Below are 112239 nucleotides of genomic sequence, written 5' to 3' on the forward strand. Positions count from 1 at the left end.
GGCCAGGCCCGCGCCCGTGCCGCCGGTGCCGCCGGTGGCGGTGCCGCCCGCTGCGCCCGAGCCCGCGCTGTTCGAGGCCGTCGCCCCGGAACCGCCGGCGGCACCGCTGCCACCCGATGCACCCGCGCCACCCGCGCCGCCTGCCGCGCCCGCGCCGCCTGCGCCGCCGGTGCCGGCGCCGGTCGATGCGGTGTTGGTGGCGCCGGTCACGGTGCCACCGGTGCTGGTCGAGGTGCCGCCGTCAGCTGCGCCGCCGGCGCCGCCTGTTGTATCCGGGGTCCCCGCGCCGCCCCCGCCGCCGCTGGCCATGTTGCCGCTGCCGGTGGCGCCGGCGCCGCTCGCACCGCCGCTGGCCGACGCATCGCCGACCGTGGCCGTGCCGCCTGCGCCGCCGTAGCCACCCGAAGCGCCCGCACCGCCGGTGCCGCCGGCAGCGCCGGCGCCACCGGCGCCGCCGTAGCCGCCAGTGGCCGAGCCGGTGGAGCCGCCCATGCCGCCATTGCCTGCCGCGACGCGGCCGGCATTGCCGCCGTTGCCGCCGTCGTTGCCGCCGGCGCTGCCGCCCATGCCGCCGCTGCCGGCGCCGCTCATGCCGCCGTTGCCCCCTGTGCCGCCGCCGGCGTCACCGCTCGCGCCGCCCGCACCGCCATTGCCGCCCGCCCCACCCGAGGCGCCCGAGCCGCTCGCTGCGTTCGAGGCCAGGCCGCCTGAGCCGCCGGCGCCGCCGGTCGCCGCGCCGGCGATCGCATTGCCGGTGCTGGCGCCGCCGGTGCTGGCGCTGCCGCCGGTCGAGCCGGACGCGGCTGCGCCGCCATTCCCGGTCGCACCGTTGCCGCCATCGCCGCGCGCCGCGCCGCCCATGCCGGCGGCGCCATGCCCGCCGGCCGCGTTGCCGCCGTTGGCGTTGCCGGTGTTGTTGGCGACGTTGCCGATGTTGCTGATCGCGTTGCCGCTCACGCTGCCGCTCAGGGTGCTGGTGGCGGTGGCGGTCGAGGTGTTGAACGCGTTGGCGAAGTTCGAGGTCGCGGTGGCGCCGTTGTTCGCGGCGGCCGCGCCCATCTCGCTGGCGCTGGCCGAGCCGGTGCTGCGGTTCTGGCCCGAACTGTCGCGGCTCGAGGAATCGTTGTTCATGTTCGAACGGGTACTCGAATCGTTGTTCTGGTTCGAGTTGTTGTCGGTATTGGTGGTCGTGTTGGTGGCGGTGTTCGTGGTGGTCGAGTTGTCGTCCATGCTGGCGGTGCCGCCGTCATTGGCGTTGACCCCAGGCCCGCTCTGGGTCACGGTGGTCGAGGAGTCGGTGGTCGGTTCCGTCGTCTGCGCCTGGGCATTCAAGCCGAAAGCGAGCGACAGGGCGGTAACGAGCAAGGTCTTGTTCATCAAAAATTCCCCCGGGGTGTGTGGTTGAGTTGCGGCCGGCCGTGTGCCAGCTAGACGGCTTGTTGCAAGACGGGTGCCAGTTGCGCACGCCGCTACCAAACCCTTGAAAACCAAGCACAATTTTGCCGCGAAACTGCCCGGTTCCCGGTGAAGATTGCGGTGGGGAATGTTATGCGCCGAGGGTGTGCCGGAACCGGCACAGATGTGTGTTTTTCTGGCGGGCTGGACGCGGACAGTCGCGGCGTTCGGGAACGGCAGGAAGGGTCAGGGCCGCATGCCGTGCTTGGCCAGCAGCCGGTACATCGTGGTGCGCGAGACGCCGAGGTCGCGCGCGGCGCGGCTGACGTTCTGGCCACTGCGGTCGAGGCAGGTACGGATCGCGTGGCGCTCCGAGCTGCAGCGCGCGTCGTCGAGGACGGCTTCGATCGGGGGCGAGGGCAACACCAGGTCGAGGTCATCGGGCTCGATCCATTTACCGTCGGCCATGACGAGCGCGCGCCGCACGCGGTTGATCAGCTCGCGCACATTGCCGGGCCAGCCGTGCGCGGCCATCGCGGCCAGCGCGCGGTTGCTGAAGCCCTTCAGGCGCGGCGACTTGTCGGCTGCATGCAGGTGGAAAAAGTGTTCCGCCAGCTCGACCAGGTCGGCACGGCGCTCGCGCAGCGAGGGGACCGTGACCGGCAACACCGACAAGCGGTAATACAGGTCTTCGCGAAAATCGCCGCGCGCGACCGCCTGTTGCAGGTTCACGTGCGACGCCGAAATCACGCGCACGTCCACGGCAATGGCGCGCGTCGACCCGACCCTGGTGATGGTTTTATCCTGCAGGAAGCGCAGCAGGTTCGCCTGCAAGTCCTTCGGCAAGTCGCCGATCTCGTCCAGGAAGAGGGTGCCGCCGTTGGCCGACTCGATGAGGCCGACCTTGTCGCGCGCCGCCCCCGTGAAGGCGCCGCGTTCGTAGCCGAAGAGCTCGGAATGGATCAGGTTGGGGGCGATGGCGCCGCAGTTGATCGGCACCAGCGGGCCGGTCGCGCGCAGCGACTGGCGGTGGATGGCCTGCGCCGTGAGTTCCTTGCCGCTGCCGCTTTCGCCCCAGATCAGCACCGGGGCGTCGACCTTGGCGACCCGCTCGACCTGGCTGCGCAGGCGCTGCATGGTGTCGCCGCTGCCGATGAGCGCCGAGGGCGCCATCGCGCGGGGCGGGCGCGGGCGCGGGCGGCGCAGCAGCGCGTGCCCGTGGACGTGGCCGAGCGTATGGGTGAGGCGGCGGGTGTCGAGCGGCAGCGTGTGGTAATCGTACAGGTAGTCGGCGACCAGGTCGCGCGCGGCGGGAACGGCCAGCGCCTCCCGGCCGAACACGCCGATCCACTGGACATGGCTGTGCTGGCGCAGGAAACGGTCGACTTCGAGATGGGGCCGCGACCCGATCACGTGCACCAGCAGCCCGACCAGCCAGCCGTCCTGGCGCAAGGCGCCGCGCGCTTCGTCGAAACCGCGCACGATGTGGATCTGCCATTCGGGCATCGCCGCGCGCAGGAGCTCGACCGCGCCGGTATTGTCGGGTGCAATGCAGAGTAATCGTTTCGGAACCATCCAATCCCCCACGGTTGGGATGCGCCGCCGCGCATGGTCGGACTGCCGCTGCAATGTAACTGTGGGTAAGCATACTGCATAATCCGGCCGAGCAAGCGGCCATGGTGGCGGCCGTGGGTTCTTACCAACTCGACAATGCGCGGGGCTTGACCGGAGCGCCGGACTAGTGCAAGCCGAGGAGGTCGGCGCGCGGGTAGCCCCAGCCCGGCACCGGGGCCGGGCAGGGGGCGCCGGCCTGCGCCGCATACGGGAGCGTGGAAAAGTTCGGCGCGCCCGGCAGGCCGTAGCGCACGTCCGTGGCCGCGCCCTTCGCCAGCGAGGGCGCACGCGCGAAGCGCAGCCAGGCGTCGACCCGGCAGTCGTTGGCGCGCAGGGCGCGCAGGCGGGCGACGGAACCGCGCTCGTCCCAGGCCCAGGCGAGCGGCATCCGTCCGGGCCCCACCTGCACGCCGGCAATCGAGACTGGGCAACTGGCCGGCGGGTTCCACGCCGGCGCCAGGCTGAGCACGCCGCGCCGGATGCGGTAGCCCCCGGCTCCGTCGTGGGTGACGGCAATTGCGCCCCAGCACAGCGGATTGGCCGGAAAGGCCGACAGCGGCAGGTCGAGGATGCGCGCGCCCGGGTCTTCGCGGCGCAGGGCGGCAACCAGTTCGCCACGCGCCAGCTGCGCCATCGCGCCCTGCAGCAGGACGAAGGAGGCCACCAGTCCCACCCCGGCCAGCAGCGCCCCGCGTTCCCCGATACGGCGCGTGAGCAGCTGCGCCAGCGCCCACAGCGCCGCGAGACCCGCGAACGATCCCCACTGCAAGTGCCCGGTGAATACGAACAACAGCGGCACCGCGATCAGCAAGCCGAGCAGGAGGCGCCGCCGGCGCGGCGCGGCCACGTGCGCGGCCAGCGGCGTGCCGAGGGCCAGCCAGAACACCGGCTCGACGATGAACACCATGTCGCCGTAATACCAGCGCGGATCGAAGGGGGCGAACGGGTGGATGCCGTACACGTTGAGGGCGTCCATGCCCAGGTGCAGCAGCAGGCCGAGGACCGTTGCGGCCAGCAGCCCATGCCGTGCCGGCGCGCCGGTCCGGAGCAGTGTCCGCGCCTTCGGCCAGAACGCCCGGAGCGCCGCCAGCAGCAGCAGCGCCTGCGGCAGCGCGTACAGCAGCGTATGCGTGTGGCCGCGGTGGTGCAGCAGGTAGCCGAGCGGCTCCGGGGCGAGCGGGGTCAGCACCAGGTCGAGGTCCGGGAAGTTGCTGGCCAGCGCGCCGCAGGTGAGCAGCAGGCGGCGCCGGGTGGCGGCGCGATCGGGGTCGGGCTCGGTGCGCAGCACGCGGTGGGTCAGCTCGCCAAGCGCGAGTCCGACCAGGGAATGGGTCAGGTTATCCATATTGCAATGGTAGCACCGGCTGGCCTTGTGGCGGACAGAGCAGAAACTGGCGGTTTCGAACAGTCAAGGATAATTTTTTGATCCACATCAAAGTTTCTGTCCAACCTGTCCGCATAGAATCGGCGTTTGAATTTTGCCGTATGGCAATACAGGAGGCGCAGTGCGCAACAGTTTGCCGGTTACCGGTATCGAATACCGGATGGAAGCGGGCCAGTCGATCGTGTCGAAGACCGACACCAGGGGCCGCATCACCTATGTCAACCCGGCCTTCATCGAGGTCAGCGGGTTTCCCGAAGCCGAACTGCTGGGCAAGGCGCACAACATCGTGCGCCACCCCGACATGCCGCCCGAAGCCTTTGCCGACCTCTGGCGCACGCTCCAGGCGGGCGGGCCCTGGACCGGGATGGTCAAGAACCGCCGCAAGAACGGCGACTTCTACTGGGTCGTCGCCAACGTCGTGCCGGTCAAGGAAGACGGACGCGTAGTCGGCTACATGTCGGTGCGCACGGCGCCGACGCGCGGGCAGGTCGCCGCCGCAAGCGAGCTGTACGAGAAATTCCGTGCAGGAGAGCAAGGCGCGCTGGCAATCCGCGGCGGGCGCGCCGTGCGCACAGGCTGGCGTGCGCGCCTTCAGGACCTGCTGCGCCTGCCGCTCGGCCGGCGCCTGGCGCTGGCGATGGGAATGCAGGCGCTGCTGCTGGCGGCGCTTGGCCTGGCTGCCGACGGCATGCCCTGGCGCATCCTGGCCGCGCTCGGCGTACTGGCCACCTTCGCCGCCTGGGCCAGCCTGCGCCGCGCGATCCTGGCGCCGCTGCGCACGGCGACCGAGGCCGTGTATGCGCTTGCCGGCGGCGACCTGTCGCATCTGCCGCAAGCGGGCGGCAGCGACGAATTCGCCCAGCTGCTGCGCGCGCTACGCCAGCTCAACATCAACCTGCAGGCGATCGTCGGCGACGTGCGCAGCAATGTGCGCTCGATCGAGCAGACGACGCGCGACATCGCCGCCGGCAACCTCGACCTCGCCGGCCGCACCGAAGCGCAGGCGGCCAGCCTCGAGCAGACGGCGGCCAGCCTGGGCCAGATCGCGGCGGCAGCCCAGCACAACACGGCCGGCGCCGTGCGCGCCGACGAGCTGGTCGGGGTGGCGGCCACGGTCGCCGGGCGCGGCGGGCAGGCGGTCGACAGCGTCGGCGCCACGATGGGACAGATCAGCGCCTCGGCCACGCGCATCGTCGACATCATCGGCCTGATCGACGGCATTGCCTTCCAGACGAATATCCTGGCGCTGAACGCCGCGGTCGAGGCGGCCCGTGCCGGCGAGCAGGGGCGTGGCTTCGCCGTCGTGGCCGGCGAAGTGCGCAGCCTGGCCCAGCGCTCGGCCGGTGCCGCCAGGGAAATCAAGGGCCTGATCGAGGAGTCGGCGCGCCAGGTCGGCGCCGGCGACGCGCTCGTGGGCGAAGCGGGCCAGACGATGCGGCAGGTGGTCGGCTCGGTGCAGGGCGCCGCCGCCATCATGCACGACATCACGCTGGCCAGCCGCGAACAGGGCAGCGGCATCGCCCAGGTGAACGCGGCCATGGCCGAACTGGACGCCATCACCCGCCAGAACGCGCTGCTGGTCGAGCAATCGGCGGCCGACTCGAACAGTGTGGCCGAGCAGGCGGCGCACCTGGCGCAGGCGCTGGCGGTATTCAAGTTCGGGAGCCGCCAGCCGGCCGGGGCCGGACAGCCGCACGCTGCCGCCCAGCTCCGCGGATTTTGATCCAAATCAAGGATTTTGCACACTGGCATCAATAGACTCCTCTCATCAAGCCGGCCGCACCCCGTGGCCCGGCAGGCAGCAGGAGTTCCAGATGCATCCTCACGCAGTTTCGTATCAAGCCAGCCGCGCGCCGGCCCAGTTCACGAGCAGGGTCGACTTCGACGCCGGGCTGGTCGGGCGCCTCGGCAAGAACGGGCCGCGCTACACCTCGTACCCGACCGCCGACCGCTTCACCGATGGCTTCGGCTACCGCGACTATCTGCACGCGGTCGCGTCGGTACGCACGCGCGGTGCCGCGCGCCCGCTGTCGCTCTACCTGCACATTCCGTTCTGCAACACGGTCTGCTACTACTGCGCCTGCAACAAGATCGTCACCAAAAACCGCGAGAAGGCGGCCACCTATCTCGGCTATCTGAAGCGCGAGATCGCCATGCAGGGCGCGCTGTTCGCCGGTATCAACGAGGTCGAGCAGCTGCACTTCGGCGGCGGCACCCCGACCTACTTGCTGGATGAACAGATGGACGAGCTGATGACGCACCTGCGCCGCAACTTCAGCTTTGCACCCGACGCGGTGGGCGAGTATTCGATCGAGGTCGACCCGCGCACCGTGTCGGCCGGACGCGTGCACAAGCTGCGGCAGCAGGGTTTCAACCGCATCAGCCTGGGCGTGCAGGACTTCGATCCGGAAGTGCAAAAGGCGGTGAACCGGGTGCAGCCCGAGCCTGAAACACGTGCCATCATCGCGGCGGCGCGCGCGGCCGGTTTTCGCTCGGTCAGCATCGACCTGATCTACGGCCTGCCGAAGCAGAGCCTGGCGACGATGGCCGCCACCCTCGAGAAAGTGATCGACGCCAATCCCGACCGCATCGCGCTCTACCACTATGCCCACCTGCCGCACCTGTTCAAGCCGCAGCGGCGCATCCTCGATGCCGACATGCCCGCCAGCGAGGAGAAGCTCGCCATGCTGGCGCTGTGCATCGAGCGCCTCACCGGCGCCGGCTATGTCTACATCGGCATGGACCACTTCGCCAAGCCCGGGGACGATCTCGCCGTGGCCCAGCGCCAGGGCCGCCTGCACCGCAATTTCCAGGGTTACTCGACCCATGCCGACAGCGACCTGGTGTCCTGCGGCGTCTCGGCCATCAGCGCCGTAGGCGCGACCTACAGCCAGAACGCCAAGACGCTCGACGCCTATTACGAGGCGCTCGACAACAACGAGCTGCCCATCGTGCGCGGCGTGGCCCTGGGCCTGGACGACCTGCTGCGGCGCGCGATCATCGGCAAGCTGATGTGCCAGTTCGAGCTGTCGATCCCGGCCATCGAACAGGCCTTCCCGATCGTGTTCGCCGACTACTTCGCGACTGAGCTGGCGGCGCTGCGCAAGCTCGAGGCGGATGGCCTGGTCACCGTCGACGGGCAGTGGCTGTCGGTGACGATGCGCGGGCGCCTCCTGATCCGCAATGTCTGCATGGTGTTCGACCGCTACCTGGCCATGCCCGCGCCGGCGCGCCATCCTGCGGGGCCCGCTTCCATTCCGCGCTATTCGCGCACGCTCTGACGATGGGCCTGCACCTGTTCCCCGTGTTCGTGGTCGGCCTGCTCGGCAGCGTCCACTGCGCCGGCATGTGCGGCGGGATCGCCGGCGCGCTGTCGCTGGCGCCGCCGCGCGCGCGTCCGGGTGTGGTGGTGCGCCTGCGCACGGTCGGCGCCAACCATCCAGGCCCGCCGCTGCTGCGCACCGCCGCCTACAACACGGGGCGCATCGCGAGCTATGCGGCCGCGGGCGCGCTGGCCGGCGGCCTGGGCGGGGCGGCGGTGTCGCTCGCGGCGCTCCCGGCCCTGCAAGCCGGCGTCTTGTGGCTGGCGAACCTGATGCTGGTCGCGCTCGGCCTGTACCTGATGGATGCCTGGCGCGGCATCGCCCGCATCGAGGCGATGGGGCAGATGCTGTGGCGCCAGGTCGCGCCGGCGCTGCGCCGGGTCGGCCCGCCGGATACGGCAGGCAGGATGCTGGTCGCCGGCGCCCTGTGGGGCTGGCTGCCCTGCGCCATGGTCTACAGCGTGCTGGTCACCGCCATGCTGAGCGGATCGGCCGCATCGGGCGCTGCCGTCATGCTTGCCTTTGGCCTCGGCACGTTGCCGATGATGATGGCACTCGGTCTTGCCGGCGCGCGCCTGCGCGGCTGGCTCGGCCTGCGCGCGGTGCGCCTGTGCTGCGGCGCCGTGGTGCTGGGCTTCGGCCTGCTCGGCCTGGCACGCGCGGCGGGCGGGCTGCCCGCGAGCTGGCTTGAAGCTGTATGCATCGCTCCGGGGATGGCCCCCGAATTGGCCCAATGAACGCCATTGCCCGCGAAGTCGCCGGCTGTTTCCACTGCGGCCTGCCGTTGCCGGAGGGGCCGCGCTGGCAGGCCCGCATCGACGGGGCCGGGCGCGACATGTGCTGCCCAGGCTGCGCGGCCGCGGCGGAGGCGATCGTCGATGCCGGCTGCGACGCCTACTACGCCACCCGCACGGGCTTCGGCGCGCGCGTCGAGGCGGCCGACGCCCCCGAGCTGGCCCTCTTCGACGAGGACTGCAACGCGGGGGAGGGCAGCTTCACGGTCGAGGGCATCCGTTGCGCCGCCTGCGTGTGGCTGATCGAGCGCCGCATCGATGCCTTGCCCGGCGTGCTGGAGGCGGCATTGAACGTCAGCGCGCGGCGTCTGCAGGTGCGCTGGGATCCCGGCCACTGCAGCGTCAGCGCCATCCTGCGCGCCTTGCGCGCGATCGGCTACACGGCCTATCCTTATGACCCCCGGCGCCACGGTGAGCACCTGGCGCGCGAGCGCCGCGCGCTGTTTCGCCAGCTGTTCGTGGCCGGCCTGTCGATGATGCAGGTCATGATGTACGCGGTGCCGGTGTACATGGCCACCGACGGCACGATGGACGCGCACATGACCGCCCTGATGGGCTGGGCCTCGATGCTGCTGACCTTGCCGGCCCTGCTGTATTCGGCCCGCCCTTTCTTCCTCGGGGCCTGGCGCGACCTGCGGCGCGGCCTGCCCGGCATGGACCTGCCGGTGGCGCTGGGCATCGCCGCCGCCTTTGCCGGCAGCACCGCCTCGCTGCTGGCGGGCGGGGCCGACCTGTATTTCGATTCGGTCACGATGTTCGTGTTCCTGCTGCTGGCCAGCCGCTACCTGGAGCTGGGCGCGCGCCGCCGTGCCGCCGGCGCCCTCGAGGCCTTGCAGGAAGGCCTGCCGGCATCGGCGCAGCGCCTGCCGCGCTGGCCGCAGGAGCGCACGACGGAACTGGTGCTGGCGAGCGCGCTGCGTCCGGGCGATGCGGTACTGGTCGCGCCCGGCCAGGCTGCGCCGGCCGACGGCGCCATCGTCGAGGGCGAGACCGAGGTCGACCTGGCGCTGCTCACCGGCGAAAGCCGCACGAAGCACATGGGGCCGGGCGACCTGTTGCCGGGCGGCGCCGTCAACGTGGCGCAGCCAGTGGTGCTGCGGGTGCAGGCTGCGGCGCGCGACAGCACGCTGGCGCTGCTGGTGCGCCTGGCCGGGAAGGCAGGGCAGGGCAAACCCGCGATCGCGCTCTGGGCCGACCGTGTCGCCGCCTGGTCGGTCGTGGCGCTGCTGGTGCTGACGGTGCTGGTGTTCGTGTCCTGGCAGCTGGTGGATCCGGCACGCGCCTGGCCAGCGGCGATCGCGGTGCTGGTCGTCACCTGCCCGTGCGCACTGTCGCTGGCCACGCCGACTGCCCTGGCGGCCGCCACCGACAGCCTGTTGCGGCGCGGCGTGCTGGCGGTCAGCCCGCACACGCTCGAAACCTTCGAGCGCGCCACCCACGTCGTGTTCGACAAGACGGGTACGCTGACCCTGGGCCGGCCGCGTCTCCTTGCCGCCTGCGTGCTGAATGCCCCGGACGCGGCCTGGGCGCTGCGCGTGGCGGCAGGCCTCGAAGCCGGCAATGCCCATCCGCTGGCCAGGGCGCTGCAAGCGGCGGCGCCGCCCGGCGCCTGCGCGGAAAACGTCTCGTATGTGCTGGGGCGGGGCATCGGGGGCAGCGTCGACGGCGTGCGCTACCGTCTCGGGAGCGGGGCCTTTGTCGCGGAGCTTGCCGGGCCCGTCCCGTTGCACGATGCGCCGCTCGATGCCAGCATTGTCTGGCTTGGGTCCGGCGCCGGCTGGCTGGCGCGTTTCGACATCGCCGATGCGCTGCGCCCTGAGGCTGCCGCTGTCGTGCGCCGCCTGGAAGCGGCCGGCAAGACCGTAGTCCTGCTCAGCGGCGACACGGCCGAGGCGACCGCCGCCCTGGCCGCGCAGCTTGGCATCAAACTGGCGGCCGGCGGCCAGCTGCCAGCCGACAAGCTCGACTTCGTGCGCCGCCTGCAAGGGGCAGGGGCGGTGGTGGCGATGGTGGGCGACGGCAGCAACGACGCGGCGGTGCTGCGCGGCGCCGACGTCTCCTTCGCCATGGGCAGCGGCGCGCCGCTGGCGCAGCTGCATGCCGACGGCGTGCTGCTCGGCGACAGCCTCGCGCCCCTGCTCGACGCGGCCGATACGGCGCGCCGCACGCTGCGCGTGATCCGCCAGAACCTGGCCTGGGCCAGCGCCTACAACCTGGTCGCGATCCCCGCCGCCGCGGCCGGCCTGCTCAACCCCTGGCTGTCCTCGATCGGCATGGCGGCCAGCTCGGCCATCGTCGTGCTCAACGCACTGCGCCTGAGGACATAACTGAGGAAACAAGATGGAAGCCCTGTACCTGCTGATTCCGCTGAGCGTGGTCCTGGTGGCGCTGGCGCTGTGGATCTTTTTCGGGGCCGCCGACAGCGGCCAGTTCGAGGACCTGGAGGGCCCGGCATTGCGCGTGCTGCGCGACGACGACAGCGCCAACAGCTAGCCGGATGGCGCCTTTTTCATGCGCCTTGCATGGAATCGAGCGCCGAATTAGTTCGTTCTCGACAATTAGTTGCTCTAGGGTTAGGCTGGCTTTTTTGCAACGACTGGCCTCCATGAAAACGCTGAACCGTACCATTGCCCTGGCGCTGCTGTCGCTGGGAACTGCCTGCGCCGCGCACGCTGTCGAATTCAAGCCGTGCCCGGAGGCCGCCACCGATCCCGCCCTCGCGGGCAGCGTCTGCGCCGTCGAGCAGGTGCCCGCCGATCCCTCTGGTGCCGCCGGCGGCGCTGGTACGCCGGGCACGGTTTCGCTGTTCGTGCGCAAGTTTCCAGCGCCAGGCGTGGCGCGTGGCCAGGTCTGGATGATCCACGGCGGCCCGGGCGAGCCGGGTGCCGGGTTCTATGCGCTGGTGCCGACACTGCGCGAGACCTTCCCTGGCTTCGACCTGGTCATGCCCGACCATCGCGGCACCGGCTTTTCGACCCGCATGTGCCCGCTCGAGGAGGCGCCCGCTTCGCCCGCCGGCACCGCCCTGGAAGGCGCCGAGTGGGTAAGCTGTTATGCCCACCTGAACGCGAACCCGGCACACACCCGGCAGTTCTCGCTGACGAATGCGGCGCACGACCTGAAGCGCCTGCTCGAACGCACGCCGCGCAAGGGGAAAACCTATGTGTACGGCGTTTCCTATGGCACCCAGCTGGTGCTGCGCACGCTGGTGCTGGGCGCGCAGCACATCGACGGCGTCATCCTCGATTCGCTGGTGCCCCTGCAGGACGACGACAAGGCCGACCTGAGCCGCCGTTCGCTGGTGGCGGACGCCGTCGGCCGCCGGCGGCTGGCAGACTGCGATGCCGACCCGCGCTGCAGCGCGCGCATGGGCGAACGGGCCGAGGCAGTCTATCGCCGGGTGCTGGCGCGCGTCGACAAGGAGCCGCAGCTGCTGGCGGCGATCCCTGGCGGGAACCTGAAGCAATTTTTCGGCAACATCCTCGACCTGCCGAGCGCCGGTTCGCAGCTTCCCTACCTGATCAAGGACATCGAGGAGGGCAAGGGTGACTGGGCGAAGGGCGTGCTGGCCGGCGTCGACAAGGACATGGCGACGCTCGGATCCTTTCCCCAGTCGCCGCCGTCGATACCGCTGGTCATGCTCATCACCGCTTCTGAAAACAACCTGCAGCCGGGCCGCACCGCGAAAGAGGTCGTCGCGGAAGAAGGCGACCTGCTGTTCGCCAGCAGTTTGCCGGGCTTCGCGGTGAACGTATCGATGCCACTGTATGGGCGCGACGCGTTGTTCGCGCAGCTGCCCGCGCGCCTGCCGCCGACGCTCGTGATCCACGGCGACCGCGACGCCAGGACCCCGCATGACGCCGCCCTGCGCCATATCGAGCGCCTGCGCAAGGCCGGTCCGGTCCGGCTCCATACGGCCAGGGGAGTGGGGCACTTCGTGCTATGGGCGGACCGGGGCTGCGCCAAGGCCGTGGTGACGTCGTTCGTGCTCGGCACGAAGGGCCGCGGCGCCTGCGCCAAAGCCGTGCTCCCGCACTAGAAGGCGCCGAGCGGCGCCCCGGGCCGTCTTACATCGTCGGCCCGCGCCCGCCGCCGCTTTCCTGCTCGATGCGTTCCTGGCAGGCGATGCAGGTCTGCGCCGTGGGCGTGGCCAGCAGGCGCTGTTCCGGGATCTCGCAGCCGCACGACATACAAATGCCGTAGCCGCCGGACTCGAGGCGGCCGATGGCGGCGTCGATCTCGTGCAGCAGGGCGGTCTCGTGGTCGGCGAAATGCTGCTCGTCGTGGGCGGTCATTTCGGCTTCGGCGCCATCGTCGCCCGTTACCATGTGGGCGCCGGGGGCGATCTGGGGCGGGTCGTCGCCGTCGGAGCCGGTACGCGAGCGGATGGTGGCGAGCGTGGCTTCGCGGCTTTGCTGCAGGCGCTGGGCGATTTCTTCGTGCAGGGATTGCGAAATAGGCGGCATCGAGTTATTCCTTGTGTCCCAAGTGAAACTGAACATTTTGATTCACATCAAGGATTTTTAAGGTCCAGAAATCTACTCTCCCCCCTGTCAATTCAGGGAATCCTATAGGGAGAGTATCGTGGAAGGCAGTCTAAACTATAACTACAAGATCGTGCGCCAGTTTGCCATCGCCACGGTCGTGTGGGGCGTCATCGGCATGGCCGCCGGCGTCTTCATCGCGGCCCAACTGGCCTGGCCCGCGCTCAACTTCGATGTCGCCTGGCTGTCCTACGGGCGCCTGCGCCCGCTGCACACCAACGCCGTCATCTTCGCCTTCGGCATCTGCGGCCTGTTCGCCACCTCGTATTACGTGGTGCAGCGCACCTGCCAGGTGCGGCTGTTCTCCGACCGGCTCGCCGCCTTCACCTTCTGGGGCTGGCAGGCGGTGCTGGTGGCGGCCGCGATCACGCTGCCGATGGGTTTTACGCGCGGCAAGGAATACGCCGAGCTGGAGTGGCCGATCGCGATCCTCATCACGGTTGTCTGGGTGGCCTATGCCGTGGTCTTCTTCGGCACCATCGTCAAGCGCAAGGTGCAGCACATCTATGTCGCCAACTGGTTCTTTGGCGGCTACATCATCGCCGTCGCCGTGCTGCACGTGGTGAACGGCGCCGTGGTGCCGGTCTCGGCCTTCAAGTCCTATCCGGTATATGCCGGCGTGCAGGACGCCATGATCCAGTGGTGGTACGGCCATAACGCGGTCGGCTTCATCCTCACGGCCGGCTACCTCGGCATGGTCTACTACTTCATCCCGAAGCAGGCCGAGCGCCCGGTGTACTCCTACCGCCTGTCAATCGTCCATTTCTGGGCGCTGATCTTCACCTACATGTGGGCCGGTCCCCACCACCTGCACTACACCGCGCTGCCCGACTGGACCCAATCGCTGGGCATGGTGTTTTCCCTGATCCTGCTCGCGCCTTCGTGGGGCGGCATGATCAATGGCGTGATGACGCTCTCGGGCGCCTGGCACAAGCTGCGCTCGGACCCGATCCTGAAGTTCCTGATCGTCTCGCTGTCGTTCTACGGCATGGCCACCTTCGAGGGGCCGATGATGTCGATCAAGACCATCAATTCGCTGTCGCACTACACCGACTGGACCATCGCCCACGTGCACGCCGGCGCGCTGGGCTGGGTCGGCTTCATCACGATGGGGTCGATCTATTACCTGATCCCGCGCCTGGCCGGGAAAAAGACGATGTGGAGCCTGCCATTGGTTGAAGCCCATTTTTGGGTCGCCACCATCGGCATCGTGCTCTACATCGCATCAATGTGGATCGCCGGCGTGATGCAGGGCCTGATGTGGCGCGCGGTGAATGCCGACGGCACGCTCACCTATACCTTCGCCGAGAGCGTCAAGGCGACCTACCCGTACTACGTGATCCGCTTCACGGGCGGCTTGCTGTACCTGTCGGGAATGGCGCTGATGGCCTTCAATACCTGGAAGACGCTGGCCGGCACGGTCAACGTCGACGCCCCGATCCCGCAAGCGCACAAGCCGCGCGGGCCGCACGATAGCGGCGCCCCGGCCCCAGCCCCAGCCACCGTCGCGGCGCACGCCTGAACCTGAAAGTGCTGAACATGAAAAACTTTACCCATGAATGGATCGAGAAGAATCCCTGGCTCCTGATCGGCCTGGTGCTGCTGGTGATTTCCGTTGGCGGCCTGGTCGAGATCGTGCCGCTGTTCTTCCAGAAGTCGACCACCGAGCCGGTGGCGGGCCTGAAACCCTACTCGCCGCTGCGCCTGGCTGGACGCGACATCTATATCCGCGAGGGCTGCTACAACTGCCATTCGCAGATGATCCGCCCGCTGCGCGCCGAGACCGAGCGCTACGGCCACTATTCGGTGGCGGGCGAATTCGTCTACGACCATCCCTTCCAGTGGGGCAGCAAGCGCACCGGTCCCGACCTGGCCCGGGTCGGCGGGCGCTACAGCGACGAGTGGCACCGGAGCCACCTCGACAACCCGCGCGACCTGGTGCCGGAGTCAAACATGCCGGGTTACCCATGGCTGGCCACGACCCGGCTCGATCCAGCGACGATCGTGCCGAAGATGCGCGCCATGCAGCTCTTGAACGTGCCTTACAGCGAGGAAGAGGTGAAGAATGCGCCGGCTGAGCTTGCCAACAAGACCGAGCAGGACGCGTTGATCGCCTACCTGCAAGGCCTGGGAACCCAGATCAAAAAGAGGAACTGACATGTCCATCGACACCTTATTCGACCGCGCCAGCAGCGTGATGACCGTGCTGTCGTTCGCCACCTTCATGGGCATCCTGCTCTGGACCTTCCTCCTGCGCAGGAGCGCCGACTTCGACCGCGCCGCCGCGCTGCCGTTTGCAGACGAAGCTTCCGACGAGGAGAACGGGCATGGCTGATTTCACCAGCGACATCTGGGACTGGTACATCGTCCTGATCACCGTCGCGTCGATTGCCGGCTGCGCCATCCTGCTGTGGTCGCAGTCGAAGCACCGCGTCAAGCTCGGTGCCGACGGCCAGCCGCAGAAAACCACCGGCCATGTCTGGGACGAAGACCTGACCGAACTGAACACGCCGATGCCGCGCTGGTGGATGGCCCTGTTCTACCTGACCATCCTGTTCGCCGTCGCCTACCTGGCGCTGTACCCGGGCCTGGGCAGCCACAAGGGCAAGCTGGGCTGGAACTCGACGGGCGAATACAAGGCCGAACTGAAGAAGGCCGAACAGGACTTCGGGCCGCTGTTCGCACGCTTTGCCGGCCAGGACATCGAGCGCGTGGCCGCCGACCCGCAGGCGCGCGCCATCGGCGAGCGCATGTTCATGAACTACTGCGCCCAATGCCACGGCTCCGACGCGCGCGGCAACAAGGGTTACCCGAACCTGACCGACAAGGACTGGCTGCACGGGGGCGAGCCGGCCACGATCAAGGCCAGCATCATGGCCGGGCGCATCGGCCAGATGCCGCCGATGGGATCGGCGCTGGGCTCGGACAAGGATGTCGAGGCGGTGGCCCATTACGTGCGCAACCTGTCGGGCCTGACCGCCGACCCTATCAAGGTCGTGTTCGGCAAACCGAAGTATGCCGCCTGCGTGGCCTGCCATGGCGCCGCCGGCACCGGCAACCAGGCGCTGGGCGCGCCCAACCTGGCCGACAAGGTCTGGCTCTACGGCGGCAGCCCGGAGACGGTGATGGAGACGATCCGCAAAGGCCGCACCAACACCATGCCGGCCTTTGGCGAGTTCCTCGGCGAAGCCAAGGTGCATGTGCTGGCCGCGTATGTGTGGAGCCTGTCCAACCCGACCGAAGACACCAGGGTGGTCGCAAAATGAGCACCCCCGCGAGCGTGCCGCGCGAAGCGGTCATCAAGATGTATGCCGCGCGCGAGGAGATCTATCCGCGCGAGGCGAAGGGCCGCTATGCAAGCTTGCGCTGGGCCTGCTTGTGGCTCACGCAACTGCTCTTCTACGGCCTGCCATGGATCGGTTTCAACGGCCGCCAGGCGGTACTGTTTGACCTGGGCGCCCGCAAGTTCCACCTGTTTGGCCTGGTGCTGTGGCCGCAGGACTTCATCTATTTCGCGGGGCTCCTGATCGTCTGCGCCTATGGGCTGTTCCTGGTCACCACGGTGGCCGGGCGCGTCTGGTGCGGCTTTGCCTGCCCGCAGACGGTGTACACCGAACTGTTCCTCTGGGTCGAGCGCAGGATCGAAGGCGCGCGCAGCGCGCGCATCCGCCTCGACCGCCAGCCCTGGAATGCCGAGAAGATCTGGAAGAAGACCGCCAAGCACGCGGTCTGGCTGGCGGTCGCGCTGTGGACGAGCTTCACCTTTGTCGGCTATTTCACGCCGGTGCGCTCCCTGACGGCGGAGATCCTGGCGTGGCGCCTCGGCCCGTGGGAGGCGTTCTGGGTGCTGTTCTACGGTTTCGCCACCTACGGCAACGCCGGCTGGATGCGCGAGCAGGTCTGCAAGTACATGTGCCCGTATGCGCGCTTCCAGAGCGCCATGTTCGACAAGGACACGCTGATCGTGACCTATGACGGCGCGCGCGGAGACTGCATCGACTGTACGCTGTGCGTGCAGGTGTGCCCGACCGGGATCGACATCCGGCAGGGCCTGCAGTACGAATGCATTGGCTGCGCTGCCTGCGTCGACGCCTGCAATGGCGTGATGGAGAAGGTGGGCAGGCCGAAGGGCCTGATCCGCTACGCCACCGAGAATGCGCTGGCCAGGGGCTGGGGCACGGACCAGGTCCGGCGCCGCCTGCTGCGCCCGCGCGTGCTGGCCTATGCGGCGGTGCTGGCGCTGGTGGTGGCGGCAATGGCGGCGTCGCTGGCGCTGCGGGTGCCGCTCAAGGTCGACGTCATCCGCGACCGTGGCTCAATGGGGCGCGAAGTGGAAGATGGCCGCATCGAGAACGTCTACCGGCTGCAACTGATGAACACCAGCGAAGCGCCGCGCAGCTACCGCCTCCGCGTGAGCGGGCTGGCGGGCGCGGCGATCGTCGACGCCGATGTGGTCGAGGTCGACGCCGCCAGCACGCGCGCGGTGCCGGTGCGGGTCCGGGTCGAGGGCGGCGCCGGGCAGCCCGGGTCGAACCGGATCGAATTCACCATCACCGCGCAAGACGACCCATCGGTCGCCGTGCGCGAGGAGGCGGCGTTCATCGTGCCGCGATAAGCAAGCAATAAGCAAAGAGCAGGAGAAAACCATGCAAGCCGTTCCCCCCGTTTTTCCCCAGCCGTCGGTGGCGCCCTGGTACCGCCACCGCTGGCCGTGGTTCATCATCCTCGGCCCTCTCTCGGTGATGCTGGCTACCGCCATCACCGTCGGGCTTGCCATACGCCAGCCCGACGCGGTCGTCGTGGACGACTATTACAAGCAGGGCAAGGCGATCAACCAGGACCTGCGGCGCGACCGCGTCGCCACCGGCCTGCAGCTGACATTCAGGGGGCGTTACGATGCGAAGGCCGGCCGGCTCGACGCGCGGCTCGACAGTTTTGGCAGGCCGATGCGCACCCCGCTGCGCATCCACCTTGCGCACCCGACGCAGCCGGGCAAGGACCGCGTACTCGAGGCCCGGCCCGGCCCGGACGGCGCCCTGGCGATTGCCCTGCCGGCGCTCGATATGACGCACTGGCAGGTCGTCGTCGAAGGGGCAGGGCGCGAGTGGCGCCTGGCGCGCCGCTGGAACCCGGCGGCGGCCGGGCTGGAGATCGTGGCCGACCCGGCGCCTTGAGGGGCGCGCACGCCAGCTGTAAAGACTGTCCCTGGCAACTCTTCCATGTTAGATTTCCGTCGCGGCAATCTGCCGGACTAATTACTAGAAGAGACACCATGCCAGCTACCTCCCAGCGCTCCCTGCGCGTCGCCCTTGCTTCCCTGTTCGTCCCCATCGCGCTGGCCGGCGCGCTGCTGCCCGCGAGTGCTGTATTGGCTGCACCCGTGGCCGCCACCGCCGCCGTCAAGCCGAATGCCGCTTTCGATGCCTGGGCCGACAAGTTCGCCAACGACTGGGTGCGCCAGAACCCCCAGTTCGCCAGCGCGACCCAGTATTTCAGCGGCGCCGAACAGGATGCGCTGGACCGCCAGCTGACGCCGCAAACGCCGGCCCAGCGCAAGAAGGCGATCGCATTGGCCAAGCAGGGGCTGGCGCGCCTGGACAAGTGGCTCGCAGGGCCGCTGAGCGAAACCCAGCGCGTGTCGGCGTCGGTCATGCGCTGGTCGCTGTCGAACACGGTCGCCAACGAGCGCTTCGAGGACCATAATTTCGTGTTCTCGCAGTTCAGCGGCGTGCAGGTGGGCCTGGTGAACTTCATGACGCAGACGCACCCGATGCGCCGCGCGTCCGATGTCGACAGCTACCTGGCGCGCCTGGACCAGGTCGCCGCACGCATGGACGAAGCGCTCGCGCGCGGGCGTTCGGCGGCCGATCGCAAATTGATTCCGCCGCGCTTCATCCTCGAGCGCGCCCAGTTCCAGGTCGATACCTTCCTCAAGCCCGCGGCGCCGCAGAACGTGCTGGTCACCTCGCTCGAGCAGCGCACCGCCGGGTTGAAGGACCTGACGCCGGAGGCGCGCACCGCCGCCATCGCCCGCGCGACAAAAATCGTCGAAGACAAGATCCGTCCCGCCTACACCCGCGTGCAGGCCTTCATGGCCGAGCTGCATCCGAAGACGGACGACACGGCCGGCATCTCGCGCCTGCCCGACGGCGCCGCGGCCTATGCGCGCGCGCTCGCCAACTACACCAGCACCACGCTCGGCGCCGAAGAGATCCACGCGATCGGCCTGCGCGAAGTGGCGCGCATCGAAGGCGAGATGGACAAGCACCTGCGCTCGCTCGGCTTTGCCGAGGGCAGCATCGAGGCGCGCATGAAGGCGCTCGACGCGACCTTCCAGCCGAAAGGCGAAGGCGACCCGCGGCCGGCGATCCTGGCGAAGTATGTCGAGATGGTGAAGGATGCCGAACGCCGCAGCGCGCCGCTGTTCAACCTCAAGCCGCGCGCCCCCGTCGAAGTGCTGCGCGAGCCGCCGCTGACCGAAGCCTCGGCGGCAGCCCACTACTCGCTGCCGGCGCCGGACGGCAGCCGCCCGGGCGTGTTCTGGGTGCCGATGCGCGGGCCGACCTTCGACATGATCCGCATGCGCAGCCTGTCCTACCACGAGGCGGTGCCGGGCCACCACTTCCAGCTGGCGATCCAGCAGGAGCTGACCGGCATCCCGAAATACCGTAGCCAGCGCATCTTCAGCGGCGGCAGCGCCCACAGCGAAGGCTGGGCGCTCTACACCGAGCGCCTGGCGGTGGAGCAGGGCTGGTACCAGGGCGACGTGCCGGGCCTGCTCGGCGCGCTCGGCTCCGAACTGTTCCGCGCCCGCCGCCTGGTGGTCGACACCGGCCTGCACATGAAGGGCTGGACGCGCCAGCAAGCGGTCGACTACGGCATCAACGTCCAGGAAGTGGACCGTTACGTCGCCTGGCCGGGCCAGGCCACGGCCTACATGATCGGCATGTTGCGCATCCTCGAACTGCGCGACAAGGCCAAGGCGGAACTGGGCGCGAAGTTTTCGCTGCCGGCTTTCCACGACATGGTCCTCGGTGCCGGTTCCGTGCCGCTCGACGTGCTGGGGCAGCTGGTCGACGGCTGGATCGCGAAGGAAAAGGCGAAGGCGTAAACGCAGGCTGAGCACCTGCGTCCTGCTGCAAGCCGCGGTGGTTGGGTTCCGCCCGACCCGCTAGAATGGGTTTTCGTTGACCACCTCTTTTCCAAGGAGTGAGCTATGGAAACCCAGGAACTCCACCGCGGCCGCTTGATCGACCACATCCAGCTGGTCGTGCGCGACCTGCCCGCATCCCGGGCCTTCTACACAGCCATCTTCGAGGTCCTGCAAGTACCGATCGCGGGAAGCGGCGAGAACTACTTCTGGGCCGACGAACTGTTCGTCTCGACGGCCGACAGCGAGGCCGCGCAAGGCGTGTTGACCGGCCGTCATCACCTGGCCTTCCAGGCCGCCAGCCGCGCGATGGTCGATAATTTCTACAAGGCAGCGCTGGCTGCGGGCGGCAAGGACAATGGCGGCCCGGGGGAGCGTTCCTATCACCCGGGTTATTACGCCGCCTTCGTGATCGACCCCGACGGCAACAATATCGAGGCGGTGTACCACGGCGAGGCGCAGCGCAGTGCAGCGTCGGTGAAGGTCACGTTCTGAAGCGGGTATCTGAAGCAAGTCAGTCCAGGGGGCATCAGCGCATCGGGCTGCACTGGTCGGTGCCGGCTGCGATGGCCTTCAGTTTGACGGGCTCGAGCAGCCGCACTTCGCGCTTGTCGACTTCGATCCAGCCCTGTTTCTTGAAGCGTGACAGCAGCCGGCTGACGCTCTCGATCGTCAGGCCGAGGTAGTTGCCGATGTCCTCGCGCGACATGCGCAGCCCGAAGCTGGTCGGGGAGTAGCCGCGCGCCGCGTAGCGCGCCGACAGGTTTACCAGGAACACCGCAAAGCGTTGCTCGGCGCGCATGTTGCCCAGCAAGAGCATGACGTTCTGCTCGCGCGTGATTTCCTGGCTCATGATGCGGTGAAAGTGGCGCAGCAGGGCCGGCACCTGCCCGAACAGGTCTTCCAGGCGCGCAAACGGGATTTCGCACACTTCGCTGTCTTCCAGGGCCACCGCGTCGCAGTGATGGCGGTCGCCGCTGATGGCGTCCATGCCGAGCAGTTCGCCGGCCATCTGGAAACCCGTGATCTGCTGCTCGCCGGCCGCGTTGACCTGGTAGGTCTTGAAGTGGCCGTAGCGCACCGCGTACAGGCTGCGGAAGGGCTCGCCCATGGCGTACAGGCGTTCGTCGCGCGCAAGGCGCCGGCGGCGGCCGATGATCTGGTCGAGACGGTTGATGTCGGCGTCGTCGAGGCCCATCGGCAGGCAAAGCTGGTGCATGCTGCAGGCGCTGCAGCTGGCCTTGATGGCGCCGAGGCTGATCGGCGCCGCCGCGGGAAGTGGGATGCCTTGGCTCATCTTTAGAGGTTAAATGGTGATCGGTCCGATTATAGTCCGCTCAGCCTTTCACTTTCCTGATTTTTGCGGATACGCTCGTCCGTTTGAGCGCCGCCGATGCGAGGACACAACGCGATTGCAAACTTCAGGCACGCTTCAAGCCGGCTTCGCGTGGCCTGGACCGGCTGCCAACTGTGCGCGCCTTTACCCATGCTAGATTCTGCACACCGCATCCCAGCAGGAGTGCTCATGTTCGGCATATCGGCCCTGGACCTGGCGCGCATCCAGTTCGCGTTCACGATGTCCTTTCACATCCTGTTCCCGGCCGTCACCATCGGCTTGGCCAGTTACCTCGCCGTGCTCGAATTGTCCTGGCTGCGCACGAAGCGCCCGGTCTACGTCGACCTCTACCACTTCTGGCTGAAGATCTTCGCCGTCATGTTCGGCATGGGCGTGGTGTCGGGCATCGTGATGGCCTACCAGATCGGCACCAACTGGAGCTACATGTCCGAGTTCGCCGGCTCGATCATGGGACCGGTGCTGGCCTATGAAGTGCTCACCGCCTTTTTCCTGGAGGCGGGTTTTCTTGGCGTGATGCTGTTCGGCTGGACCCGGGTGGGCCCCGGCCTGCACTTCCTGGCCACTTGCATGGTCGCGGTCGGCACCCTGATTTCCGCCACCTGGATCCTGGCCGCCAACAGCTGGATGCAGACCCCGCAGGGCTATGCCATCGAGGGCGGGCGCATGGTGCCGGCCGACTGGCTGGCGATCGTGTTCAACCCCTCGTTTCCGTACCGGCTGCTGCACATGGTGGTGGCCGCCTATCTCACCACGGCGCTGATCGTCGGCGCGACCGGCGCCTGGCAACTGCTGCGTGGCAGGGACAACCCGGCGGTGCGCAAGATGCTGTCGATGGCGATGTGGATGATCCTGCTTGCCGCGCCCATCCAGGCCGTGATCGGCGACTTCCATGGCCTCAATACGCTCAAGCACCAGCCCGCGAAGCTGGCCGCGATGGAAGGCCACTGGCAGAACGAGCCGGGCGAGGCCGTGCCGCTGCTGCTGTTCGGCATTCCCGACATGGAAGCCGAACAGACGCGCTACGCCGTCGGCATACCGCACCTGGGCAGCCTGATCCTGACGCACACCTGGTCCGGGCAGATTCCGGGCCTGAAGGAATTCGCGCCCGAGGACCGGCCCAATTCGCTGATCGTGTTCTGGAGTTTTCGCCTGATGGTGGGCCTGGGCCTCCTGATGATCGCGCTGGGCGCCTGGAGCCTGCTGTTGCGCCGCCGCGGGCGGATCTTCACGGCGCGGCCCTTCCTGCGCGCGGCGCTCTGGATGGGGCCGGCGGGGCTGGTCGCCATCCTTGCCGGCTGGGTCACGACCGAAGTCGGGCGCCAGCCCTGGGTCGTGTACGGCGTGCTGAGGACGGCCGATGCGGTCTCGCCGCATGGCGCGGCCACCCTGGCACTCTCGCTCGGCCTGTTCGTCATTGCCTATATCTTCGTGTTCGGCGCCGGCACCGCCTATGTGCTGCGCATGATGAGGAAGGGCCCGCAGAAGTTCGAGATGCACCGCGCGACCGAGGGCGGGCCGGGCGAGGGCCGCACGCCGATGCGCCCGATGTCGGCGGCCGATGTCGGCAACGACGACGAGGGCACTGGCGATGGCGGCAGCGGCATGGACCTGAAAGGAGGCTGAGCCATGGGCATCGACACCTCGGTCATCTGGGCCGTCATCATCTACTTTTCCGTGTTCATGTATGTCCTGCTCGACGGCTTCGACCTCGGTATCGGCATGCTGTTCCCCTTCGCCCGGGACAAGCGCGACCGCGACACCATGATGAACACCGTCGCCCCGGTCTGGGACGGCAACGAAACCTGGCTGGTGCTGGGCGGGGAAGGGCTGCTGGCTGCCTTTCCGGTGGCCTATTCGATCATCCTGTCCGGGCTCTACCTGCCGCTGATCTTCATGCTGATCGGGCTCGTGTTCCGCGGCGTGGCCTTCGAGTTCCGCTTCAAGGCCAGGGAAAGCGGGCGCCACCTGTGGGACAAGGCCTTCATCGGCGGCTCGGTGACCGCAAGCTTCTTCCAGGGCGTCTCGCTCGGCGCTTTCCTCGACGGCATCGCCGTGTCGGGCCGCAGCTATGCCGGCGGCCCGCTCGACTGGATCGCGCCCTTCCCGTTGCTGGCAGGGTTCGGCGTGATGATCGCCTATACGCTGCTCGGCAGCACCTGGCTGATCATGAAGACGGAAGGGGACCTGCACCGGCGCATGGTGCAGGTGGCGCGCCCGTTCGCGCTGCTGATGCTCGGCGCCATCGTCGTGGTCAGCATCTGGACGCCGCTGCGCGACCCGCATGTCGCCGACCGCTGGTTCACCTTCCCGAACATCGTGTTCCTGGCGCCGGTGCCGGTGCTGGTACTGCTGTTCATGGCGGTGCTGCTGCGTTCCCTCAAACGCGATCCGCACCGCTGGCCTTTTGTCGCCTCGCTCGCGCTCATCTTCCTCGGCTACTCCGGCATGGCGATCAGCATCTGGCCGCATATCGTGCCGCCCGCGATCACGATCTGGGAGGCGTCCTCGCCCCCAAGCAGCCAGGGCTTCGCGCTGGTCGGCACGCTCTTCATCCTGCCGATCATCCTGATGTACACGGTCTGGTCGTACTGGGTCTTCCGCGGCAAGGTGAAGGCCGATGCGGGGTACCACTGATGAAGGAGAAGCCACTCTGGTTGAGGCGCCTGGGCTGGCTGGTGGCCCTGTGGGCGGGCGGGGTAGCCGCCCTCTGGCTCGTTGCCAGCCTGATCCGGGCAATCATGCATGCGGCAGGCATGCACTAAAAAAGTTCAACCGTGCGCGCATACCAAGGGAAGAGCGAATACACTTTCGATGAAGATTTACTAACGGAGCGCCGCCAGTGTCCATGCAGTCCGCATCAAGCATTTCATCCAACCCGGCGGCCACCGAAGCCGCTCGCTCGGGCGCCGCGGCAGCCGGCACCGGCATCGCTGTAGCGCTGCCATTGAGCGCAGAAGACCAGGCCAGGGCCGACCTCTACGCGCTGGCCGCCCGCCTGCTGCTGGCCCCGCCTGACGCGACGCTGCTCGAGGGCCTGGCCTCTGCCGACCCGATTCACTCCACGGGGGGCGACCACACCCTGGAAGACGCCTGGGAAAAGCTGGTGCTGGCCGCCAGCGTCATGGACGCGGCCGCCGTATCCCAGGAATTCGACCTGCTTTTTGTGAGCAGCGGTACGCCGCCGCTCAATCCATACGGCTCGCTCTACCTGTCCGGCTTCATGAACGACACGCCGCTGGCCGAACTGCGCGCCGACCTGGCGGGCTTCGGCATTGGCCGCGTGCGCGGCGTCTTCGAATCCGAAGACCACCTCGGTGCGCTGTGCGAGACGATGCGCGTCCTGATCGCGGGTGGCCCCGGCATCCGGCGCCAGCCCCTGGACGTCCAGAAAACCTTTTTTGAAGCGCGCATCGGACGCTGGTACGCGCGCTGCCTGGCCGATATGGCCGGTGCCGAGGGCGCCAATTTCTACCGGCTGGTCGCCGCTTTCGCCAGTGCACTGCTGGCGATCGAAGCCGAGGCCTTTGCGGTGGAGGACGGCATCCATGATTAAAACGATGATCCAGCAAAGCGAGGGAAATGCGATGGAACCGAAACACCAGGAGGGTGGAACGCAGGCCGGCAAGCCCGGGGATACCCCGGATCCTTCCCGGCGCAATTTCCTGAGAGCCGCGCCGCTGGGCGCGCTGGCGGTCGTTGCCGGCGGCGCCGAGGCGAAGCCGGAGCTCGCGCCCGTCGAGGCTGCCAAGCCCGAGGTCAAGCGCGGCTACCACGAGACCGACCACATTCGTCGTTACTACCAAACCGCCGCCTACTGGTGAGCGTACCCGGAGACCAGCCATGTCTTTAGTGAAGAGTTCGAACGACAAGGGCGTCAGGCGGCGCAAGTTCCTGGTAGGCGCGGGCGTGGCGGCAGGTGCCGGCGCCCTGGCCCGCAGCTTGCCGCTGAACGTCATCGAGCCCGCCCAGGCGCAGGCGACCGCATCCGAGCCGGTCAAGACCGAGCTGAAACGTTCCGTCTGCACGCACTGCTCGGTCGGCTGCTCGGTCGACGCCATTGTCACCAACGGCGTCTGGACACGTCAGGAAGCGGCCTTCGATTCGCCAATCAACATGGGCGCGCACTGCGCCAAGGGTGCGTCCGTGCGCGAGCACGCCTTTGGTGAACACCGTCTGCGCTACCCGATGAAGCTGGTGAATGGCAAGTACACGCGCATCTCCTGGGACCAGGCGATCAACGAGATCGGCGACAAGCTGCTGCAGCTGCGCCAGCAGGCCGGCCCGGACGCGCTGATGCTCATCGGCAGCTCGAAGCACAACAACGAGCAGGCCTATTTGCTGCGCAAGTTCTCGGCCTTCTGGGGCTCCAACAACTGCGACCACCAGGCGCGCATCTGCCACTCGACGACGGTGGCGGGCGTCGCCCAGACCTTCGGCTACGGCGCCATGACGAACTCGTTCAACGACCTGCATTACAGCAAGGCCGTGATGTTCATTGGTTCGAATCCCGCCGAAGCCCATCCGATCTCGATGCTGCACTTCCTGCACGCCAAGGAACTGGGCGCGAAGATGATCGTGGTCGACCCGCGCTTCACACGCACCGCGCGCTTCGCCCACCATTATGTGCGCGTGCGTCCCGGCACCGACATCCCGCTGGTCTGGGGCATGCTCTGGCACATCTTCAATAACGGCTGGGAAGACAAGGAATACATCGCCGCGCGCACCTACGGCATGGACGACGTGCGCAAGGAAGTGGCCAAGTGGACCCCCGACAAGGTCTCCGACATTACCGGCGTGCCGGAATCGTCGGTGCGCATGGCGGCCGAAATGCTGGCCAAGAACAAGCCGTCGTCGGTGGTCTGGTGCATGGGCATCACCCAGCACCACGTCGGCACTGCCAACGTGCGCGCGCTCGCCATCCTGCAACTGGCGCTGGGCAATATTGGCGTGGCCGGCGGCGGCGCCAACATCTACCGCGGCCACGACAACGTGCAGGGCGCCACCGACGTCGGCCCGAACGGCGACTCGCTGCCTGGCTACTACGGCCTGGCCGAGGGTTCGTGGAAGCACTTCGCGAACGCGTGGGGCGTGGACTACAACTGGATCCTGTCGCGCTTCGGTTCCAAGGAACTGATGGAAAAGCCCGGCATTACCGTGTCGCGCTGGTTCGACGCCGTCAACGAGCAGAACCAGTTCGTCGACCAGCCGAGCAACCTGCGCGCCGTGTTCTACTGGGGCCACGCGCCGAACAGCCAGACACGCCTGACGGACATGAAGGCGGCCATGCAAAAGCTCGACATGCTGGTCGTGGTCGACCCCTATCCGAGCATGACGGCCGCAATGCACGGCCGTACCGACGGCGTCTACCTGCTGCCGGCGGCCTCGCAGTTCGAAACCCAGGGCTCGTGCACCTCGTCGAACCGATCGATCCAGTGGCGCGAGCGGGTCATTGCGCCGCTATTCGAGTGCAAGACCGACCATGAAATCATGTACCTGTTCGCCAAGAAGCTCGGCTTCCATAACGAACTGTGCAAGAACATCAAGGTCGTGATGAATGAACCGGTCATCGAAGACATCCTGCGCGAAATCAACCGTTCCTGCTGGACCATCGGCTACACGGGCTGCTCGCCGGAACGCCTGAAACTCCACATGGAGAACAAGCACACCTTCAACCCGACCACGATGCGCGCCGAATCCGGCCCGTGCAAGGGCGATTACTACGGCTTGCCGTGGCCGTGCTGGGGCACGCCGGAAATGAAGCACCCGGGCACCCCGATCCTGTACGACCTGAGCAAGACGGTGGCCGAGGGCGGCCTGCCGTTCCGCGCCAACTGGGGCGTCGAGCACAACGGCCAGACCCTGCTGGCGGCCGACGGCTCCACCAACAAGGATTCGCAGCTCGATACCGGCTATCCGGAGTTCGACCACGTGTTCCTGAAAAAGCTGGGCTGGTGGGCCGAGCTGACCCCTGCGGAACAAGCCATGGCCGAGGGCAAGAACTGGAAGACCGACCCGTCCGGCGGCATCATCCGCGTGGTGATCGCCCACGGCTGCGCGCCCTTCGGCAATGCGCGCGCCCGCGCCAACGTCTGGAACTTCCCCGACCCGATCCCGACTCACCGCGAGCCGCTTGCCTCGCCGCGGCGCGACCTGGTCGCCAAGTACCCGACCTACGACGACAAGGCGAATTTCCTGCGCCTGCCGACGCTTTACAAGTCGGTGCAGGACATCGACTTCTCGAAGGACTTCCCGATGATCATGACCTCGGGCCGGCTGGTGGAATACGAGGGCGGCGGCGAGGAAACCCGCTCCAACCCGTGGCTGGCCGAGCTGCAACAGAACATGTTCGTCGAGGTCAATCCACAGGACGCGGTGCAGATCGGCGCCACGCTCGGCGACTACGTCTGGGTCGAAACCCCGACCGGCGCGCGCATGAAGATGATGGCGATGGTCACGGAGCGCGTGCCTGTCGGCATGGTGTGGGCGCCATTCCACTTCGGCGGCTGGTGGATGGGCGAGGACCTCGAGAAGCATTACCCGGAAGACGGGGCGCCGACCGTGCGCGGCGAGGCCATCAACACCGGCTGGACCTATGGCTATGACGCCGTCACGATGATGCAGGAAACCAAGGTATCGCTGTGCCGCCTCGTGCGCGCCTGACGGTCCGGAACAGGAGACGATCATGTCCGCAAGGATGAAATTTATCTGCGATACGGAGCGCTGCATCGACTGCAACGGCTGCGTTACCGCATGCAAGAACGAACATGAAACACCGTGGGGCGTGAACCGCCGCCGCGTCGTCACGATCAACGACGGCGTGCCGGGCGAACGCTCGGTGTCGGTAGCCTGCATGCACTGCACCGACGCCCCCTGCCTGGCGGTGTGCCCGACCAACTGCATCTACCACACCGAGGACGGCATCGTCCTGCACAGCAAGGACCAGTGCATCGGCTGCGGCTACTGCCACTACGCCTGCCCGTTCGGCGCGCCGCAGTTCCCCGAGACCGGCATGTTCAACCACCGCGGCAAGATGGACAAGTGCACCTTCTGCGCCGGCGGCCCGGAACCGGATACTTCGGAAGCCGAATTCAAGAAATACGGCCGCAACCGCATCGCCGAAGGCAAGCTGCCGGCCTGCGCCGAGATGTGCGGCACCAAGGCGCTGCTCGGAGGCGACGCCAACCTGATCGCCGACATCTACCGCCAGCGCGTCGAGACGCGCGGCTACGGACCGGAACTGTGGGGCTGGAAGATCGCCTACGGGCCGAACAAGCGTGGTGGCGTGCGCAGGGCGCTGGGCGACCTGCCGCGCGAAAACCAGAAGATTGGTGACAGCCAGAACGATCCAGGAAAGCTGCCAACATGAAACTACTTAAACTGATCGCGGCCTTGCCGCTGGCCCTGGCGCTGTCAGGTTGCCTCGAAGTGGAACAGTATCCGGCCTGGATCAAGGGCCAGTACGCGGGCAAGAAGGATCCGCGCCACTTCCAGACATTGTTCCACAACGACAAGCTCTCCTGGAATGCGGCGATCGTCAACCGCAGCAACCAGCAGAACGAGTACAACCGGGCGAACCCCTAGGAGCCAGCCATGCGAGCCAACCTGATTGCCGTGCGCGCGATTCTGATCCCGATCCTGGCCTTGTTCTGCGCGCTGGTTATGTCCCCAAGCTGGGCAGGCGTGCCGAACCGCGAGGCCAAGCCTGCCTATGCCGAAGAGCAGACCATGCTGCAGATCGAAGGCGACTCGAACGTGCGCGAGCCGGGCCTGACCGACTCGGCCTCGGGCCGGGTCCATGTCGACCGCCACTTCCTCGGCCAGTACGGTACCAACGAGGCGAACGTCATCGTCCAGCGCGGCGGCAATACCTGGCGCCTGCTGCGCAACGGGCCGATCGCCACCATTACCGGCCTCGTCCTGCTGGCCGTGCCCTTCCTGATCTTCGTCTTCTACCGGGCCTTCAGGCCGCCTCCACTGCAGGCCTCAGGCCGGCGCGTCCAGCGCTTTTCCAGCTGGGAGCGCTCGGTGCACTGGGTGACGGCCTACTCGTTCATCGCGCTGGCGATCACCGGCATCATCATCATGTTCGGCAAGGTGATCATGCTGCCGTGGATGGGCCACACGCTGTTTTCCTGGATCGCCATCATCTCGAAGTACGTGCACAACGTGGTCGGGCCGCTGTTCATCGTGTGCTCGATCCTGATGTTCTTCACCTTCCTGCGCCGTAATTTCTTCAACCGGATCGACTGGCAGTGGGTGAAGCAGGGCGGGGGACTGACCTCGCACAAGCACGTACCGGCGGGCTTCTTCAATGCTGGCGAAAAAACCTGGTTCTGGTTCGGCGTCGTGCTGCTGGGCCTGGTGATGTCGGTCACCGGCCTCATCCTCGACTTCGTCAACTTCGGCCAGACCCGCTACGTCATGCAGATGGCGAACTACCTGCACATCGGCGGCGCCACCGTGTACATCGTCATGGCGATGGGCCACATCTACCTCGGCACGGTGGGCTCGCCGGGTTCCTACGAATCGATGCGTCAGGGCACCGTCGACGAAAACTGGGCCAAGGCGCACCACGGGCTCTGGTACGACGAAGTGAAATCAGGAGTGCCGGACGCGACGCCAGGTACCGCGCGTCCTGGACACGTACCGCCCGTCGCACCGCGGCCCGACCCGGCACATTAAGGACCACGATGAAAACATCCTCCTCATTTACCACTCTGACCCATCGCGTTACGATCGGCGCCATTGCCGTCAGCTGCGCCATGCTCGCCGGCTGCGACCGCGGCCATGCCAATGCCAGGGACGGCGTCGAGCAGACCAAGTTCCCGGGCCAGGTGACGGCCGGCGGCCTCACCAGCGGCCAGGTCATGGCGCGCAGCAGCAAGCCTGAAACGAATGCCGCCTACGCGGGCGGCACGCCAGGCATTGCCGGCGGTTCGGGCGGCACCACCGGCGGCGCCGCGCTCGGCGGCACGGTGGCCGAGAGCGGACAGGGGCCCTCGCAGGGCGTGACTACGCCGGCCAGCGCTGGCCAGGCCGGCAACAAGCCGGTGGGAGACTACGGCGGGCCACCGGCCAATGCCCCGGCCGCGGGCGTCACGCCCGTCGGCGCGGGTACCGCGTCGAACCAGGACAAGACGGCGCCCGCCGTTAACCCCACAGGCGCGACAGGTGCGACGGGCGCCGCCGGTCCGGCTGGCACTGCCGGCGCACCCGGCCAGCCCACCAAGCCCGCGGCCGCACCGGGTACACTGACAGGGGACAAATAATGCGTACCCGACGGATTCTTCAATCGCTCGTCCTGGCCGGATTGGCCTCGAGCAGCATGGCGCTTGCCGCCTTGCCCGCGCCAACGGCCGCTGCGCAACAGGCGGCGGCGGCCAAGAAAGCCGCAGCCGACGCCCAGGCCGAGCAGGGCAAGGCGCAGCTGGCCGCAGCCCAGGACGCGCTCAGCGCACGCTGGCGTTCGCGCGCCGCGTCGCAGGGCTGGACCGCGCGCCCACCGGTGGCGATTGCAGCCGCGCCAGCCGCCGCGGGTGTTCCGGCAGCCGGTACACCCGCCGGGAATGCGGCAAATGCCGCTCCCGTCGTACCGGCGTCCGGCGCGGTGCCGGCAGCAGTGCAGACCACCGGCGTAGCCGTCACCGGCACGCCGATGCCGGGCGTGGCGCCACGCGCCACGGGCGTCTCCGCGAATACGATCACCGGCACGCCGGCCGGCGTTTCCGCATCCTCGCCGGGCGGCGGCGCTGCGCCGCGCAGCCCGCAGGCGCTGCAGTCGGCCAACGTGCCGATCAAGAGCGAAAAGCTCGGCACCGCCGCGCCCAGCCTGGATGTCAAGAAGGAGCAGACCAAATCGGTCAAGGCCGGCGCCTCGCCTGGCGTCGACAAGAGCATTGCCAGCGGGGACAAGAAATAATGAAGATGTCGAGCATGCCGATCGCGGTCATCATGCAGCGCCGCAAGGTGGAGCACCGCTGGGCCGATGAGGCCTGGTCCGCGGTCGGCGTCGTGCCCGATCGCGGCAATTTGCCGCCGCTGCAGGTGCTTGGCGAGAGCCCCGAGCGCGATTACTATCTCGTTTCCGGGCTCGAACTCGAACTGTATACCGACGAAAACGAGGGCTATTACGAAAACTGCATGGCGCCGGAATCGAAGGTCTTCGTCCTGTGGCGCATGATCGACGGCCGCGCGATGCCGGTGCGGGCCTCGGTCAGCTATGTCGAGGGCACGCGCATGTTCGATTCCGGCGAAGCGGCCGACGGCGTGGCCATGCCGGCCGACATCTACGCCTGGCTGGCCGGCTACCTGCGCGAGCACTACACGCCGCGTCCGCGCCGCGGCCGCCAGCACGGGTAAGGAAACGCGATGCCCGAAGAAGGATTCCTGCGCCGCTGGGCGCGTGTCAAGGCGACCGGCGACGACGCAGTCGCGGAAGCCCCGCGCGCGCCGGCACCTGCACCTGCACCTGCAACCGCGCCTGCGCATGCACCGGCGCATGCATCGGCGCCTGCACCAGCCCCCGCGCGCTGGGCTAGGGCAGGGGAGGCTTGGGCAAGGGCGGGAGACCCCCTGCCGGTGGCACCCGCGGAGAGCGGCGATGCCGGTCCCGCCCCGGAGCCATCGGCCGCGGCTGGGCGGATATCACCCACGCTCGACGATGTCGCCCAGCTGACGCCGGACTCCGATTATTCGGTCTTCGTCGGCCAGGGCGTCGACAAATCCGTGCAGCGCCAGGCCCTGAAAAAACTGTTCGCCGACCCGCATTTCAACGTGATGGACCGGCTCGACATGTACATGGACGACTACAACATCCCGAGCCCGGTATCGGCCGAGATGCTGGCCTCGCTCGACCATGCACGCAGCGCCCTGCGCCGGTTTGTCGAGGACGAGCCGACCCAGGCTGCGGCTGCAGCCACGGCCCCGGGCGCAGAGCCGCCGGACCCGGCTGCCGCGCAAGCCACGACAGCGGCGGCGCCACAATCACCGGCGCCATCGCCGGCGCCCGACGCCGTCGAGCACGAAGCAGTACCCCATAACGAAGCCGCGCATGCCAGCGCCGCGCACGAGGATCAGCTGCCGGGGGAGTCCCCTGGTGTGCTGCCATCGGGCGCGCCCACGCATGAGGTCGAGCACAAGCGCGGCCTATTCCATCGTCCAAACCAGCAATTGCCTCAAGGCCAAGTATGAACATCCGATTTCTAGAAGGACAGGCCGGCGACCCGCTGCAGGAACGCCGCAATGCCCTCGCCAAGACCGCTGCCATCCTGGCGGCTGACGCCATTGCCCCGGCCGAGCCGGGCGCCTCGGTCAGCTACCGCTCCGGCGGACGCACCCTGGTCGTCGGCAGCTCGGCCCAGGCGCTGCCCTGGGCCGACCACCTGGCGAGCGCGCTGCCCGTCACGCTGCTGTTGCTGGACAATGTCGACGTCGGCGAACGCCCCTACCCGGTGTTCGTGGCGCGCGCCGTCGCCGTCGCCGGCTGGCTGGGTTCTTTCGAGGCGCGCTGGCAGGCACCCGGCCAGCCGGCGGGCCAGGGCAAGTTCGACCTCGTGCTGGATCTCTGCCCGAGCCCGCTGATCGCCAGCCACCAGCCTCCGCATGGCTACTATGCCCCTGGCTTCGAGGACGCCGCGCGGCGCGCGGCGGCCGCCGAACTGATGGAGATGGTCGGCGACTTCGACAAGCCGAAATATTTCGCCTACAAGGAGCGCCTCTGCGCCCACAGCCGCAACGGCCTGGCCGGCTGCACGGCCTGCATCGAGATCTGCTCGGCCAAGGCGATTTCCAGCGCCGGCGACCGCATCAAGGTCAACCCCTACCTGTGCGCCGGCTGCGGCGCCTGCACCACCGTCTGCCCGTCGGGTGCGCTCGGCTACGCCTATCCGTCGGCGGAGCACACGGGCAGCCGCATCAAGGCGGCACTGCGCGCCTACCGGGAAGCGGGCGGCGAAGACCCGGTGCTGCTGCTGCACAGCGAAGGCGGCGCGCCGCTGATCGAAGCCGTGGGGATGGATGCCGCCACCGGCGTGCCCGGACGCGTGATTCCGATGGCGCTGCACCACACCGCCTCGACCGGCATCGACGTCTGGCTGTCGGCCCTCGCTTACGGCGCGGCCGGCATCACCGTGCTCATGACGGAGGCCGAAGCCCCGCAGTACGCCGCCGCGCTCGACACCCAGATGCGCATTGCCGAAACCGTGCTGGAGGGCCTGGGCTACACCGGCCCCCATTTCCAGCTGCTGCGCGTGAGCGGTCCGCAGGAACTGGCCGTGGCCCTGCAGCACGCGCCGCGCGGCGAGGCGCCCGGCGAGATGGCGACCTTCAACCTGGCGGCGGAAAAGCGCAACACGCTCGACTACGCACTCGACCACCTGTTCCGGCATGCGCCGCAGCCGGCCCAGGAAGTGCCGCTGCCGAAGGGCAGCCCGTTCGGGGCGATTGCCGTCAACAAGCAAACCTGCAGCCTGTGCATGGCCTGTGTCGGCGCCTGCCCATCCTCGGCCATCATGGACACGCCGAACATGCCGCAGCTGCGCTTCGTCGAGCAGAACTGCGTCCAGTGCGGCCTGTGCGCCAATACCTGCCCGGAGAACGCGATCACGCTGGTGCCGCGCATGGCGTTCGGCGACACCCGCAAGCAGACCGTGGTGCTGAACGAGTCGCAGCCTTTCCACTGCATCCGCTGCAACAAAGCCTTCGGCACCGTGCACATGATCGAGAACATGCTGGGGCGCCTGTCAGGCCACAGCGCCTTCGCCGGCAACCTCGACCGCCTGCGCATGTGCGGCGACTGCCGCGTGATCGACATGATGCAGCCGGAAGGCGAATTCTCGGTGCCGCTGCGCCGCCCGAGCTGAAGGCGACATCGGGCAGCCTCAGGCGGAAGTGGAGCACGCGTTTGCAGAGCGCCCACATGCCCTGCAAACCCATGGCAAAATGTGCGCAAACAGACAAGGGCCGGCGCCCGCCGGCGGTCCATCACAGCGTACAGGAGACACCATGACCCCTTACCAGCGTTTCGTCCAGGCGCGCGACTTCCTGCAACAGCACCGCCTCGATTACGACACGGCCTACCGCGATTACCAGGCGCCCCAGCTCGACGCCTTTAACTGGGGCATTGATTTCTTCGACCAGGAAGCGAAGGACAACCACACGCCGGCGCTGTGGGTCGTGGAAGAGGACGGCCGCGAGCAGAAGATCTCGTTTGCCGACATGGCGGCGCGATCGAACCAGGTCGCGCAATACCTGCAGCAATGCGGCGTCGAGCGCGGCGACCGCGTGCTGTTGATGCTGCCGAACCGCGTCGAGCTGTGGGAAATCATGCTGGCCGGGATCAAGCTGGGCGCGGTGCTGGTGCCGACGACGATGCTGGTGTCGACCGCCGACCTGCAGGACCGGATGGACCGGGGCAGGGTGCGCCACGTGATCGCCCAGATCTCGGAAGCGCACAAGTTCGAAGGCTTGACGGGCAACTTCACGCGCATCGCCGTTGGCGGCAAGCAGGACGGCTGGCATGATTTCGACGATTGCCGCCGCGTGCTCTCCGTCTTCACCCCGAAGGGCGAAACGCGCGCGACCGATCCGCTGCTGCTGTACTTTACCTCGGGCACGACCGCCAAGCCGAAGCTGGTGCTGCACAGCCAGCAGAGTTATCCGGTCGGGCACCTGTCGACCATGTACTGGATCGGCCTGCAGCGCGGCGACGTGCACTGGAACATCAGCTCGCCGGGATGGGCCAAGCATGCCTGGAGCTGCTTCTTCGCTCCATGGAATGCGGGCGCCACCATATTCGTCTACAACTACGAACGCTTCAGCGCCAAGGCGGCCCTGGAAACCGTGCAGCGCTGCGGCGTGACCTCGCTGTGCGCGCCGCCGACCGTCTGGCGCATGCTGATCAAGGAAGACCTGACGCAGTGGAAGCCGCCGCTGCGCGAGCTGGTCGGCGCCGGGGAGCCGCTCAACCCGGAAGTGATCGAACAGGTCGAGCGCGCCTGGGGCATCCGCATCCGCGACGGCTTCGGCCAGTCCGAGACGACCGCGCAAATCGGCAATCCGCCCGGCCAGCCGCTCAAACCCGGCTCGATGGGGCGCCCGCTGCCGGGCTACAGCATTGCCCTGCTCGACGTCGACGACCAGCCTGCGCAAGAGGGCGAGATTTCGGTGCGCCTGCAGCCGCCTCCGCTCGGCCTGATGATGTGCTACGAGGGTGACGAGGAGAAAACGGCGGAGGTCATGCGCGCCGGCCACTACCACACCGGCGACACGGCCTTCATCGACGAAGACGGCTATTACTTCTACGTCGGCCGCAACGACGACGTGTTCAAGTCCTCCGATTACCGCATCAGCCCGTTCGAGCTGGAAAGCGTGCTGGTCGAGCACGAGATGGTGCTGGAAGCGGCGATCGTGCCGAGCCCGGACGCACTGCGCCTGTCGGTGCCGAAGGCCTTCATCACGCTGCGCCAGGGTGTCGAGCCCAGCCGCGAGCTGGCGCGCGAGCTGTTCGCCTTTGCGCGCGAGCGCCTGGCTCCCTACAAGCGCATCCGCCGCATCGAATTTCGCGAGCTGCCGAAAACCATCTCCGGCAAGATCCGCCGGGTGGAGCTGCGCAAGCAGGAGGCGACGCGTGACACCGTGCCGTCGACGGGTATCGAGTTCCGCGAAGATGATCTTGGCAGCTGAGTGTCAACTGAGCAGCAACTGAACACGGCGGATGCGGTCAAATCACACGTATCCACCGTTGAAGGAGGCGAAGGTGCAGACCCTGTCGAGAATCACCCCCTGCCTGTGGTTCGACCAGCAGGCCCAGGAAGCGGCGACGGATTACGTGGGCATCTTCCCGAATTCGCGCATCCGGGCCATCTCGCACTATGGCGAGGCCGGCCGTGAGGTCCACGGCATGGCGGCGGGCATGGTCTTGACGGTCACCTTCGAGCTCGACGGCCAGCCCTTCACCGCCCTCAACGGCGGCCCGGCCTTCAGCTTCAACGAAGCGGTGTCCTTCCAGGTCATGTGCGACACCCAGGAGGAAATCGACTTCTTCTGGGACCGGCTGGGGGCGGGCGGTGATGAGATGGCCCGCCAGTGCGGCTGGCTGAAGGACCGCTATGGCGTGTCCTGGCAGATCGTCCCGCGCCAGCTCCAGGCCCTCTTGACCGGGCGCGATACGGCGCGGACCGACCGCGTCATGGAAGCGCTGCTCAAGATGAAAAAACTCGATATCGACGCGCTGGTGCACGCGGCCGGGTAAGGGGTTACGCGCAATGGCGCGCACCGGCCGCTTGGTGGAGGAACTCCGCGCGCAACAGCCCATAAACGAGCTGGTCGATAAACACGCCGTTCAGGCGTTCGGCCTGGCGCAGCATGCCTTCGCGGGTAAAGCCCAGGCGCTCCGCGACACGTATGCTGCGCTCGTTCGTAGATGCACAGCGCAACTCCATCCTGTTCAGTTGCAGGGACCCGAAACAATACGCCAGCACTGCGCGCACGGCGCAGGAGGCAATGCCCTTGCCCGCACATTCGCTGCCGATGAAATAACCGATCTCCGCCTTCCGGTCGTCGGGGTCGATGTTCTTGACCCGTATTGCCCCCCACAGCGCGCCACCGGAAAACAGGTGCCATTCGAGAACCTCACCCTTGTCGGCGCCGGCAACGGCGGCCTCGAGATGGGCGCGCGCCGCTTCGGGCGCCGACAGGCTCGCCACCAAAGGCAGATAGCGCCCCAGGTGATCGAGGTTCCGTTCCACCAGCGCGGCGAGCTTGGCCGCATGTTCGACTGCCACGGGAATGATGGAGATGCCGGAACCGGAGTCGAGTGCGATTGCTTTCACAGCCATCCTTAACATGGTGAGACGAGCGTATCCAGAAACGTCTATCGTTACACGGCATTGCCACGCCTGCAAGTAATCAACAAGATCGGCCTGGCCCGGTGCACCGGCATCTGCCAGATTGTGCAACTGCCGTAACGGACAATGCATGTGCGGCACGAAGCGCGAAAAGGTGCAACAATAACAAGAGTTCGGCCGTATCGCCTTTCGTCCGCCTTTTGTTTTCCCTACGCTCCCTACATGCCCAGCAAACCCGCAGCCAAGGCCGATCTGGCCTACGAAGTCAAGAAGTCCTCGATCCACGGCAACGGCGTCTTCGCCCGGCGCTTCATCGATGCCGGCGAGCGCATCATCGAATACCGCGGCGAGCGCATCAGTTGGGACGAGGCGACCCAGCGCGCGCTCGATGCCGGCGGGCCGATCAACCACACCTTCTACTTCAGCCTGCACGATGGCCGCGTGATCGACGGCGGCCGGCGCGGCAACGAGGCGCGCTGGATCAACCACGCCTGCTCGCCCAATTGCGAAGCCTATGAGGAGGAGGGCCGCGTCTACATCCATGCCCTGCATCCGATCGAGGCTGGCCAGGAACTGAACTACAACTACGCGCTCATCTACGACGAACGCCACACGCCGGCGCTCAAGAAACTGTTCTCCTGCCGCTGCGGCACGCCCGGTTGCACCGGCACCATGCTGGCGCCGAAAAAGCGCCAGCGCAAAAAAGCATGAGGTCACTAGGAAAACGCATGAAGCCCATCGTCCGCAGCCTGCTGGAAACCGACCTCTACAAGTTCACGATGTGGCAGGCGCTGCTGCACCGCCATCCGAACGCCCATGGCGAGTATGAATTTCGCTGCCGTAACGAGCCCGACTATCCGCTGGCCGAGCTGAAGGAAGAAGTCGAACGCGAACTCGACCACCTGTGCGAGATGCTGTTTACGGACGAGGAAATCGACTACCTGCGCAGCCTGCGCTTCATCAAAAGCGACTTCGCGGACTTCCTGACGGTGTTCCGCTTCCAGCGCAAGTTCATCACGGTCGAGACCGACGGCCCGCACCTGCGCATCCGCGCCTGCGGGCCGATCGTGCACGTGATGGGTTTCGAGATCTATGTGCTTTACATCGTCAACGAACTGTATTTCCGCCGTTTCGACCAGCAAAAGGCGATCGAAGTAGCACGGGAGCGCCTGGCCCTCAAGATCGAGCAGTTCCGCGAATTCGACCGGGAACCGAAGCGCGCCAACCCCTTCGAATTCTTCGACTTCGGCGTGCGTCGCCGCTTCTCGGGCGAGTGGCAGGATGAGGTCGTCTCGACGCTGGCGCGCGAACTGCCCCAGTTCTTCAAGGGCACGTCGAACGTGCACCTGGCGCGCAAGTACAACCTGGTGCCGATCGGGACCATGGCGCACGAGTACATGCAGGCCTTCCAGGCCTTTGGCGTGCGCCTGCGCGATTTTCAGAAGGCGGCGCTCGAGGACTGGGTGCAGGAATACCGCGGCGACCTCGGCACGGCGCTGACCGATGTGGTCGGCATGGATGCCTTCCTGGCCGACTTCGACCTGTATTTCGCCAAGCTCTTCGACGGCCTGCGCCATGATTCGGGCGATCCCTTCGCCTGGGGCGAAAAGGCGCTGGCGCATTATGCGAAGCTGCGCATCGACGCGCGCACCAAGCGCCTCGTGTTTTCCGACTCGCTGACGGTGCCGAAAGCCCTGAACCTGTATCGCCACTTCGCCGACCGCACCATGACGGGCTTCGGCATCGGCACCCAGCTCACCAACGACACGCCCTACAAGGCGCTGAACATCGTCATGAAGCTGGTGCAGTGCAACGGCCAGCCGGTCGCCAAGCTGTCCGACACGGCCGGCAAGTCGATGAGCAACGACGAGACCTTCCTCGCTTACCTGCGGCAGGTGTTCAACCACGCCGAGCCGACCGCTTGACACCTTCTCATTAACAGCGTCTTCCAAAGGAGAAATCTGTGAAAGCTTTTGCCGCCCTCGTCGCCGCCGCAGCCGCCTTCGCCGTTTCCGCTGCACATGCGCAGTCCAGCACGCCTGCGGCCGCACCCGTCGCTGCATCTGCCGCAGCCTCGCCAAAGGCCGATGCCAACGCCGACACGGCGGCCGCCGTCGATGCCGCCAACCGCTGGCTGGCGCTGATGGATGCCGGCCAGGCGGTCGAGGCCTGGGATCAGGCCGCGCCGATCCTGCAGTCTGCCGTCACGCGCACTGCCTGGATGGACGTCGGTAAGTCGGTGCGCGCTCCGCTCGGTGCCGTCAAGTCGCGCCGCCTGGCGTCGAGCGTCTTCACACGCACGCTTCCAGGTGCGCCGGAAGGCGAATACGTGGTGGTCCGGTACACGACCGATTTCACCAGCCGCGCCGGCATCACCGAGACCGTGGTCCCGATGCGCCAGCCCGACGGCAGCTGGAAGGTGACGACCTACCGCTTCCGCTAAGCCGTTTCCTCTACATCGGGCACAGCTTCCACAGTTCGGTTGGCAGCGCTGCCGGGGCGTCGGGCTTGAAGAAGCTCGCGTCCTGGATGTGCGAGGTCGTTACATACACCGTCCCGTCCGGCCCCTGGCTGAAGGTGTCCGGCCAGCGCAGGCGCGCGTCCTGCACCAGGGTGCGCACGGGTGCGTCCGGGCCGGCGTCCAAGTCGCGCATCTTGATGGCGTCGTCCTGCACGCTGGTCAGCAGCATGCGCTTGGTGCCGCGCAGGATCAGCAAGCCGTCGTTCACGTCATTCAAGCCGAACGGCTCGACGCTGCCGGACACATCCTCGCCACGCATCCCTGCGTCCACCAGCACGCTGGTGGCGATCCGATACAGCGTGTCGCCCTTGATCGCCTGCCAGTACAGCCAGGCGCCGTCGCCTGACAACTCGATGCCGTCCGCCGAGAACTCCACGCCGCGCCCGTCGGGCCGGCGCAGCACCTCGCCGTCGGCCTGCACGTCGAGCCCCTTTTTCATTTGTGTCGATGGGTCGCCGTCGAGCACGCGCGCCGCCTTGCCGCTGGCAACCTCGACGACGACGATCGCTCCTTGCACACCCGAGTCGGTGAAATAGGCAAACCTGCCGTCCGGGGAAAAGCGCACGTCGTTCAGGTAGGAACCCTGCGGCGCCGTGTCCTCGTCGAAGGCGATGGTGTGCGCAACCTTGTTCGAGGCCAGCTCGATCCGCACCAGCTTCGGCCCGCCGGCGACGACATGGCTCTGGGCCGGCGCGGCCGGGTCGAGCACCCACAGGCTGCCGCGGCCATCGGCCACGACGCTCTGCACGCAGACCCAGTGGTCGTTCGGCGTCACCTCGTCCTTTTTGGCATTGCGCCACGCGTTCCATTCCTCGTCAGGATAGGGCTTGAGCTCGCCGCCGGGTAGCAGTTCGGCCACCGACACCGCCGTGTCCTCGGTCCAGCGCGGGAAATTCACGAAGATCCGGTTATCCTCCGACACGGTGACCCCGGTCACCTGGTGGTCGAAGCGGGCCACCAGCTCGACCGTGGTGCGGCCTTCCTGCAAATCCGTTTTGACCTCAACGTCGCTCATCTGTTTTTCCTTTTTGTTGGTTGGGGCAGCCTCAGGCCGCCTTGCGTGCACCTTTCGCGGGCGCCTCCGCGTCGCGCGCCAGGCGCTGCTGGAGCATGGCCAGCACGGCCGCTTCCTCGGGCTGCAGCGTGTGCAGGTCTTCAGTCAGTTCCTGTTCGGTGCGCTCGCGCAGGGCCTCGATCATGGCGCCGTCCATGTAGGCGTCCAGCACCGCCGGGTGCACGTAGCACTTGCGGCAGACCGAGGGCGTGTTGCCGAGTTTCTCGGCCACCGATTCGATGGCGCGCACGACGTTTTTCTTGGCCTGGGTCTCGGAATCGAACTTCTCGAATTCCTGCAGGGCGAGGGCGGCCAGCACCGTGCCCGACCAGGTGCGGAAATCCTTGGCCGTGTAGTCTTCGCCGGTAATGCTGCGCAGGTAGTCGTTGACGTCGCTCGAATCGACGCTGTGGGTGTCGCCGTCCTCGTCGATGTACTGGAACAACTCCTGTCCCGGCAGGTCGCGCGTGTTGCGGATGATGCGCGCCAGGCGGCGGTCCTGCACGTGGATCTTGTGGTACACGCCGCTCTTGCCGCGAAAGCGGAATTCGACGTCGCTGCCGTCCACCTTCACGTGGCGGTTGCGTAATGTCGTCAAGCCGAACGACTTGTTGGTGCGCGCATATTCCTCGTTACCGACCCGCATCATGGTCGCCTCGAGCAGGTAGACGATGGTGGCCAGCACCTTTTCGCGGGGCAGGCCGGGCAGCTTCAGGCCACGGTCGACCTCGGCGCGGATCATCGGCAGCGCATGGCCGAAGTTGATCATGCGCTCGTACTTGGCATCGTCGCGCACGCTGCGCCATTTCGGGTGGTAGCGGTATTGCTTGCGCCCGCGCGCGTCGCGCCCGGTGGCCTGCAGGTGGCCGTTCGCCTGGGGGCAAATCCACACATCGGTCCAGGCCGGCGGGATGACGAGCGACTTGATGCGCTTGAGCGTGGCTTCGTCGTCGACCGGTTCGCCCTTCGGGGAATAGTAGCGAAAGCCGTCGCCCTCGCGCTCGCGCCGGATGCCCGGCCGGTCGTCCTGCACATAGCGCAGGCCGGCCGCCTTCGCGGCGGTGGGTGGATCGCTGAGCGGCGCCTGGTCGCCGGTGGAGCAGTCGTCAAGGGTCATGGTGGTGGCATCCAAGAGTGGAACATGCCCGGCCGATGTTACGCCACCCAGGCAGGCGCACCGTTCGGGAGCGCACGCAGCGTCAGAGCGCTCTCAGCGGTAGCGCGCCTCGACCAGGTCGATCTCGCGCAGCAGCTTGCGCGCCGTCTCGTCCGACAGCGAGCGCGCGCGCACCAGCGCCAGGATCGTGCGCCGCTCGGCCTGCAGCGCGGCCAGCCGGTATTCGCGCTCGGCTTCCTCGGCCACGCGGGTGCGGGCCGGATCGTAGGTGCCGCCGACGCCCAGCCGGTGCTCGTAGATGCCGCGCACGTGGTCGATCGCGCCGGCATGGACATCGGCGTCCACTTCCTTGTCGAGGTGCCCCTGGCCGGCCTTTTCGATGGCGGCGATCGCGGCCATGACGGCGTCGTGGCGGGCCCGGTCTTCCTCGGCTTCCTCGAGCGATTCTTCCGGCACCTCGAGGCCGCGCAGCACGCGCGGCAGGCCGATGCTGGCCACCAGCAGCGATACGATGATCACCGTGCTGGCAAAGAAGATGGCGAGGTCGCGCCCGGGGAAGGGCGCGCCGCCGGGCAGGGTCAGGGGCAGGGTCAGCACGCCCGCCATCGTGATCGCGCCGCGCACCCCGGCCAGCGAGGTGGCCAGCACGAGACGGAAGTTGGGCGTGTACACCTGGCGCCCGTGGCGCCGCGCCTTGAGCAGGGTCAGACGCAAGGACACCCAGACCCACACCAGGCGCAGCAGGATCAGGGCAAGGCTGATCGTGAGCGCCGTGCCCAGCAGCGACAGCGGCGTCATGCGCGCATCCGGCCCGGCCTCGCGCAGCGCGCGCTCGGCAATGTCGGGCAGCTGCTCGCCCAGCAGCACGAACATCACGCCGTTGAGGGCGAACTGCACCGTGTCCCAGACCACGGCGCGCCGCACGCGGGTGGTGGCCGAGGCGCGGCCGGACAGCTCGACATAGCTCATCGTGACGCCGGCGGCGACCGCGGCCAGGATGCCGGAGGCCTCGAGATGCTCGGCCGCGAGGTAGGCGCCGAAGGGAATCAGCAGGTTGACCAGGATCGGCGAGCCGGGCTCCTCCCCGAAGCGCGTATTCATGACGCGCTGGGCGAACGACACCGCCACCGTGATCGCCACCCCGCAACCGATACCCGCCAGCGCCATCCAGAGGAAGGTGAGCGAGGCGCTGGCCAGCGAAAAGGCGCCGGTCACGGCGGCGGCCACGGCGAAGCGGAAGCACACCAGGCCGGTGGCGTCGTTGAGCAGGGATTCCCCCTCGAGGATGTGCATCAGGCGGCGCGGCACCGGCACCCGCGCGGTGATCGAGGACACCGCCACCGGGTCGGTCGGGGCGACGATCGCGGCCAGCGCAAAGGCCACCGCCAGCGGCATGCTGGGGACCAGCCAGTGGATCAGGAAGCCGGCGCCGACGACGGTGAAGACGACCAGGCCGAGGGCCAGTTCGAGGATGGCGCCCTTGTCGCGAAACAGCCCGACCTTCGGGATGCGCCAGCCGTCGAGGAACAGCAGCGGCGGCAGGAACAGCAGGAAGAAGATTTCAGGGTCGAGCGCGACGCCGTGGCCGAATACGCCGGCAATCGTCGCGCCGAGCGCGATCTGCACCAGCGGCAGCGGCACGCCGAAGGGCAGCATGCGCACCAGGTAGCCGCTCCCGATCACCGCCAGCAGCATCGCCAGCACCAGGCCTACCGAATCCATGTCCTCTCCTGCAGGTTTACACTAAGGGTAGAGCCAGGATGATACGGGAGGGCGGGAGTGCGTGGCGGACAAGGCGGCTACCGCGGATGCTTCTCCGCCGCCGCCTCGGCCAGCAACTCCGACAGCTCCACCGTATTGACCGGCTTGACGATGTACTGGTCGAAGCCCGCCGCCATGGCCGCGTCGCGGTCCTGCTGGCGGCCGTAGCCGGTGGTGGCGATCAGCATGGCGTTCGTTGCCTGGGGCAGGCGGCGCAGGCGGCGCGCCAGTTCGTTACCGTCGAAGTCAGGCAGGCCGATGTCGAGCAGGCAGACGTCCGGCACGAAGACGCGCGCCACGTCGACCGCGACGGCACCGTTGTAAGCGATCTCCACTGTGTGGCCGGCGGCGCGCAGGAACAGCTGGAGCGTGTGCACCGCGTCCAGGTTGTCGTCCACCAGCAGCACCTTCAGGGGGTGCGCCGCCGCTTGCGCGTGGACGCCCGCCTGCGCCGTCGTCACCAGCACTTCCTGGGTATGGCGCGGCAGGCGTACCGTGAAGGTGCTGCCCTTGCCGGGGCCCGCGCTGGCGGCCTGCACGGTGCCGCCGTGCAGTTCGACCAGGCTCTTGGCCAGCGCCAGGCCCAGGCCGAGACCGCCCTGCGAGCGGTCCGGCGTGCGCTCGGCCTGGGTGAACAGGTCGAACACACGCGCCACCAGTTGCGGCTCCATGCCGATGCCGTCGTCGGCCACGGTCATCACATAGTCCGGCCCGTCCTGGCTGAGTTTCAGTTCGATGCGCCCGCCCTCGGGCGTGTACTTGGTGGCGTTGTTGAGCAGGTTGGCGACCACCTGCACAAGGCGCTTGTGGTCGCCCTTGACCGGCGCCGGGTCGGGCAGCAGGTCAAGCACGACGCTGTGGCGGCGGGTCGTGATCAGCGGGCGGATCTGCTCGGCCGCGTCGTCGATCACCTGGCGCAGGTCGAGCACCTGGGTCGAGATCGAGACCAGGCCGCGGGTGACGCGCGAAACGTCGAGCAGGTCGTCCACCAGGCCGGTCATGTGCTCGACCTGGCGCGCGATGATGGCGCAGGTCTGGGTGATCTGCGCATTGTCCGAGTGCAGCAGCTTGAGCAGGTGCGCGCCGGTGCTGATCGGCGCCAGCGGATTGCGCAGCTCGTGCGCGAGCATGGCCAGGAATTCGTCCTTGCGCTGGTCCGCGGCGCGCAGTTCGCGCTCGGCCTGGCCGCGCGCCGCTTCCTTCTTCTGCAGCGCCGCGGCCATCTCGTCGAGCGCCTCGGCCAGCTGGCCGATCTCCTCGCGCTCGTAGGGGATGCCCGAGCGCGCGTCGAGGTTGCCGGCGGCGATGCTGCGCGCGGTGTCCATAAGCTTGCGCACGCGCTGCACGATCAGCACGTCGCCCGCCAGCCAGGCCGCCAGCAGCGCCAGCATGGTGGTCGCGGCCAGGCCGATCAGCGACATCAGCTGGGCGCGGCGCGCCCCTGCCGTGACGGTTTCGACGGGAATGCCGATCGTGATCGTGTAGTCCGACAGCGAGGGGGCGCCCACGCGCGAAAAGGTATGCAGGCGCTCGACGCCGTCGAATTCGCTCAGGACAAGCGCCTTGCTGCCGGCGCTGCGCATGGCTTCGCGCAGCGTGCTCGAGACCTTGGTGCCGAACCAGCGCTCCGGGTCGGGCCGGCGCGAGATGATGGTGCCGTTCGCATCGCTCGTGACAAGCACCGAACCGGGCGGCAGGTTGATGTCGGCCACGAAGGTGTCGAGCGCCGCCAGGTCCATCGCCGCGAAGACGACGGCGACGACGCGGCCCGCGCGGTCGATCACCGGATAGGTGAGGTTGATGGTGTGGCGCCGGATGACGCGTCCGAACACGTAGTCGCCGGCGATGAAGCGGCGCTCGAGGATGGCGCGCTTGAAGTGGGTGCGGTCGCCCAGGTTCACCGGATGCAGCATCGGCACCGCGCTGCAGCTGACGTCGCCGTTCATCTGGATCAGCCCGAAGTTGGCGTAGCCCTCGTTGCGGTCGAGGACATCGGCCAGCAGCGCATTGCAGCGCGGCGTCTCGCCCAGCAGGTCGGGCACGCTGGCCAGGTCGACCAGGATCTGGCGCGCGCGCTCGACCGATTGCGCCTCGTTGGCCGCGGCCAGGTTGGTCAGGCGCCGCAGGTTGTCCTCGGAGGCCTCGATTGCCTGCTCGCGCTCGCGGATGCCGCCCAGGATCGTCATCAGGGCCAGCGGCAGGATCGCCAGTGCAACGAGCAGCATCAGGCGGCTGCGCAGGCTGCCGCTCCTGAAGAGTTGGCTGGCAATCATCGGTCCGCCACAGGGTCGGCTGCCAGGTCGGCCGCAATGCGATCGCCAAAGGCCACCAGCCGCCGCACGCCTTCCATCAGGGTGTAGACGTCGTCGCAAATGTAGCCGATGCGGATGAAGCCGGGCATGCCGAGCGCGTCGCCCGGCATGATGGCCACGCCTTCCTCGGCCAGCAGGGCTTCGGCGAAAGCTTCCGTATCGTGGGTGAGGGCGCGCACGTCGCCCCACAGGTAGGGCCCGGAATCCGGGCAATGCATGCGCATCCAGGGCAGCTCGCGCACATGGTGCAGCACCTGGTCGCGCCGGTCGCGGTATTCGTCGATCATGTGCTGCTGCACGCCGCAGTCGAAAGCGGCGACGGTCGCGACCTGGGCCAGGTGCGAGGTGGCCGCCGTGATCGGTCCCTGCAGCGTCTGCATTGCGCTGGCGATCTCTGGCGGAGCCAGCGCAAAGCCGAGGCGCCAGCCCATCATGGCATAGCTTTGCGAGGCCGAGAACAGCGTCACCACGCCGATCGCGCGCCAGTCGCACTGGGAGGCGAAGCTGGTGTGGACCGGGCCGAAGCTGAGGTGTTCGTAGCTTTCGTCGACGATCACCTGGGCGCCGATGGCCTCGACCCAGTCGGCCAGGTGCCCCAGCTCGTCCCGGTCGAACACCTTGCCGGTCGGGTTGTGCGGGTTGTTGATGATGACCAGGTCGGCCCGTGGACAGGCCGCCAGCGTCTCGGGCGTGATGTTCGCCGGCAGGTCGACCAGCAGCGGGCGCAGTCCGAGCAGCTGGCAGGTGGTGACATAGGCCGGCCAGTGCGGCCTGAAGATCAGGACGGTGTCGCCCGGATCGGTCATCGCGTACAGCGCCTCGTACAGCGCCTGCTTGGCGCCATTCGTGACGATGATTTCATTGGCCTCGGCCGGGATGCCGTTCTCGCGGCCGAGCTTGGCGCACAAGCTGCGGCGCACGTCGAGCGCGCCCGCGACACCCGTGTACGGCATGGTGCGCTCGTCCTGCACGGCGCGGGTTACGGCGTCGAGCACCGGGGACGGGGGAGAGAAGTGCGAGATCGCAATCGAGAAATCGATGATGCCCATGCCTTCGTTGCGGAAGGCTTCGACACGGCCATGCATGGCGGTTGTGGCGAGGGGGCGGGATGCGGCAATCCGGTGCGAGATCTTCATCTTATTGTGTACTGTAGGTAAATGGGCCCAACTGTGTCTCGCGTGGCTTCTCCATGCCACAAACGTTTCTTGATTGTACTAAATATTTGCTCAGGGGCGAGCGCGAACCGAACCAAGCGAGCTGTTCCGTTTCCTGCGTGTCGAAACGCCCACAAGGCGGGCGCGTCGGATTGGCGCGAGCGAGCGCCATGCGGGGAGGGTTTCTGGTACGGTGGTTGCAACTGCAACAATGGAGCGAACATGAATAATCAGATCGTGCGTATGCTGCCCAGCTTCGAGGCGGCCGAGCAGGCGCGCAAGGGCTTGCTGGCAGAAGGTTTCGATGGCAACGGCATCGATATCAAGGTGACCACCGACGAAGCAGGTCCCGCCGAGAGCAATTTCTATGTGGGCGACTCGCCTGCAGTCAAAGGCGGGACCGATTACGAGGACGTCTTCAAGCCCGCCGAACGCGGCGACCTGTGCATGATGGTCGTGACGGTAGCCAACGCATCCCAGCTGGAACGCGCGGCCGCCATCCTCGATCACAACGGCGCCTTCGACGCCGATCCCGCGCACAATCCGCCGGGCCGGGCATAAGGGTTCGCGCCAGTTAACTCCAGCTCAGGTCGGTCTTGCTGAGAGGTAGCTCGCGCACGCGCTTTCCGGTCGCCGCAAAGATCGCGTTGCAGACGGCCGGCGCCAGTGGCGGCAGTACCGGTTCGCCCAGGCCCGTCACCGGGTAATCGGTCTTCAGGAAATGCATCTCGATCTTCGTCGGCGTGTCCGGCATGCGCAGCAGCTTGTAGTCGTGGAAGTTGCTCTGCACGATGCGGCCCTTGTCGATGTCCAGTTCCGGGTACATCAATGTCGACAGGCCGTCGATCACCGAGCCCTGCACCTGATTCTCCGCGCCGCTGAGGTTGACGATCTGGGCGCCAATGTCGGTTACCACGACCACGCGGTCCACCTTCAGCTCGCCAGTTTTCGAGACCGTCACCTCGGCCACTTCGGCCACGTAGCCGCGGTGGCTGAAGTGGAAGGCCACGCCGGCTCCTTGCCCGCGCGCGAACTTGCGCTTGCCCCAGCCGGATTTTTCCGCCACTTCCCGTAAGACGTTGCGCATGCGCGCCACGTTATACGACTGGCCGCGCTCGCCGGTACCGGGCACGATGTCCTTGTCGCCCAGCAGTTCGAGGCGGAAGGCGACCGGATCGCGTCCGCCCGCATGGGCCAGCTCGTCGATAAAGCTGTGGAATACCCAGGAAAAGACATTGCTGCCGGGCGCGCGCCACGGTCCCATCGGGATCCGGCATTCGAGCGCGGTTTGCTCGAGCAGGCAGTTGGCGAGCCAGCGGCCCGGGAACTCGTCGCCCGACAGGCTGCCGCCGCTACCCGGCTGCAGGATGCTTTTGCCCTCGCGCTCGATGCGGTTGGCAAAGGTGACGAAGTGGTTATGCCAGCCGACCAGCTTGCCATTCGCGTCGACACCGCCGCGCAGGTGGTGGAACCCGCCAGGGCGGAAATGGTCGTGCTGCAAGTCGTCTTCGCGGGTCCAGGTCAGTTTTACGGGCGTGCCGACCTTTTGTGCGATCGCCGTCGCTTCGACGATGAAGTCGGAACTCAGGCGCCGGCCGAAGCCGCCGCCGCTGCGGATGATGTGCAGCGTGATCTTTTCTTTCGGAATACCGAAGGTCGTCGTCACCAGCGCCTGGCCGGAGCCCGGGTTCTGGGTCGGCGCCCACAATTCCAGGGTGCCGTCGGCCGGCTTGAACCAGGCCGTGCAGTTCTGCGGTTCCATGCTGGCGTGCGAAATGAACGGGTAGGTGTAGCTCGCCTCGACCGTTTTCGCCGCACCGGCAAAGGCTGCGGCCACGTCGCCATCCTTGCGCAGGACCGTCGTGCCCGGCTTGCCGGCGGCAGCCTTGGCCTGGGCGGCAAAATCCGACCAGCTGTGATTCGCGCCCGGGCCTTCATCCCACTTCACTTCAAGCTGGCGCCGTGCCTTGAACGCGGCCCAGGTCGAGGTGGCGACGATCGCCACGCCCGGACGCAGGCCGTTCAGGTTGGCGTTGCCTTCGACGATGAACGCATCCTTGACGCCGGGCAGCGCCTTGATCGCGTCCAGGTTGGCGCTGACGGGTTTGCCACCCAGTACCGGGCACTTCACGTAGACGGCATACAGCATGCCGGGCAATTGCACGTCGATGCCGAACAGCGGCTTGCCGCTGACGATGGCCGCGTTGTCGACGCCGCCGATGCGCGTGCCGAGCAGGGTAAAGGTGGCCGGGTCTTTCAGCGTGACCGTTGCCGCGTCGGGCACCGGCAGGCTGAGCGCGGCCGGCACCAGGGCGCCGTAGCCGAGCTTGCGTTTCGTCGGGCCGTGGTGGATGGCGCCATGCGCGGCGCTGCATTCGGAGGCCGGTACTTTCCAGATCTGGGCCGCGGCTTGCACCAGCATGGTGCGCGCAGTCGCGCCGAGGCGGTGGAACTCGTTGTAATTGTTCGGGGTCGAGGTCGAGCCGCCCGCGCCCTGGCTGCCATAGGCGGGGTTCAGGTCGCCCTGGACGATGCGCACGTCGCGCCAGTCGATCTCGAGTTCCTCGGCGATGATCATCGGCAGCGAGGTCTTGATGCCCTGGCCGATTTCCGGCTGCTTGGAGATGAGGGTGACGATGCCGTCACGGCCGATGCGGATGAAGACGCTGGGCGTGAAGGGCGCGTTCGCCGGCGTGCCGGCGCTCGTGGCGGCTGCAGTGGCCGCATTGGCGAACACTGCCGCTGGAGCGAGGCCGATGAAGAGGGCGCCGGCCGTGCTGGTGCCGAGGAAGCGGCGGCGCGCAGGAGACAGTGGGACACTCATTTCTTGCCCTTTCCATTGCTGGCGATCTCGGCGGCGCGGTGGATGCCGGCGCGGATGCGGGTATACGTGGCGCAGCGGCACAGGTTGCCGGCCATCGCCTCGTCGATCTGAGCGTCGGTCGGACGCGGGTGCTGCTTGAGCAGGGCGCAGGCGCTCATGATCTGACCCGACTGGCAGTAACCGCACTGCGGGACGTCCAGCTCCTGCCAGGCTTGCTGGAGCGGATGCTGGTGCTCCCTGTGCAGGCCCTCGATGGTCGTGATTTTCTGGTTGCCGAGGCTCGAAACCGGCATCAGGCAGGATCGGGTTGGCGCACCGTCGATGTGCACGGTACAGGCGCCACACTGGCCCGCGCCGCAGCCATACTTGGCGCCGACCAGGCCGAGCCCATCGCGCAGGGCCCACAGCAGCGGGGTGTCCGCCTCGACGTCGACCGTTTGGCGCTTGCCGTTGATGTTCAGCGTGTATTTACTCATGTCTCTTCCTTGCCTGATGACAAACCTTGAGCATCCTACCAAAATGCTGCACGGAAGCGGTGGCTGGAAGAAAGTTTATTGTTGGGGAATTGTTGCAGGGGAGGGGCAGTGCTGGAGGGCAGGAACGACAACGCCGGCATGAAGCCGGCGTCGATTTGGCAGGGGCCACTTGCAACGGCGCCGCTAAATCCCTTCCGGATAAGTCTCCGGCGGTTCTCCCGAATGCCAGCCGCTGGTGGCGTCGAGCGGGGTCAGCGCTTCGGTCTGGTCGATGTGGATGACCGCGTCGAATTGCTGCGCCATCTGGGCGTCGAAGTAATGGCTTTGGCGTTCGGTGCGCGGCAGGTAGAGCACGCCGATCGCGCGTTCCAGGCGCCGCTCGAGCAGCAGGCGACGTACCGGGCTCTCTTCGCGCAGGTTCAGGTAGAAACGTTCCCGTCCCGCCGCATGCAGCAGTTCTTCGTAGCTGCCGGCGATGCCGGGCCGCACCCGCTTGCGCTCGGCCGGGCCATCCCACTCGGAGGCGGCCGTGACGTGCCCCTGGTAAGTCGAGAAGCCGATCAGGCAGGTTTCGCCGGGGTAGGCCTTGCGGGCAAGCTCACCGACATTCCATTCGCCCAGGTTCCCCATGTAGGTCGCGCGGGCGTCGCCGATGTGCGAATTGTGTTCCCAGACGACGATCTTGGCCGGCGTGCCGTCTTTCGACAGGTGGCGGGTGAGCGCGTCGAGCGTTTCGGCCATGTGGCTGTCACGCAGGTTCCAGGACGATACCCGGCCACGGAACATGGTGCGGTAGTACTCCTCGGCGTTCTTCACCAGGCGCGCGTTCTGCTGCGCGTAGAAGAAGGCGTCTTCGGAGAAGTTTTCAGATGCGGCGCCGTCGGCCTGCATATAGTCCAGGGCGCGCTGCTGCAATTCCTGCAGTTGGGCCAGCACGCCCTGCTGGCAGGATTCGGACAGGCCGACGCCGGTGGCGTAGCCGTAATGCTGGCTGTCTTCGTCGTAATGGTCGAAGCAGGCGTAGCGCTGCCGGGCTTCCTGCGCCGCTGCCGGGTCGACCCGCTCGAGGTAGTTCAGCACCTCGCGCACGGAGGTGAACAGGCTGTACAGATCGAGACCGTAGAAACCGACCTTCGGCCCGGCCTGCACGCCCGCGTTATGGCCGCGCAGCCAGTCGACGAAGTTGGCGACATCGGTATTGCGCCACATCCAGGCCGGGAAGCGCTCGAAGCCCGACAGGGCCTCGTTCGCCGTCCGGTCCTGCCCCTCGCCGCGCACATAGCGGTTGACGCGGTAGGCGTCCGGCCAATCGGCCTCGACCGCCACGGCCGTGAAGCCCTTCTCGCGGATCAGGCGCTGGGTGATGCGCGCCCGTTCCTCGTAGAACTCGTGGGAGCCGTGGGTCGCTTCGCCGAGCAGCACGAAGCGGGCGTCGCCCACGAGCTCGAGCAGGGCGTCGTAGTCGCCCGGCCCGCCGTCAAGCGGGTGGGCGGCTGCCGCCAGGACGGCTGCGCTGATCTCGATCGCAGCGGTCATGAGGTCAGTGCAGGAAGCGGCTGCCGGACTTTTCGCGGCGGGCTGCGTCGTGCGGAATGACGCCACGCTCGATGAAGTGCTTCATGCGCGCCAGGTCGTCGTCCATCTGGCGTTTCGGGTCCGAGCCGAGCAGGGCCGCGATCCCATGGCCGAGCTTGCCGGCAGGCGGCGTGTACGACAGCCGCACCGTGGCGAGGGTGCCGCCGCGGTAGGGCTCGAAGCGGACCGAGCCGGAGTTCTGGATCTCGGCGTCGGGTTCGCTGCGCCACGCCAGGCGGCGACCCTTCACCTGTTCGGTCAGCATGGAGTCGAATTCGAACTGGGTACCGGCGGGACCCTGGACCACCCAGTGCGAACGACGGCGGCCCAGGTCGCGCACTTCGACCACGTGCGACATAAAGCGCGGGAAGTTTTCGTAGTTGTTCCACAGGTCGTACACCTCGTCGGGCGAGGCATCGATGCGGATCGATTTTTCTACGATGATGGGGTCGCCGCTGCTGTAGCCGCTGCCGCTGCCGAGGCCCAACAGGCTGGAGAGCCCGCCGCCGCCGCTGCGCGTGGCGAGCGCCAGGCCGGCCAGGCCGAGGGCAGCAGCAATCGGCGAACGGCGCATCAGGCCGAACAGGCTGAGCAGGCCGCCGCCGACCACGGCCGGGTTGCGCAGCAGTGCGGAGATGTCGTCGCGGTCTTCCAGGTGCAGCGCGCCCATGGCCTTGCCGGCGGCCTGGCTGGCCATGCGGCTGAAGCGGGAGGCGGCGGCATCGGCGCGGGCCGTTGCCTCATCGGCGGCGCGCGAGGCGCTGCGCGATGCGCTGTCGTAGGTGTTCTCCAGCGCGCGGCTGGTACTGCCGTTCGGCTTGGCCGATTCATAGGCGCGGCTGGCGCGCGAGCTCGTTTCGTCGAGCATCTTGCTGGCGCCGGTGGTCGCGTCGTCGATCAGGTCGCTTGCAGCGCTGCCGGCGTCACGCGCCGCCGTGCCGATGCGCTCGCCAATGCCATGCAAGGCATTGCCCAACACACTGCCGGTACGCGAGCCAGCGGTGCGGAGCGCCGCGGTCGAGTTCGAACGGCGGGCGCTGCCGCGGTCCGGATCGAGCATGTACATCAGCAGCGCGCCGGCGGCTGCGCCGCCCAGCATTTTGGCCAGGTCGCCTGGTTGCAGGTCGAGGCTGCTGTCGGTAGGGGTGATGTGTTGTCGCATGTTCTTTCCTCTCTGATTACTGGTTAGGTGTGGAACCGGCGATCGGCCTGGCTGCGCCAGGCCATCGCCAGCAAGTCCTGCACTTCCTCGTCGCTCGTTTGATCGAACGAGTCATACCACTGGCTGACCGCCCGAAAGCGCAGCGGTGCCACCAGGCAGACGAGCTCGTCTACCAGCGGCGCCAGCGACGCCAGCGTCTCCGGCGGGGCCACCGGCACCGCCACAATGACGCGCGCCGCACCGCGGCCGCGCGCCACTCTGGCGGCCGCCAGCATGGTCGAGCCGGTGGCGATGCCGTCGTCTACCAACACCACGTCCCGGCCAGCCAATGCCGGCTCCGGGCGCTCCTTCCGGTACAGGCGTTCGCGCCGCCCGATCTCGGCCAGTTCGCGCGCGGCGATCGCCTCGACCTGCGCCTGCGTAACGCCCATCAAGCCGGGCACGCCCGGCTGCAATACCTGCACGCCGCCGCTGCCGACGGCGCCGATGGCGTACTCGGGCTGGCCCGGCATGCCGAGCTTGCGCACCAGCAGGATGTCAAGCTCCAGGCCGAGCGCCATCGCCACTGCGAAGGCAACCGGCACGCCACCGCGCGGCAAGCCCAGCACGATCGTATCGGGCCTGTGCACTGCGTTTCCTCCCTTCGCGCCAAGCGCCATGGCAAGCAGCTTGCCGGCTTGCGCGCGGTTCTTGAAGCGTGCCAGTTCAGCCATCTCGATCGGTCCCGATCAGCCCGGCACATCAGCCCGGTACTACAGTGGCCGGGCGGCCCAGCCCTGAAACACGGCAGGCCGCCGGTCCACCACAAGCGCTGCGCAACAGGTGCCGTATGACGCACGCCGCAGCACCCGCCGCAGCATCGGCCGCTACGCCCTTACTGGATCTGCAGCCGCTTCGCCTCGCTGCCCTGTTTCTTCGGCAGCGTCAGGTGGAGGACACCGTTTTCCAGCTTGGCCTGCGCGGTTGCGTCGTCCACTTCGGACGGCAAGGTAAAGCTGCGCATGAACTTCCGTGCTGAGCGTTCAGAATAAACCACGTTTTCACCCTCGCGTCGCTCGTTTGCCTTGCGGCATTCTCCTTCGATCGTGATGCGGTCATGATCGATGGCGACTTTCAGGTCCTCCTTCTCCACGCCCGGCATTTCAGCCTGGATTTCATAAGCGCCTTCGTTCTCGGTCAGGTCGAGCCGGGGGATGCTGGCGTTGGCGTCGAACCAGCGGCTGCCGCCCTGGGCCAGTGGTGCGAAGAAGTCCTCGAACATGGTTTCGACAAGACGGCCGAACTGATCCTCGGCCACGCTCGGCCGATAGGTCGACAGTGGCGTGCTGCCTCGTCTGATGAGATTCATGGTATGTCTCCTTTCCTCGCAATGAAGATTGCGGCATGGCGCCGCACCTGATTTATAGGGCAGCGCAGGCCGGAATTCAAGGCAGGCTGAAAGGAGAGGGAAGCCCCCGGTGCGGGGGCTTTGCGCGAGGGCAGAAACTATGCAACCGACCGGAACCGACAGGTCTTGTCGTGGTCGCGCAGGACGGTGAAAAAGGGCCGGACCGGGGCGCGTCAGCCGGGCTGGCGAAGCTGGCCGGCGTGGAAGCGCAGGTGGTCTTCCATGAAAGTCGAGATGAAGTAATAGCCGTGGTCGTAACCCGCATGGCGGCGCAGCGTGAGTGGCTGGCCCGCCGCCTGGCAGGCGGCCTCGAATGCCTCGGGGTTGAGTTGCTCGGCCAGGAATTTGTCCGCCAGGCCCTGGTCGACCAGGATGCCGCCGGGGAAACGCACCGGGCCGTCGGCCACCAGTTCGGTGGCGTCGTGCGCGCGCCAGGCCGCCCGGTCCGGGCCGAGGTAGCCCCCGAAGGCTTTTTCACCCCAGGGGCAGCGCGACGGCGCGGCGATCGGCGCAAAGGCCGACACGGAACGGAACAGGCCGGGATGGCGCAGCGCGATCGTCAGTGCGCCATGCCCGCCCATCGAGTGGCCGAAGATGCCGCAGGGCGCCGCATCCCCTCCGAATTCGCGCAGCACCAGTTCGCGCAATTCGAGGATGTAGCTGTACATGCGGTAGTGGCGCGCCCAGGGCTCCTGGACGGCGTCGACGTAGAAACCGGCGCCGACGCCGAAGTCCCAGCTGTCGGTCTCGCCCGGCACGCCGGCGCCGCGCGGGCTGGTGTCCGGCGCGACCAGGATGACGCCTTCCTGGGCCGCCACGCGCTGGGCGCCGGCCTTGATCATGAAGGTCTCTTCGGTGCAGGTCAGGCCGGCGAGGTAGAACACGACGGGCAGGCCATCCTGCGGCAGCGGCTGGCTAGCGAAGCCCGGCGGCAGGTACACCGAAAACCGCATCGGCAGCCCGATGGCCGCTGCGTCGTGCTGGTAGAAACGCTGGACGCCGCCGAAGCAGGTGTGTTCGCTGAGCAGTTGTAGCATACGGGTCTCCTTGGTGGTCGATACTGCAAGTATGCCATTCTGAACACGGCTTTGTCAGGCGCCGCCGCTGCTTGAGTGCTGCTTAAACGATACCGGATGCGCCTAGCAGGGCGCCCAGGCCGAGTACCCACAACAGGTGCAGCCTGGTGCGCCAGATGACCAGGCAACTGCCCAGTGCCAGCAGCCACAGCGGCCAGTCGCCGCGTTCGCCGCCGGCCGAGGTCGCCAAAATCCAGCTCGTCGCCAGCAGCAAGGCGATGACGACCGGCGCCATGCCCTGCTTGAAGGCGCGCACGGCGCGCAGTTCGCGGTTGCGGTGGCCCCATTGCGCAACCTGGTAGGTGAAGACGGTCGAGGGCAACAGGATGCCGGTCATCGTCGTGAGCACGCCGAGCCAGGCGGCGAAGGTGCTGCCCGCATTCATGCCGACCTTCCAGCCCATCAGCGCGACAAACAGCACATTCGGCCCGGGCGCCGCCTGCGCGATGGCGACCGCGTCGTTGAACTGGGCCTGGGTCAGCCAGCCCTGCTGCTCGACCAGGAAGCGGTGCATCTCGGGCACCATCGAGATGGCCCCGCCGAAGGACATCGCCGAGAGCAGCAGGTAGTGGCCGAACAGGTTGAGCCAGTCGTACCAGCCAAGGGTAATGTCGATGGTATTCATGTCTGCCTCATGCGCGCATGCGGCGCCAGGTCAGCACGAAGCCCAGGCCGCCGAGGCCGAGCAGCACATACACGAGCGGCAGGCGCACCAGCGCCACCAGCACAAAGGCCGCCAGGGCGATCGCGATGGAGACGAACAGCGGCAGCGGATGGCGCAGCAGGCTGCGGCCGAGCTTGAGCCCGGCCGCGGCGATCAGGCCGGCCGATACGGCGGCCATGCCGCGCAGGGCGCCGGCCACTTGCGGGTTGTCGGCAAAGCGGGCGTGCACGGTCGCCAGCAGCAGCACCACGACCAGCGGTATCGCGAGCATGCCGGCGAGCGCCGCCAGGGCGCCGCGCAGGCCGAAATAGCGCGCGCCGATCATCATCGACAGGTTGACGACGTTCGGCCCCGGCATGATCTGCGCCACCGCCCAGTCCTCGATGAATTCTTCCTCGCTCAGCCAGCGCTTGCGCTCGACGAGTTCGCGCTGGACGACGGCGAGCACGCCGCCAAAGCCCTGCAGGGCAAGCAGCGTGAAGGCGACGAACAGGTCGAACAGGGACGAGGGGCGCGGATGGTTGGACGTGGAGGCGGACGCCGGAGGAAAAGGACTCATCCCGCCATTATCGCGCCGGCGCGGCCTGCCTGGCAATTATCCGCCGCCGATCCCCCGCATGACGCGTCCGCTGCCGCCGCATTGCGGGCAGGATCTGCCGTCGCCGAGCTTGCCGCTGCCGGCGCAGGCCTCGCACACATCTTCACCGGCGCCGGGCGTGCCGGGTGCGGCTTCGTCGCCGGGATTCAGGTCGGGTTCGGGAGTCGTGGTCATGGGTTCCTCGCAAGGTGGCGTTGAAGGTAGTGTGAAAGATGGTATCAAGTGTGGACTTGACTACCTGGCCATTCTAGGCCGCTCGCTTGCCTGGTGGCGCACTGGTCGCGGCAACCCGTCTGTACAACTTTTTGCTGTTTTCAATAGGAACTTGACATTGACATTGCGGTCGTTTGATGAATACTCAATCGCAACGGAATTCCACCACGACAGAGCGAGGCCACAATGACCTTAACCGCAGTCGACACAGTCGATTTCTCCTTCCAGAGTGCCCCGGCGACGGGCGAGGCCCGGCGCGACGCGCGCCAGCGCATGATCGTCGATGACGCCATTGCGTTGCTCGGCAGCAGCAATATCATGTCTGCCTTCGAATACCTGCGTGCCCGCGATATCGGCATTCACGTCATCGAACGGGTGCTGCTCGAGCCGATGCAGCGCCGCTCCAGGGCATAAAGTTTCTTTGAATCCACGAAATTCGATATAAGACTGTCATTTTTGTGGCACTTGGACAAGTGCGGTTATACACAAAAATTTCGTTTTTTTATCAAAGCAGGCTATTCAGCTACCTCCGCACAAGTGCGTGCAAGTCCTTGATTTTTCGTAGTTTGGGCACTGCTAGAGGAACGGGCAGTTTGTTGAAACCCGCATCCTGACGCGTTTGCGCCGTGTCAAGCCCTACCTTTTCCACAAAGTTATTCACAGACTTTGTGGATATCTGAAAAAGCGCTTTGTTTCCCGCCACTTAGCATCGAAGCGTCGCGTGCTACGTGAAGTTGGCTCAAGCGTGGTGCATCTTTTCACTGTTCGGATTGCCTGTTGGGATTGCAAAATGTACTTGCTAGCCGATACTGGACAAATGTACAGTTGCGTTGTTTCCCCAACACCCTCCGTCCATGCCCGCCGCTTTCGCTCCTGCTTCCGCTCCCGTCCCCGCCGCCGTTCCCGTCCCGGATGATCCCTTCGCCAGCCTGAACGCCGAGCAAAGGGCGGCTGTCGAGCATGATGTCGGCGCCGCGGCGCCGCGTCCGCTGCTGGTGGTGGCAGGCGCTGGTTCGGGCAAGACGAATACGCTGGCGCACCGCGTGGCGCGGCTGATCCTGGCCGGCGCCGACCCGCAGCGCCTGCTGCTGCTGACTTTTTCGCGGCGCGCCGCCAACGAGATGACCCAGCGCGCCGGTAATGTGCTGCATCGCGTATTGCAGCCGATCGTGGGGGGGGGCGGCCAGGGGATTACCACGCTGCCGTGGGCCGGCACCTTCCACAGCATCGGCGCGCGCCTGCTGCGCGAGTTTGCGGGGCGCATTGGCCTGGACGAATCGTTCACCATCCACGACCGCGGCGATTCCGAGGACCTGATGGGCATGGTGCGCCACGAGATCGGCCTGACCGGTACCCAGAAGCGCTTTCCGCTGAAGGGCACCTGCCTGTCGATCTATTCGCGCGTGGTCAATTCGCGCGACCCGCTCGGCGTGGTCCTGCAAAGCACCTTTCCCTGGTGCTGCGAGTGGGAAGACGAGCTGAAACGCCTGTTCGGCGCCTATGTCGATGCCAAGCAGGAGCAGAACGTGCTCGACTATGACGACCTGCTCCTGTTCTGGGCCGAGATGGCGTCCGATCCGGAACTGGGGCCGGAAATTGGCGCGCTGTTCGACCATGTGCTGGTCGACGAATACCAGGACACGAACCGCCTGCAGGCAGCCATCATCACCGGCATGAAGCCCGACGGGCAGGGCGTCATGGTGGTAGGCGACGACGCCCAGTCGATCTATTCCTTCCGCGGGGCGACAGTGCGCAACATCCTCGATTTTCCCGGACAATTCTCGCAGCCGGCCGAGCTCATCACCCTGGAGCGCAATTACCGCTCGACCCAGCCGATCCTGGCGGCGTCGAATGCCCTGATTGCCGCGGCACTGGAACGCCACGCCAAGACGCTGTGGACCGACAAGGCGGCGACGGGCCTGCCGCAACTGGTGCTGATCCCGGACGAAGCCGAGCAGGCGCGCTGGGTCTGCAGGCGCATCCTCGAGCAGCGCGAAGCGGGCATCAAGCTGACGCAGCAGGCGGTGCTGTTTCGCGCCGCCAGCCACAGCGCGGCGCTGGAGCTCGAACTCATGCGCCGCAATATCCCGTTCGTGAAATTCGGCGGCCTGAAGTTCCTGGAAGCCTCGCACATCAAGGATGTGCTGGCCGTGCTGCGCTTTGCCCAGAACCCGAACGGGCGCATGGCGGGCTTTCGCGTCCTCCAGCTGATCCCTGGCATCGGCCCGGCCACGGCGACGCGCCTGCTGGATGCGGTGGCGGAGGCGCCGGAAGCGCTGGCGGCCGTCGAAGCCTTCGAGGTGCCGGCCAGGAGCCGCGGCGACTGGGACGCCTTCGTGACGCTCTACCGGCACCTGCGCACGCCCGGCCTGCGCTGGCCGGCCGACATCGAGCTGGTCAAGAACTGGTACCTGCCGCACCTCGAGCGCCTGCACGACGATGCCCAGGCGCGCGCGGCCGACGTCGAGCAGCTGGCGCAGCTGGCCGGCGGCCATGGGTCGCGCGAGACCTTCCTCGCCGAGATCACGCTCGACCCGCCCGAGGCCACCAGCGACCGCGCCGGGCCGCCGCTGCTCGACGAGGATTACCTGATCCTGTCCACCATCCATTCGTCCAAGGGCCAGGAGTGGACATCGGTGCACGTGCTGAACGTGGTCGACGGCTGCATTCCGTCGGACATGAGCACCGGCAGTGCCGAGGACATCGAGGAAGAGCGGCGCCTGCTGTACGTGGCCATGACGCGCGCGAAAGAGCACCTGCACCTGGTGGTGCCGAACCGCTTCTTCATCAAGCAGCAGGCGCAGATGGGCGACCGCCACGTGTATGCGGCGCGCACGCGTTTCGTCACGCCGGCCATGCTCAAGCATTTCGAGGAATGCGTCTGGCTCAACGCCGAGACGGCGCAGTCGAAGAAACCCATGCCGGAGAGCGTCAGGATGCTGGTGCGCGACCGGGCGAGGAATGCTTGGAAATAAAGGCTGGAAATGAGCCTTGGAAATAAGGCACGGAAAATGACCCCAAAGTAGTTTCGACAGGGGACTTATCCCCCGATGTAGGACTTTGTAGGAATTTGCTGATGCCGAGTTCGCCTGACGCAAATATGCGTGTGCAAGTCCTTGATTTATAAGGGCTTCGTTTTTGCCTTCAGAATGGGCATTTTGTTGAAACCCGCATCAATACTGCGGTTGCGGCTTGTCAAGTGGCGCTTGTCCACATAGTTATCCACATTTCTTGTGGATATCAGGTGAAAACCAATAAAATCAAAGGCTTAAGCTCTGCCGTTTGCGATTGAACAAGCTCGACAGTGGAACCGGGGTCGTATGCGTCCTGAGTGAAATTGCAACACCTGGATGCGCCCGGGTAAACGATTTCAGCCCGGGCTGGCGCCGGCCAGCTTCGTCAAGCGCTCGAGTTCGGCCAGGAAGCGCTCGCAGGCCAGCGCCGGCGCCCACGGTTCCCACGGGGTGCCGCCGTAGACGGCAACCAGCGGGTCGTCCTCGAGCACGGCGGCCTGGATCTTGAGCGTACGCCGCACTTCCTCGCGCGACCAGCCGGCCACGTGCACGGCCTCGCTGGCCGCGGCCTGGCGGTCGGCGCGCTTGTGGCGCGCATGCTCGCCGCTGGTCCAGGAGGGCAGGCCGTAGCGCAGGAACACCACGTGCTCGAGCCGTCGGCTCAGGGCGCGGAAACCGTCGCCCAGGAAGGGTTTGATGACCGAGATCGCGTCGAAGCCGAGCAGGCCTTCCTCGGCGTCGTGCAGCAGTTCGCGCAGCTCAAGCAGGGGATCGATCCGGCCCCCGAGCTCGGCGCGCTGCAGCAGCATCACGGTGATCGAATGCTGGGCCACCGACAGCGGCAGCGGCCACGCCGAATGGCCGCCCCAGCGGTAGGTGCGGGCCAGGCCGAGCGCGAGGTCGGCATCGTCCCAGTCGAACGGGGTCGGGTTCAGCAGGTCGAGCCGTTTGCCCGACGGCATGCGCACCCAGGCGCGTTGCTGGATCATCGGTCGGCGCGAAGTGTTGTCGTCATGCTGCAATTTTACACATCGGGCCGCATGGCGTTGCACCCGGAGAGCGGAACCGGGACGTCTTGATCTATGCGAACATGATTGCGGGGCGCCGCCAATACACTTGGCCGGTTGCGACTCTTCAGGAGAACGCCGTGGATGGAGCAGTGAAGCGGTTCGATGGCAGCCTGGATTGCAGGATGGATTGTGATGCGCTGATCGTCGGCGGCGGCATCAACGGCACGGCGATCGCGCGCGACGCCGCCGGCCGCGGCCTGCGCGTCGTGCTGTGCGAAAAGGACGACCTGGGCGCGCATACTTCGTCGGCGTCGAGCAAACTCATCCACGGCGGCCTGCGCTACCTCGAGCATTACGAATTCGGCCTGGTGCGCAAGGCCCTGATCGAGCGAGAAACGCTGTTGCGCTGCGCGCCGCACATCATGCGCCCGCTGCGCTTCGTGATGCCGCACGAGGAGGGCAAGGGGCCGGGCGCGCGGCCGGCCTGGCTGATCCGCGCCGGGCTTTTCCTCTACGACCGCCTGGCGCGGCGCGAATTCCTGCCCGCCTCGCACGCCATTGACCTGCGCAGCCACCCGGCCGGGGCCCCGCTGCAGCCCCGCTTCACGCGCGGCTTCATGTATTCCGATGGCTGGGTCGACGACGCCCGGCTGGTGGTGCTCAACGCGCTCGATGCGCACGAACGCGGCGCCACCATCCTCACCCATACCCGCTGCGCGCCGCCGCAGCGCGATGCCGACCGCTGGAAGGCGACGCTGGAAGGGCAGGGGCGGCGCCTGCAGGTCACGGCGCGCTGCCTCGTCAACGCGGCCGGGCCCTGGGCGGCGCGCTTCCTGCAGGGCGCCAAGGGTAGAGCGAACCCAGCGGACGCCACGCGCGCGCTGCGCCTGATCAAAGGCAGCCATATCGTGGTGCCGCGCCTGTTCGCGCATCCGCACGCCTACATCTTCCAGCACCCGGACGGGCGCATCGTGTTCGCGCTGCCGTATGAAGAGGCGTTCACGCTGATCGGCACCACCGACATCGACTACCGCGGCGACCTCGACAAGGTGGCGATCAGCGCCGAGGAAACCGCCTACCTGTGCCAGCTCGCGAACCGCTATTTCGCGCAGCGCATCACGCCCGCTGACGTCGTCTGGAGCTATTCCGGGGTGCGCCCGCTGGTCGAGGATGCCGCCGCCCATGCCTCGGCCGCCACGCGCGATTACCGGCTCGAGCTTGACGCCTCAGTGGGCAGCACAAGCGCACCGCTGCTGTCCGTATTCGGCGGCAAGATCACCACCAGCCGCAAGCTGGCCGAGCATGCGGTCGACCAGCTTGCGGCAGCGCTCGGCCACAGGGCGCCGGCATGGACCGCGAATGCCTGCCTGCCCGGCGGCGACCTGTTCGGCGCAACACCCGGCAAGCGCGGCGTGCTGGAGTCCGGTGCATGGACGGCGCGCCAGGCGGCGCGCTATCCGTGGCTGCCGCCGCAGCTCGTCGAGCGCTACGGCCGCGCCTATGGCACCCGCATCGACACCTTGCTGGCTGCTTGCGGCAGGCTGGCCGACCTCGGGCAGGAGGTCGTGCCCGGCCTGTACGAGGCCGAGCTGCGCTATCTCATGCAGCACGAATGGGCCTGCAGCGCAGCCGACATCCTGTGGCGGCGCACCAAGCTGGGCCTGCACCTGGCGCCTGCCAGCGCCGCCATCCTGGACGAGTGGATCGCCGCCCGCCAGCCGGCGCCGGTGCTGTAAACCGGGCGCGCCAGATGGGCTATTATTCTTCGGACAAACAACAACCTGAAGGAGACCCATGAAACTCTACATCAGCTCCCATGCGCCCAACCCGCGCCGGGTCAGCATGTTCATCCTCGAAAAAGGCATCACCGGCATCGACACCGTGACGATCGACATCCTCAAGGGCGAGCAGCGCACGGAAAGCTTTTTGGCCAAGAACCCGCTCGGGCGCGTGCCTGCGCTGGAATTCGACGACGGCCGCGTGCTGAGCGAAACGCGGGCGATCTGCACCTGGCTCGAAGGGCGGCACCCGGAGCCGAACCTGATGGGTATCGACTACGAGGAGCGCGCCTTCATCGAGATGACGGACCGCCGCATGGAACTGCACCTGCTGCTCGAGACCGCGCACAGCGCCCGCCACACCCACCCGGCACTGGCGCCCCTGGAGCAGCCCCAGTTCAAGGACTACGGCGCCGCCCAGGCCGACAAGATGCGCATCACGGCGCGCTGGCTCGACCAGGTGCTGGCGCGCCAGCCGTATGTCGCGGGCGAGCGCTTCACGATTGCCGACATCACGGCCTTCTGCGCGATCGAGTTCGCGCGCGGGCTGTTGAAATTCCGGCCGGGCGAGGAGGGGATGGCGCACCTGCAGGCCTGGCGCGACCGGATTGCCGAGCGGCCGAGCGCGGTCGGGTCGAAATAAGCGGCAAAAAAAAAGGGCGGCATCATCGCCGCCCTCCATCCTGCATCTCTTCTTACCCCACCCGCCGATACCACGGCAAATCCCCCAGCAAGGGCTGGTACGACGCTGCATGCGCGTCCCCGGGCGCCAGTTCGCGGTCGATCCCCAGCACGCCGAAGCGCGACAGGCTCTCGTGGAACAGACGCAGCACGCGCTGGCGCAGCATCGGGCCGAAGTCGGCCAGGGCGCGGCAGCAGATGATCGCCTGGAACTCGTTGAACGAGGCGTCGGTCACCAGGTTGTGGCCGGCCCAGGTGATGCGCGCGCGCAGGCGTGGCAGCAGGATCGCGCGGCCATCCTTCACCTCGAAATGGTCCGCCAGCCGGCCCGTCCCGCCGGCCTGCAGGTAGTTCTCCTGCAAGGCAGGAAGTTCGGCCGCATCGACAGTCGCCTCGCGCACCTCGGCCAGCAGTTCATCGTTGGCCAGGGTGGCGAAGATCTCGGTGCGGGCGAGCAGGCCTTCCTCATGCAGCAGGATCGCCAGCGTCCAGGCATCGCCGATGCCGCCGCATTCAGCCAGCCAGACTTTCGGCACGGCCGCCGGGCGCAGTGATTTTCCCAGCACTTCGCGCGCCGCCCGTGTGCCTGGCGGTTCGCCGAACAGGGCGACCGGGCTCACCGACAGGGCGCGCAGCACGCTTGAGGCCGCACCGGGCTCGTGCAGCACCCGTTCCTGCAGCGCCGACACCGTCCGCAGCTCGCGCGCCTCCATCACCGCGAGCAGCTTGCGCCGCACCAGCTGGCGGTCGTAGTCGCGGAAATCGTAGCCGTGGCGCTGAAACAGCGCTTCAAGCATCAAATCGATTTCCAGCTCCTCGACAGCCAGCGAAGCGGCGAAGGCGGCAAACGCGGTCAATGCAGCCACACTCGCATCAGCGACAGCAGCTGCGCCACATCGACCGGCTTGGTGATGTAGTCGGAAGCACCGGCGGCGATGCACTTGTCGCGGTCGCCCTTCATCGCTTTCGCGGTCAGGGTGATGATCGGCAGCGACTTGAACTTCGGAATGCGGCGGATTGCCCGCATCGTGTCGTAGCCATCCATCTCCGGCATCATGATGTCCATCAGGACGATCTCGATGGTCGGATCCTTTTCCAGCACCTCGATGCCGTCACGGCCGTTTTCGGCGAAAAGCACTTGCATCTGCTGGCGCTCCAGCAAGGACGACAGCGCGAAGATGTTACGCAGGTCATCGTCGACGATCAGCACTTTGCGTCCCGCCAGGCCGCCGTCGAGCGCATGGATCTCTTCCAGCATCTTGCGCTGCAGTTCCGGCAGCGAAGCGTGCGAGCGGTGCAGGAACAGCGCCGTCTCGTCCAGCAGGCGCTCGGGCGAACGCGCATCCTTGATGACGATGGTCTTGGCGTAGCGCTTGAGCTTCGTGACTTCCTTGCGCGACAGTTCCTGCGCGGTGTAGATCACGATCGGCAGGTCGCGCAGCGCCGGCTTGGTGCCGATTTCATCGAGCAGGTCGAAACCGGAGATGTCCGGCAGCGTCAGGTCCAGCACCATGCAGTCGAAATGCTGGGCGTCGAGCGCTTCCAGGGCGGCCTTGCCGGTTTCCACGGTGACCATGTTCAGGTCGCTGTCGCCGATCAGGTTGACGATCAGCTCACGCTGGGCCATGTCGTCCTCGACCACCAGCAGCGAACGCTTGCCGCCCACCAGGAACTTCTGGATGCGGGTGAATTCCTCTTCCAGCACGTCGCGGTCGACCGGCTTGTTGACGAACGAGATCGCACCCTGGCGCAGCGCGCGCTCGCGTTCGCGCAAGGCGGAGACCACGTGCACCGGGATGTGGCGGGTGCTCGGGTCGCGTTTCAGGCGGTCGAGCACCGTGAAGCCGTCGATGTCCGGCAAGTCGATGTCGAGCAGGATCGCCGATGGCAGGTAATCGCGCGCCAGCGACAGGGCCGAGTCACCACGGTGGGTGACGATGCCCTTGAAGTTCTTCTCGCGCGCCAGTTCCAGCACGGTCTTGGCGAAGCGGTCGTCGTCTTCGACGATCAGCACCGACGGATCGCCCGGGGCGATCAGGCTGCGGTCGTCCAGCATCGAGGCGTATTCCACCAGGCCGGCGCTGGCCGGGGCCTGCACTTCGATGGTGGCGACGCCGCTTTCCTCGACTTGCGCCGCGGTGTACACCACGGGCGCCGGGGCCGGAGCGGCCGGTGCCTGCAGGCGTGCCGGCTGCGGCTGGCGCGTCGCTTCGTAGTTGATGAAGCCGGCGCGGTTGTACGGCAGGTACAGTGTGAACGTCGAGCCGATGTTCACAGTGGACTCTACTCGGATTTCGCCGCCGAGCAGGCGGGCCAGTTCGCGCGAAATCGACAGGCCGAGGCCGGTGCCGCCATATTTGCGCGCGGTCGAGCCGTCGGCCTGCTGGAAGGCTTCGAAGATCAGCTGCAGCTTGTCGGACGGGATGCCGACGCCGGTGTCGCTGACCGAGAACGCGAGCACCGCGTCCGCATGCAGCAGGTGCGGGTGGTCGGCGGTCCAGCCGCTGGTGACCAGGCTGATGTTCAGGGCCACCTGGCCGTGGCTGGTGAATTTGAACGCGTTCGACAGCAGGTTCTTCAGGACCTGTTGCAGGCGCGTGGTATCGGTCATCACCGCGGTAGGCAGGTTTTCCGCCAGGTCGACCTGGAAGCCGAGGTGCTTGGCTTCGGCCATGTGGCGGAAGGTGCGGTCCACGTAGTTGCGCAGGTTCGCGAAGCGGTATTCCGACACGTCCAGGGTGACGGTACCGGACTCGATCTTCGACAGGTCAAGAATGTCGTTAATCAGGGTCAGCAGGTCGGAACCGGAGCCGTGGATGGTCTTCGCGAATTCCACCTGCTTGCCCGACAGGTTGCCCTCGGGGTTATCGGATAACTGCTGCGCCAGGATCAGGAGCGAGTTCAACGGTGTCCGCAGTTCGTGCGACATGTTCGCCAGGAACTCGGACTTGTACTTCGACGACAGGGCCAGCTGGGTCGCCTTTTCTTCCAGCGCCAGTTTTGCCTGCTCCACTTCGCGGTTCTTGCGTTCCACCTCGATGTTCTGCTCGGACAGGAGTCGCGCTTTCTCTGCCAATTCCTGGTTGGTCTGCTGCAGTTCCTGCGCCAGCGACTGCGACTGGGTCAGCAGCGACTCGGTACGGCTGTTCGCCTCGATCGTGTTCAGGACCACGCCGATTGACTCCATCAGCTGGTCGAGGAAGGACAGGTGGGTTTCGGTGAAGCGGTCGAGCGATGCGATCTCGATGACGGCCTTGACCTGCTGCTCGAACAGGATCGGCAGCACGACGATGTTGTTCGGCGGCGCCGAACCCAGGCCCGACGAGACGACGATGTAATCGCGCGGCACGTCGGTCAGCCAGATGCGGTTCTTCTCGACTGCGCACTGGCCCACCAGGCCTTCGCCCGGCAGGAAGGAGGTCGGCAGCTTGCGGTTCGAACGATAGCCGTAGGACGCGATCATGCGCAGGCGTGCATCGGCTTCCTGCGAGTCCATCATATAGAACACGCCGTGGTGCGCCGAGACCAGCGGAGCCAGCTCGGACAGGATCAGTTTCGTCACCGCGCCCAGGTCGCGCTGGCCCTGCAGGAGTCGCGTGAAGCGCGCCAGGTTGGTTTTCAGCCAATCCTGCTGCGCGTTTTTCTGCGTCGTCTCTTTCAGGTTACGGATCATCTCGTTGATGTTGTCCTTCAGGTAGGACACCTCGCCGCGCGCTTCGACCTGAATCGAACGCGACAAGTCACCACGGGTCACCGCGGTTGCCACCTCACCAATGGCGCGCATCTGGTTGGTCAGGTTTGCCGCCAGCTGGTTGACGTTCTCGGTCAAGTCTTTCCAGGTACCCGCCACGCCCGACACGTTCGCCTGTCCACCGAGTTTACCTTCCGTTCCCACCTCGCGGGCAACGCGCGTCACCTCGGATGCGAACGAGGACAACTGGTCGACCATGACGTTAATCGTGTCCTTCAGTTCGAGAATCTCGCCCTTCACGTCCACGGTAATTTTCTTCGACAAGTCACCACGCGCCACCGCGGTCGTCACCGCCGCAATGTTACGCACCTGGCCCGTCAGGTTCGACGCCATGAAGTTCACGTTGTCGGTCAAGTCCTTCCAGGTACCGCCCACTCCTGGAACGTAGGCCTGTCCACCGAGTTTACCTTCCGTTCCGACCTCACGCGCGACGCGGGTCACCTCGGATGCAAACGAGGACAACTGGTCGACCATGACGTTAATCGTGTTTTTCAGTTCGAGAATCTCGCCCTTGACGTCCACGGTAATTTTCTTCGACAGGTCGCCGTTTGCCACGGCGGTCGTCACGTCCGCAATGTTACGCACCTGGCCGGTCAGGTTACCCGCCATCGAGTTCACGCCGTCGGTCAAGTCTTTCCACGTACCCGCAACGCCAGGCACGTTTGCCTGGCCGCCCAGGCGGCCCTCGGTACCAACCTCTCGTGCCACACGGGTCACCTCGGATGCGAAGGAGTTCAGCTGGTCGACCATGACGTTGATCGTGTTCTTCAGCTCGAGAATCTCGCCCTTCACGTCCACCGTAATCTTCTTCGACAAGTCGCCGTTTGCCACGGCGGTGGTCACGTCCGCGATGTTACGCACCTGGCCCGTCAGGTTACCCGCCATCGAGTTCACCGAGTCGGTCAAGTCTTTCCAGGTACCGGCCACACCCTTCACCTGCGCCTGGCCGCCCAGCTTGCCCTCGGTACCCACCTCCCGCGCCACGCGGGTCACCTCCGATGCGAACGAGGACAACTGGTCCACCATGACGTTAATCGTGTTCTTCAGTTCGAGAATCTCGCCCTTGACGTCCACCGTGATTTTCTTCGACAAGTCGCCGTTCGCCACCGCGGTCGTCACCGCCGCGATGTTACGCACCTGGCCCGTCAGGTTCGACGCCATGAAGTTCACGTTGTCGGTCAAGTCCTTCCAGGTGCCGCCGACGCCCGGCACGTAGGCCTGGCCGCCCAGCTTGCCCTCGGTACCGACCTCACGCGCTACACGCGTCACCTCGGAGGCGAAGGAGCGCAGCTGGTCCACCATGACGTTAATCGTGTCTTTCAGCTGCAGGATCTCGCCGCGCACGTCGACGGTAATCTTTTTCGACAAGTCGCCGTTTGCCACGGCGGTGGTCACTTCCGCAATGTTACGCACCTGCGACGTCAGGTTACCCGCCATCGAGTTCACCGAGTCGGTCAAGTCCTTCCAGGTACCCGCGACGCCTTTCACCTGCGCCTGGCCGCCCAGCTTGCCCTCGGTACCGACCTCGCGCGCCACGCGCGTCACTTCGGAAGAGAACGAGGAGAGCTGTTCCACCATCGTGTTCGCGGTCGTTGCCGCGCGCAGGTACTGGCCCTTCAATGGGTGGCCGTCCACTTCCAGCGCCATGGTCTGCGACAGGTCGCCTTTTGCCACGGCGCCGATGACGCGCGCCATTTCGGTGGTCGGGCGCACCAGGTCGTCGATCAGGGTGTTGACCGAGCTGATGATGGTACTCCAGCCGCCGACCACGCCCGGCACGTCCGCGCGCTGGGTCAGGTGGCCCTCGCGGCCGACGACGCGCGACACTTCGGTGACGGCTTCCACCATCTTCGATTTGGTCTCGATGATGTCATTCAGGGTATCGGCGATCTTGCCCGACACGCCCGTCCAGTCGGAAGGCATGCGTACCGAAAAGTCACCCTTTTTCAGGGCCATCAGCGTTGCGAGCAGGAGCTTGACGTCCAGCTGTTCGGCCAAGTCGGTCATTGTGTTCATCGACGTGTAATCCTTGTTGTGGAAAGTAAGACGGCGTTCTTGTCGGCGCGGCGCAGATGCGGTGGCATGCAGGTGTGTGTCGCGCTGGAGAAACTGTTAAATAGCAATAAGCGGAAGTATGGACGATACTCTTGTGCGAGATCAAGTCAAGCTCTACAGCAGAATAAAACTTGCGTTTAGGGAATATTTACACGCAAGCGCGAGAGGCTAATCGAAAATCAATTTCCGCAGCGCACGATTGAAATCGTGATTTTTGGTAGGCGTTGCAAATTAACTACAAAAATACCCGACAGCATAGTCATTTAGGTTGTTAAAATTGCAGGGATGCATGCTTCCATTGCATCTCTGCACTAGCATGGCTAGCTTAATTTAACCGGGGCAGGCGAGGCCTATGATTGAAACTGCACTCCTTGTGCAGCTGTTGGAATCCAAGGACGCCGATGCCTGGCGCCAGGGCTTGTTTACCCTCGCCCACTCGCTTGGCTTCGAACAAACCCTGTACGGCATGGTGCACTCGCGCCATGCCCAGTTCGATCGCGCTTTCCTGCAAAGTAATTACTCTACCGAGTGGCGCGAGCGCTACGATGCCGAACGGCTGGCCTATGTCGATCCCACCGTCGGCCATTGCCTGTCGAGCACGCTGCCCATCATCTGGGAGCCCGATACGTTTTCCAGCGCCGAAGGACATGCTTTGTACGAGGAGGCGTGCAGCTATGGAATCCGCACCGGGGTGAGCCTGCCGATCCACGGTCCGAACGGGGAATTCGGCGTGCTCAGTTTTGCATCGAGCACCGCGCCGGGGGCGGCGTGCACGCGCGAAACTGCCCGTGTCATGCCGGCGCTGACGCTGGTGCGCGACTACGCCTTTGCTTCGTCGACCCGGTTCATCGACCAGGTCGGGGGCGAAGCGCCGCCGCGCCTGACCCGGCGCGAGTTGGAAGTGCTCCAATGGGTCATGGCGGGCAAGTCGTCGTGGGAGATCTCGATGATCACCCGTTGTTCAGAAGCCACGGTCAACTTCCACCTAGCCAACGTACGTCAGAAATTCAATGTCAACACACGTCAGCAGGCGGTCGTGAAGGCCATCTCAATCGGTCTGCTCAACCCTGAAGATCGCCATCGCTGAGCTTGCCGTTGACGTAGAGCTTCAACAGGATCGCCACCGACGCCGGGATCGCCAGGCCAGTCTCGAAACGGCTGCCGCTGGACTGGGTCACACCGAAGCGCCCCCAGAATTTCTCCTGGCTTTCACGCTTGCTGATGCGGAACTGGCGCAGGTCGACGTGCGCAGAGCGCATCGGCATGGGCATGCCGCTGTGGACGCTCGGACGGGCAAGCATGGATTCGCTGATGTAATCGTTTGGCATGGCGGCTCTCCTCGTTGTTCAGGTGAAAAACCTAGTATTCCACTGTGTCACTTCGTAGCCACCTAGCAAACCTGCTAGTACCGCTCCTGCCCGGATTGCATGAGGCTTTATTCCTGATGCATAGGTTTTTCGGTTAATAAACGACAGGGAGAATGACATGGCACTGCAAATCAATATCGCATCGCGGCGCGAGTTCCAGAGCCGTGACTTGTGGGAGATGCACACGCTTCGCGCAAAAGTGTTCCAGGGCCGGCTTGGCTGGGAAGTGCCGGTCTTGTCGGGGATGGAGATCGACGGTTACGACGCCCTCGAACCGCATTACATGATGATGCGCGAGCCGGATTCGGGCATGCTGCGCGGAATCCTGCGTGGCTGCTGGCGCCTCTTGCCGACGGTCGGCCCCTACATGCTGAAGGATTCGTTCCCGCAGCTGCTGCACGGGCAGCCGGCGCCCCGCGACGACCAGATCTGGGAACTGTCGCGCTTCGCCATCCAGACCGGCGGCAGCGACCAGTTCGGGTTTTCGGAAATGACGATGGAGTCGATCGCCGCGATCATCCGCTACGGCCACGAACAGGGCATCGAACGTTACGTGACGGTGACCACGGTCGCCATCGAACGCCTGCTGCGCCGGGCCGGGGTCGTGATCGAGCGCCTCGGACCGCCTCTGGTGATCGGGGTGGAGAATGCGGTGGCCTTGTATGTGGATATCGAGGCGACGTGCGTGGCGTTGGGGCTGCTCGAGACGCGGATGGTGAGCTGAAGGGAGGAGCGGGGTGGTTTGCGGGCCATCCTGCTCCGCCGTTACAAGGCCAGCCGCATCGCCTGCTCCAGGCGCGCATCCCCGGGCCGCACGGGCTCCGCCGTGCCGAACGCGCGAAATCCGGCGCGCTCGTAGAGCCTGCGCGCGCCCTCATTCCCTTCCATCACGCCCAGCTGCATGGTGCGCGCCTTGCGCGAGCGCGCCCATGCGACCGCTTCAGCCAGCAGCGCGGCCGCCACACCCTGGCCTCGGCCTTCAGGCGCGACCCACATCTGGAACAGATTCACGACCTGCGGATCGTTTGCATCGAACTTCGCCCAGGCCAGTCCCACCGCGGCGCCATCGACTTCGGCAACCAGCGCATGGTCGCGCCCCGATGTCGCCGCCAGGCCCAGGCGCCAGGCCCAGTCCTCGTCCTTGAGGTCCTGTTCCCGGGCCAGTGTGCTGCCGAAGGCCGCCGGCGCGTCGGCTAGCGCCCGCAGGCGCAGGGCGCGATACAGCGGCCACTCGCTGCCGGCCAGTGGACGGACCATCACGGTCATGGCGTTCTCCATAGGCCTATTTCAACTGCTTGCGCAGGAAGGAGTAGGTCAGCGCCCACATGCGCGCCTGCTGCGTGTTGTTGGCCGCACCCGCGTGGCCGCCTTCCAGGTTTTCCCAGTACAGCACCTCGTGGCCCTGGCCGTCCATCAGTGCGGCCATCTTGCGCGCGTGGCCGGGATGCACGCGGTCGTCGCGGGTCGAGGTGGTAAACAGCACGCGCGGATAGTGCTTGTCCTTGAAGACGTTGTGGTAGGGCGAATATCTGCCGATGTATTCCCATTGCGCCGCAATGTCCGGGTCGCCGTACTCGCCCATCCAGGAAGCGCCGGCCAGCAGCTTGTGGTAGCGCCGCATGTCGAGCAGCGGCACCTGGCAGACAACGGCGTTGAACAGGTCCGGGCGCTGGGTGAGGGCGGCGCCGACCAGCAGGCCGCCATTGCTGCCGCCCATGATGCCGAGGTGGCGCGGGCTGGTGATCTTGCGCCGGATCAGGTCTTTTGCCACCGCCAGGAAGTCATCAAAGGCTTTCTGGCGCTTTTCCTTCAGGGCGGCCTGGTGCCAGCGCGGTCCGAACTCGCCGCCGCCGCGGATGTTCGCGAGCACGTAGGCGCCGCCCTGTTCCAGCCAGCCCGCGCCGATCATGCCGCTGTAGGCGGGTTTCAGCGACACCTCGAAACCGCCATAGCCATACAGGACCGTCGGGGTCTTGCCGTCGTGTTTGGCCTTGCGGTCCATGACGACGAAATACGGCACCATCGTGCCGTCCCTGGAGCGTGCGTGGAACTGGGACACGCTGTATGGCGCCGGGTCGAACCAGGCCGGCATCGCTTTCAGGCGCTCGCGCGCGTCGACGCCGGCCGTGCCGAGGTAGAGCGTGGTCGGGGTCAGGAAGTCGGTGACGGTCAGGAAGTACTGGCTTGATTCGATATCGTCGAATGCGGACACGCCGAGCGTGCCGATGGCGGGCGCGCCGACCTCGCGGCGCTGCCAGGTGTTCTTGTCACGGCGCAGTTCGACGATGCGGTTCTTGACGTTGTCGAGCACCGTCAGCAGGATGGCGTCGCGCACGACGGTCACGCCATCGAGCGAACTGGTGGAAGTCGGCGCGAACAGCATTTCGAAGTCGCGATCGCCGCGCATGAAGCGCTCGAAGTCGATGGCCAGCAGCGCGCCCTGCGGCCAGGTGCGCCCGCCCACTTCCCAGTCTGACCTTAGTTCGACCAGCAACTGGTCGCGCACCGCATACGCATTCGCATCCTCCGGCTTCGGCACCTTCACCAGCTCGCCGTTCGGTTGGCCACGGCGGCGCAGGAACAGTTCGCTGCTGTAGAAGCCGATCTGGCGCGTGACGAATTCGCGCTCGAAGCCGGGCGTCATGTCCTTGTGCGCGGAGGCCGACAGGTCGTTCGGGCCGGCCTCGAAGACGGGGCGGGCGCTTGCCAAGGGCGTGCCGCGCTTCCACTCCTTGACCAGGCGCGGATAGCCCGAAGCCGTCATCGAGCCGGGGCCGAAGTCGGTGGCGACGAACAGCGTGTCGCGGTCGATCCAGCCGACGCTGCTTTTCGACTCGGGGAGCGCGAAGCCGCCCGTCACGAAAGCGCGCTGGACGAGGTCGAACTCGCGCACGGTTTCGGCGTCGCCGCCGCCGCGCGAGAGCGATACCAGGCAGCGATCGGCGCGCGGTTCCAGGCAAGTGACGCCGGCCCAGACCCAGTTCTCGTGTTCGTCGCGGGCCAGGGCGTCGAGGTCGATCACCGTTTCCCAGTTCGGCGCGGCCTTGCGGTATTGCTCCAGCGTGGTGCGACGCCAGATGCCGCGTTCATGGTGGGCGTCGCGCCAGAAGTTGTACAGGTAGCCGCCATGCTGGCGCACGTGGGGAATGCGGTCCTTGGCGTCGAGGATGGCCTGCAGGCGCACCCGCAAGGCCTCGTGCGCGGCGCCGCCCAGCTCGCGCTCGGCGACCGCGTTCTTCTCCCTCACCCACGACAGGGGGCGCTCGCCGCCCACGTCTTCCAGCCAGAGCCAGGGGTCGCCCGGCGCCTTCTGTTCCTGCGCGGCCGCGTCGCTGCTTGCAGCCAATCCTGCAGCCAATCCGAGGAGTACTTTTGCCGCCATCTTGCGCATCCGCCCCATCCGTTTATCCCTGCCGCCGAGCGCCACCGTGGCGATCCGATGGCGTATATTATCAATAATTAATATCAACAATCATCCGTCTTCCTTCACCCAGGGGCTACACGATGGGGCTTTCGATCACCCGCAGCATCGGCGCGGCTGGCGGCGCGCGCGGCGCGACCCGCCTCGTGCTGTGGGGCGTCGGCCTGTTGCTGGCCTGCCTGGTGGGGACAGCCCTGCACATGGCGGCAAGCCGCGCGGTCGAAGAGGAAGCGCGGCGCCGCTTCGATAACCAGGCCCGCGCCACCCAGGAGCGCCTTGGCAACGCCATCAAGTCGTACACGGAAGTCACGCGCGCGCTGGCGGGGCTGTTCGCAGCCAGCGAGGGGCCGGTGACGCGCCTGGCCTTCCACCGTTACGTCGCCTCGCTCGACCTGCGCCACAACTACCCGGCAATCGACGCCGTCTCCTACACTCACGCCGTGCCGGACGCCGAACGCGAAGCATTCGTGGCGGCCGTGCGCGCCGACCGCAGCCTCGCGCCAGAGGGCTATCCGGGCTTTGCGATCCGTCCACCTGGCCCGCGCCCCAGCTACAACGTCCTGACCTATATCGAGCCGCCCGAGGCGCTGCCCGAAAAAATGGGGATGGACATCACGGCCAATCCGGTGGTGGCGGCGTCGATGGCGCGTGCGCGCGACACCGGCAACATGAGCACCTCCGGCCAACCGGTGCAGGTAGCGCGGCCGACGCCGCATATCGCGCTCGGGATGCGCGTGCCCGTGTACCGCGGCGGCGCCATGCCAGCCACCCTTGCGCAGCGCCGCGCCGCCTATGTCGGCGGGGTCGGCATCGCGTTTTCGGTGCCGGCGCTGGTCGACGGCGCGCTGGCGGGCAGGGGCGAGGCGAAGGTGGCGCTGTCGCTGTTCGCGGCCGGGGATCGCCGGCTGTACGGCGCCGCGCCTACCGAGCCGATTGACAGTGCGACTACCTTCAGCGCAGTGCTGCCGGTCGATTTCGGCGGCTCGCCCTGGCGCGCCCATTTCAGCGCGCCCAAGGACGATCTTTACCTGCCGCTCGACCGCCGCTTTCCGCTGCTGGCCTTTGGCGCCGGCGTCGTCGCCACGCTGCTCGTCTACAGCCTGTTCCTCACCCTGTACTGGTCGCGCCGCGGCGCCATCGAACAGCGCACGCTGCTCGACACGGTGCTCGACAACCTCGACGCTTTCGTGTTCATGAAGGACCGCGACCGGCGCTTCCGTTATGTCAACGCGAAGATGGCGCAGGCGCTGGGACGCGGCGCCGAACGGATCGTCGGGCGCGTCGACCGCGAGGTGATGCCGGCCGACCTGGCCGACGCCGCCTGGGAGCGCGAACGCCCCGTGTTCGACGGCACGCGCCGCGCCAGCCAGGTCGAAATCGTGTTGCCCGGCGGCGTGGCGCGCCAGATGTGGGAACTGAAGGTGCCGGTGCCCCTTGATGGTGATGTTGGCGGCGTGCTGTGCGTGGCGACCGACGTCACCGAACTGCATCAGCTCAAGGCGCGGGCCGACGCCGCCAGCCAGGCCAAGAGCGACTTCCTGTCGAACATGAGCCATGAGATCAGGACGCCAATGAACAGCATCATCGGCATGACGCACCTGGCCCTGAAAGCGGCCACCGATCCGAAGGGGCGCGACTACCTGGAAAAGATCTGGCATTCCGGCCAGCACCTGCTGGGGATCATCAACCACATCCTGGACTTTTCCAAGATCGAGGCCGGCCGGCTCGAGCTGGAACTGCTCGACTTCCGGCTCGACGCCCTGTTCGGCAACCTCGAAGCCCAGCTCGGCGAGGCCGCTGCCGCCAAGGGGCTGCGCCTGCAGTTCGAACTCGGGCCCGAGCTGGCGCAACCACTGCGCGGCGACCCGCTGCGCCTCGAGCAGGTGCTGCTCAACTTCCTGGGGAACGCGATCAAGTTCTCCGAGCGCGGCAGCATCACCATCCGCGCGCACGCGCTGGGCGCGCTGGGTGACGACACCCTGGTGCGCTTCGAGGTGCAGGACAGCGGCATCGGCATCGGTCCGGACGAGGTGGCGCAACTGTTCACGCCCTTCCACCAGGCCGACCCGTCAACCACGCGGCGTTACGGCGGCACCGGCCTGGGCCTGGTGATCAGCAAGCAGCTCGCCGAGCTGATGGGAGGGGAGGTCGGCGTCGAGAGCGAGGCGGGGCGCGGCAGCACCTTCTGGTTCACGGCGCGGCTGGGGCAGGGCGGGCAGGCCGTACGGCGTCCGCCGGCCGGTCCGGCCCTGCGGTCGTTGCGGCTCGACGGCAAGGCCATCCTGCTGGTCGAGGATAACGTCTTCAGCCAGCAGGTCGGGCGCGAGCTGCTGGAATCGGCGGGCGCCCTGGTGGTGGTTGCCGGCAACGGCGCCGAGGCGCTCGACCTCATGCGCGGACAGCGTTTCGATTGCGTGCTGATGGACGTGCAGATGCCGGTGATGGACGGCTTCGAGGCCACGCGCCGCATCCGCGCCGACGCCGCATTGAAGGATAGCGTCGTCATCGCGATGACGGCCAATGCCGGCGTGGTCGACCAGGAGCGCTGCATCGCGGCGGGCATGAACGCATTCCTGTCCAAGCCGGTGGTGCCGGAGCAACTGGTGGCGGCGATCGTGCGCGCGCTTGGGCGGGCGCGCACGGGGCAGGCCGTGCCGCCGGCGGCGTTGTCGGCGCCGTTGTCGACGGCTCCGCCGCTGCTCGATACCCGCGTGCTGGCCGCCACCTTCGGCGACGAGCCTGGCAAGATGCGCAGGTTCGCCTTCATGTTCCTCGACAGCGCGCGCGAAGGGCTGGCCGAGATCGACAGCGCGCTGGTCGCAGGCGACCTGGCGCGGGCGAACGCGGTCGCGCATCGCCTGAAGTCGTCCGCACGGGCGGTCGGGGCGATGGGCTTTGCCGAGGTCTGCCATGAGCTGGAAGGCCAACATGAGCGGAATGCAATTGCCCAGGCACGCGCACTGGGGGCGCGTCTGCGCAGCATCTTTGCGCGCCTCGAACGCCAGGTCCCTGCGGAACTTGGCGCGCGCGCCACGGACGGGCAATAAGGGCCGCGCTTTCGCCTGCCCGGCTTTCGCCGCGACCCTAAAAAGAGTATCCTGTGGCACCCCTAGCTGCCCGACCATATTTCCCCAGATGTCTTCCCCGATCACGCCCGGCCTCCTGATTTTGCACGGCAACCAGATGGAAATGCTGCGCGAAGCCGTGTTCGACTGGCTGCGCGGCCATCCGCTGGGCCCGCTGGAGCAGGAAACCATCCTGGTGCAGTCGAACGGCTTTGCCGAGTGGCTCAAGATCGCGCTGGCCGAAGAGCTGGGCGTGTGCGCGGCCACCCGGGTGGCGCTGCCGGCGCGCTTCCTGTGGGAAGCGTATCGGACAATGCTGGGACGCGAACGGGTGCCGACCCGCTCGCCTTTCGACAAGGACCCCCTCACCTGGCGCCTGATGCGCCTCTTGCCGACGCTGCTCAAGGAGCCGGTGTTCGCGCCGCTGACCCATTTCCTGGGCGACGGCTGCCCGGAGCGGCGCCTGCAGCTGGCCGAGCGCCTGGCCGACCTGTTCGACGGCTACCAGGTCTACCGCGCCGACTGGCTGACCGACTGGGAGATCGGGCGCGACCAGCTGCGCCGCGCCAGCGGCGACCCGCTGCCCCTTGGCCCCGACCAGCTCTGGCAGGCCCGCCTGTGGCGCGCCGTGCACGAGAGCGTGCCGCCGATGCAGCGCGGTACCGGGCGCGCCGCGATCCACGAGGTGTTCGTCGCCAAGATCCTGGCCGGCGGCGAGCCCGTCGGGCGCCTGCCGCGCCGGGTGGTGCTGTTCGGGATGTCGGCCCTGCCGTACCAGACCCTGCAGGCGATCGCCGCGCTGTCGCGCCACACGCAGGTGCTGCTGGCGGTGCCGAACCCCTGCCAGTTCTACTGGGGCGACATCATCGAAGGGCGCGAACTATTAAAAGCCGCGCACAAGCGCCAGCCGGCGCGCGGCGGCGTTGACCTGGCCGCGCTGCCGATGGAAGCGCTGCACGCGCACAGCCACCCGCTGCTGGCCAGCTGGGGACGCCAGGGCCGCGATTTCGTGCGCATGCTCGACGAATTCGACAACGAAGAGGGCCGTCCCGAGACCGCCGGCCTCACCAAGCTGCGCATCGACCTGTTTTCCGATGGCGAGGGCGACACCCTGCTGCAGCAGGTGCAGGCCGCTGTGCGCGACCTGCTGCCGCTGTCGGAGCATCCGCTGGCGCCGCCGCCGCCGGGCGACCGCTCGATCGAGTTCCACATCGCCCACAGCGCCCAGCGCGAAGTCGAGGTGCTGCACGACCAGCTGCTGTCGATGTTCGCCCAGGATCCGACCCTGCGCCCGCGCGACGTCGTCGTCATGGTGCCGGACATCGATACCTTTTCGGCCGCGATCCACGCGGTGTTCGACCAGCACCGCCGCAGCGACCCGCGCTACATCCCCTTCGAGATCGGCGACACGCGCGACCACAGCGTCAATCCTTTGCTGGTCGCCCTCGAGTGGCTGCTGCGCCTGCCGCAACAGCGCTGCCGCCAGAGCGAAGTGCGCGACCTGCTCGACGTGCCGGCGGTGGCCGCCCGCTTCGGCCTGAATGAAGAAGATTTGCATACGCTCGGCCACTGGATCGACGGCGCCGGCGTGCGCTGGGGCCTGGACCGCGAGCACCGCACCGGCCTTGGCCTCGGCGCGGCTGGGGAGCAGAACGCCTGGATCTTCGGGGTGCGGCGCATGCTGCTGGGTTACGCCAGCGGCGCCGGGGCGCGCTTCGGCGACATTGAACCGTATGCCGAAGTCGGCGGGCTGGACGCTGCGCTGGCGGGCTCGCTGGCCCAGCTGGTCGAATCCCTGCTCGAGTGGCGCGCCCGCCTCGCCGAACCGCGCACGCCCGAGGAATGGGGCAAGCAGGCGCGCGCGCTGCTGGCCGCTTTTTTCGATGGCCGCGAGGAGGGCGACCGCCTGACGCTGGCGCAACTGAACGAAGCGCTGCAATGCTGGCTCGAAATGACCGAAGGCGGCGGTTTCGACGAGCCGGTGCCGCTTGCCGTGCTGCGCGAAGCCTGGTTGGGGCAGATCGACCAGCCGACGCTGAACCACCAGTTCGTCTCCGGCGGCATCACCTTCTGCACCCTGATGCCGATGCGCGCCGTGCCTTTCCGCGCCGTCTGCCTGCTCGGCATGAACGACGGCGACTTCCCGCGCCGCTCGCCGCAGGCCGACTTCGACCTGCTGGCGCTGCCCGGCATGAGCCGCCCGGGCGACCGTTCGCGCCGCGACGACGACCGCTACCTGATGCTGGAAGCCTTATTGGCCGCGCGCGACAAGCTGTACGTCAGCTGGGTCGGGCGCAACGTGCGCGACAACAGCGAGCAGCCGCCCTCGGTGCTGGTGTCCCAGCTGCGCGACTACCTGCGCGCCGGCTGGCAGCTCGACCTGGCTGATATCACGACCGAGCACGCGCTTCAGCCGTTCAGCCGCCGCTATTTCGAGGAAGGCGGCTTGCTGACCTATGCGCGCGAATGGCGCGCGGCGCATGGCGGGGCGGATGCCGCCGCCGGCCTGGCCGATGGCTTGCCGCCCTACGAACTGGAAGCGGAGTTCCGCCTGAAGCTGTCGGAACTGGCCAGTTTCATGAAGCAGCCGGCGCGTTATTTCTTCCGCCGCCGCCTGGGCGTGATGTTCAATGCGGCCGAGGTGATTGGCGAGGACGAGGAACCGTTCTCGCTCGACGCGCTCGAGCGCTATTTCCTGGAGGATAGCCTGCTTGACGACGCCGGCAAGGCCGAGGAGCCGGACGAAGTCCGGCAAACGCTCGACGCACGCGCCGAACGCCTGGCGCGCGAAGGCGTGCTGCCGATCGGCCTGGTGGGGCGCCAGTGGCAGCAGCAACTGGTCGAGGGCCTGGTGCCGGTGCGGGCCGCCTGGCTGGCGCTGGGCGCGCGTTTCCCGCACGCTGCGCCGAAGCTCGCGCTCAGCCTCGACCTGGATGGCGTCCTGCTGGAAGACTGGATCGACCGGCTGCGCACCGACGGCCAGCAGACCGCCTGGCTGATGCAGGTGTCCTCGAAGGTGCTGGACAAGAAAGGCGCGGCGCGCGGCGACAAGCTGATCGATGCCTGGCTGCGCCAGCTGGCCGCCGGGGCCGCGGGTGCCGGCATCACCGGCTACCTGGTCGCGCGCGACGCCGTGGTGACGATGGCGCCGATCGAACGCGAGGAAGCGCTGGGTGTGCTGGCCTATGTCGCCGGGCTCTGGCAACGCAACCTGGACGCCCCGCTGCCCGTGGCATGCCGGACGGCGCTGGCGCAACTGGCCGGGCGCGACGCGCGCGAAGTCTACGATGGCGACGGGCACGAAGTGGCGGGCGAGGTCGAACGCGAACCCTGCCTGGCGCGCCTGTGGCCCGAGTTCTCCTCCCTGGCCGCCGATGGCAACTGGCCCGAGCTGGCCGAGGCATTGTATGGCGGGCTTGCGCACTGGATGGCCGAACAAATCAGGGTAGAGCCGCATGCCGGGGCAGCGCATTCGGGGGAGACGGCATGAGCCAGCTCCTCGACGCCCTCACGTTCCCGCTGCACGGCTCGCGCCTGATCGAAGCCAGCGCCGGCACCGGCAAGACCTGGACGATCGCCGCGCTCTACCTGCGCCTGGTGCTTGGCCACGGCGGCGCCGACGCTTTTGCCCAGCCCCTGCTGCCGTCGCAGATCCTGGTCATGACGTTTACGCGCGCCGCCACGCGCGAGCTGTCCAACCGCGTGCGCGAGCGCCTGGTCGGGGCGGCCGCGTATTTCCGCGGCGAGGCGAAACAGTCCGACCCCTACCTCGAAGCGCTGGCCAGCAGCTACGACAGCGACAGCGAGCGCCAGGTGGCCGCGCACCGCCTGGTGCTGGCCGCCGAGACGATGGACGAAGCGGCGATTTTCACGATCGACGCCTGGTGCCAGCGCATGCTGCGCGAGCACGCGTTCGACAGCGGCAGCCTGTTCGACGAGGAGCTCGTCAGCGACGAGCGCCCGCTGTTCGAGGATGCTGCCCACGATTACTGGCGCCAGCACGTCTATCCCCTCGACAGCGCGACGCTGGCCCCGGTGCTCGACTGCTGGCGCGATGTCGGGGCCCTGAAAACCGCCGTGCGCGACCTGGTGGGGCGTACGGCGACGCTCGGCATCCCGGACCCGGAACCGCTGGGCGCGCTGGTGGGACGCGTGCAGCGCAGGCTGGACGAGGAACTCGCGCGCCTGAAAGACGGCTGGGCCGCGCGCGTGGACGCGATGGAAAGCTGGATCGCGCAGCAGCGCGCACGCAATCCGAAAGCCTTCAACGGCAGCAAACTGCGCCAGGACTGGCTCGACAACTGGTTCGGGGCGCTGCGCGGCTGGGCGCTTGATGCCGCGCCGCTTGATGCCGCCCACCTTGCGCCCGACCTGAGCGACGCAGCCTGGAACCGCCTGACCCCGCACGGCATCGAAGGCGCCTTCGGCAAGGACTTCCACGCCGTCGTGCCGGAATGCTTCGGCTGTACCGAGAGCTTGCGCGACGCGCTGGCGGCGATCGAACCCCTGCGCCATGTGCTGCTGCGCCACGCGGCCGGGCACATCGCGGCGCGCATGGCGGAGCTGAAGACGCGCAACCGCCAGTTCGGCTTTGCCGACATGCTCGCGCGCCTGAAGGATGCGCTCGAGGGCGCTAACGGCGACGCCCTGCGGCGCCGGATCATCGCCCAGTATCCGGTAGCGCTGATCGACGAATTCCAGGACACTTCGCCCGACCAGTACCGCATCTTCAACCTGCTGTACCGGGTCGAGGCGAACGACCCGGAGCAGGGCCTGTTCCTGATCGGCGACCCGAAGCAGTCGATCTACGGCTTCCGCGGCGCCGACATCCACAGCTACCTGGACGCGCGGCGCGCCACCGAGGGCCGCCACTACCAGCTCGGCACCAACTACCGCTCCACAAGCGCGCTGGTCGATGCCGTGAACCAGCTGTTCCGCCATGCGGAGGGCCACGGGGAGCATCCGGGCCACACGGCCGGCGCCTTCCGCTTCCGGCGCGGCAACGTCAACCCGCTGCCCTTCGATGCGGTGCGCGCGGCCGGCCTTGGCGCCCACCTGGTCGGCGTCGAGGGACCCTACCAGGCGCTGGCGCTGTGCACCACCGCGCAGGAAGGGATGAACGCCGACGGCTACCGCGCCTTCTTTGCCCAGCACTGCGCCGAGCACATCGTCGCGCTGCTGAATGACCCCCAGGTCGGCTTCGCCGAGCCGGATCCGGAAGGGCTGGGCGGCCGCTTCGTGCGCCTGCAGCCGGCCGACATCGCCGTCCTCGTGCGCGACCGCAAGGAGGCGACCGCGGTGCGCCAGGCGCTGGCGCGGCGCAAGGTCGCCAGCGTCTACCTGTCGGACAAGGATTCGGTGGTCGACAGCGAAGAGGCGCTTGATGTGCTGCGCTGGCTGTATGCGCTGGCCAGCCCGCTCGACGGCACGCTGGCGCGCGCGGCGCTGGCCACGCGCACGGCCGGCCTGCCGCTTGCCGAGCTGGCCAGGCTCTCCGGCGACGAAACCGTATGGGAAGAACGGGTCGAACAGCTCAAGGCCCTGCACGTGACCTGGCAGCGCCAGGGCGTGCTGGCGATGCTGCGCCGTTTCATCCACGAACTCGGCCTGCCGGCGCGCCTGTTGCGCGAGCCGGGCGGCGAGCGCCGCCTGACCAACCTGCTGCACCTGGCCGAGCTGCTGCAGGAAGCGAGCACCCTGCTCGACGGCGAGCAGGCCCTGATCCGCTGGTTCGCCGAACAGACCGCGGGCCTGGGCGAGGGCGGCGACGAGCGCGTGCTGCGCTTGGAGAGCGACGCCAGGCTGGTGAAAGTCATCACCGTACACAAATCGAAAGGCCTGGAATACCCGCTGGTCTACCTGCCGTTTGCCGCCAGCGCGCGCAAGACGGACCGGCGCAGGCGCAGCTTCTTCGAGTACGTGGGCGAGGATGGCGGCCGCCGTATCGACCTGGCGCTCTCGGAAGAAGCGATGCAGGCCGTGGACCGGGCGCGCCTGGAAGAGGACTTGCGCCTGCTGTACGTCGCGCTCACCCGCGCGCGCCACTTCCTCTGGCTGGGCGTGGCCGCGGTCGGCACCAGGAAGAAGGACGAGAACAAGCTGCACGAATCGGCCCTCGGCTACCTGATGAACGGTGGCGCGCCGGTGCCCACCAGCGTGGTGGCCGAGCACCTGGGTCGCCTGCGCGGCAACGCGGGCGGCATTGAGCTGCATGCGCTCGACCCGCTGGACGGCTGCACGATGCTCGACCGCGTCGAAGAACGGGCGCCGCTGGTCGAAGCGCCGCCTTTCGAGGCGGACTTCGAGCGCAACTGGGCGGTCGGCTCGTTCACCTCGATCACGCGCCATACAACCTCTTCACCGGCGGCGCCGGCATTTCCGCCCGCATTTACGCCCATGAGTGCGGCGGAAGAAACCCTGCTTGAAGACGAAGCGCCGGCGCCGGCCGTGCGCATCGAGGACGCCCCCTGGCACCGCTTCCCGCGCGGTTCCGTGCCCGGCAACTTCCTGCACGAACAGCTCGAGTGGATCGGCCAGGAAGGCTTCGACCTTATCGACGATCCGTACTTCGACGAGCGCCTGGCACAGCGTTGCGAGCGCTACGGCTGGGGCCACCGGACGATTGATACGATCGCCTGGCTGCGCGCCGTCGTCGCCACGCCGCTGCCCCCGCTCGGGGCGAGCCTCTCCGAGATCGTCAACACGGTGCCGGAGATGGAATTCTGGTTCCCGAGCGAGGACCTGGCGCTTGGCCAGCTCGACCGCCTGTGCCGGCGGCGCCTGCTCGGCAATGTGGCGCGCCCGACGCTGCCCGAGCGCGCGCTGCACGGCATGCTCAAGGGTTTCGCCGACCTCGTGTTCGAATACGAAGGCCGCTACTGGGTGCTCGACTATAAGTCGAACGCGCTCGGCCCGAACGACGCCGCGTACACGAAGCGCGCGATGGAAGAGGGCATGGCCGGGCACCGCTACGACATCCAGGGCGCGATCTACATGCTGGCGCTGCACCGGCTGCTGAAAAGCCGCCTCGGGGACGATTACGACGCGGCGCGCCAGCTGGGCGGCGCGATCTTCCTGTTCCTGCGCGGGATCGCCAACACTTCGACGCACGGCTGCTGCCTGCTCGAGCCGGACATCGAACTGCTCGATGGCCTGGACCAACTGCTTAACCATGGATGACGCAGCATGAAGCGTGAGAAGCATGATAAAGCTGCCCCGGCCAGTTCGCCCGACCTGCTGTGGGAAGAGGTCAACCGCCTGACCGAGGCCGGCGAGCTGCGCCGCCTGTCGGGTGCCTTCGCCCGCTTCGTCGCCTCGCTCGGCCCGGTGGCGCCGCCGGTGCTGCTGGCCGCGACCGTGCTGTCCGAGCTCGAAGGCAATGGCCACAGCTGCCTGCAGGTGGCGGACCTGGCCGGCGACCCGGCCACGCTGCTCGGCTGGAGCACGGAGCAATGGCACGCGCTCGCCGGCAGCGTGGCCCCGCTCCCGAAAACCGCCAAAGCGTGGGCGGCGCAGTTCAACGCCTGCGAGGAAGTCTGGAAGGTCGGCGAGTTCGATTATGGCGAGCCGCTCGTGTTCGACGGCGAGCGCCTCTACCTGCGCCGCTACTGGCGCGACGAAACCCTGGTCGCGGAAAGTATCCGCGCACGTGCCGCCCAGGCGCGCCCGGTCGACCTGGACAAGGTACGCGAATGGCTCGATGTACTGTTCGCTTCGCACCGCGCCGCCGAAAAGCCGGACTGGCAAAAGCTGGCCTGTGCCGTCGCCTTGCGCGGGTCGGTCGCGATCATCACCGGCGGCCCCGGCACCGGAAAAACCTACACGGTGGCGCGCCTGCTGGCGCTGCTGTTCGCGGTCGCCCCGAACGCGGCCCAACAGCGCATCGCGCTGGCCGCACCCACCGGTAAGGCGGCCGCGCGCCTGAAGCAATCGATCGACAAGGCGCTCGGGGAGCTGGCCGAGCGCGTCGGCGACAAGCTGGCACTCAAAGAACTGCTCGAGCGTATGGGCGCGGCGCGCACACTGCACAGCCTGCTGGGCGCGCGTCCCGACACGCGCTCCTTCGCCCACCATGCCGGCAACCCGCTCGACGTCGATGTCCTGATCGTCGACGAAGCGTCGATGGTGCACCTCGAGATGATGGCCAGCCTGCTCGACGCGCTGCCGCCCGGCGCCACGCTGATCCTCCTCGGCGACAAGGATCAGCTGGCTTCGGTGGAGGCGGGCGCGGTGCTGGGCGACCTGTGCCACGACGCCCAGGCCGGCGGCTACAGTGTCGAGACTGCGCAGTACGTGTTCGAGGCGGCCGGCGAAGAACTGCCGCGCGAATTCCTGGGCAGCGCAGGCGCGCTGGCCCAGCAGACCGTGATGCTGCGCCACAGCCGCCGTTTCGGCGGCCCGATCGGCCAGCTGGCGCTGGCCGTGAACGCAGGCGACGCGCAGCGCGCGGAAAGCGTACTGCGCGGCGGCGACGCGGACGTGAGCTGGATCGACAACGCCCGCCAGCACCAGGTGGTCGAGCTCGGCCTGACCGGCTACCAGCCCTATCTCGAACTGCTGCAGTCGGGACCAAAGGCGGGCCCGGCAGGCGCGCACGAGGACTGGGTCCGCGCGGTGCTGCAGCGCTTCGAAGCCTTCCGCATCCTGTGCGCCGTGCGCGAAGGCGAGTGGGGCGTGGGGGGCCTCAACACGGCGATTGAAGGCAGCCTGGAGTCGGCAGGCTTGCTGCGCCGCGGCGGCGAATGGTATCCCGGGCGCCCGGTGATGGTGACCCGTAACGACTACGGCACCGGGGTCTTCAACGGCGACATCGGCCTGACGCTGACGGACCCGGCGCGCGCCGGTTCCTTGCGCGTCTATTTCCTCGAGGGCGACAAGGTGCGCAGCGTGCTGGCCACGCGCCTGCGCAGCGTCGAGACGGCGTATGCGATGACGGTCCATAAATCGCAGGGCTCGGAGTTCCGCCACACGGTGCTGGTGCTGCCGGAAGACCGCAACGCCATGCTCACGCGCGAACTGGTCTACACCGGCATCACGCGCGCCAGCAGCCAGTTCACGCTGGTGTCGCCCGCAGGCTCGGTACTGGCTGACGCCGTGGCGCGGCGCACCCACAGGACCAGCGGCCTGCGCCACCTGATCGAGCGCGACGGGGCCGGCCGGTGACAGCCGTTTCGATACGCCTCGCCCGCCCGGAGGACGCTGCAGCCGTGGCCGCGCTGTTCAGGCAGCTCGGCTATCCATCGACGGCGGACGAGGTGCGCGAGCGCCTGCTCGAGCATGGCGGCGACACGGTACGGGCGCTGGTTGCCGAGCACGAGGGCAAGGTGGCGGGCATCATCGTCGTCAACCTGATCGCGCCGCTGCACGTCGCGGACCGTTGGGCACTGGTGTCGGCGCTGGCCACGAATGAAGCAATACGGGGCGCCGGCATCGGCGCCGCACTGCTGGGTGAGGCGGAGCGCTTCGCCCGCGAACAGGGCTGCAGCCGCATTGAACTGTCGAGCAGCGAGAGCCGCACGCGGGCGCATGCCTTTTATGTGCAGAACGGCTTCGGGGAGGTGCGCAAGCGCTTCGTCAAGCAGATGTAGATATGCGGGTTGGTGATACCAGTTCTCCAAGGCAATTATAAGCGCGTTTTGAGTTATGCGTTTTATGTATTCCGGAGATGGGAACTCCGAATTGGATTTATATCTTCGGTGAGCGTAAGCTGTGTCCATTGCTGAAACAAACCCCACAGGAGCTCACCATGACCACTATTACTTTCCGCCGTGCCGAATCGCCAATCGATTTCGCTCTCGTGCTGCGTCAGGTTGGTGCCGGGCTACGCCGCGCCCTCGAACTGTCGGCCGCTCCCTACATGAACGGCGCCAAGCCATCGATGTAAGCAGGCCGCCAGGGACCGCTTCCAGCGTCCCGGCACACCAATCGACCCCGCGCCATGCGGGGTTTTTTGTTTCTGCGACCTCGCCGTACCTTGATTCGCCAGTGATAAAATATCCATCCGGCAATATTTTGGAGTTCCGGATGAGGACCTGCCTGGCGCTGCTGTTACTTTCCCTCTCGGCCCTGGCGCATGCCGCCGAATGGCGCGACAGTCCGCAACTGGCCGAACTGTTCAAGCGGGAAGGGGTGAGCGGCACCTTCGTCGTCCACGATGTCGCGGCCGATACCTATACGGTCCACGACCGCAAGCGCGCACTGGCGCGCTACGTGCCCGCGTCCACCTTCAAGATTCCCAACAGCCTGATCGGCCTCGCCGTCGGCGCCGTTTCCAGCGTGGACGAGGTCCTGCCCTACGGCGGCAAGCCGACCCGGCGCCCGGAATGGGCGCAGGACATGCCGCTGCGCGAGGCGATCAAGGTGTCGAACGTGCCCGTCTACCAGGGGCTGGCGCGGCGGATCGGCATCGAACGCATGCGCGGCGCCTTGCGCCAGTTCGAGTACGGCAACATGGACCCCGGCAGCGTCGTCGATACCTTCTGGCTGGATGGGCCCTTGAGGATCAGCGCCGTCGAGCAGACCGTCTTCCTCGGCAAGCTGGCCCAGGACGCGCTGCCGGCGCCGAAAGCCGCGATGGCGGCCGTGCGCGCTATCATCCGCCAGGAAGGCGAGGCCGAACTGTATGCCAAGACCGGCTGGGGCGCGCCGCCGAACGAAGGCAATATCGGCTGGTGGGTCGGCTGGGTCAGGAAAGACGGCAAGCTGTACACCTTCGCCCTGAATATCTACATTCCCGATAACGAAACGGGCGCCAAGCGCGTGCCGCTGGGTAAGGCCGGGCTGAGGGCACTGGGGCTGCTCTGAGCGCCAGCACAACAAAAAAGGGATTGCCGCAAGCGGGAATCCCTTTTTTCGTTCAACCGGCCGCCAGGCGGCCGATCCATTAATTACGGCGCGTACGCCGGACCGTCACTTTTTTCTTCTTCGCCACGACCTTCACCTTGGCGCGCGGCTGGGCCTTGGCCTTCAGGCGGCTGCCGCTGGCCTTGATGCGCAGGCTCGGGGCGGTTGCCTTGATGCGCAGGCTGGAACGGCTTGCCTTCATGCGCGGGGCACGGCTGCCGGCCGTCATCTTCACCGAGCGCAGTTCGCGAGATGCGCGCGCCACGGTCGGCTCTTCGCCGGTGATGTGGCGGCGGATGTTGAGCGCGTCGAGGATGCGGGCCGACGAGGCGCTGGCATTGAGCAGCACCATCGTCGCGTTCTTCCCGGCGACCTTGATGCTCATGATCAGGCAGCGGCCCGCTTCACGGGTGTAGCCGGTTTTCGACAGGCCAATGTCCCAGCCCTTGGCGCCGACCAGGCGGTTGGTGTTGCGGTACTCGACGCCGCGGCCATTGATGTTGATGATGTTCCGGGCGTCGGTGCTGCGTGCCGCGATTTCCGGATAGTCGGCGGCGGCGTTCGCCATCTTGATCAGGTCGCCGGCGGTCGAGCGGTTGTTCGGCGACAGGCCGGTCGGCTCTTCGATGTGGGTCTGGCGCATGCCGAGCGCCGCGGCCTTGCGGCGCACGGCTTCCTTGAAGGCCAGCTGGCCGCCCGGATAGGTGCGCGCCAGCGAAGCGGCGGCGCGGTTATCGGAGGACATCAGCGCCAGCTGCAGCACGTCGGCGCGCGGGATGCTGGCGCCGACCGGCACGCGCGAGGTGCTGTGCTTGAGGGTGTCGACGTCGCTGCGGTCGATCTGGATCAGCTCGTTCATGTCCTGCTTCGCGTCGAGGATGACCATGGCGGTCATCAGTTTCGTGAGCGAAGCGATCGGCACGACCGCGCCGGCGTTCTTTTCCAGCAAAATCTTGCCGGTGTCATCTTCCACCACCAGCACCGATTGCGATCCGAACGGCACCGCGAATGCGGCAGCAGAAGAGATCGACAGCAGTACCGTGGCGAACAGTTTCTTGATCATGGTCTTGGGAGTAGGAGTCGGTTTGAAAGCCAAGCGCCGTTGCGGCGCATCGTGTACGTATCCAACTATGCGTCTAGCTGTAAGGCAACTACATTAGTGACGGAAGATAGCATCATGATTTCTGCATGTCTATGGCGCACAAGCAAAAACGAGCTCAAGTGTAGCGAATTGCCGATAAAAAAGCCCCGCACGCTGGCGGGGCCTGATTTGATCGACAAAACCTTGGCAGGAACGCCACGGACGTGACGTGCTTGCCGGCGCAATCTGACAGCGTTATTTCGACTGGTAGATCTTGTCGAATTCGCCGCCATCGTCGAAGTGGGCCTTCTGGGCATTGCGCCAGCCGCCGAACAGCTCGTCCACCGTAAACAGCGCGATCGGCTTGTAGTTGGCGGCATATTTTTTCATGACCGCTGCGTTACGCACGCGCAGGAAGTGCTTGGCGCCGATTTCCTGTCCCTGGGGGGTGTACAGGAAATTCAGGTAAGCGGTTGCCTGCTTGCGCACGCCGCGGCGGTCGACGACCTTGTCGACCACGGCCACCGGTGACTCGGCCAGGATCGAGGTTTGCGGGTAGACCACCTCGAAGTTGTCGCCGAACTCGGCACGCACCATGCTCACTTCGTTCTCGAACGTCACCAGGGCGTCGCCGATCTGGCGCTGGGTGAAGGTCGTGGTCGCGGCGCGGCCGCCCGCGTCCAGGATCGGCACGTTCTTGAAGATGCCGCGCACCAGTTCGCGCGCCTGCGCTTCGTTGCCGCCTTTTTTCAGGACCGAGCCCCAGGCTGCCAGGTAGGTATAACGGCCATTGCCGGCGGTCTTCGGGTTCGGGATGATCACCTGCACGCCCGGCTTGGCCAGGTCGTCCCAGTTCTTGATGCCTTTCGGGTTGCCCTTGCGGACCAGGAACACCATGGTCGAGTAATAGGGCGCCGCATTGTTCGGGAATTTCTTCGCCCAGTCTTTCACAACGAGGCCGCGGTCGGACAGCATGTCGATGTCGTTGGCCTGGTTCATCGTCACCACCGACGCTTCGAGGCCATCGGCCACTGCGCGCGCCTGCTTGCTCGAGCCGCCGTGCGATTGTTTGATCGAAACGGTCTCGCCTGTTGTTTTTTTCCAGCTAGCAATAAAAGCTGGGTTAATGTCTTTGTATAATTCGCGCGCCACATCGTAGGACACGTTCAGCAGCTCGGGATTCGCGGCGCTGGCTGACAGCGGCAGGGCGGCGCCGACGGCGAGCGCCAGCAGCCAGCGGCGCAGGGGCAGGAATGACTGGTTCGGCATGTTCTTCTCACTTTTCGGATGCTATGGAAACAGGGTACATGTTCCATAAGTTGTGCCATGAATGGAAGAATACTTTCGTCATATGCTTAGACGTTCGCCGGGCCACGCTCGCAAGTATGCATGCGTCGGGCGGGCTGAAGAGCTTTCGGTGTATAGTCCGGACATTGCGGGCGCCTAAGGTATTGATGCCTACACGCAACAAGTATTGGTAACGAGTCACTGGATCAGATGGTTATGGGTATCGACATTCGCAAAGCAGTACCGCTCGATGCAGCCAGCGCTTGCCGCCTGCTGCGCCGTTCGATCGAGCAGGGATGCGAGGCGGACTACCGCGGCCATCCCGGCGTCCTTGATGCCTGGCTCGGCAACAAAACCCCCGAGAACGTCGCCACCTGGTTCGCCTCAAGCACCAATTTCGCCATCGTCGCCGAACGTGACGGGGAATTGCTGGGCCTGGCGCTGCTGACCCAGGCCGGCAAGCTTTCGCTGTGCTACGTGCAACCCGAAGCCGTGCGCAGCGGCGTGGGCAGCGCGATGCTGGCCGCCGTCGAGCAGCAGGCGCGGGCGTGGGAGATCCGTAAGCTGCACCTGCACAGTCCCGCCGGCGCCGCACCCTTCTTCGAGCGCCACGGTTACACCAATGCCGGGCTGGATAAGGCCTGCTATGGCCTGGAATGCAATCTGTTGTGGAAGGCGCTCGATGTGGTCGTAGGCGAGCCCGCCGGCCAGGAGTCCGCGCGCAAGCGTTTCTGCAACTGCAGCCAATAACAAACCAGTAGCAACAAATAAGCAACAGAACACGCCTTCTGTCGGGCATGTCCTTACGCTATAGTACGGCTCTTCCCAAAGATGAGTGTTTTATGGCTTCCCGCAGAGATTTTCTTCATCAAGGCATGCGCCTGTCGGCCCTCGGCGCAGTTGGTACCCTCGGCTCCAGCCTGATCGGCCAGGCCCATGCAGCACCGCAGGCGGCCCCGGCTGACCTGACGCCACCACCCGACCTCTTCGACGCACAACTGATCGACCTCGATTTCTGGGTCAAGCCGCGCACCTTGTCGGTCACGCGCCCGCAAAGCGGCGAGCGCGCGACCGTCCTGTACTGGAAAGACGGCGAAGTGATCGACTCGGCCTACCAGCAGTTGTGCCATCTGCTGCGCGACGTCAACGGCCGCGAAACGGCCCCGATCGACCCCAAGCTGCTCGAAATGCTGTGGGGTACCCAGGCCTTCATCGCGCGCTACGGCCTGACGCAACCGCTCGAGATCCTGTCCGGCTACCGTACCGCGGCGTCGAACGCGCGCCTGCAGGAGGCGGGCATTCCTGCCGCGCGCAAATCGCTGCACCTGGTGGGCAAGGCTGCCGACATCCGTATTTCCAGCCTCAGCGAAGAAGTCCTGGGCGGACTGGTGCGAAGCTTCCGTCAGGGCGGAGTGGGGTATTATTATCGTTCCGGGCCGAAGGGCGGCTGGATCCACGCCGACACGGGGCTCAACCGTACGTGGAAGGGCTAGTTCTGGCGTTTTTTTATCGCCAAAACTTGCGTGGGTTTTTGCTGTCGTAGGCTGGAACGGCAAGCGTGCTTGCCGGATGATGGACTCATCTTTTCCGAAGGAGAACCACGATGGCAACGATGAACGCACCCACGATGGATCGCCGCACCAGCCCGGAACGTCGCACTGCCGTACGCGAAGGCCGGGGCTCGGCCATGTCGGCACTCGATTACCTCGCCATGTTCCTGCTCATCATTGGCGGCCTGAACTGGGCCCTGGTCGGCCTGTTCGAGGTCGACATGGTCGCGACCATCTTCGGTCCGGGCAGCCCGGCGTCGCGCCTGATCTACGTCCTCGTCGGCCTGGCCGCACTGTATTCGATCTACACGACGGCGAAGATGGCCGGCGCCAAGCGGCATTGACGGGCGCATCGACAAGTCCTGAGTCCGGCGTGGAGCGGGCGCTTCGCGTCGGGCTCATCTCCGACACCCACGGCATGCTGCGCCCCGAGGCACTCGCCTTTCTCGCGGGCTGCGACCATATCGTCCATGGCGGCGATATCGGCAATGCCGGCATCCTCGACCGGTTGGCCGGGCTCGCGCCGCTGACCGTCGTGCGTGGCAACAACGACCGCGAGGCCTGGGCGCGCGGCATTCCCGTTACCGCGCGCCTGAGCTTCGGTAGCGTGTCGCTGTACGCGATCCATGACATCAAGGAGCTCGACATCGATCCGGTGGGGGCTGGGGTGAGGGTGGTGGTGTCGGGCCATTCGCACAGGCCGTCGCAGGTCGAGCGGGCGGGCGTCCTGTACGTCAATCCGGGCAGCGCCGGGCGTCGGCGATTCAGCCTGCCGATTTCGGCGGCGGAACTGGTGATCGAGGGCGACAGTGTGCGTGCGCGTATTGTTACCCTGGTTCAAGGGTAGGGTGGACGGGTCTCCCGTCCACGCGTTCAACGCACGCTCGCACCATGTACGGCTACGATGAAATGCCGTACGATATTGGCCTTCACGCTTCCCATTGGTACTGATGACCGCTCCACTTGAACAGCCGCGCTTTCGCCCGCGCCCCTGGACCCACCTCGAAACGCCGCAGGACGTCGAACTCTGGATCGACGATCACAACCTCGCCATGCAGGACCTCATCAAGCCGCAGGAAACCGGCTACGGCGTCTGCTTCACGCTGGCCGAAGGCGGCAACATCTACATGCAGACGCTTGACGACGCCGTCGTGCTCGACGTCGACGAGGACGCGGCCTGGATCGCGCCGCTGATCCAGGCCGCCACCGGCGCCGAGGCACCGGCCGGCGCGTACTGGCTGCTGCCGGCCGACAAGCTGACCCAGCTCGTTATTGGCCTGTCGAGCCTGGTAGCGAGCACGACCCTCGTCGTCGGCCACCGCTTCGGTTCGCGCGGCCGCCGGACGTACTAGACAGTAAAAGAGGGGGCAGCTTGCCCCCTCTTCTCAGAAGTGGTGAAACATCCCCACCGAGGCGGTGCGGGTTTCGATGCCCGTCTGCGGCGCCGTGCTGCCCGGCTGGAAGGGCAAGGCGATGCCGTTCAGCATGATGGTCGAGGCGCCGAAGTTGCGCACCGAGCCGGCGCGGGCATACAGGCTGGTGCGGCGCGACAAGGCATAATCGGCGCCGAACATCAGGCCCAGGGCCGACGATTCCACCAGGCGCCCGGCGCCGTCGCGCGCGCCTTCGGTGTCGCGATGGACCGCCGAGCCACGGTAAGTCAGGCGGCCGCGCGGCAGGATCACGCCGAGCGTCGTCAGTTCGGCTTCGCCGCTTTGCGCCAGGCGGGGCTTGATGCGCACGTACGAGGTCGAGAGCACGAGCTGGCCGTTGTCGAAGATCGCGCCGACCGCCGGCATGTCGGTGCGCACCGGTTGGGCGGGCAGGGTGCTTGCCACCACCACCGGGCTGCTCCAGGACTGGGTCAGGCTCGCCGCCAGGTAGACCGGGCCGGCGTTCCAGCCCAGCGTGCCGCCGCGCACACCAAACTTCGGCTCGCGCCCCCCGGTCGGGTTGGTCGCGAGGATCGCCTGCGCCGACAGGCCCTTGAAACGCGGGGTCGCATAGGTGATGGACTTCGGCACGCGCACCGGGATCGTGCCCGCGCCAGGACCGAGGTCGGTATTCGCGCCGACACCGCGCGCGCTTTGCATGGCTCCGCCGCCGACCCAGGTGTAGGCCGAATTGGTCGACACCAGGAGGAACGGATCGATATACAGCGGCAGCATCGCGTTGATCTGGTTACCCAGGCGCACGGTGCCCAAGGTGGCCGAGCGCAGCCCGATCCACGATTCGCGGTTGAACAGGGCGTTCGCCTGCTGCACGCCCGTGTCGGCGTTGAAGCCCGCTTCCAGCTTGATCTCGGCCTTCACGCCGCCGCCCAGGTCCTCGGAGGCGTAAAAGCCCAGCTTCGAGGTGTAGTCGCCGCCGCTTTGCAGCTGCCAGCGGCCGCTCGCGTTATCCGTGGTGGAGTACATTCCACCCATGTCGACCGTGCCGTAGATACGCACGCCGTCGCCGCCACGGCTGAACTCCGGCAGCTGGGCGATCTGGGTCATCAGGTAAGGAACGGGCTGGGTCTGGGCAAGGGCCGCAGGCGCCAGGGAGGCAAGGAGGGTGCAGAGCAGAGTGGACAGCAGGACGGGGCGCGGCAGTGCGATGGAGGTTCGTGGCATGCGTGAGTATTGGTGAGATTTGACGTTGGGCAATTATCACATGCAACTTGGATAAGATGAGCATAGCTAAAACCCCAATGCGCCACCGGTTGCCGAAATACAACAATCTCATGCGCCGATTCCCCAGCATGGCGCCGCAAAGAAAACAGCCCGCATGAAGCGGGCTGGCGGGTCAAACCTGGAGTGCGAACCGGGCTTGCGTTCGCGCCGTCTTACATGTTCGGATAATTCGGCCCGCCGCCGCCTTCCGGCGTCACCCACACGATGTTCTGGGTCGGATCCTTGATGTCGCAGGTCTTGCAATGCACGCAGTTCTGGGCATTGATCTGCAGGCGGTCCTGGCCGGCATCGGTCTTCACGTACTCGTACACGCCAGCCGGGCAGTAGCGCTGCTCGGGACCGGCAAACTTGGCCAGGTTCACGTCAACCGGGATGCTGGCGTTTTTCAGCGTCAGGTGCACCGGCTGCTCTTCGGCGTGGTTGGTGTTCGAGATGAATACCGACGACAGGCGGTCAAACGTCAGCTTTCCGTCCGGCTTAGGGTAGACGATCGGCTTGAACTCGGACGCCGGGCGCAGCATTTCGTGGTCCGCATGCTTGTGGCGCAGGGTCCATGGTGCTTTTCCGCGGAAGACCATCTGGTCGACACCGGTCATGAAGGTGCCCAGGTACAGGCCCTTGCTCATCCATGGCTTGAAGTTGCGCGCCGTGTGCAGTTCCTTGTACAGCCAGGACTGCTCGAAGGCGGCGGGGTAGCTGCTCAGCTCGTCATGCTGGCGGCCGGCGCCGAGCGCGGCGAATGCGCTTTCCGCCGCCAGCATGCCGGTCTTGATCGCGCCGTGGCTACCTTTGATGCGGCTGGTGTTCAGGAAACCGGCGTCGCAGCCGATCAGGGCGCCGCCCGGGAACACGGTTTTCGGCAGCGATTGCAGGCCGCCGGCGGTAATTGCCCGCGCGCCGTAAGAGATGCGCTTGCCGCCTTCGAAGAAGGTGCGGATCGCCGGGTGCGTCTTGTAGCGCTGGAATTCCTCGTAGGGCGACAGGTAGGGGTTCTCGTACGCCAGGCCGACCACGAAGCCGACCGCGACCTGGTTGTTCTCCAGGTGGTACAGGAAGGAACCGCCGTAGGTGCTCGAATCGAGCGGCCAGCCGGCTGTGTGGATCACCAGGCCCGGCTGGTGCTTGGCCGGGTCGATTTCCCAGAGTTCCTTGATGCCGATGCCGTAGGTCTGCGGATCCTTGCCCTTGTTCAGGTCGTACTTTTCCATCAGCTGCTTGCCGAGGTGGCCGCGCGAGCCTTCGGCGAAGAAGGTGTACTTCGCATGCAGTTCCATCCCGAGCTGGAAGGCGTCGGTCGGCTTGCCTTCGCGGTCCACGCCCATGTTGCCGGTTGCGACACCCTTGACCGAACCATCCTCGTTGTACAGCACTTCAGCGGCCGGGAAGCCAGGGAACACTTCCACGCCGAGCGCTTCGGCCTGCTGGCCGAGCCAGCGCACGACATTGGCCAGCGAGATGATGTAGTTGCCGTGGTTGGTCAGCATCTTCGGGATCATGAACGAGGGCGTGGCGCGCGCCTTCGTCTCGGTCAGGAACAGCACCCGGTCTTCGGTCACTTCCGTGTTCAGCGGTGCGCCGAGCTCCTTCCAGTTAGGGAACAATTCATTCAGGGCAATCGGATCCATGACGGCGCCGGACAGGATATGCGCGCCCAGCTCGCCGCCTTTCTCCAGCACGCAGACCGTGACTTCCTGGCCTTTTTCGGCGGCCAGCTGCTTCAGGCGGATGGCTGCCGACAGGCCTGCCGGGCCGCCGCCGACGATGACAACGTCGTACTCCATTGCTTCGCGCGGTCCGTATTGTTCGAGGATGTTGGTGGCGTCTGTCATGGTCTTGTAATAGTTAAAGAGATTGAGGCACGAAAATTTAAGCACGAGTGTGCGGGTTTTCCGCACCGATTGCAACTTTGCCAGCCGTTTTGAGGCGAATATTAGATGCTGTCATCTAATACAGGCAATCTGTGACATCATTATGCCTTCGTCATCGTTTGTGTCATAGCACATCAGGACAGGAGCCAATGTGGGTATCGAAGTAAACTTTGAAGGCAAGATCGCCATGGTCACCGGCGCCTCGAGCGGGCTCGGCGCCCGCTTTGCCAAGGCGCTGGCCGGCGCCGGCGCCCAGGTGGTGCTGGCCTCGCGCCGCACCGAACGCCTGAAGGAATTGCGGGCAGAGATCGAGGCCGACGGCGGGGCCGCCCACGTCGTCAACCTCGACGTCACCAGCCTCGACAGCATCAAGTCGGCGATTGCCCACGCCGAGACCGAGGCCGGGCCGATCGACATCCTGATCAATAATTCCGGCGTGCAGAGCACCCAGCGCCTGCTGGAAGTGACCGAAGACGATTACCAGTACATCATGGACACCAACCTGCGCGGCGCTTTCTTCGTGGCGCAGCAGGCTGCCAAGCGCATGATCCAGCGCGCCAAAGGCGACCCGCGCAAGCAGCACCGCATCGTCAACATCGCCTCCGTTGCCGGCCTGCGCGTGCTGCCCCAGATCGGCGTGTATTGCATGAGCAAGGCCGGCGTGGTGCAGATGACGAAGGCGATGGCGGTCGAATGGGGAAAATACGGCATCAACGTCAATGCCATCTGCCCCGGCTATATTTCGACCGAAATGAACGAGGATTATTTCGAGACCGAGCAGGGCAAGAAGCTGATCGACCTGCTGCCGCGCAAGCGTCCCGGCAAACCGGAGGACCTCGATGGCCTGCTGTTGTTACTGGCGGCCGAGGAAGCACATTTCATCAATGGCGCCATCATCACTGCCGATGACGGGATGACGGCGCAGTAAGCGTATCAATGATGCGGCAAGCGGGCGCCGGCGACGGCGCCTTTTTTTATTCAAAACGGAACATGAGTCAGAAGTATGAGCAACAAGCAGTTGGTACACACGATGCGCATGCCAGTGCGCTGGGGCGACATGGACGCCATGGGTCACGTGAATAACACGGTGTATTTCCGCTATATCGAAACGGCGCGGATCGCCTGGCTGGAAGGGGTGGGCGCCTTGCGCGATGCGAACGCCACCGGGCCGGTGCTGGTCAACGCCCAGTGTTCGTTCCTCAAGCAGTTGAAATACCCGGCCGAGATCGAAGTCACCTCGTATGTCGGGCCGCCGGGGCGCTCGAGCTTCGAGGTGTCGCACGAGATCCGCCTCGTCGGCGCGGATGGCCAGGCCGGCGCGCTGCATGCCGAAGGCGCCGCGAAAATCGTCTGGATCGATTTCGCGGCGGAGAAGTCGGTGCCGCTGCCGGAAGCGATCCGCTCGCTGCTGCCGGCGGCCTGACTCCCGGCCCTATTGCGCCTGGGCGGCCTGCTGTTGCTGCTGCGCCGGCGGCAAGAACCAGTTCAGGAGCGCGGCGCAGATGCCGCCGGTGGCCACGCCCGACTCGAGCACGCTGCGAATCGCCGCCGGCACGTGCGCCAGGAACTCGGGCACCTGGGTCACGCCCAGGCCCAGGCCCAGCGACACGGCGATGATCAGCAGGGCGCGCCGGTCCAGCGGCACGCTCGCCAGGATATTGATGCCGGCCGCGGCCACCGCACCGAACATCACCATCGCCGCGCCGCCCAGCACCGGCTCGGGCACGGCCTGGATCACACCGGCCACGCTCGGGAACAGCCCCAGCACCACCAGGAACAGGGCGATCCAGACCCCGACATGGCGGCTGGCGATACCGGTCAGCTGGATCACGCCGTTATTCTGCGCAAAAATCGAGCTTGGGAAGGTGTTGAACACGCCGGCCAGCAGCGAGTTCGCCCCGTTCACCAGCACGCCGCCCTTGATGCGCCGCATCCAGACCGGGCCTTCGACCGGTTCGCGCGAGATCTTGCTGGTGGCGGTGACGTCGCCGATCGCCTCGAGCGAGGTCACCAGATAAATCACCACCATCGGCACGAACAGCGACCACGAAAAGCCGAGGCCGAAGTGCAGCGGCAGCGGCACCTGGAAGGCGGGGGCCGCGTGCATGCCGCTGAAGTCGAGGCGGCCGAGGTAGCCCGCCAGCGCATATCCGGCCGCCAGCGCAATGACGATGGCACTGCTGCGCATCCAGGTGACCGGCACGCGGTTGATCGCCACGATCAGGCCCAGCACCACGCCGGATAACAGCAGGTTTTCGCCATTGGCGAAGCTGCCGTTGCCCATCGCGGTGAAACCGCCTCCCATGCTGATCAGGCCGACCTTGATCAGGGTAAGACCGATCATCAGGACCACGATGCCGGTTACCAGCGGCGTAATCAGGCGCTTGATGAAGGGGAGGATGCGCGAGACGCCCATCTCGATGAACGATCCCGCCACCACGACGCCGAAGATGGCCGCCATCACCGCCTCGACCGGCGTGCCTTCCTTGACCATGGCGGCGCCGCCGGCGATCAGGGGGCCGACGAAGTTGAAGCTGGTGCCCTGCACGATCAGCAGGCCCGCACCGAAGGGACCGAAGCGGCGGCACTGCACGAAGGTGGCGATGCCCGAGATGACGAGGGACATCGAGACGATCAGGTTGGTGTCGCGCGCCGAGACGCCGAGCGCCTGGCAGATCAAGAGGCCCGGCGTAACGATCGGGACGATGATCGCGAGCAGGTGCTGGAGCGCGGCGAGGATGCCGATCCAGGGGCGGGGGCGGTCTTCCAGGCCCAGGATCAGGTCCGGAACGTGGCCGGCGGGAACGTGCGCTTCGCTTGGGCGCAGGGTGGTTTCTGTGGTCATCGGGCGGCCGGGCAAAGTGCGGATTCTACAGCGAGAGCAGGCTGTACGGCATTCGGGCGCCACTCTTGCCCAACTTTGACCTGCATCAATTGCGAATCGACAAACTGCCGAATCTGTTGCTAAACAGATTCTTTGCCCGCCAGCGGCAGTTCCGTCAGGCAAAACCCATCTCTATAATCTGAATCAACTTTTAGTGGCGCACGATTGCCATCCACCTGTTTGAGCACATCACTATGCTTGAAAACGCCTGGGCGACGCCGTCAAGTTTCGCCGTCGTCAACATCGTCAGCAATTACAAGAATGTCGAAATGTCGAGCGACACCGAGTACGAGTGCCACGATGGCGCCATGATGACGGGCGTCGCGCTCAAGGGCGACTTCGTCACCATCAAGCAATAAGGTGACGGATATGGCCGTACCAGTGCCGGACGCAACCCTGCTGTGGCTGACTAACGTGGATGCGTTGCCGGAGGCAACGCTCAAGGGCTTCGTGGCCTGGCTCGGCGAAGGCGAGCGGCTGCGCTGCGTGCGCTTTGCCCGGGCCGAGCGGCGGCGCCAGTTCATCGCCGGCCGTGCGCTGCTGCGCCTTGCCCTCGGCAGCCTGCTGGGCGTCCCGCCGCACAGCATCGCGCTGCGCGAACGGCCATTCAATGCGCCGGCGCTCGAGATGCCGGAGCTCGAGTTGCCGGAATCGGGCGTGGGCTTCAGCATTTCGCACAGCGGGCCGTGGGTGGCCTGTGCGGCCAGCACGCAGGCTGCGGTTGGCCTCGACATCGAACGCATCGACCTGCGCCGCGACGCGCTCGCGCTGGCCATGCATGCACTCGGGCCGGAGGCCCTGGCCCGGCTGCGCGCGTGCGAAGGGGCGGAGCGGGCGCATGCGTTCTATCGCATGTGGTGCCTGCACGAAGCCCGGATCAAGCTGGGCGGCCCCAGCGCGGCCGACTACGTGTTCGAGCAGCCCGGCCTGGCGCTGGCGCTAGGCTGCGACCGGCCGCTACCGCTTGCCCCAGTGCCCCGCGTCGTGGGGCTCGAGACCCTTGCGGCGGGAGCGTTTCACCAGCGCGATCACTGACCATTGCACGTCGACTACCGGAATGCGCGTTGCGTGGTCGCGGCGGTAGCTGTGGAACGTAGGGTCGCCATCGTCATCGCGACAATGGCACAGCGTGCATTCGGTCCGACGCGCTACCTGCCCGATGCCGGCGCGCTGCAGCTGCCATTGCACAATGGCCGGCAAGTCCAGCATGCGGTCTCGCGGTGCGACAAACTCACGAGGGAGACCATGTCGCTCGACGAAGCCGTCGATGACTTCCGGTCCTACTTCGTAACAGCAGGCCTGCGCCGCCGCGCCGGTGGCGGCGATCCAGTCGCTGGGATCGCCGCCGCGCGCGCGCACCAGCGCTGCGAACGCATCAACGATACCGGCCTGTGCGCCCCGCCAGCCGACGTGCAGCGCCGCGACCTCGCTGCCGTTGTTATGGGCCAGTAGCACAGGCACACAGTCGGCAGTGGCGATCGTTAATAGCAGGCCTGGACGATCGGTCAACATGCCATCGGCCTCGCCGCAATCTTCATTTGGCTCGGTCACTACAGCGACGCGCGTACCGTGGCGTTCGTGCTGCACTGGCCGCCGCCTCCAGTAGTCGGGCATCAGGGATGCCATATTGTCGCAGCGGGTGCCGAATCCGTGCACGATGGTGGGAAGGTCGAGGAGTGAGCTGGTCAGCATATTTTCAATCAAAGGCCAATGGAATCCAGATAACGAACCGCAGCCTCAAGAACTTCGTCCCTTTCTTGCCGCATACCTGACAAGGTTGGCCTGGCTTCGACATGGGGAGCAATGCCCGCCGGATGCAAGCGGCGCAGGAATATCGCTCGACCGCATAGCCGGAGGACGCGGCCATGATGTTCCCTGGAAGAAGAACGTTAGTGAGGTCACCATTCGTACCGACGCTATTGGATCCGATATAGATCACGTCGGTCACGGACTCCAGAAGCATTGCCGTGTGGGCCGGCGCAGGCTCTCCAGACGCCCGTTGGACAAAGGGCAGCTCATCGGATGAAGTCACGCCAAGGATGGGATCGTGCAAAGGCGCGAGCAAGCGTTCGAGGACAGGTTTCAAGGTTCCTGCGTCGGTTGTACACATCAGCGAGGCAGCGCGGAAACGAGCGCCTGGTCCCAGTTTACTTCGGTTCGCGAAACCCCTGGATGGAACCATTTGATGTCGTTCCACAGGCGCGTTATCGCATGGAGACCCTCAGGGCCCTCGCACATGGAGGCCGCGCGCACTGGTTGCGCAGGCGCCATCACCAACGTCAACAACAAGGCACAGGGAATGCGACGCCACGATGGAAATGCCGGCCACTGTGATACCGGATAAAGCTGTACAGGTTTCAGGAAATCCATGATGACTGGTAACGCTAGTGCATGCGATGCAGGGAATATCCGCCGGCGCAATAATGGTAATTGTCGCATCGGGTTTTCACATTCAGCGATCAAAAATATAGGCGTGAAGAGAAAAGAGACATGAAGTTTAACTTTCCATTACGGTGGCCAGGTACGCCAAAATCTGGTTAAATTGCGCCATGCAATCGCCCCGGTCAATCGCCTTGTTAGTCTTTGAAGGCGCCCAGATTCTCAACATCACTGGTTCAGCGGCGGTATTCGCTGCCGCTAACAACGTCCTCAAGCAACGGGTTTACGACATTCACGTCCTGTCACCACTCGGGGGGGCGATTGAGAGCATGTCGGCAATCACGATCTTGACAAAAACGATGTCCACCCTGGATCCGGAAAGTGTCGACACGCTATTGTTTACAGGTAGCGGCCACGATAATGCGGCAGACGCGCTGGAAAATAATGAGGTGCGCCAATGGGTGCTTAGAGCGATATCCAAATGCCGGCGCTTTGGATCGAGCAGTGGTCCAGCAACACTGGCCTTGGGTCGGCTTCGACTCCTTGACGGTGTCCGCGTCGCAGCGCATTGGGCGGCATGCGACCGTCTGTCCAAGGAAATACCGAGCGTGGCTGTGGATGCCAATGCGATTTATGTCGAACACGGCCGCGTCTGGACTTCGGCCGGCGGTAGCGCCGGTATTGACATGGCTTTGCAGATGGTGGCCCGCGATGTTGGCGACAGTGCAGCAAATGAAATCGCCAAGCGTCTTGTGCTGGAAACCCGACGACCTGGTTATCAGCCACAGCTTAGTGAGGTAGTCGCGGCGCTCAAAAGGGCGGACAACGATTTTTCAGGCTTGATCGGCTGGATCAGGGCGCATCTGTCGAAACCGATGAGTGTCGACTCCTTGGCCGCGCGAGCCGGGATGTCTCCCCGAAATTTTCAGCGCAAATTTACGGCTTGTGTTGGACAACCTCCGGCGCGTTTTGTCGAGACGCTTCGCCTCGAGCATGCACTCGGGCTTTTGTCGTCCGGTTTGCCTGCAAAGACAATCGCAAACGTGTGCGGCTATGCCAGTCCCCAGCAATTAGCAAAGGCTTTCCAGCGCCAGCACGGCAGCTCTCCCGCAACTTTTCTCCGCGATAAACAAGTGGAGGTCAAAAGCTAAGCACAGGGCTGCGAGCCGTACAAGTTCAAATCGGCGTTGGCAGTTCGCCGTGCACGCGTGTCACTTTGCCGCCTTGCCGGTTTGTGCCGCAGCCGCGTCATCAGCGAGCGTTTGTGCAAGCCAGGCTCGGGCCTTGGCAGCGTAGTTGCGGCACGCGTCCCGATCGTTTTAAAACGCCTTTATGCGTCGTTGCCAAAAAGTTTTGCCTATGGGCACCACCAGGCTGAGCTACAGCGTGATGCGTGCCAGGCTGCTCGGGAACGCTTCGCGGGTGGAGCGGGCGGCCATGGCCATCAGTGCAGATCGGCTGTTCCAGCAGGCGCGCGAACACCAGCGTGCGGCCGCCTTTGCTGGCTCAGCCGACGAAATAACCGATTGCCTATGTTTCTATCAACGGCATTAAGAGCGCCAAAAAAGATCGCTACTTGCCATCAGAGCCACTTGCCGATTATTCGTCCTTGGAGCGCTAGTCGAAGAAACACATGCCCGAGTAAGGCAAAGCACGGCATTGGGCAAGCCGGCTGTTCAGGTCGCCGACATGCGCTTCAAGCTTGTGGCCATCAGGGTCGAGGAAGTACAGCGAGTCTCCTTCGCTGCGGTTTTGCCGCCATTCGATGACCTCATGAGCACGCAAGCGCTGCAAAAATTGACCGAAGTTGTCTTGCTCGATACCGAATGCGAAGTGTGTGTAGTCGGGCGACGGCCCGGCGGCCTCGATGGGGTCCAGCGACAAGCACAACCATAAGATATCCAAAGACAAATACGCGCCAGTGTCCCAGCGGGCACGGAGACGAAAGCCGAGCAAGTGGTGATAAAAATCGACACTTCGGTCAAGATTTTGCACAGCGAGGGTTAGATGATTCAGCCCAGTCAGCATTTTTGACGGTCTGTTGTGTGAGGGCTTACGATCCAAAGGTGTTCAGGGCAATTTTTGCCGCCCGAACGATGATGTCGCTGCGCGCGTCTGCGTTCTTGGCCAATTGCCGGGTGTAAATAGCCAGCACGATTGGTGTCCCGCCCGGTGGGTAGATCACGGCGATATCGTTGGCGCTGCCGTAGCCGCCAGTGCCGGTCTTGTCGGCTACCTGCCAGCCGGCTGGCACGGCCGCACGGATGCGTGTGGCGCCTGTCGTGTTCCCCAGCATCCAGTCGCGCAGCTGGACTTGCCGCGCTGGCGGCAAGCCGTCCAGCAACAGCAGTTTTTGCAACGTGCGCGCCATCGCCAACGGGGTGCTTGTGTCGCGTTCATCGCCTGGCGCTGCCATGTTCAGCTCGGTTTCCCACCGGTCCAGCCGAAAGCGCTCGTCGCCAAGTGCGCGCGCATAGGAAGTCAGCGCGCCCGGGCCGCCCAATTCGCGCAACAGGGCATTGCCCGCGGTGTTGTCGCTGTATTGCAGGGCCGCAGCGCACAATTGCGCCACGCTTAATTCACCGTCGACATGTTTGCCAGTGATCGGCGACCAGTCGACAAAAAGCGCCTTTGGCAAGGACAGCCGCCTCTCGAGCAAACCAGGCTTCACGGCCTCATGCGCCAGGACAGCCGCTGCCAGCACCACTTTGAACGTGCTGCACATCGGGAAGCGCTGGTTTTGGCGATAGCCGGTCGTGCGCCCGGTGGCGGCGTCGATAACGGCCACGCCGAGCGCGCCGTTCAGGTCGCGTTCGAGGGCAGCGAAGCCGGCGTCAACTGTCGTCGGCTTGGCAGCGGCAGCGGCGGCGAAAGGCAAGGAGGCAAGCGCAAGCATGAGGTGACGGCGGGCTGGTGAAAGTGTCATGGTCTGGATTGAATTCATCGAAATCAGAAAAAATGAAGATGCTTGACTTGCGGTTACAGTTGGTCGTTCTTTCTATTCATTACGAATCGCTACCGGGATTCAAGGCGCACTGATCAAACGACGTGTCGAACCACCCGTTCGACACGCATTGTCCGGATACCAGGGTGTGAATACGCCGGGTCCTCTCTGCGAGCACTACCGGGTTTTTCCGAGGGTGATAATGGTTAGGGGCCTTGATCATGGCGACCAGCTGTATGAACTCAAGTTCAGTCGTTGCCGTCAAAGGCTTGCCGAGGTAGCTGCGAGAGGCCTGCCCAAGCCCCCTGATCTGGCTGCCTTTGTCGGTCCCCATGTAGACCCTGGCAGTGTAGAGCGCCAGCTGCTCCTGCTTCGGCATCCTGGCGTCGAGCACGAGCGCCATCACGTCGCGACCGAGGTCGACTCGCCTGCAGCAATCGAACACCTTTCGGTAGAATTTCTGAAATCTTCCGCGAACACCGTCAAATTCCCCCTGGTACAGGAACACATCGCGCGCGACGGCGCCGGAAATGGTCGCCAAGCCCTGGCCTGAGGCGATGCTCAATCCTGGATGTTCGTAAAAGCCCGGATCCTCCACCCGTAAGAGGATCGCGGTTTGCCATCGAGTGAGGGATACCACTTCTGCAGGCGGCGCCAGTCTGACGGCGTCGCCGAAGGCCCCCCATGCCCAGACTGCGACGATCGACAGGTAGGCCAACAGGAAAGCGGGCAGGACGAGCCACTTCTTGCGGATCATCGCTCGACTCCAGCACCGGCAGCTCGCGGATATGGCTCGCACCCGTTAATTTCGGTGATAAAGCCTTCGGTCACATAACGGGGAATTTTGTTGAATTCACTGAGCACGCGGCCGCGGAAGTCGTCATGTTCGTGCCAGCGCTCGGCAGGAACGCCGAAGTAGTTAACCGGACAAACCGACATCCGCAAACCGGGCCAATGGCGCTGCAAAGTCATCAAATAGCGCCTCGCCGAGCAGATCTTCCCGATGACCACGACACTGCGAATCGTCGATACATTCATCACTTCAGCCACCCTGGCCCGACCAAAGCACACGTTCTCGCCAGTATTGGTTGCGACCGTCTCCAGAATAAGTGCGGATTCCGGCAAGCCGAGTTTTATTAAATTTTCGCCGATGACTTCTGCCTCCGCCCTGGGCAGGCCCATTGTTTGCCCCCCGGACACCAGCAGACGACTGAACATGCCTTCCTGCCAAAGTGCATAGCTTGCTTCGCAAAATTCCCCCACGCCGTGGCGGGTACCGAAAAGAAATCCCAGATCTGAGGGGCATGGTGGAAGTGAGGGCATCATGTACTCCGCGATGAGCCGCAGATTACTGCAATCCGGGAGGGAACCGGGCAAGGTAGTTGTTGTTTGCATGGGCTTGCTATTTTGTGGCGGTGGAATTTTTCGAATCCAGAATGAAAATCGCGCTAACAAACCACGCGCAACCAATCCGTGGTCGGTACAAATAAATCAGTCAGTTCGAGGCAATGGTTGGCCGTGTAGCCAGATACGTGTTTACTTAACGACCTCGAGTTTACGCAGGTGCAGATGATTAAAAGCGACAAAGTTTGGTTAAATCGCGCCATGAACGGTGCAGGGATGAGCAAGCGAGGCGATTGCTGCCTGCGAACGCTGTTGATCCATGGCGCCGGGGGCTTCACGCCCGCAGGCGCAAGCCGCCTGTTGCCGGATGGCTTGCAATTTACTGGAACGGCGGGGATAAAAAGGTTGCCGCTGTTGCGCTGGCGAACACGAATGCACGAATCATTTGAGCGCTTCTGGCCGGCGACCCGGAGATCCAATCCGATTACGCCGCGGCATGACCAGATCGGTTAGTGCTGAAGTAAAGAGCGTAGTTTGGGCAGTCGAAACCACGATTGCGCCTTTGGGCTGAAGTGCATCGTGGTTGAATCAACAACTGCTCCTGGTCCCATTGCGCACCGTCGTAGGTTCGCTCTTGCCCTTGGCGCCGTCTCAGCGCGCTACACCCACCAGCTTGTGCACCAGCTCCGACGAGGTCGAGGCCGAGAACTTGCGCATCAGCTTGGCCCGGTGCATCTCCACCGTGCGCGGGCTGAGGTCGGTTTCGCGGGCGATCACCTTGCTCGTCTTGCCTTCCACCAGCAGCGCCGCGATCTCGCGCTCGCGCGGCGTCAGCTCGGCCGTGACCGGGCGCTTTTCGCTGACGTCCTCGAAGGTCCAGACCCCGGCGCCGAGCGGTTCGGAAGCATTCAACGCGCGCCCCGTTACGTGGCACCAGAACAGCTCGCCGTCGCCGCGGCGCATGATGCGCTCGTCGGAGTAGCGGCCCTTGGCGTTCATGATCGGCACGATGCGGTCGCCCGTGCGCAGGAATTCGTCCATCGTAGGGTACAGCACGGCGAAGGACTGGCCGTCGAGGTAGCCCTGGTCGTACCCGAACATCGCGGCCAGCGCGACGTTGGACGACTGGATCACACGGTCCCTTGAAATGCACATCCCCACCGGGGCATGCTGGAAAATCATCTCGTAATCAATGGCGTATGATGGAGTCATCTGAAAGCTGTGGGCTGCCTGGGAATGGACTGCGGTGGGCCGGACCGTTGCCGGTATTTCTACGGTATTGTACTTTCGCGGGTCGTATTTTATGCTGGCCTTCTCTACTCTGCAGTACACATGACTGTAATTCGAAAGCTTTTCGCTGGGAAAATCATAAAAGGGACGGGTATGAACAAAGTGTATCCTGATGCGACATCGGCGCTGGCCGGTATCGTCCAAGACGGCCAGACGATCGCCGTCGGCGGCTTCGGCCTGTGCGGCATTCCGGAAGCGCTGATCGAAGCGCTGCGCGACTCCGGCGTCAAGCAACTGACCGCGATTTCGAACAACGCCGGCGTCGACGGCTTTGGCCTAGGCCAGTTGCTCGAAACCCGCCAGATCAAGAAGATGATCGCGTCCTACGTGGGTGAGAACAAGGAATTCGCGCGTCAGTTCCTGGCCGGCGAACTCGAACTCGAATTCACGCCCCAGGGCACCCTGGCCGAGAAGCTGCGCGCCGGCGGCGCCGGCATCCCGGCCTTCTTCACGAAAACCGGTTACGGCACCATTGTTGCCGACGGCAAGGAAACCCGTGAATTCGACGGCGAGCATTACGTAATGGAACGCAGCCTGCTGCCCGACGTGTCGCTGGTCAAGGCATGGAAAGCCGACAAGGCCGGCAACCTGGTGTTCCGCAAGACCGCGCGCAACTTCAACCCGAACGTGGCGACCGCCGGCAAGGTCTGCATCGCCGAAGTCGAGGAGCTGGTCGAGATCGGCGAGATCGATCCGGACCAGGTGCATACCCCGAGCATCTTCGTGCACCGCATCGTCCACAATCCGACGCCGGAAAAGCGCATCGAACAGCGCACCGTCCGTCCAAACTAAGCGCAGAGATTCGGAGAAGAACATGGCATGGACTCGTGATGAAATGGCCGCGCGCGCGGCGAAGGAACTGCAGGACGGCTTTTATGTGAACCTCGGCATCGGCCTGCCGACGCTGGTGGCGAACTATGTGCCGAACGACATGGAAGTGTTCCTGCAGTCGGAAAACGGCCTGCTCGGCATCGGCCCGTTCCCGACGGAAGAGGAAGTCGACGCCGACCTGATCAACGCCGGCAAGCAGACCGTGACCGCCTTGCCGGGCGCCGCCTACTTCAGCTCGGCCGATTCCTTCGGCATGATCCGCGGCGGCAAGATCAACCTGGCGATCCTGGGTGCGATGCAGGTGTCGGAACATGGCGACCTCGCCAACTGGATGATCCCAGGCAAGATGGTGAAGGGCATGGGCGGCGCAATGGACCTGGTGGCCGGCGTCAAGCGCGTGGTCGTGGTGATGGAACACGTCGCCACCGCGAAGGATGGCTCGACTTCCCATAAAATCCTGAAGAAGTGCGACCTGCCGCTGACCGGCGTCGGCGTGGTCGACCGTATCATCACCGACCTGGGCGTGATCGACGTTACCGGTAGCGGCCTGAAGCTGGTGGAGCTGGCGCCGGGCGTGACCAAGGAGCAGGTGGTCGAAGCGACGGGCGCCGAGCTGGACGTCTCGGGCGTCCAGGCTTGACGTAAGAAGGAAGAACGGGGAGCGGCATCGGCCGCTCCCCGTTTGTTTATAGCACGTAGAAATAGATCGTCACATAGTGCGCGGCGCTTCCCGCCAGCACGAACACATGCCATATGCCGTGTGCATGGCGCAGGCGGCTGTCGAGCACGTAAAACACGATCCCCGCCGTGTATGCGATGCCGCCGCCCAGCAGCCACGCGAAGCCGGCCGGGCCCAGGCCCGCCTGCAGCGGTTCCAGCATCGCCGCCGCCGACCATCCCATCGCCAGGTAAAGCAGCATCGACAGCACCCGGGCCCCGGCGCGCGGCCGCGCTTCCTGCAGGATGCCGAGCAGGGCCAGGCCCCAGACGACGCCGAGCAGGATCGTGCCCGAGCGGCCGGTCAGTATCAGCATGCAGAAGGGCGTGTAGCTGCCGGCGATCAGTAGGTAGATCGCCGCGTGGTCGAAGCGGCGCAGGACCGCCTTGAGCGCCCCGGTGCTGCCATGGTAGGCAGTCGAGCAGGAATACATCAGTGCCAGCGAGAGGGCGTACACCGCGGTGCTGAGCAGGCCGAGCCGGCCGTTGCCGTCAAACGCCCGCGCCAGCAGCGGGATGCTTGCGCCGCAGGCCAACAGCGCCCCGCCCAGGTGGGTGAGGGTGTTGAGCCTTTCGCCGTCGTGCATGGCGCCTCCGATGCGATGTCCGCGGCGACGGTCTGCCGCGCGTTTATTCTATCGCGGATGCTGTGCCGAAGACGGTCCGGGACAGGACCTGTACGGCTCGCGGCCTGTTACACCAGTTCCCAGATGTACGTGATCGTTACCCAGGCGCGCACCGGCTTGCCGCCAGCCATGGCCGGCGTGAATCGGCATTTGGCGATCGCGTCCCGCGCCGCCACGTCGAGCCGGCGGTCGCCGCTGGACGCCCCGATGGTCGCCTCGGCAACCGTGCCGTCGGTATCGATCAGGTAGCGCAGCGTGCTCGTGCCCTGCCTGCCGCTGAGCAACGATTCGAGCGGGTATTTCGGTTTCAAGCAGGTATTGAATTGGGCAATGGGCGTGCTGTTGACGGCTCCGGATTCCAGCGCGCCGTCAGTGGGCGTGGTTGCGGCGCAGCCGGCCAGGCAGGCCGCCGCCATCGCCAGCACGGGACACGCAGCCTTCCAGTTTGGTGCTTGCATTTCGGGACGAACCAATCGGTTGATGCGTGACATGCGATCTGCTCCGTTGGCCGCTTGGGCCAGGTGGTGGATGGAGAACTGGAGATGTTCCAGCTAGAAAGGCGCTGCGGGCGTCGCAGGCGGCACCCGGGCCTGGCTTGCAGGCTCCATCGTCCACACGTACTGGACAGGCACCCAGGCACGTCGGGGCTTGCCGTCTTTTTTGGCCGTCTTGAACCTGCATTTCGCCAGTGCCGAGCGCGCCGCCTCGTCGAGCGATGCGTCGCCGCTGGATTTCACGATGTCGGACTGGGCGACGCTGCCGTCGGTATCGATCAGGAAGCGGATGGTCGTGGTGCCCTGTGAACCGCGGCGGCGCGCGTCCTTCGGGTATTCGGGTCTGGCGCAGGTACTGGTCTTCAGGGCGGACGTCGTCTTGTCGGCGCCGGCGACGGCGGAGCTGCCGCGCGTGACGGTGTCTCCCTGCGCGGCGGGCGCCTGGGCACAGCCGGCGAGGCTGGCCACGGCCAGGCCCAGGGCCAGGATCGCCGCCTTCCATTTCAATGCTTGCTGAGCGGGATAAATGAATTGCTTAATGTGCGACATGAACTTTCTCTCTCGAAGCGCCCCGACAAAACCCGTGGAGATATTGCCAATAGTCAAGCAGGAACGCCAGAGAAAGATGAGCTGATCCTGGCGCGCGGTCCACAGGCAGGACCGGCGCCCCGGTGAAACGATCAGTCGAGGGACCACACGTACTGGACTTGCGCCCATTCCTCGACCGGCTTGCCGCCAGCCTTTGCCGGCGAGAAGGTGCACTTGGCGATCGCCAGGCGCGCCGCTTCGTCGAGCGAGGTGTCGCCGCTCGACTGCTTCACGTTCGAGTCGCGCACGGCGCCGTCAATGCCGACCAGGAAGCCCAGGGTGACGGTGCCGGTCTTCCTGGCCTGCAATGCTTCCTTCGGATACACGGGCTTGGCGCATGACGCGAAATTGGCGATGGCGCGGGTGGTATGGCCGGACGTGGCGGCATCGCCCGTGCCCTGGCCGGCCACGGCCGTTTGCGCGCAGCCGACCAGGCTGGCGACTGCCAGTGCGATGGCAGGGACCGCGGCCTTCCAGTTCGATGCTGGTGTATCGGGACGAACCAATCGTTTGATGCGTGACATAAGATCTCCTCCGTTGGCTGCTTGGGCCAGGTGGTGGGTTGAGAACTGGAGACGCTCCAGCTCGGAAAGGGCAAGGGCCAGGCGCCGCGGTTCGCCCAGTTGCCTTGCCGCGATATCGTCCGCGATCTGCTCGCGCTCGACACGAATGCGGTGCGAGAGCCACCAGACCACGGGGTGGTAGAAGAGGATGGTTTCGATCATGCTCTGCGCCAGGTTGACGAGATAGTCGAAACGGCGCACATGGGCCAGTTCGTGGGCCAGCAGGGCTTCGAGCAGCTGCGGCGACATGCCGGACAGGAGCGAGGCGGGCACCAGCACGACCGGTCGCCACCAGCCGGCGGTGATCGGACTGGCCAGCGTATCGACCACGCGCAGGCGCACCTCGCGCGTGATGCCGAACTGGCTGGCCATCGTCGCCAGGCGCGCATTCCAGTGGGCGTCGACGCGATGGGTGTGCGCCGCGCGGCTGACCCATACCATGCCCAGCACCAGGCGCAGGCCGAGCGCGGCTGCGCAGGCGGCCCAGCCGACGACGACCCAGGCCAGGTGGGCCTGCAGGAAGCCTTGCCAGCCTTCGGCCCCGGCGCCGCCGGCCCCCGGCAGCATCTGCACCAGCACCGGCATGCCGCTCGCGCCGGAACCGTCGCCACGCAGGCGCGCGATCAGCTGGACCGCCGGCCAGAGCAGGCACATCAGCAGGCCGGCGCAGGCGGCGATGTAGCGCGTTTGCGGACGCGCGCGGCGCAGCCCGAGCAGGGCGACCGAGGTTTCCAGGCCGACCAGCGCGCACTGCCAGATCGAATCGAGCAGGACGGCCCCGATATGAGCGACCAGTTCGTGACCCGTCATTGCTCGTCCTCCTTCAGCAGTTTT

Annotated in this window: 104 protein-coding genes (1 of these 104 only partly in view); 60 read left to right on the forward strand and 44 right to left on the reverse strand. The window is 66.1% G+C overall.

Annotated elements, in window-relative coordinates; translation table 11 throughout:
* The 3 genes from ACFPN5_RS13165 to ACFPN5_RS13175 all read right to left on the reverse strand — a co-directional run.
* A partial coding sequence (locus tag ACFPN5_RS13165) for a hypothetical protein (RefSeq protein ID WP_379783930.1) occupies window positions 1-1377 on the reverse strand: 1377 nt, incomplete at its 3' end.
* Window positions 1378-1641: 264 nt separating this feature from the next.
* The gene (locus tag ACFPN5_RS13170; protein WP_379783932.1) at window positions 1642-2970 is read right to left on the reverse strand and encodes a sigma-54 dependent transcriptional regulator; all 1329 of its coding nucleotides are present in this window, start codon (window positions 2968-2970) and stop codon (window positions 1642-1644) included.
* 163 nt (window positions 2971-3133) lie between these two features.
* Window positions 3134-4354 (reverse strand): metal-dependent hydrolase, encoded by a 1221-nt coding sequence (locus ACFPN5_RS13175; RefSeq protein WP_379783934.1) that lies wholly within the window; start codon window positions 4352-4354, stop codon window positions 3134-3136.
* Window positions 4355-4514: 160 nt separating this feature from the next.
* On the opposite strand from ACFPN5_RS13175, the gene ACFPN5_RS13180 reads away from it, so the two are divergent.
* From ACFPN5_RS13180 to ACFPN5_RS13205, 6 genes are all read left to right on the forward strand, one after another.
* A complete protein-coding gene (locus tag ACFPN5_RS13180) occupies window positions 4515-6116 on the forward strand; it encodes a methyl-accepting chemotaxis protein (protein WP_379783936.1) in 1602 nt (533 codons plus the stop codon).
* Window positions 6117-6207: 91 nt separating this feature from the next.
* Window positions 6208-7674 carry an oxygen-independent coproporphyrinogen III oxidase gene (hemN, locus tag ACFPN5_RS13185; RefSeq protein ID WP_379783938.1) on the forward strand — a complete coding sequence of 489 codons (1467 nt, stop codon included), beginning with the start codon at window positions 6208-6210 and terminating at the stop codon, window positions 7672-7674.
* A 2-nt stretch (window positions 7675-7676) separates the two neighbouring features.
* Window positions 7677-8453, forward strand: coding sequence for a sulfite exporter TauE/SafE family protein (locus ACFPN5_RS13190; RefSeq protein WP_379783940.1), 777 nt, complete (start codon window positions 7677-7679; stop codon window positions 8451-8453).
* On the forward strand, window positions 8450-10837 hold the full coding sequence (locus ACFPN5_RS13195) for a heavy metal translocating P-type ATPase (RefSeq protein ID WP_379783942.1): 2388 nt from the start codon (window positions 8450-8452) through the stop codon (window positions 10835-10837). Before ACFPN5_RS13190 ends, ACFPN5_RS13195 begins: the two co-directional genes overlap by 4 nt.
* A gap of 13 nt (window positions 10838-10850) precedes the next feature.
* Window positions 10851-11003 (forward strand): cbb3-type cytochrome oxidase assembly protein CcoS, encoded by a 153-nt coding sequence (gene ccoS / locus ACFPN5_RS13200; protein WP_379783944.1) that lies wholly within the window; start codon window positions 10851-10853, stop codon window positions 11001-11003.
* A gap of 112 nt (window positions 11004-11115) precedes the next feature.
* Window positions 11116-12549: an alpha/beta fold hydrolase gene (locus ACFPN5_RS13205; RefSeq protein ID WP_379783945.1), complete on the forward strand. Its 1434-nt coding sequence runs from the start codon at window positions 11116-11118 to the stop codon at window positions 12547-12549.
* 28 nt (window positions 12550-12577) lie between these two features.
* On the opposite strand, the gene ACFPN5_RS13210 is transcribed toward ACFPN5_RS13205, so the two are convergent.
* On the reverse strand, window positions 12578-12976 hold the full coding sequence (locus tag ACFPN5_RS13210; RefSeq protein WP_379783947.1) for a TraR/DksA family transcriptional regulator: 399 nt from the start codon (window positions 12974-12976) through the stop codon (window positions 12578-12580).
* Between the two features lie 118 nt (window positions 12977-13094).
* Between ACFPN5_RS13210 and ccoN the strand changes: the two genes are divergently transcribed.
* The 8 genes from ccoN to ACFPN5_RS13250 all read left to right on the forward strand — a co-directional run bounded on the left by ccoN (window position 13095) and on the right by ACFPN5_RS13250 (window position 20699).
* Window positions 13095-14576, forward strand: a complete 1482-nt coding sequence (gene ccoN / locus ACFPN5_RS13215) for a cytochrome-c oxidase, cbb3-type subunit I (RefSeq protein WP_379783949.1) — start codon at window positions 13095-13097, stop codon at window positions 14574-14576.
* A 17-nt stretch (window positions 14577-14593) separates the two neighbouring features.
* Window positions 14594-15211 carry a cytochrome-c oxidase, cbb3-type subunit II gene (ccoO, locus tag ACFPN5_RS13220; protein WP_379783951.1) on the forward strand — a complete coding sequence of 206 codons (618 nt, stop codon included), beginning with the start codon at window positions 14594-14596 and terminating at the stop codon, window positions 15209-15211.
* Window position 15212: 1 nt separating this feature from the next.
* On the forward strand, window positions 15213-15389 hold the full coding sequence (locus tag ACFPN5_RS13225) for a cbb3-type cytochrome oxidase subunit 3 (protein WP_379783953.1): 177 nt from the start codon (window positions 15213-15215) through the stop codon (window positions 15387-15389).
* A complete protein-coding gene (ccoP, locus tag ACFPN5_RS13230; RefSeq protein WP_379783955.1) occupies window positions 15382-16320 on the forward strand; it encodes a cytochrome-c oxidase, cbb3-type subunit III in 939 nt (312 codons plus the stop codon). The genes ACFPN5_RS13225 and ccoP overlap by 8 nt, the downstream gene beginning before the upstream one ends.
* Window positions 16317-17669 carry a cytochrome c oxidase accessory protein CcoG gene (gene ccoG, locus ACFPN5_RS13235; protein ID WP_379783957.1) on the forward strand — a complete coding sequence of 451 codons (1353 nt, stop codon included), beginning with the start codon at window positions 16317-16319 and terminating at the stop codon, window positions 17667-17669. The genes ccoP and ccoG overlap by 4 nt, the downstream gene beginning before the upstream one ends.
* A gap of 31 nt (window positions 17670-17700) precedes the next feature.
* Window positions 17701-18228 (forward strand): FixH family protein, encoded by a 528-nt coding sequence (locus ACFPN5_RS13240; RefSeq protein WP_379783959.1) that lies wholly within the window; start codon window positions 17701-17703, stop codon window positions 18226-18228.
* A gap of 98 nt (window positions 18229-18326) precedes the next feature.
* Window positions 18327-20165 carry a DUF885 domain-containing protein gene (locus ACFPN5_RS13245; protein ID WP_379783961.1) on the forward strand — a complete coding sequence of 613 codons (1839 nt, stop codon included), beginning with the start codon at window positions 18327-18329 and terminating at the stop codon, window positions 20163-20165.
* A 105-nt stretch (window positions 20166-20270) separates the two neighbouring features.
* On the forward strand, window positions 20271-20699 hold the full coding sequence (locus ACFPN5_RS13250) for a VOC family protein (protein WP_379783963.1): 429 nt from the start codon (window positions 20271-20273) through the stop codon (window positions 20697-20699).
* A 34-nt stretch (window positions 20700-20733) separates the two neighbouring features.
* Here the strand turns inward: ACFPN5_RS13250 and fnr are convergent, their stop codons facing one another.
* A complete protein-coding gene (fnr, locus tag ACFPN5_RS13255) occupies window positions 20734-21501 on the reverse strand; it encodes a fumarate/nitrate reduction transcriptional regulator Fnr (protein WP_379783965.1) in 768 nt (255 codons plus the stop codon).
* 228 nt (window positions 21502-21729) lie between these two features.
* Between fnr and ACFPN5_RS13260 the strand changes: the two genes are divergently transcribed.
* The 16 genes from ACFPN5_RS13260 (at window position 21730) to ACFPN5_RS13335 (ending at window position 36811) form a co-directional block, all read left to right on the forward strand.
* Window positions 21730-23184, forward strand: a complete 1455-nt coding sequence (locus ACFPN5_RS13260) for a cytochrome ubiquinol oxidase subunit I (protein WP_379783967.1) — start codon at window positions 21730-21732, stop codon at window positions 23182-23184.
* 3 nt (window positions 23185-23187) lie between these two features.
* Window positions 23188-24195: a cytochrome d ubiquinol oxidase subunit II gene (cydB, locus tag ACFPN5_RS13265; RefSeq protein ID WP_379783969.1), complete on the forward strand. Its 1008-nt coding sequence runs from the start codon at window positions 23188-23190 to the stop codon at window positions 24193-24195.
* Window positions 24195-24323, forward strand: a complete 129-nt coding sequence (locus tag ACFPN5_RS13270; RefSeq protein ID WP_379783971.1) for a DUF2474 domain-containing protein — start codon at window positions 24195-24197, stop codon at window positions 24321-24323. Before cydB ends, ACFPN5_RS13270 begins: the two co-directional genes overlap by 1 nt.
* An 83-nt stretch (window positions 24324-24406) precedes the next feature.
* Window positions 24407-25114, forward strand: a complete 708-nt coding sequence (locus tag ACFPN5_RS13275) for a TorD/DmsD family molecular chaperone (protein WP_379784435.1) — start codon at window positions 24407-24409, stop codon at window positions 25112-25114.
* A complete protein-coding gene (locus ACFPN5_RS13280) occupies window positions 25107-25382 on the forward strand; it encodes a twin-arginine translocation signal domain-containing protein (RefSeq protein ID WP_379783973.1) in 276 nt (91 codons plus the stop codon). The genes ACFPN5_RS13275 and ACFPN5_RS13280 overlap by 8 nt, the downstream gene beginning before the upstream one ends.
* Window positions 25383-25401: 19 nt before the next feature.
* Window positions 25402-28221 carry a molybdopterin-dependent oxidoreductase gene (locus ACFPN5_RS13285; RefSeq protein ID WP_379783975.1) on the forward strand — a complete coding sequence of 940 codons (2820 nt, stop codon included), beginning with the start codon at window positions 25402-25404 and terminating at the stop codon, window positions 28219-28221.
* A 22-nt stretch (window positions 28222-28243) separates the two neighbouring features.
* Complete coding sequence (gene fdh3B / locus ACFPN5_RS13290) at window positions 28244-28927, forward strand: formate dehydrogenase FDH3 subunit beta (RefSeq protein WP_379783977.1); 684 nt, start codon at window positions 28244-28246, stop codon at window positions 28925-28927.
* On the forward strand, window positions 28924-29142 hold the full coding sequence (locus tag ACFPN5_RS13295; protein ID WP_379783979.1) for a hypothetical protein: 219 nt from the start codon (window positions 28924-28926) through the stop codon (window positions 29140-29142). Before fdh3B ends, ACFPN5_RS13295 begins: the two co-directional genes overlap by 4 nt.
* A gap of 9 nt (window positions 29143-29151) precedes the next feature.
* Complete coding sequence (locus tag ACFPN5_RS13300; RefSeq protein ID WP_379783981.1) at window positions 29152-30243, forward strand: formate dehydrogenase subunit gamma; 1092 nt, start codon at window positions 29152-29154, stop codon at window positions 30241-30243.
* Window positions 30244-30251: 8 nt separating this feature from the next.
* Complete coding sequence (locus ACFPN5_RS13305; RefSeq protein ID WP_379783983.1) at window positions 30252-30830, forward strand: hypothetical protein; 579 nt, start codon at window positions 30252-30254, stop codon at window positions 30828-30830.
* A complete protein-coding gene (locus tag ACFPN5_RS13310) occupies window positions 30830-31480 on the forward strand; it encodes a hypothetical protein (RefSeq protein WP_379783985.1) in 651 nt (216 codons plus the stop codon). The genes ACFPN5_RS13305 and ACFPN5_RS13310 overlap by 1 nt, the downstream gene beginning before the upstream one ends.
* The gene (locus tag ACFPN5_RS13315) at window positions 31480-31920 is read left to right on the forward strand and encodes a DUF3305 domain-containing protein (protein WP_379783987.1); all 441 of its coding nucleotides are present in this window, start codon (window positions 31480-31482) and stop codon (window positions 31918-31920) included. The genes ACFPN5_RS13310 and ACFPN5_RS13315 overlap by 1 nt, the downstream gene beginning before the upstream one ends.
* Window positions 31921-31929: 9 nt before the next feature.
* Window positions 31930-32751: a DUF3306 domain-containing protein gene (locus tag ACFPN5_RS13320; RefSeq protein WP_379783989.1), complete on the forward strand. Its 822-nt coding sequence runs from the start codon at window positions 31930-31932 to the stop codon at window positions 32749-32751.
* Window positions 32748-34421, forward strand: a complete 1674-nt coding sequence (locus ACFPN5_RS13325) for a 4Fe-4S binding protein (protein ID WP_379783991.1) — start codon at window positions 32748-32750, stop codon at window positions 34419-34421. The genes ACFPN5_RS13320 and ACFPN5_RS13325 overlap by 4 nt, the downstream gene beginning before the upstream one ends.
* A 142-nt stretch (window positions 34422-34563) precedes the next feature.
* Window positions 34564-36243, forward strand: coding sequence for an AMP-binding protein (locus ACFPN5_RS13330; RefSeq protein WP_379783993.1), 1680 nt, complete (start codon window positions 34564-34566; stop codon window positions 36241-36243).
* Window positions 36244-36316: 73 nt separating this feature from the next.
* Complete coding sequence (locus ACFPN5_RS13335; RefSeq protein ID WP_379783995.1) at window positions 36317-36811, forward strand: VOC family protein; 495 nt, start codon at window positions 36317-36319, stop codon at window positions 36809-36811.
* A 4-nt stretch (window positions 36812-36815) separates the two neighbouring features.
* On the opposite strand, the gene ACFPN5_RS13340 is transcribed toward ACFPN5_RS13335, so the two are convergent.
* Window positions 36816-37517 carry a GNAT family N-acetyltransferase gene (locus tag ACFPN5_RS13340; RefSeq protein ID WP_379783997.1) on the reverse strand — a complete coding sequence of 234 codons (702 nt, stop codon included), beginning with the start codon at window positions 37515-37517 and terminating at the stop codon, window positions 36816-36818.
* Window positions 37518-37628: 111 nt separating this feature from the next.
* Here ACFPN5_RS13340 and ACFPN5_RS13345 point away from each other — a divergent pair, with 111 nt between their 5' ends.
* Genes ACFPN5_RS13345 through ACFPN5_RS13355 form a run of 3 tightly spaced genes read left to right on the forward strand, consistent with a single transcriptional unit; the run spans window position 37629 to window position 39849 of the window.
* Window positions 37629-38117, forward strand: coding sequence for an SET domain-containing protein (locus ACFPN5_RS13345; RefSeq protein WP_379783999.1), 489 nt, complete (start codon window positions 37629-37631; stop codon window positions 38115-38117).
* A gap of 17 nt (window positions 38118-38134) precedes the next feature.
* The gene (gene pncB / locus ACFPN5_RS13350) at window positions 38135-39331 is read left to right on the forward strand and encodes a nicotinate phosphoribosyltransferase (protein ID WP_379784001.1); all 1197 of its coding nucleotides are present in this window, start codon (window positions 38135-38137) and stop codon (window positions 39329-39331) included.
* 38 nt (window positions 39332-39369) lie between these two features.
* Window positions 39370-39849 carry a DUF4019 domain-containing protein gene (locus tag ACFPN5_RS13355; protein WP_379784003.1) on the forward strand — a complete coding sequence of 160 codons (480 nt, stop codon included), beginning with the start codon at window positions 39370-39372 and terminating at the stop codon, window positions 39847-39849.
* 10 nt (window positions 39850-39859) lie between these two features.
* Here ACFPN5_RS13355 and ACFPN5_RS13360 read toward each other — a convergent pair whose 3' ends face one another.
* The 5 genes from ACFPN5_RS13360 to ACFPN5_RS13380 all read right to left on the reverse strand — a co-directional run bounded on the left by ACFPN5_RS13360 (window position 39860) and on the right by ACFPN5_RS13380 (window position 47307).
* Entirely contained in the window at window positions 39860-40942 is a 1083-nt protein-coding gene (locus ACFPN5_RS13360) for an L-dopachrome tautomerase-related protein (protein ID WP_379784005.1), read from the reverse strand.
* Window positions 40943-40973: 31 nt separating this feature from the next.
* Complete coding sequence (locus tag ACFPN5_RS13365) at window positions 40974-42098, reverse strand: DNA topoisomerase IB (RefSeq protein WP_379784007.1); 1125 nt, start codon at window positions 42096-42098, stop codon at window positions 40974-40976.
* A 93-nt stretch (window positions 42099-42191) separates the two neighbouring features.
* The gene (locus tag ACFPN5_RS13370; protein WP_379784009.1) at window positions 42192-43820 is read right to left on the reverse strand and encodes a Na+/H+ antiporter; all 1629 of its coding nucleotides are present in this window, start codon (window positions 43818-43820) and stop codon (window positions 42192-42194) included.
* Between the two features lie 77 nt (window positions 43821-43897).
* Window positions 43898-46132 carry a hybrid sensor histidine kinase/response regulator gene (locus tag ACFPN5_RS13375; protein ID WP_379784011.1) on the reverse strand — a complete coding sequence of 745 codons (2235 nt, stop codon included), beginning with the start codon at window positions 46130-46132 and terminating at the stop codon, window positions 43898-43900.
* Complete coding sequence (locus ACFPN5_RS13380) at window positions 46129-47307, reverse strand: pyridoxal phosphate-dependent aminotransferase (protein ID WP_379784013.1); 1179 nt, start codon at window positions 47305-47307, stop codon at window positions 46129-46131. The genes ACFPN5_RS13375 and ACFPN5_RS13380 overlap by 4 nt, the downstream gene beginning before the upstream one ends.
* 240 nt (window positions 47308-47547) lie before the next feature.
* On the opposite strand from ACFPN5_RS13380, the gene ACFPN5_RS13385 reads away from it, so the two are divergent.
* Window positions 47548-47886 carry a hypothetical protein gene (locus tag ACFPN5_RS13385; RefSeq protein WP_379784015.1) on the forward strand — a complete coding sequence of 113 codons (339 nt, stop codon included), beginning with the start codon at window positions 47548-47550 and terminating at the stop codon, window positions 47884-47886.
* A gap of 13 nt (window positions 47887-47899) precedes the next feature.
* On the opposite strand, the gene ACFPN5_RS13390 is transcribed toward ACFPN5_RS13385, so the two are convergent.
* The 10 genes from ACFPN5_RS13390 to ACFPN5_RS13435 all read right to left on the reverse strand — a co-directional run bounded on the left by ACFPN5_RS13390 (window position 47900) and on the right by ACFPN5_RS13435 (window position 57261).
* The gene (locus ACFPN5_RS13390; RefSeq protein WP_379784017.1) at window positions 47900-50149 is read right to left on the reverse strand and encodes a xanthine dehydrogenase family protein molybdopterin-binding subunit; all 2250 of its coding nucleotides are present in this window, start codon (window positions 50147-50149) and stop codon (window positions 47900-47902) included.
* Complete coding sequence (locus ACFPN5_RS13395) at window positions 50146-50625, reverse strand: (2Fe-2S)-binding protein (RefSeq protein ID WP_379784019.1); 480 nt, start codon at window positions 50623-50625, stop codon at window positions 50146-50148. The genes ACFPN5_RS13390 and ACFPN5_RS13395 overlap by 4 nt, the downstream gene beginning before the upstream one ends.
* Before the next feature lie 183 nt (window positions 50626-50808).
* A complete protein-coding gene (locus ACFPN5_RS13400) occupies window positions 50809-52161 on the reverse strand; it encodes an erythromycin esterase family protein (RefSeq protein ID WP_379784021.1) in 1353 nt (450 codons plus the stop codon).
* A gap of 4 nt (window positions 52162-52165) precedes the next feature.
* Window positions 52166-53362, reverse strand: a complete 1197-nt coding sequence (locus ACFPN5_RS13405) for an SRPBCC family protein (RefSeq protein WP_379784023.1) — start codon at window positions 53360-53362, stop codon at window positions 52166-52168.
* Window positions 53363-53385: 23 nt separating this feature from the next.
* The gene (locus ACFPN5_RS13410; protein WP_379784025.1) at window positions 53386-54075 is read right to left on the reverse strand and encodes a phosphoribosyltransferase; all 690 of its coding nucleotides are present in this window, start codon (window positions 54073-54075) and stop codon (window positions 53386-53388) included.
* Between the two features lie 161 nt (window positions 54076-54236).
* A complete protein-coding gene (locus ACFPN5_RS13415) occupies window positions 54237-54710 on the reverse strand; it encodes an Hsp20/alpha crystallin family protein (RefSeq protein ID WP_379784027.1) in 474 nt (157 codons plus the stop codon).
* Window positions 54711-54922: 212 nt separating this feature from the next.
* Complete coding sequence (gene fghA / locus ACFPN5_RS13420; protein ID WP_379784029.1) at window positions 54923-55786, reverse strand: S-formylglutathione hydrolase; 864 nt, start codon at window positions 55784-55786, stop codon at window positions 54923-54925.
* An 82-nt stretch (window positions 55787-55868) separates the two neighbouring features.
* Window positions 55869-56450, reverse strand: a complete 582-nt coding sequence (locus ACFPN5_RS13425) for a chromate transporter (protein ID WP_379784031.1) — start codon at window positions 56448-56450, stop codon at window positions 55869-55871.
* A 7-nt stretch (window positions 56451-56457) separates the two neighbouring features.
* Window positions 56458-57048: a chromate transporter gene (locus ACFPN5_RS13430; RefSeq protein ID WP_379784033.1), complete on the reverse strand. Its 591-nt coding sequence runs from the start codon at window positions 57046-57048 to the stop codon at window positions 56458-56460.
* A 36-nt stretch (window positions 57049-57084) separates the two neighbouring features.
* Window positions 57085-57261, reverse strand: coding sequence for a hypothetical protein (locus tag ACFPN5_RS13435; protein WP_379784035.1), 177 nt, complete (start codon window positions 57259-57261; stop codon window positions 57085-57087).
* 225 nt (window positions 57262-57486) lie between these two features.
* Between ACFPN5_RS13435 and ACFPN5_RS13440 the strand changes: the two genes are divergently transcribed.
* Both ACFPN5_RS13440 and ACFPN5_RS13445 read left to right on the forward strand, forming a co-directional pair.
* On the forward strand, window positions 57487-57714 hold the full coding sequence (locus ACFPN5_RS13440) for a hypothetical protein (protein ID WP_379784037.1): 228 nt from the start codon (window positions 57487-57489) through the stop codon (window positions 57712-57714).
* Window positions 57715-58154: 440 nt separating this feature from the next.
* Window positions 58155-60275 (forward strand): ATP-dependent helicase, encoded by a 2121-nt coding sequence (locus ACFPN5_RS13445; RefSeq protein ID WP_379784039.1) that lies wholly within the window; start codon window positions 58155-58157, stop codon window positions 60273-60275.
* A gap of 395 nt (window positions 60276-60670) precedes the next feature.
* Here the strand turns inward: ACFPN5_RS13445 and ACFPN5_RS13450 are convergent, their stop codons facing one another.
* Complete coding sequence (locus ACFPN5_RS13450; RefSeq protein ID WP_379784041.1) at window positions 60671-61303, reverse strand: phosphohydrolase; 633 nt, start codon at window positions 61301-61303, stop codon at window positions 60671-60673.
* Between the two features lie 203 nt (window positions 61304-61506).
* Here ACFPN5_RS13450 and glpD point away from each other — a divergent pair, with 203 nt between their 5' ends.
* Window positions 61507-63060 carry a glycerol-3-phosphate dehydrogenase gene (glpD, locus tag ACFPN5_RS13455; RefSeq protein ID WP_379784437.1) on the forward strand — a complete coding sequence of 518 codons (1554 nt, stop codon included), beginning with the start codon at window positions 61507-61509 and terminating at the stop codon, window positions 63058-63060.
* A gap of 58 nt (window positions 63061-63118) precedes the next feature.
* A complete protein-coding gene (locus ACFPN5_RS13460) occupies window positions 63119-63745 on the forward strand; it encodes a glutathione S-transferase family protein (RefSeq protein WP_379784043.1) in 627 nt (208 codons plus the stop codon).
* Window positions 63746-63797: 52 nt separating this feature from the next.
* Here the strand turns inward: ACFPN5_RS13460 and ACFPN5_RS13465 are convergent, their stop codons facing one another.
* Both ACFPN5_RS13465 and ACFPN5_RS13470 read right to left on the reverse strand, forming a co-directional pair.
* Window positions 63798-64649, reverse strand: coding sequence for a CheR family methyltransferase (locus tag ACFPN5_RS13465; protein WP_379784045.1), 852 nt, complete (start codon window positions 64647-64649; stop codon window positions 63798-63800).
* Window positions 64637-69550, reverse strand: coding sequence for a HAMP domain-containing protein (locus ACFPN5_RS13470; RefSeq protein ID WP_379784047.1), 4914 nt, complete (start codon window positions 69548-69550; stop codon window positions 64637-64639). The genes ACFPN5_RS13465 and ACFPN5_RS13470 overlap by 13 nt, the downstream gene beginning before the upstream one ends.
* A 391-nt stretch (window positions 69551-69941) precedes the next feature.
* On the opposite strand from ACFPN5_RS13470, the gene ACFPN5_RS13475 reads away from it, so the two are divergent.
* Complete coding sequence (locus tag ACFPN5_RS13475; RefSeq protein WP_379784049.1) at window positions 69942-70676, forward strand: helix-turn-helix transcriptional regulator; 735 nt, start codon at window positions 69942-69944, stop codon at window positions 70674-70676.
* On the opposite strand, the gene ACFPN5_RS13480 is transcribed toward ACFPN5_RS13475, so the two are convergent.
* Window positions 70651-70860, reverse strand: a complete 210-nt coding sequence (locus ACFPN5_RS13480) for a helix-turn-helix domain-containing protein (RefSeq protein WP_379784439.1) — start codon at window positions 70858-70860, stop codon at window positions 70651-70653. The two genes, ACFPN5_RS13475 and ACFPN5_RS13480, sit on opposite strands and share 26 nt — an antisense overlap.
* Window positions 70861-71074: 214 nt before the next feature.
* Here ACFPN5_RS13480 and ACFPN5_RS13485 point away from each other — a divergent pair, with 214 nt between their 5' ends.
* Window positions 71075-71680, forward strand: coding sequence for an acyl-homoserine-lactone synthase (locus ACFPN5_RS13485; RefSeq protein ID WP_379784051.1), 606 nt, complete (start codon window positions 71075-71077; stop codon window positions 71678-71680).
* A gap of 41 nt (window positions 71681-71721) precedes the next feature.
* Here ACFPN5_RS13485 and ACFPN5_RS13490 read toward each other — a convergent pair whose 3' ends face one another.
* Together ACFPN5_RS13490 and ACFPN5_RS13495 are read right to left on the reverse strand one after the other, a co-directional pair.
* A complete protein-coding gene (locus tag ACFPN5_RS13490) occupies window positions 71722-72222 on the reverse strand; it encodes a GNAT family N-acetyltransferase (RefSeq protein ID WP_379784053.1) in 501 nt (166 codons plus the stop codon).
* Between the two features lie 16 nt (window positions 72223-72238).
* The gene (locus tag ACFPN5_RS13495; protein ID WP_379784055.1) at window positions 72239-74338 is read right to left on the reverse strand and encodes a prolyl oligopeptidase family serine peptidase; all 2100 of its coding nucleotides are present in this window, start codon (window positions 74336-74338) and stop codon (window positions 72239-72241) included.
* Window positions 74339-74460: 122 nt separating this feature from the next.
* On the opposite strand from ACFPN5_RS13495, the gene ACFPN5_RS13500 reads away from it, so the two are divergent.
* From ACFPN5_RS13500 to blaOXA, 7 genes are all read left to right on the forward strand, one after another.
* Window positions 74461-77424, forward strand: coding sequence for a CHASE domain-containing protein (locus tag ACFPN5_RS13500; RefSeq protein ID WP_379784057.1), 2964 nt, complete (start codon window positions 74461-74463; stop codon window positions 77422-77424).
* A gap of 88 nt (window positions 77425-77512) precedes the next feature.
* Window positions 77513-80932, forward strand: coding sequence for an exodeoxyribonuclease V subunit gamma (recC, locus tag ACFPN5_RS13505; RefSeq protein WP_379784059.1), 3420 nt, complete (start codon window positions 77513-77515; stop codon window positions 80930-80932).
* Complete coding sequence (gene recB, locus ACFPN5_RS13510; RefSeq protein ID WP_379784061.1) at window positions 80929-84621, forward strand: exodeoxyribonuclease V subunit beta; 3693 nt, start codon at window positions 80929-80931, stop codon at window positions 84619-84621. The genes recC and recB overlap by 4 nt, the downstream gene beginning before the upstream one ends.
* A 6-nt stretch (window positions 84622-84627) precedes the next feature.
* Window positions 84628-86604 (forward strand): exodeoxyribonuclease V subunit alpha, encoded by a 1977-nt coding sequence (recD, locus tag ACFPN5_RS13515; RefSeq protein WP_379784063.1) that lies wholly within the window; start codon window positions 84628-84630, stop codon window positions 86602-86604.
* The gene (locus ACFPN5_RS13520; protein WP_379784065.1) at window positions 86601-87029 is read left to right on the forward strand and encodes a GNAT family N-acetyltransferase; all 429 of its coding nucleotides are present in this window, start codon (window positions 86601-86603) and stop codon (window positions 87027-87029) included. The genes recD and ACFPN5_RS13520 overlap by 4 nt, the downstream gene beginning before the upstream one ends.
* Before the next feature lie 158 nt (window positions 87030-87187).
* Window positions 87188-87325 (forward strand): hypothetical protein, encoded by a 138-nt coding sequence (locus ACFPN5_RS13525; RefSeq protein ID WP_379784067.1) that lies wholly within the window; start codon window positions 87188-87190, stop codon window positions 87323-87325.
* A gap of 140 nt (window positions 87326-87465) precedes the next feature.
* Entirely contained in the window at window positions 87466-88245 is a 780-nt protein-coding gene (gene blaOXA / locus ACFPN5_RS13530) for a class D beta-lactamase (protein ID WP_379784069.1), read from the forward strand.
* A gap of 79 nt (window positions 88246-88324) precedes the next feature.
* Here the strand turns inward: blaOXA and ACFPN5_RS13535 are convergent, their stop codons facing one another.
* The gene (locus tag ACFPN5_RS13535; RefSeq protein WP_379784071.1) at window positions 88325-89347 is read right to left on the reverse strand and encodes a serine hydrolase; all 1023 of its coding nucleotides are present in this window, start codon (window positions 89345-89347) and stop codon (window positions 88325-88327) included.
* Between the two features lie 273 nt (window positions 89348-89620).
* Window positions 89621-90634, reverse strand: a complete 1014-nt coding sequence (locus ACFPN5_RS13540; protein WP_379784073.1) for a sulfate ABC transporter substrate-binding protein — start codon at window positions 90632-90634, stop codon at window positions 89621-89623.
* A gap of 234 nt (window positions 90635-90868) precedes the next feature.
* Between ACFPN5_RS13540 and ACFPN5_RS13545 the strand changes: the two genes are divergently transcribed.
* From ACFPN5_RS13545 to ACFPN5_RS13565, 5 genes are all read left to right on the forward strand, one after another.
* On the forward strand, window positions 90869-91402 hold the full coding sequence (locus ACFPN5_RS13545; protein WP_379784075.1) for a GNAT family N-acetyltransferase: 534 nt from the start codon (window positions 90869-90871) through the stop codon (window positions 91400-91402).
* Window positions 91403-91494: 92 nt separating this feature from the next.
* Entirely contained in the window at window positions 91495-92145 is a 651-nt protein-coding gene (locus tag ACFPN5_RS13550) for a YcbK family protein (protein WP_379784077.1), read from the forward strand.
* Between the two features lie 110 nt (window positions 92146-92255).
* Entirely contained in the window at window positions 92256-92546 is a 291-nt protein-coding gene (locus tag ACFPN5_RS13555; RefSeq protein ID WP_379784079.1) for a DUF378 domain-containing protein, read from the forward strand.
* 29 nt (window positions 92547-92575) lie between these two features.
* Window positions 92576-93049, forward strand: a complete 474-nt coding sequence (locus ACFPN5_RS13560) for a metallophosphoesterase family protein (protein WP_379784081.1) — start codon at window positions 92576-92578, stop codon at window positions 93047-93049.
* 103 nt (window positions 93050-93152) lie between these two features.
* Window positions 93153-93554, forward strand: coding sequence for a hypothetical protein (locus ACFPN5_RS13565; protein ID WP_379784083.1), 402 nt, complete (start codon window positions 93153-93155; stop codon window positions 93552-93554).
* A gap of 33 nt (window positions 93555-93587) precedes the next feature.
* Here the strand turns inward: ACFPN5_RS13565 and ACFPN5_RS13570 are convergent, their stop codons facing one another.
* On the reverse strand, window positions 93588-94817 hold the full coding sequence (locus ACFPN5_RS13570) for a porin (protein WP_379784085.1): 1230 nt from the start codon (window positions 94815-94817) through the stop codon (window positions 93588-93590).
* A gap of 212 nt (window positions 94818-95029) precedes the next feature.
* Window positions 95030-96706, reverse strand: a complete 1677-nt coding sequence (locus tag ACFPN5_RS13575; protein WP_379784087.1) for an electron transfer flavoprotein-ubiquinone oxidoreductase — start codon at window positions 96704-96706, stop codon at window positions 95030-95032.
* Between the two features lie 190 nt (window positions 96707-96896).
* On the opposite strand from ACFPN5_RS13575, the gene ACFPN5_RS13580 reads away from it, so the two are divergent.
* Together ACFPN5_RS13580 and ACFPN5_RS13585 are read left to right on the forward strand one after the other, a co-directional pair.
* Window positions 96897-97673, forward strand: coding sequence for an SDR family oxidoreductase (locus ACFPN5_RS13580; RefSeq protein WP_379784089.1), 777 nt, complete (start codon window positions 96897-96899; stop codon window positions 97671-97673).
* Between the two features lie 75 nt (window positions 97674-97748).
* Complete coding sequence (locus ACFPN5_RS13585; RefSeq protein ID WP_379784091.1) at window positions 97749-98168, forward strand: acyl-CoA thioesterase; 420 nt, start codon at window positions 97749-97751, stop codon at window positions 98166-98168.
* Window positions 98169-98177: 9 nt separating this feature from the next.
* Here ACFPN5_RS13585 and ACFPN5_RS13590 read toward each other — a convergent pair whose 3' ends face one another.
* Entirely contained in the window at window positions 98178-99590 is a 1413-nt protein-coding gene (locus ACFPN5_RS13590) for a nucleobase:cation symporter-2 family protein (RefSeq protein WP_379784093.1), read from the reverse strand.
* A gap of 233 nt (window positions 99591-99823) precedes the next feature.
* Between ACFPN5_RS13590 and ACFPN5_RS13595 the strand changes: the two genes are divergently transcribed.
* On the forward strand, window positions 99824-99988 hold the full coding sequence (locus ACFPN5_RS13595; protein ID WP_379784095.1) for a hypothetical protein: 165 nt from the start codon (window positions 99824-99826) through the stop codon (window positions 99986-99988).
* Window positions 99989-99998: 10 nt separating this feature from the next.
* Window positions 99999-100664, forward strand: coding sequence for a 4'-phosphopantetheinyl transferase family protein (locus ACFPN5_RS13600; RefSeq protein ID WP_379784097.1), 666 nt, complete (start codon window positions 99999-100001; stop codon window positions 100662-100664).
* Here ACFPN5_RS13600 and ACFPN5_RS13605 read toward each other — a convergent pair.
* The gene (locus tag ACFPN5_RS13605) at window positions 100587-101333 is read right to left on the reverse strand and encodes a purine nucleoside phosphorylase YfiH/LACC1 family protein (protein WP_379784100.1); all 747 of its coding nucleotides are present in this window, start codon (window positions 101331-101333) and stop codon (window positions 100587-100589) included. The two genes, ACFPN5_RS13600 and ACFPN5_RS13605, sit on opposite strands and share 78 nt — an antisense overlap.
* Window positions 101326-101715: a hypothetical protein gene (locus ACFPN5_RS13610; protein ID WP_379784102.1), complete on the reverse strand. Its 390-nt coding sequence runs from the start codon at window positions 101713-101715 to the stop codon at window positions 101326-101328. The genes ACFPN5_RS13605 and ACFPN5_RS13610 overlap by 8 nt, the downstream gene beginning before the upstream one ends.
* Window positions 101716-102178: 463 nt before the next feature.
* On the opposite strand from ACFPN5_RS13610, the gene ACFPN5_RS13615 reads away from it, so the two are divergent.
* Complete coding sequence (locus ACFPN5_RS13615; RefSeq protein WP_379784104.1) at window positions 102179-103159, forward strand: GlxA family transcriptional regulator; 981 nt, start codon at window positions 102179-102181, stop codon at window positions 103157-103159.
* Between the two features lie 466 nt (window positions 103160-103625).
* Here ACFPN5_RS13615 and fos read toward each other — a convergent pair whose 3' ends face one another.
* From fos to ACFPN5_RS13635, 4 genes are all read right to left on the reverse strand, one after another.
* Window positions 103626-104036, reverse strand: a complete 411-nt coding sequence (gene fos, locus ACFPN5_RS13620) for a fosfomycin resistance glutathione transferase (protein ID WP_379784106.1) — start codon at window positions 104034-104036, stop codon at window positions 103626-103628.
* A gap of 25 nt (window positions 104037-104061) precedes the next feature.
* Window positions 104062-104934: a class A beta-lactamase gene (gene bla / locus ACFPN5_RS13625; protein WP_379784441.1), complete on the reverse strand. Its 873-nt coding sequence runs from the start codon at window positions 104932-104934 to the stop codon at window positions 104062-104064.
* 79 nt (window positions 104935-105013) lie between these two features.
* Window positions 105014-105709 (reverse strand): transglycosylase domain-containing protein, encoded by a 696-nt coding sequence (locus ACFPN5_RS13630; RefSeq protein ID WP_379784108.1) that lies wholly within the window; start codon window positions 105707-105709, stop codon window positions 105014-105016.
* On the reverse strand, window positions 105706-106347 hold the full coding sequence (locus ACFPN5_RS13635) for a YdcF family protein (RefSeq protein WP_379784110.1): 642 nt from the start codon (window positions 106345-106347) through the stop codon (window positions 105706-105708). The genes ACFPN5_RS13630 and ACFPN5_RS13635 overlap by 4 nt, the downstream gene beginning before the upstream one ends.
* Window positions 106348-106521: 174 nt before the next feature.
* Between ACFPN5_RS13635 and ACFPN5_RS13640 the strand changes: the two genes are divergently transcribed.
* Window positions 106522-106809 (forward strand): hypothetical protein, encoded by a 288-nt coding sequence (locus ACFPN5_RS13640; protein ID WP_379784113.1) that lies wholly within the window; start codon window positions 106522-106524, stop codon window positions 106807-106809.
* 138 nt (window positions 106810-106947) lie between these two features.
* Here the strand turns inward: ACFPN5_RS13640 and ACFPN5_RS13645 are convergent, their stop codons facing one another.
* Entirely contained in the window at window positions 106948-107508 is a 561-nt protein-coding gene (locus ACFPN5_RS13645) for a LuxR C-terminal-related transcriptional regulator (protein WP_379784115.1), read from the reverse strand.
* A gap of 171 nt (window positions 107509-107679) precedes the next feature.
* Here ACFPN5_RS13645 and ACFPN5_RS13650 point away from each other — a divergent pair, with 171 nt between their 5' ends.
* Entirely contained in the window at window positions 107680-108378 is a 699-nt protein-coding gene (locus tag ACFPN5_RS13650; RefSeq protein ID WP_379784117.1) for a CoA transferase subunit A, read from the forward strand.
* Between the two features lie 22 nt (window positions 108379-108400).
* Complete coding sequence (locus ACFPN5_RS13655; protein ID WP_379784119.1) at window positions 108401-109057, forward strand: 3-oxoacid CoA-transferase subunit B; 657 nt, start codon at window positions 108401-108403, stop codon at window positions 109055-109057.
* A gap of 46 nt (window positions 109058-109103) precedes the next feature.
* On the opposite strand, the gene trhA is transcribed toward ACFPN5_RS13655, so the two are convergent.
* The 5 genes from trhA to ACFPN5_RS13680 all read right to left on the reverse strand — a co-directional run.
* Window positions 109104-109721, reverse strand: a complete 618-nt coding sequence (gene trhA, locus ACFPN5_RS13660) for a PAQR family membrane homeostasis protein TrhA (RefSeq protein ID WP_379784121.1) — start codon at window positions 109719-109721, stop codon at window positions 109104-109106.
* Between the two features lie 107 nt (window positions 109722-109828).
* The gene (locus tag ACFPN5_RS13665) at window positions 109829-110251 is read right to left on the reverse strand and encodes an energy transducer TonB (RefSeq protein WP_379784123.1); all 423 of its coding nucleotides are present in this window, start codon (window positions 110249-110251) and stop codon (window positions 109829-109831) included.
* A 60-nt stretch (window positions 110252-110311) separates the two neighbouring features.
* A complete protein-coding gene (locus tag ACFPN5_RS13670; RefSeq protein ID WP_379784125.1) occupies window positions 110312-110803 on the reverse strand; it encodes an energy transducer TonB in 492 nt (163 codons plus the stop codon).
* A 131-nt stretch (window positions 110804-110934) separates the two neighbouring features.
* Window positions 110935-112215: a TonB family protein gene (locus ACFPN5_RS13675; RefSeq protein ID WP_379784127.1), complete on the reverse strand. Its 1281-nt coding sequence runs from the start codon at window positions 112213-112215 to the stop codon at window positions 110935-110937.
* On the reverse strand, window positions 112212-112239 hold the final stretch of the coding sequence (locus ACFPN5_RS13680; RefSeq protein WP_379784129.1) for a BlaI/MecI/CopY family transcriptional regulator. Its footprint extends 356 nt past the window's final position; 28 of the gene's 384 nt are visible here — the last part of the coding sequence; its start codon lies beyond the right edge, outside the window; the stop codon is at window positions 112212-112214. The genes ACFPN5_RS13675 and ACFPN5_RS13680 overlap by 4 nt, the downstream gene beginning before the upstream one ends.

The sequence above is a fragment of the Massilia niabensis genome (assembly GCF_042655085.1).
GTDB classification, from domain to species: Bacteria; Pseudomonadota; Gammaproteobacteria; order Burkholderiales; family Burkholderiaceae_D; genus Telluria; species Telluria niabensis.

What these genes read in the sequence shown, in the direction of transcription:
- ACFPN5_RS13170 (WP_379783932.1), bottom strand. Translation starts at nt 2,970, where the DNA reads ATGGTTCCGAAACGATTACTCTGCATTGCACCCGACAATACCGGCGCG.
- ACFPN5_RS13175 (WP_379783934.1), bottom strand. Translation starts at nt 4,354, where the DNA reads ATGGATAACCTGACCCATTCCCTGGTCGGACTCGCGCTTGGCGAGCTG.
- hemN (WP_379783938.1), top strand. Translation starts at nt 6,208, where the DNA reads ATGCATCCTCACGCAGTTTCGTATCAAGCCAGCCGCGCGCCGGCCCAG.
- ACFPN5_RS13190 (WP_379783940.1), top strand. Translation starts at nt 7,677, where the DNA reads ATGGGCCTGCACCTGTTCCCCGTGTTCGTGGTCGGCCTGCTCGGCAGC.
- ACFPN5_RS13195 (WP_379783942.1), top strand. Translation starts at nt 8,450, where the DNA reads ATGAACGCCATTGCCCGCGAAGTCGCCGGCTGTTTCCACTGCGGCCTG.
- ccoS (WP_379783944.1), top strand. Translation starts at nt 10,851, where the DNA reads ATGGAAGCCCTGTACCTGCTGATTCCGCTGAGCGTGGTCCTGGTGGCG.
- ACFPN5_RS13205 (WP_379783945.1), top strand. Translation starts at nt 11,116, where the DNA reads ATGAAAACGCTGAACCGTACCATTGCCCTGGCGCTGCTGTCGCTGGGA.
- ACFPN5_RS13210 (WP_379783947.1), bottom strand. Translation starts at nt 12,976, where the DNA reads ATGCCGCCTATTTCGCAATCCCTGCACGAAGAAATCGCCCAGCGCCTG.
- ccoO (WP_379783951.1), top strand. Translation starts at nt 14,594, where the DNA reads ATGAAAAACTTTACCCATGAATGGATCGAGAAGAATCCCTGGCTCCTG.
- ACFPN5_RS13225 (WP_379783953.1), top strand. Translation starts at nt 15,213, where the DNA reads ATGTCCATCGACACCTTATTCGACCGCGCCAGCAGCGTGATGACCGTG.
- ccoP (WP_379783955.1), top strand. Translation starts at nt 15,382, where the DNA reads ATGGCTGATTTCACCAGCGACATCTGGGACTGGTACATCGTCCTGATC.
- ccoG (WP_379783957.1), top strand. Translation starts at nt 16,317, where the DNA reads ATGAGCACCCCCGCGAGCGTGCCGCGCGAAGCGGTCATCAAGATGTAT.
- ACFPN5_RS13240 (WP_379783959.1), top strand. Translation starts at nt 17,701, where the DNA reads ATGCAAGCCGTTCCCCCCGTTTTTCCCCAGCCGTCGGTGGCGCCCTGG.
- ACFPN5_RS13245 (WP_379783961.1), top strand. Translation starts at nt 18,327, where the DNA reads ATGCCAGCTACCTCCCAGCGCTCCCTGCGCGTCGCCCTTGCTTCCCTG.
- ACFPN5_RS13250 (WP_379783963.1), top strand. Translation starts at nt 20,271, where the DNA reads ATGGAAACCCAGGAACTCCACCGCGGCCGCTTGATCGACCACATCCAG.
- fnr (WP_379783965.1), bottom strand. Translation starts at nt 21,501, where the DNA reads ATGAGCCAAGGCATCCCACTTCCCGCGGCGGCGCCGATCAGCCTCGGC.
- ACFPN5_RS13260 (WP_379783967.1), top strand. Translation starts at nt 21,730, where the DNA reads ATGTTCGGCATATCGGCCCTGGACCTGGCGCGCATCCAGTTCGCGTTC.
- cydB (WP_379783969.1), top strand. Translation starts at nt 23,188, where the DNA reads ATGGGCATCGACACCTCGGTCATCTGGGCCGTCATCATCTACTTTTCC.
- ACFPN5_RS13270 (WP_379783971.1), top strand. Translation starts at nt 24,195, where the DNA reads ATGAAGGAGAAGCCACTCTGGTTGAGGCGCCTGGGCTGGCTGGTGGCC.
- ACFPN5_RS13275 (WP_379784435.1), top strand. Translation starts at nt 24,407, where the DNA reads ATGCAGTCCGCATCAAGCATTTCATCCAACCCGGCGGCCACCGAAGCC.
- ACFPN5_RS13280 (WP_379783973.1), top strand. Translation starts at nt 25,107, where the DNA reads ATGATTAAAACGATGATCCAGCAAAGCGAGGGAAATGCGATGGAACCG.
- ACFPN5_RS13285 (WP_379783975.1), top strand. Translation starts at nt 25,402, where the DNA reads ATGTCTTTAGTGAAGAGTTCGAACGACAAGGGCGTCAGGCGGCGCAAG.
- fdh3B (WP_379783977.1), top strand. Translation starts at nt 28,244, where the DNA reads ATGTCCGCAAGGATGAAATTTATCTGCGATACGGAGCGCTGCATCGAC.
- ACFPN5_RS13295 (WP_379783979.1), top strand. Translation starts at nt 28,924, where the DNA reads ATGAAACTACTTAAACTGATCGCGGCCTTGCCGCTGGCCCTGGCGCTG.
- ACFPN5_RS13300 (WP_379783981.1), top strand. Translation starts at nt 29,152, where the DNA reads ATGCGAGCCAACCTGATTGCCGTGCGCGCGATTCTGATCCCGATCCTG.
- ACFPN5_RS13305 (WP_379783983.1), top strand. Translation starts at nt 30,252, where the DNA reads ATGAAAACATCCTCCTCATTTACCACTCTGACCCATCGCGTTACGATC.
- ACFPN5_RS13310 (WP_379783985.1), top strand. Translation starts at nt 30,830, where the DNA reads ATGCGTACCCGACGGATTCTTCAATCGCTCGTCCTGGCCGGATTGGCC.
- ACFPN5_RS13315 (WP_379783987.1), top strand. Translation starts at nt 31,480, where the DNA reads ATGAAGATGTCGAGCATGCCGATCGCGGTCATCATGCAGCGCCGCAAG.
- ACFPN5_RS13320 (WP_379783989.1), top strand. Translation starts at nt 31,930, where the DNA reads ATGCCCGAAGAAGGATTCCTGCGCCGCTGGGCGCGTGTCAAGGCGACC.
- ACFPN5_RS13325 (WP_379783991.1), top strand. Translation starts at nt 32,748, where the DNA reads ATGAACATCCGATTTCTAGAAGGACAGGCCGGCGACCCGCTGCAGGAA.
- ACFPN5_RS13330 (WP_379783993.1), top strand. Translation starts at nt 34,564, where the DNA reads ATGACCCCTTACCAGCGTTTCGTCCAGGCGCGCGACTTCCTGCAACAG.
- ACFPN5_RS13345 (WP_379783999.1), top strand. Translation starts at nt 37,629, where the DNA reads ATGCCCAGCAAACCCGCAGCCAAGGCCGATCTGGCCTACGAAGTCAAG.
- pncB (WP_379784001.1), top strand. Translation starts at nt 38,135, where the DNA reads ATGAAGCCCATCGTCCGCAGCCTGCTGGAAACCGACCTCTACAAGTTC.
- ACFPN5_RS13360 (WP_379784005.1), bottom strand. Translation starts at nt 40,942, where the DNA reads ATGAGCGACGTTGAGGTCAAAACGGATTTGCAGGAAGGCCGCACCACG.
- ACFPN5_RS13365 (WP_379784007.1), bottom strand. Translation starts at nt 42,098, where the DNA reads ATGACCCTTGACGACTGCTCCACCGGCGACCAGGCGCCGCTCAGCGAT.
- ACFPN5_RS13370 (WP_379784009.1), bottom strand. Translation starts at nt 43,820, where the DNA reads ATGGATTCGGTAGGCCTGGTGCTGGCGATGCTGCTGGCGGTGATCGGG.
- ACFPN5_RS13375 (WP_379784011.1), bottom strand. Translation starts at nt 46,132, where the DNA reads ATGATTGCCAGCCAACTCTTCAGGAGCGGCAGCCTGCGCAGCCGCCTG.
- ACFPN5_RS13380 (WP_379784013.1), bottom strand. Translation starts at nt 47,307, where the DNA reads ATGAAGATCTCGCACCGGATTGCCGCATCCCGCCCCCTCGCCACAACC.
- ACFPN5_RS13385 (WP_379784015.1), top strand. Translation starts at nt 47,548, where the DNA reads ATGAATAATCAGATCGTGCGTATGCTGCCCAGCTTCGAGGCGGCCGAG.
- ACFPN5_RS13390 (WP_379784017.1), bottom strand. Translation starts at nt 50,149, where the DNA reads ATGAGTGTCCCACTGTCTCCTGCGCGCCGCCGCTTCCTCGGCACCAGC.
- ACFPN5_RS13395 (WP_379784019.1), bottom strand. Translation starts at nt 50,625, where the DNA reads ATGAGTAAATACACGCTGAACATCAACGGCAAGCGCCAAACGGTCGAC.
- ACFPN5_RS13400 (WP_379784021.1), bottom strand. Translation starts at nt 52,161, where the DNA reads ATGACCGCTGCGATCGAGATCAGCGCAGCCGTCCTGGCGGCAGCCGCC.
- ACFPN5_RS13405 (WP_379784023.1), bottom strand. Translation starts at nt 53,362, where the DNA reads ATGCGACAACACATCACCCCTACCGACAGCAGCCTCGACCTGCAACCA.
- ACFPN5_RS13410 (WP_379784025.1), bottom strand. Translation starts at nt 54,075, where the DNA reads ATGGCTGAACTGGCACGCTTCAAGAACCGCGCGCAAGCCGGCAAGCTG.
- ACFPN5_RS13415 (WP_379784027.1), bottom strand. Translation starts at nt 54,710, where the DNA reads ATGAATCTCATCAGACGAGGCAGCACGCCACTGTCGACCTATCGGCCG.
- fghA (WP_379784029.1), bottom strand. Translation starts at nt 55,786, where the DNA reads ATGCTACAACTGCTCAGCGAACACACCTGCTTCGGCGGCGTCCAGCGT.
- ACFPN5_RS13425 (WP_379784031.1), bottom strand. Translation starts at nt 56,450, where the DNA reads ATGAATACCATCGACATTACCCTTGGCTGGTACGACTGGCTCAACCTG.
- ACFPN5_RS13430 (WP_379784033.1), bottom strand. Translation starts at nt 57,048, where the DNA reads ATGAGTCCTTTTCCTCCGGCGTCCGCCTCCACGTCCAACCATCCGCGC.
- ACFPN5_RS13435 (WP_379784035.1), bottom strand. Translation starts at nt 57,261, where the DNA reads ATGACCACGACTCCCGAACCCGACCTGAATCCCGGCGACGAAGCCGCA.
- ACFPN5_RS13440 (WP_379784037.1), top strand. Translation starts at nt 57,487, where the DNA reads ATGACCTTAACCGCAGTCGACACAGTCGATTTCTCCTTCCAGAGTGCC.
- ACFPN5_RS13445 (WP_379784039.1), top strand. Translation starts at nt 58,155, where the DNA reads ATGCCCGCCGCTTTCGCTCCTGCTTCCGCTCCCGTCCCCGCCGCCGTT.
- ACFPN5_RS13450 (WP_379784041.1), bottom strand. Translation starts at nt 61,303, where the DNA reads ATGATCCAGCAACGCGCCTGGGTGCGCATGCCGTCGGGCAAACGGCTC.
- glpD (WP_379784437.1), top strand. Translation starts at nt 61,507, where the DNA reads ATGGATTGTGATGCGCTGATCGTCGGCGGCGGCATCAACGGCACGGCG.
- ACFPN5_RS13460 (WP_379784043.1), top strand. Translation starts at nt 63,119, where the DNA reads ATGAAACTCTACATCAGCTCCCATGCGCCCAACCCGCGCCGGGTCAGC.
- ACFPN5_RS13470 (WP_379784047.1), bottom strand. Translation starts at nt 69,550, where the DNA reads ATGAACACAATGACCGACTTGGCCGAACAGCTGGACGTCAAGCTCCTG.
- ACFPN5_RS13475 (WP_379784049.1), top strand. Translation starts at nt 69,942, where the DNA reads ATGATTGAAACTGCACTCCTTGTGCAGCTGTTGGAATCCAAGGACGCC.
- ACFPN5_RS13480 (WP_379784439.1), bottom strand. Translation starts at nt 70,860, where the DNA reads ATGCCCATGCCGATGCGCTCTGCGCACGTCGACCTGCGCCAGTTCCGC.
- ACFPN5_RS13485 (WP_379784051.1), top strand. Translation starts at nt 71,075, where the DNA reads ATGGCACTGCAAATCAATATCGCATCGCGGCGCGAGTTCCAGAGCCGT.
- ACFPN5_RS13490 (WP_379784053.1), bottom strand. Translation starts at nt 72,222, where the DNA reads ATGACCGTGATGGTCCGTCCACTGGCCGGCAGCGAGTGGCCGCTGTAT.
- ACFPN5_RS13495 (WP_379784055.1), bottom strand. Translation starts at nt 74,338, where the DNA reads ATGGCGGCAAAAGTACTCCTCGGATTGGCTGCAGGATTGGCTGCAAGC.
- ACFPN5_RS13500 (WP_379784057.1), top strand. Translation starts at nt 74,461, where the DNA reads ATGGGGCTTTCGATCACCCGCAGCATCGGCGCGGCTGGCGGCGCGCGC.
- recC (WP_379784059.1), top strand. Translation starts at nt 77,513, where the DNA reads ATGTCTTCCCCGATCACGCCCGGCCTCCTGATTTTGCACGGCAACCAG.
- recB (WP_379784061.1), top strand. Translation starts at nt 80,929, where the DNA reads ATGAGCCAGCTCCTCGACGCCCTCACGTTCCCGCTGCACGGCTCGCGC.
- recD (WP_379784063.1), top strand. Translation starts at nt 84,628, where the DNA reads ATGAAGCGTGAGAAGCATGATAAAGCTGCCCCGGCCAGTTCGCCCGAC.
- ACFPN5_RS13525 (WP_379784067.1), top strand. Translation starts at nt 87,188, where the DNA reads ATGACCACTATTACTTTCCGCCGTGCCGAATCGCCAATCGATTTCGCT.
- blaOXA (WP_379784069.1), top strand. Translation starts at nt 87,466, where the DNA reads ATGAGGACCTGCCTGGCGCTGCTGTTACTTTCCCTCTCGGCCCTGGCG.
- ACFPN5_RS13535 (WP_379784071.1), bottom strand. Translation starts at nt 89,347, where the DNA reads ATGATCAAGAAACTGTTCGCCACGGTACTGCTGTCGATCTCTTCTGCT.
- ACFPN5_RS13540 (WP_379784073.1), bottom strand. Translation starts at nt 90,634, where the DNA reads ATGCCGAACCAGTCATTCCTGCCCCTGCGCCGCTGGCTGCTGGCGCTC.
- ACFPN5_RS13545 (WP_379784075.1), top strand. Translation starts at nt 90,869, where the DNA reads ATGGGTATCGACATTCGCAAAGCAGTACCGCTCGATGCAGCCAGCGCT.
- ACFPN5_RS13550 (WP_379784077.1), top strand. Translation starts at nt 91,495, where the DNA reads ATGGCTTCCCGCAGAGATTTTCTTCATCAAGGCATGCGCCTGTCGGCC.
- ACFPN5_RS13555 (WP_379784079.1), top strand. Translation starts at nt 92,256, where the DNA reads ATGGCAACGATGAACGCACCCACGATGGATCGCCGCACCAGCCCGGAA.
- ACFPN5_RS13565 (WP_379784083.1), top strand. Translation starts at nt 93,153, where the DNA reads ATGACCGCTCCACTTGAACAGCCGCGCTTTCGCCCGCGCCCCTGGACC.
- ACFPN5_RS13570 (WP_379784085.1), bottom strand. Translation starts at nt 94,817, where the DNA reads ATGCCACGAACCTCCATCGCACTGCCGCGCCCCGTCCTGCTGTCCACT.
- ACFPN5_RS13575 (WP_379784087.1), bottom strand. Translation starts at nt 96,706, where the DNA reads ATGACAGACGCCACCAACATCCTCGAACAATACGGACCGCGCGAAGCA.
- ACFPN5_RS13585 (WP_379784091.1), top strand. Translation starts at nt 97,749, where the DNA reads ATGAGCAACAAGCAGTTGGTACACACGATGCGCATGCCAGTGCGCTGG.
- ACFPN5_RS13590 (WP_379784093.1), bottom strand. Translation starts at nt 99,590, where the DNA reads ATGACCACAGAAACCACCCTGCGCCCAAGCGAAGCGCACGTTCCCGCC.
- ACFPN5_RS13595 (WP_379784095.1), top strand. Translation starts at nt 99,824, where the DNA reads ATGCTTGAAAACGCCTGGGCGACGCCGTCAAGTTTCGCCGTCGTCAAC.
- ACFPN5_RS13600 (WP_379784097.1), top strand. Translation starts at nt 99,999, where the DNA reads ATGGCCGTACCAGTGCCGGACGCAACCCTGCTGTGGCTGACTAACGTG.
- ACFPN5_RS13615 (WP_379784104.1), top strand. Translation starts at nt 102,179, where the DNA reads ATGCAATCGCCCCGGTCAATCGCCTTGTTAGTCTTTGAAGGCGCCCAG.
- fos (WP_379784106.1), bottom strand. Translation starts at nt 104,036, where the DNA reads ATGCTGACTGGGCTGAATCATCTAACCCTCGCTGTGCAAAATCTTGAC.
- bla (WP_379784441.1), bottom strand. Translation starts at nt 104,934, where the DNA reads ATGACACTTTCACCAGCCCGCCGTCACCTCATGCTTGCGCTTGCCTCC.
- ACFPN5_RS13630 (WP_379784108.1), bottom strand. Translation starts at nt 105,709, where the DNA reads ATGATCCGCAAGAAGTGGCTCGTCCTGCCCGCTTTCCTGTTGGCCTAC.
- ACFPN5_RS13635 (WP_379784110.1), bottom strand. Translation starts at nt 106,347, where the DNA reads ATGCAAACAACAACTACCTTGCCCGGTTCCCTCCCGGATTGCAGTAAT.
- ACFPN5_RS13640 (WP_379784113.1), top strand. Translation starts at nt 106,522, where the DNA reads ATGATTAAAAGCGACAAAGTTTGGTTAAATCGCGCCATGAACGGTGCA.
- ACFPN5_RS13645 (WP_379784115.1), bottom strand. Translation starts at nt 107,508, where the DNA reads ATGACTCCATCATACGCCATTGATTACGAGATGATTTTCCAGCATGCC.
- ACFPN5_RS13650 (WP_379784117.1), top strand. Translation starts at nt 107,680, where the DNA reads ATGAACAAAGTGTATCCTGATGCGACATCGGCGCTGGCCGGTATCGTC.
- ACFPN5_RS13655 (WP_379784119.1), top strand. Translation starts at nt 108,401, where the DNA reads ATGGCATGGACTCGTGATGAAATGGCCGCGCGCGCGGCGAAGGAACTG.
- trhA (WP_379784121.1), bottom strand. Translation starts at nt 109,721, where the DNA reads ATGCACGACGGCGAAAGGCTCAACACCCTCACCCACCTGGGCGGGGCG.
- ACFPN5_RS13665 (WP_379784123.1), bottom strand. Translation starts at nt 110,251, where the DNA reads ATGTCACGCATCAACCGATTGGTTCGTCCCGAAATGCAAGCACCAAAC.
- ACFPN5_RS13670 (WP_379784125.1), bottom strand. Translation starts at nt 110,803, where the DNA reads ATGTCGCACATTAAGCAATTCATTTATCCCGCTCAGCAAGCATTGAAA.
- ACFPN5_RS13675 (WP_379784127.1), bottom strand. Translation starts at nt 112,215, where the DNA reads ATGACGGGTCACGAACTGGTCGCTCATATCGGGGCCGTCCTGCTCGAT.